Here is a 115058-nt window from a genome sequence, read left to right as displayed (position 1 = left end):
GCGGCCGCGTGCACGGAACTGTTGCGGTCCTTGTTCAAGGCCAGTTTTTCCGCCACGGCGGCAGCGTATTCGGCCGGCGTGATGTAACCGAGTTCGCGCATGCGCTGCAGGATGTAGTGCTGGCGCACGGTGGCGCGCTGCGGATTGGCGACGGGGTTATAGGCCGACGGCGCTTTCGGCAAGCCGGCCAGCATGGCCGCTTCGGCGATGCTCACGTCCGCCAGCGGCTTGTCAAAATAAATGTTCGAGGCGGCGGAAAAACCGTAGGAGCGCTCGCCCAGGTAAATCTGGTTCATGTACAGCTCCAGCAGCTTGTCCTTGCCGTAGTGCTGTTCCAGCTTGTAGGCGAGCAGCATCTCCGTCAGCTTGCGCTGCACGGTCTTTTCGCGCGACAGGAAGAAATCGCGCGCCACCTGCATGGTGATGGTGCTGGCGCCCTGCGCGTGGTGGCCCGTGACGACGTTGGCCAGGGTGGCGCGCGTGAGGCCATAGAAGTCCACGGCGCCGTGCTCGTAGAAACGCGCATCCTCGATGGCCAGCAAGGCCTGGCGCATGCGCAGCGGGATATCCTTCAAGGGCAGGAATTCGCGGCGCTCTTCGCCGTATTCGGCCAGCAGCTCGCCTTCGCTGGAGAGTATCCGCAGCGGCAGCGCGGGCTTGTACTGGGCCAGGTGCTCGACGGCGGGCAGGTCCTGCCACGCCTGGCGCAGCCAGTAGCCGCCCGCCAGCGCGGCGGACAAGCCCAGGCCCAGCGTCAGTCCCAGGCCGAATTTCAGCTTGCGCGCCAGCGCCGATGGCCGCTTGCGCGCGCTGGTCGTGGCGCTGTCTTTTACGCCGTCTTTTTCACCGTCTTGCGCCGTATCGTGCGTTTCCATATTGCTTATTCCTTTGCTACCAGGAGGCGGCGCGCGGGCGCGCGGCACTCCATCAAAGAAGCATTGTGCACTGCAACACACCTATCCTTATCAAAAGTAAGTATTATTTAGTATTGATAAATTTTTCTTATGTTAGGCGCGCACCATGAACCTGAATCCCAAGCACACGGAAGCGTTCCGCGCCGTCGTCGAAACGGGCAGTTTCGAGCAGGCGGCGCTGCAGCTGCACCTGACGTCGCCCGCCATTTCCCAGCGCGTGCGGGCGCTGGAAAGCCAGCTGGGCAACGCCTTGATCGTGCGCAGCCGTCCCGCGCGCGCCACGCGCATGGGCCAGCGCCTGATGCAGTACCTGAAACGGGCCAAACTGCTGGAAGCGGATCTGGAAGCGGAACTGGCGGTGCAGCAGGATGCCCCGCTGACCCTGGTGCTGGCGCTGAACGCCGATTCCATGGGCACGTGGTTCTTTCCCGCCCTGTCCGAGGTGCTGATCCGCGAGCGCGTGCTGCTGGACTTGACCGTGGAAGACCAGAACCACACCTATACTTTGCTGGAGACGGGCATGGCCATCGGCTGCATCAGCACGGAAGCGAAACCCATGCGCGGCTGCACGGCCGAGCCGCTGGGCGTGATGCGCTACTGGCTGGTGGCCACGCCCGCGTTCCGCCAGCAGTGGTTCGCGCATGGCCTGACGCGCAAGGCGGCGCGCACGGCGCCTGTCGTCGCCTACACGCGCAAGGACACCTTGCAGTCGTCGTTCCTGCAAGAGGCGCTGGGCTTGCCCGAAGGCGCCTACCCCTGCCATTACGTGCCCGGCGCCACCTCGCACTTCAACGCCATCCGCTATGGACTCGGCTACGGCATGGTGCCCGAACTGTTGTTGAAGGCAAACGCGGATGGCGAGCTGGTGGAAATGCTCACGCCGAAGACGCCGGCCGACGTGGCCCTGTACTGGCACACGTGGAAGGTGCAGTCGCCGCGACTGGAGCAGCTGTCGCGGCAGATCATCGCGGCGGCGCGCACGATGCTGAAATAACGATCAAGCCACTATCGCTGCATGCCCCAGCGTTTCAGGGTGACGCGCTCCAGGCTGCGAAAGCCGATGTTTTCCACCAGCAAACCGATGACGATCACGGCTGCCAGCCCGGCGAAGACCTTGTCCGTGTACAGCTCGTTGCGGTTCTGGAAGATGTACCAGCCCAGGCCGCCCTGGCCCGAGGTGGTGCCGAACACCAGCTCGGCGGCGATCAGCGTGCGCCAGGCAAAGGCCCAGCCGATCTTGAGGCCCGAGACGATGGACGGCAAGGCGCCCGGCACGAGGATGTGCAGCACCAGGCGCAAGCCGTTCAAGCCATAGTTGCGCCCCGCCATGCGCAGGGTGTCGGGCACGCCCTGGAAGCCCGCGTAGGTATTCAGGGCCAGCGGCCACATTACGGAGTGCACGATGACGAAGATCAGGCTGGCGCGCCCCAGGCCGAACCACAGCAAGGCCAGCGGCAGCAGGGCAATGGCCGGCAAGGGATTGAGCATGGCCGTCAAGGTTTCCAATAAATCGCGCCCCAGGCGGCTGGACACGGCCAGCAAGGTCAGCACGAAGGCGGCCAGCACGCCCACCGCATAGCCTTGCAGCAAGACGACGAGGGAAGCGGCCGTGCGCGTGAGCAACTCACCGCTGGCGATGCCGTCGATAAACGCCTGCGCCGTCTGCAGTAAACCGGGCAGCAATAAATCGTTGTGCGTCCAGCGGGCCGCCCCTTCCCACAGCAGGGCCAGTCCCAGCAAAATGCCGACCTTGCGCCACAACGCGTGCTGGCGCAAACGCTGCCAGCGCGACAGCGGCCGCTCGACGGCCACGCCGGACGGCGGCGGCGCCGCATACACGCACTCCTGGCGGATCGGCGGTTCCAGCAGCACGTTCATACGGCCTCCCGCTGCGCCGTCTGTGCCGGCGGGACGGCAACGGCCTCCTCGTCGAACAGCAAGCCATGGATGCGGCTGCTGGCAGCCTGGAATTCCGCGCTGCCCGCGCTGTGCAAGCCGAACTGATGGCTGTTCAACTCGGCGCGCACCCGGCCCGGATGGGGCGACAGCAGCAGGATGCGGTTGCCCACCACCAGCGCTTCCTCGATCGAATGCGTGACGAACACGAGGGTAAAACGCAGCTCTTCCCACAAGCGGCTCAGCTCTTCCTGCATCTTGCGCCGCGTCAGGGCGTCGAGGGCGGCAAACGGCTCGTCCATCAGCAGCACTTCCGGCTGCATGGCCAGGGCGCGGGCGATGGCCACGCGCTGCTTCATGCCGCCCGACAAGGTATGCGGATGCGCATCCTCGAAACCGGCCAGGCCCACCTTGGCGATCCAGTGCTGGGCGCGCTCGCGGGCCGCCATCTTGTCGAGCCGCTTGCTGGCCAATAAAGGAAACATGACATTTTCCAGCACGGTTTTCCAGGGCGGCAACTGATCGAATTCCTGGAACACGACGACCCTGTCCGGCCCCGGCTTGCTGATGGGAACGCCCTGCATGGCGATGCTGCCCGCGCGCGGCGCGATGAAGCCGGCCACGGCTTTCAGCAGGGACGACTTGCCGCAGCCGGATGGTCCCAGCAAGACGAAACGGTCGCCACGGAAGACGTCGAAACTGACATCATGCGTGGCGCGCACTGTGCGCTGTTCCGTCTGGTATTCCAGGCTGACATTCTTTACGCTGAGCAAGGGCGCCACCGCGGCGGGCGGGCGCACCAGGTGAAAAGCGGGTGCGTGCATTTCAGCCTCCTTGCGTGATGGCCGGGTCGTCAAAGAAATAATCGCGCCAGCTGTCGGGCAGGTTGCGGATGGCATTTACGCGGTGTAAAAATTGCGCCAGGCCATACGTATTTTGCGGGGCGATCTTGAATTGCACTTGCGGATTGGCAAAGATTTTCAACAGCAGATGGCGGTCTACCTTGCTCTTGTTCACCTTGATATAGATGTCGGCCGCGCCTTGCGGATGGCTGCTCGCATACTGCGCCGCTTCCGCCAGGGCGGCGATGAAGGCGCGGTAGGTTTTCGGATTGTCCTTGCGGTATTTCTCCGTCGCATACAGCAGGGTCGACGAGCTGGGTCCGCCCTGCACCGTGTAGGAATCGAGCACGATGTGCGCATTCGGGTTTTGCGCCAGCTCCTGCTCCTGGAACGGTGAATTGCCGAAGTGGCCACTCAACTCCGTGCCGCCCGCGATGATGGCGGCCGCCGCATCCGGGTGCGGCAAGGTTTGCGTGATCTTATCGAGGCGCGCGTATTCCTTGTCACCCCACTGTTTCGCCACGGCCATTTGCAGGATGCGCGCCTGCACGGACACGGAGACGGCGGGCAAGGCGATGCGGTCCTTGTCCGTGAAGTCGGCCAGGGTTTTCACCTTGGGATTGTTGCTGATCAAATAGTAGGGAAAATTGCCCAGCGAAGCCACGCCGCGCACATTCTGCCGGCCTTTCGTGCGGTCCCAGATGGTCAGGAGCGGCCCCAGGCCGGCTCCCGCAATATCGATATTGCCCGACAACAGCGCATCGTTGATGGCGGGCCCGCCCGACAGGGTGATCCACTCGACTTTCACGTCCACGCCCTGCTGCTTGCCATGCTTTTCAATCAGCTTCTGTTCCTGTGCAATATTAAGCAAAAGAAAAGTGATGCCATGCTGGCCGGCGATGCGGATCTGTCCTTCGGCCCGGGCCATGCTGGCCGCCATGCCTGCGGCGCACAGCATGGCGAGAGTGGCGAGAAAACGGCGCGGGCGGGCACAGGCAAAGATCGGCAACATGGACACTCCTTGGGGTCAAACTGCGGGAAAAAAAATCAGTACGGCGCATCGCCTTCGATGGTGGTGCGGTAGAGTTTTCGGCGCTGGTCCGGCGGACAACCCGTGGCCAGGTGCATCAGCGAGCGGTTATCCCAGAACACCAGGTCATGCGGCTGCCAGCGGTGCACATACAGGTGCTCCGGGCGCACGCTGTGGGCGAACAGTTCGTCGAGCACGGCGCGGCTTTCATCGTCGGGCAAGCCGACGATGCGCGTGGTGAAGTGTTCGCTGACGAACAGGGCGCGGCGTCCCGTTTCCGGATGCACGCGCACGACGGGATGGGTGACGGGCGTGACTTCCTCGATCTGCGCCTGCGTCAGCGCGGGCCGCCATGGATTGCGGCGGCGCAATTCCTCATACTGGCTCAGGTAACTGTGCTCGGCACGCGCGCCGCGCACGACATGGCGCAGCGCGGCCGGCAAGCTTTCCCACGCCAGGTGCATGTTGGCAAACACGGTATCGCCGCCCTCGTCCGGCAACTCTTGCGCGTGCAGCATGGAGCCAAGGCTGGGCACTTCCTTGTACGACAGGTCGGAATGCCAGAAGTGGCCCGCGTCGCCCAGGCCGATGGGCTGGCCATCCTCGACGATATTCGAAATGATCAGCACTTCCGGCTGCGACGGCAGCTGGAACTGGCGCAGCACGTGGATCTGCAGGGGGCCGAAGCGGCGGCTGAAATCGACCTGCTGCCGCGGCGTGATGTGCTGGTCGCGGAACACCAGCACGTGATGGTCGAGATGAGCATGGTGCAGGCGCTGGAAGTCGCCCAGCGACAAGGGCTGCGCCAGGTCCAGTCCCAGCACTTGCGCACCGAGGGGCGCATCGAACGTGTCGATCTGGAACGAACTGGCGGTGAGCGGGATTTTGAGGACGGCCGACATGGTGGCTTCATCAGTGAACGAGGGAAGTTCACTGTATGCCGGCTTGCCGCCGTTGCAAACGAAGCATTTACTATATGGATATGCGGCCGATGCAGGGCACTGCAATCCGTGCACGGCCCGGACGACCGGTGCAGCCGGCCGCCCCGTTCTGCGACGTGGCCGCTTACGCCGCGTCGTAGCGGGCCAGGCAGGCCGCCATGCGCGGCGCCAGCTCGTCGCGCCGGGTGATGGTCACGCCCAGATCGTTCAGCACGCCATCCTTCAAGCCATACACCCAGCCATGCACGCTGACGTCCTGGCCCCGTTCCCAGGCATCCTGCACGATGGTGGTCTGGCAGACGTTGACGACCTGTTCGGCGACGTTCAGCTCGCACAGACGGTCGCTGCGCTCGCGGCTGCTCAGCACATCGCCCAGGTAACGCTCGTGTTTCTGGCCCACGTCCTGCACGTGGCGCAGCCAGTTGTCGACCAGGCCGATGCGCGTGCCCGTCAAGGCCGCATGCACGCCCTTGCAGCCATAATGGCCGACGATGATGACATGTTTGACTTTCAGTACGTCGACGGCAAATTGCAGCACGGACAGGCAGTTCAAGTCGGAGTGGACCACCACGTTGGCGACGTTACGGTGCACGAAGACATCGCCCGGCGGCATGCCCAGCAATTCGTTGGCGGGCACGCGGCTGTCGGAACAGCCGATCCACAGGTATTCCGGCGAGGTCTGGGCTTCCAGGTTCTTGAAGTAGTCCGGGTTCTTTTCCACCATCGAACTGGCCCAGCGCTGGTTGCGCTCCAGTAACTCCGACAGGGCTGCGCCGCTTTTCACTTCGCTCATGATTTATTTCCTTAAAAAAAACGCCGGGATGTGTGAGCATCCCGGCGCATGGTATTACGTGTGCTTACTCGAAGAAATCCTTGACCTTGTCTTTCCAGGTCTTGCTCTGCGGGCTGTGCTTGGCACCGCCTTCGGTCGTCGATTTCTCGAACTCGCGCAGCAGGTCTTTCTGTTTCTCCGTCAGCTTGACGGGGGTTTCGATCGCCACGTGGCAGAACAGGTCGCCAGCGTAGCCGGAGCGCACGCCCTTGATGCCCTTGCCTTTCAGGCGGAAGGTTTTGCCCGACTGGGTGCCTTCCGGGATCGTGAACGACACTTTGCCGTTCAGGGTCGGCACTTCGATTTCACCGCCCAATGCTGCCTTGGTAAACGAAATCGGCATTTCGCAATGCAGGTCATCGCCTTCGCGCTGGAACACGGCGTGCGGCTTGATGTGGATTTCCACATACAGGTCGCCCGACGGACCGCCATTCGTGCCCGGTTCGCCGTTGCCGGACGAACGGATACGCATGCCGTTGTCGATACCGACTGGTATCTTCACCTCCAGCGTCTTGTTGCGCTTGATGCGCCCCGCGCCGCCGCATGGCGTGCAGGGGTCGGTGATGACCTTGCCGCTGCCATGGCATTTCGGGCAGGTTTGCTGGATGCTGAAGAAACCTTGCTGCATGCGCACCTGGCCGTGGCCCCCGCAGGTACCGCAGGTGGTCGGCGACGTGCCTGGCTTGGCGCCGCTGCCGTGGCAGGTATCGCACTTGTCCCAGCTCGGCACGCGGATAGTCGTGTCGAAGCCGTGCGCAGCTTGCTCCAGTGTAATTTCCAGGTTGTAACGCAAATCGGCGCCACGGTACACCTGCGGACCGGCATTGCGGCTACGTCCACCGCCACCGCCAAAGATGTCGCCGAAGATATCGCCGAAGCTGTCGGCAAAGCCGCCAGCACCGCCGCCGAAGCCGCCACCGCCGCCCATGTTCGGGTCCACGCCGGCGTGACCATAGCGGTCATACGCCTCGCGCTTCTCCGGATTGGTCAGCATCTCGTACGCTTCTTTGACTTCCTTAAACTTTTCTTCCGATTCCTTGCTATCCGGATTGCGGTCCGGATGGTATTTCATCGCCAGTTTACGGTAAGACTTTTTGATCTCTTCTTCCGAAGCATTTTTTGCGACACCGAGTGTCTCGTAAAAATCACGCTTTGCCATGTTGTCGGCACCTTGCAGTCTATCTACTGATGTAAAAATTACACGAAAAAGCCGAGTCGAGTGCTGCACTGGGCAACGACTCGGCTCGGCCGGTCTTCGCGGCTAATCCCGCGATGTAGCGTTCAGCCCGGCTGCCCCCGGTGACGGGAGCGCAAGACAATTACTTGCTGTCTTTGACTTCTTTGAAGTCAGCGTCGACAACGTCGTCTTGCTTGGCGCCTGCATCGGATGCGCCAGCAGCTTGCTGTGCACCTTCCGCGCCGCCGGCAGCTTGCTGCGCTTGCATGTCGGCGTACATTTTTTCGCCCAGTTTCTGCGATGCGGTCGACAGTGCTTCCACCTTGGCGTCGATCTCAGCCTTGTCGCCGGCCTTGATGCTTGCTTCCAGGTCGGTGATTGCCGCTTCGATCTTCTCTTTCTCGCCCGCTTCCAGCTTGTCGCCGTATTCGGTCAAGGATTTCCGGGTCGAGTGTACCAGAGCATCGGCCTGGTTGCGCGACTCGGCCAATTCTTTGACCTTCTTGTCTTCTTCCGCGTTCAACTCGGCGTCTTTCACCATCTTCTGGATTTCCGCCTCGGTCAAGCCGGAATTGGCCTTGATCGTGATCTTGTTTTCCTTGCCGGTGGCCTTGTCTTTCGCGCCGACATGCAAGATGCCGTTGGCGTCGATGTCGAAGGTCACTTCGATCTGTGGCGTACCGCGTGCTGCTGGCGGGATGCCTTCCAGATTGAATTCGCCCAGACCCTTGTTGCCGGCGGCGATTTCGCGCTCACCCTGGAAGACCTTGATGGTCACCGCAGGCTGATTGTCGTCGGCCGTCGAGAAGACCTGGCTGAACTTGGTCGGAATCGTCGTGTTCTTGTGGATCATCTTGGTCATCACGCCGCCCAGGGTTTCAATACCCAGGGACAGAGGAGTAACGTCCAACAACAGCAAGTCCTTGCGTTCGCCCGACAGGACCGAACCCTGGATCGCTGCGCCCACGGCGACGGCTTCATCCGGATTCACGTCCTTGCGTGGATCCTTGCCGAAGAATTCCTTCACTTTTTCCTGCACCTTCGGCATACGGGTCATACCGCCGACCAGGATGATGTCATCGATGTCCGACACTTTCACGCCAGCGTCTTTGATGGCGGTGCGGCATGGCTCCATCGTGGCCGTGATCAGCTCTTCCACCAGCGACTCCAGCTTGGCGCGGGTCATCTTCAGGTTCAAGTGGACCGGTGCGCCATTCGCCATGGCGATGTACGGCTCGTTGATCTCGGTCTGTTGCGACGACGACAGCTCGATCTTCGCGCGCTCGGCCGAAGCCTTGATGCGCTGCAGAGCGATCGGATCTTTTTTCAGATCGATGCCGTTGATCTTCTTGAACTCGTCGATGATGTAATCGATGACGCGTTGGTCGAAGTCTTCGCCGCCCAGGAAGGTATCGCCGTTGGTCGACAGCACTTCAAATTGTTTTTCGCCATCTACATCGGCGATTTCGATGATCGACACGTCGAACGTACCACCACCCAAGTCATACACGGCGATTTTACGGTCGCCTTTTTCAGCCTTGTCCAGGCCGAAGGCCAGCGCTGCCGCGGTTGGCTCGTTAATGATGCGCTTGACGTCCAGGCCAGCGATACGGCCGGCATCCTTGGTTGCCTGGCGCTGCGAGTCGTTGAAGTACGCAGGCACGGTAATGACGGCTTCGGTGACTTCTTCACCGAGGTAGTCTTCTGCCGTTTTCTTCATCTTGCGCAGCACTTCCGCCGAAATTTGTGGCGGTGCCAGTTTCTTGTCGCGTACGCCGATCCATGCATCGCCGTTGTCGGCTTTCATGATTTGGTACGGCATCAGCGCGATGTCTTTTTGCACTTCTTTTTCGTCGAACTTGCGACCGATCAAACGCTTCACTGCGTACAGCGTGTTTTTCGGATTGGTCACCGCCTGGCGTTTCGCCGGTGCGCCGACGAGAATTTCGCCATCTTCTTGATAAGCAATAATCGATGGCGTCGTGCGTGCGCCTTCAGCGTTTTCGATTACCTTTGGTTGACCGTTTTCCATGATGGAAACGCAGGAATTCGTGGTTCCCAGATCGATACCGATAATTCTACCCATGATTTTTTTCCTTTTATTTGCTAGATTTCAGATGGTTCTTATATGTGGCAAAGCGGCATGGTTTCAAGGCTTGCTTGATGCCGCCCTCTGATTATTTTGCTTGCGCGGTAGTCACAATGGCTGGACGCAACAGGCGGTCCGCAATCATATAGCCCTTTTGCAAGACTGATACGATGGTATTGGCTTCCTGTTCCGCCGGCACCACGGCAACGGCCTGGTGTTTCATCGGATCGAGCTTCTCGCCCTGCACTGGCAGTACTTCCACCAGGCGGTTGCGCTCAAATGCGGCGTTCAGCTGTTTCAGGGTCATTTCGACGCCTTCCTTCAGCGACTCGATCGTCGGTGCTTCCACCGTCAGCGCCGTTTCCAGGCTGTCCTTGACGGGCACCATGGCTTCGGCGAAGCTTTCCACTGCGAATTTATGCGCTTTAGCAACATCTTCCTGCGCGCGGCGGCGGATATTTTCTCCATCGGCCTTGGCGCGCATGAAGGCATCGTGCATTTCTGCCAGACGCGCTTCGGTACTCGCCAGCTGCTCTTCCAAAGTTGGCTCTGCGGGAGTCGATGGGGCAGTCGCCGCGGCGTCCGCTTGCGGATTAGGTACAGCTTGGTTTTCCTGATCTTGCATCTAGAAAGCTCCTACAATCAATGGCTTAAATAAGTTAGTCTATACATCTTTACAACACTAACCGGCAGATGGGGCTATATCCTACTGTTTCAAGGGGTATCGGCGCGGGCGCCAAGGTTTACGTCAGCCAATGTTACAGCTTATTACAAATCACTTCCCATTTCGGGCAGCGAGCCGTGCGCGCCCTATGGCCTGTGCCCCGTTGATGCAGCGGGCATCCCCAGCGAAGCCGGCATTCTACCAGCCCCGCTCCAGCCATTGCCACTGAAGATGTTGCTATTTGGCAAACCACTTGCCCGCGCCCGAAATGACAAAGCCGCGCAAGCGCGGCTTAACATGACAAAACAATACGAATCCTACTGCGCCGCGCCCAAGGCCAGGGCCGCCGCGCGGGCTTGCTCGCCATCGTGCTGGTCGGCCGCGCGCTGCGCCGCCGTCTTCATCGTCGGCCAGCCGATCATGTGCTGCTCGGCAATTTCCGCCAGGCCCGCGATCCACTTTGGCGTTTCGTTCAGGCACGCGATGTAATGGAAGTGCTGGCCGCCGGCCGCCTCGAAATCGTGCTTCGCTTCCATGGCGATCTCTTCCAGCGTTTCCAGGCAGTCGCTGGTAAAGCCCGGACACAGCAGGTCGACGCGCTTGACGCCCTGCTGGGCCAGCGCCACCAGGGTGGGCGCCGTGTACGGCTGCAGCCACTCGGCCTTGCCAAAGCGCGACTGAAAGGTCACCACGTATTGATCCTTATTCAGTTTCAACTTTTCCGCCAGCAGGCGCGCCGTTTTCAGGCATTGGCAGTGATATGGGTCGCCCAGCAGCAAAGTGCGCTTGGGCACGCCGTGAAAACTCATCACCAGTTTTTCCGGCCGGCCATGCGCTTCCCAGTGGTTCAGCACGGAATCGCGCAAGGCATCGATATATGTGTCGTGCTCGTGATACTGCTTGATGAAACGCAGCTCCGGCACGTTGCGCACGGTGGCGTAATGGCCAAATACGGCGTCGTAGATGGACGCCGTCGTCGTGCCCGAGTATTGCGGATAGGCAGGCAGGATGACGATGCGCTCGCAACCCTCGTTTTTCAGCCGGGCCAGCACCTCGGGCAAGGAAGGCGAACCGTAGCGCATGGCCATGGCCACCGTCACGCCATCGTGGCCCCGCTCGGCCAGCGCCCCTGCCAGCAGTTTCGCCTGCTGTTGCGTGTGCACTTTCAGGGGCGAACCGTCACGCGTCCAGATGGACGCGTATTTCTTGGCCGACTGGCTTGACCTGAACGGCAGAATGATCAGGTGCAGGATGCACCACCAGATGGCGCGGGGAATTTCCACCACGCGCGGGTCCGACAGGAATTGTTTCAGGTAACGCCGCACGGCCGACGTGGTGGGTGCATCGGGCGTGCCCAGGTTGACCAGCACCACGGCGCTGCGGTCGATGCTGCCATGCGTGTACGGAGGTTCTGTTTGAAAGGACATGAAGGCTCTTAGAAAACGGTGGACAGATAGCCAGCCATTATAGTTTCATTACGTCAACGCCGGTACAGGGCCGGACCCTCGATGCCGCTGACGTCAAGCTTATCGCGGACATATTCGGAGCACGATGGCTGTTGACACGATTACCCCGCCAGCAAAGGCTGGGGGCAGACCCGCCATGCCGCCGACATCAAGCTCAGCGCCAACACATCCGGGGGTCTGACCCCGGGGGTGCGACGGTGCTTAGATCGCCAACAGTTCGCGCGCATGCTTGCGCGTGGTGGCCGTGATTTCCAGACCGCCCAGCATGCGCGCCACTTCTTCCACTCTAGCCTTGGCATCGAGCATGTCGATGCGCGAGGCCGTCTTGCCGTTGTCCAGGGTGCTTTTTGCCACCTGAAAATGTTGATTCGCCTGGCTGGCCACTTGTGGCAAATGGGTCACGCACAGCACCTGGCGCCCTTGTCCCAGGCGTTTCAGCAGGCGTCCCACCACTTCGGCCACGGCGCCGCCGATGCCGCTGTCGACTTCGTCGAAGATCAGGGTCGGCGTGGTGGTGGCATGCGAGGTGATGACGGAGATGGCCAGTGCAATGCGCGCCAGTTCGCCGCCGGACGCGACTTTCGCCAGGGAGCGCGGCGCCGTGCCCGCATGGCCGGCGACGAGGAACTCCACTTGCTCCAGGCCATGCGCGGCCGGTTCGCAAGGGTTCAGGGCAATTTCGAAACTGCCGCCCGTCATGCTCAGTTCCTGCATGGCGCGCGTGACGGCCTGGCCCAATTCCAGCGCGGCGGCGCGCCGCGTGGCGGACAGGCGTTCGGCCACGGCGCGGTATTCCGCCTCGATCTTCGCTTCCTGGCGCAGCAAGCCTTCGATATCGGAAGCGTCGGCCAGGTGCTGCAGCTTCTCCGACAGCTTGGCGTGTTCCTCAGGCAACTCTTCCGGCGTGACGCGGAACTTGCGGGCCGTGCTGTGCATGGCTTCCATGCGCGCGTCGAGCTGGTGCAAACGTTCCGGGTCCAGCTCGACCCGGTCCAGGTAATTGTTCAGCGCATACACGGCTTCCTGCAGCTGGATGCGCGACGATTCGATCAGGTCGACGATCGGCTGCAATTCCGCATCCACGGAAACCAGCTTGCCCAGCTTCTGGTTCAGGCCCGACAGCTGCGAGACGATGGGATGGTCTTCCGACTCGGAAATGAGGGACAAGGCTTCCTGCGCCCCTTCCAGCAGGCTGGCCGCGTGCGACAGGCGGCTGTGCTCGTTCGTGATGTCCGTCCACTCGCCGGGCTTGGCGGCCAGTTTTTCCAGCTCGCCCACCTGCCATTCCAGGCGCTCGCGCTCGTACAGCACGTTGGCGGCATTCGTTTCAAATTCTTCCCGTTGGCGCACGAGGGCGCGCCAGCGCTTGTGCAGCGCCGCCACCTGCCGCGCATCCTGTTCCGCGCCCGCTTCGCGCGCCGTTGCCTGGCCATCGAGCAGGGCCCGCTGCGCTTCGCTTTTCAGCAGCGACTGGTGCGCATGCTGGCCGTGGATGTCGACCAGCATGTCGCCCAGTTCGCGCAGCTGCGCTGCCGTGGCGGGGATGCCGTTGATATACGCTTTTGAACGGCCCGCATTGTCGATCACGCGGCGCAGCAGGGCGCCGCCATCGTCGTTGGCGAATTCATTGGCCACCAGCCATGCCTGCGCCACCTCGCTGACGGAAAAGTCGGCCGTGATGTCGGCCTTGGCCGCGCCTTCGCGCACCACGCTGGCGTCGCCGCGCCCGCCCAGCGCCAGGGTCAGCGCATCGATGAGGATGGACTTGCCGGCGCCCGTCTCGCCCGTCAGCACGCTGAAGCCAGCGGAAAATTCCAGTTCAATGGTATCGACAATGACAAAATCGCGGATGGACAGTGTATGGAGCATGGCTTCTGTGGTTAGGCGGCGCACCGCGGGTTAGCATGGAGAAACGGATTAACTGAGCTTGCCCTCGCCCGACGGATACTCGTTCCAGTGCAGTTTTTCACGCAGGGTGTTGTAGTAACTCCACCCTTCCGGATGCAGGAAGGTAATCGTGTGCGGCGAACGGCGAATGAGGATGCGGTCTTGCTGGATCAGGCTGGCAAACGTCTGCATGTCGAAATTGACGCTGATATCGCGTCCGCGCACGATTTCCACCACGATCTGGCTGGAGTCGGGCAGGACGATGGGACGGTTCGACAGCGCGTGCGGGGCGATCGGCACGAGCACGATGCCGCCCAGGGTCGGGTGCAGCAGCGGGCCGCCGGCCGACAGCGAGTATGCGGTCGAGCCCGTGGGCGTGGAAATGATCAGGCCATCCGACCGCTGGTTGTACATGAAATGCCCATCGACTTCGACGCGCAATTCCGCCATGCCGGCGCCGCCGCCGCGCGAGACGACGACATCGTTGACGGCCAGTCCCACGTGGATCGACTCGCCGTCACGCAGCACGCTGCCTTCAAGCAAGGTGCGGCGCTCGGCCTTGAAGCGCCCGCCGAGAATTTGCGCCAGCACGGGCAGCATACGCTCCAGCGGAATGTCCGTCATGAAGCCCAGTCGCCCTTGATTGATACCGATCAAAGGCACGTCGAATGGCGCCAGCTGGCGGGCGATGCCCAGCATGGTGCCATCGCCGCCCATGACGATGGCGCAATCGGCCGCGGCGCCGATCTCGGCGGGCGACATGGCGCGCACGCCGGGGAAATCCAGATGCGCGGCCGTCTCCGCCTCGAACACGACGGTGTGACCGAGCACCTGCAGGAAATCAACGATGCTTTTGACGGGTTCGGCAATGCCGTCCGTATTCTGGCGCACGACCAGGGCGATGGTCTTGGCACCCAGGTTGAACGGCTGTCCCGGGGCTGGCGAACTGGCTGCTGGCGTTTCGGCGTGTTTTTCGACGGGCATAAAAATCTCGGCAAATAAATTCGGTGGCAAGTCGCCCCAGGCTGTCGCGTCGCACGCCGGCATCGCATGATACTGTATATATGCACAGTATAGTGCGGCTGCCGTGCGCCTGCAAGGGGCGTTTATCAGTGTTGCCGCAGTGTAGCGCAGAAAAAGAATCGTCCATGCGTGCGCCAGCGCTCCGTGCGCCGACAAATCCACTTGCCTGCGTGTCCTGGCGACGGGACACTGGCAGCACGTCATTCTTTCCCCTCAGGAGGCCATATGGTTACCCAGCACAGCGAGCGCAAGATCAATACCGATGCAAAGGTCAAAAATGACGGCGTCGACCGCCTGCCGCACGAGCGCGACGAGTCGCCCGACGCGCAAAATGTGCGCCCGCGCAAGGTGATGCAGCAGGCCGCCAGCGACCTGGAGCAAGGCCTGGTCGACACGGACAGCCGCGCCCAGCCGGGAGTGGAAAAGGTCAAGCCCGCCGCGCCGCAACAAGCCCGTCCCGGCGCGCAGCTGGAACCAAAGAAAGCGCGCTGAGTCCAACTGTCACGCAACGCTACTGTCCTGGAGTACGCCATGCACCGTTACGTCTGTTTGTTCCTGCTGGCCGCTGCCTGCAGCGTCCCCATCGCCCACGCCCAGGCGCCCGCCATGCCCGTCGGCTTCGGCCCGCAACCCATGCTGCCGGCGCCCGAGAAGCAGTTGCTGCCGACTGTGAACGTTGCCCCCGTGCAGCGCTGGACGGCCGCCCAGCGCCCGTTCGTCGCCGCCGGCCTGGCCATTCAGGCTTATGCGCGCGACCTCGACCATCCGCGCTGGTTGTACGTCTTGCCGAATGGCGACGTGCTCGTGACGGAAACGAATGCCCCGCCGAAACCGGAAGACAGCAAGGGCATCAAGGGCGCCATCATGCAGATGCAGATGAAAAAAGCGGGTGCCGCCACGCCCAGCGCCAACCGCATCACCCTGCTGCGCGGCATCGATGCGAACGGCGTGGCGCAGACGCGCAGTGTCTTCCTGCAAGGCTTGAATTCGCCGTTCGGCATGGCCCTGGTGGGCAAGGACCTGTACATCGCCAATGCCGATGCGCTGCTGCGCTTCCCGTATGAGGAAGGGCAGACGGCCATCACGGCGCAGGGCGCCAAGGTCATGGATTTGCCCGGCGGACCCATCAACCACCACTGGACCAAGAACGTCATCGCCAGTCCCGATGGCAAATTTTTATATGTCTCCGTCGGTTCGAACAGCAACGTGGGCGAGAACGGCATGTCGGCCGAAGATGGCCGCGCCGCCATCTGGCGCTTCGAACGCGCGACGGGCAAGGCGCGCGTGTACGCGACGGGATTGCGCAACCCGAATGGCATGGGCTGGGAACCCAGGACAAACACCCTGTGGACGGCCGTCAATGAACGCGACGAACTGGGGAACGACCTGGTGCCGGACTACATGACCTCGGTCAAGGATGGAGCCTTCTATGGCTGGCCCTACAGCTATTTCGGCCAGCACGTCGATGCGCGCGTCAAGCCGCCGCAACCCGACCTGGTGGCCAAGGCCATCGCGCCCGACTATGCGCTGGGCGCCCACACAGCATCGCTGGGCCTGGCATTTAATACGGGCAGCTTGCTGCCGGAGCGGTATCGGGATGGCGTCTTCATCGGCCAGCATGGCTCGTGGAACCGCAAGCCTTTCAGCGGCTATAAAGTCATTTTCGTGCCGTTCGCCAATGGCGTCCCCAGCGGCCCGCCTCAGGATATCGTCAGCGGTTTCCTGGACAAGAGCGGCAAGGCGCAGGGACGGCCCGTGGGCGTAGCCATCGACAAGGCAGGCGCCCTGCTGGTGGCGGACGACGTGGGCAACATCATCTGGCGCGTGGCGCCGGCCCGCTGAACACCCATCGCCCACAGTGTGGCGCAACGAACGGAAGCGCGAAGGTGGGACGTGCATGATGGACTCTCGAACCACGCAAGGAGTACATCATGAAAAAAACAGCATCGGCCGTCTGGAGTGGCGGCCTGAAAGACGGCAAAGGTTTCATTTCGACCCAAAGCGGCGCGCTCGACAATGTGGCGTATGGCTTCAACACGCGCTTCGAAGACGGCCCCGGCAGCAATCCGGAAGAGCTGATCGGCGCGGCCCACGCGGCCTGTTTTACGATGGCCTTGTCCGGCCAGCTGGGCGAGGCGGGCATGCGCGCCACGGCCTTGAAGACCACGGCGGAAGTCACGCTGGAAAAAATCGATGACAGCTATGCCATCACGGCCGTGCACCTGACCCTGGTGGCGACCATTCCAGGCGCCACCAACGAAGCATTCCAGGATGCGGCCCTGCGCGCCAAGCTCGGCTGCCCCGTGTCCAAATTGCTGGCCACGGAAATCACCCTGGACGCCCATCTGGAGTAATTGCCGCATGCCGTCCGCTGCCGCCTGATTGCCGGGCGGCAGGGGCGGTCTCGGCAAGAAAGCCGTAAAACGCATAAAATCCTGCCATTCCCCTATCATCATCAAGGATTTACGATGCGTATTTTGCACACCATGTTACGGGTCGGCGACCTGCAGCGCTCCATCGATTTTTACACGAACGTCCTGGGCATGAAGCTGCTGCGCACCAGCGACAATCCGGAATACCAGTACACGCTGGCCTTCGTCGGCTACGGATCGAATCCCGACCACGCGGAACTGGAACTGACGTATAACTACGGCACCACCAGCTACGAGCTGGGCACGGCCTATGGCCACATCGCCATCTCGGCCGACGATATCGTCGCCGCATGCGACGCGGCACGGGCCAACGGCGGCAACGTGACGCGCGAACCAGGCCCCGTCAAAGGCGGCAACACGGTCATCGCCTTCATCACCGATCCGGACGGCTACAAGATCGAATTGATCGAACGCAAGTTCGACGGCCAGGGCGGCGGCTTGTAATACCTCAGCAGTAATACCTCAACCGTAGTACGTCAGCCTGGCGCGACGGCCTGTGCAATGGCCGCCCGCAGCCAGGCGATCCCCGCATCGCCATCCGTGCGCCGGTGGCGTATCGTTTCAAACCGGAATGGTGCGATGGCAAACGGCGCAGCATGCAGCGCCAGCCCTTGCGCCGCGCTGCCTTGCAAGGCGCGCCGCGCCACCGTCAGGATCAGATCCGTCCCCATCAGGATCGCCGGCGCCACCGTCCAGTGCGGCAAGCGCACGGCGACGCGCCGCGCCTGGCCCAGCTGCGCCAGGGCCGCATCGACTTCCGCCGCCATGCCGCTTTCGCTCGATGCCACCAGCACATGCGGGCGCGCCAGATACGTTTCCATGCGCAAGGTCTTGCCGGGCGCCAGGCTGGCCGGGTCCAGCGCGCACATGAACGTTTCCTGGAATAAGGTTTCCCTGTGCAACTGCTCGGGCAGCTGCGGGAAGACGCCCAGCGCCAGGTCAATCTCGCCATCCTGCACGCCGGCGATCATGGCTGGCCGGCTGGCATAGCGGATCGCCAGGTCGATGCCTGGGGCTTCCACGCGCAAGCGACGCAGCAAGGCCGGCAACAGCAGCGCGGCGCCGTAGTCGGACATGGCCAGGCGAAACACGCGCTGCGCCGTGGCCGCCTCGAAGGCGGCGCCGCCCAGCACGGAGCGCACGCTTTGCAGGGCGTCGGCGAGCGGCCGCGCCAGTTCCAGCGCGCGCGCCGTCGGCTGGAAACCGCCCTTGCCGCGTATCAGCAGCGGATCGCCGAGCAGATGGCGCAAGCGCGCCAGCGCATGGCTGACGGCGGGCTGGCTCATGTGCAAGCGCCCGGCCGCGCGGGACAAGTGGCGCTCGCTGAGCAGCGCCTCCAGGATCACCAGCAAGTTCAGGTCAACAGCCCGCAGACTATTCATTTCGCGCATGGTTGACTGACAAATTACGAATTGGATTTAATCATGACAGCATAATACGATGGATCCATCAACTCAACCGTAATGGAGCCGACATGCATGGATGGATCACTTTATTTGCCCCGCTGGCCATGCTGGCCGGCGCCGTCGTCCCCTTCCAGGCGGGCGCGAATGCGGCACTGGGCCGCAACCTGGGCCACCCGCTGTGGGCCACGCTCGCTTCGCTGGCCGTCAGCGCCGTGCTCGCTTCACTGCTGATGCTCGTATGGCGGGTGCCGGCGCCCGATATCGGCGTCGCCATGCGTGGACCAGGCTGGTCCTGGCTGGGTGGCGCGGCAGGCGTGTTTTATATTACGGCCGCGCTGATGCTGGCGCCGCGCATGGGTTCCGGCCCCTTCATGGCAGCCGTCATCGGTGGACAAATGCTGGCCGCGCTGGCCATCGACCGCCATGGCTTGCTGGGCTTTGCCGTAAAACACATCAGTGCGCTGCACTGGGCCGGCGCGGGGCTGGTGGTGGCGGGCGTGATTCTGACGCAAGTGGCCAACAGCCGCGCTGCCTGAGCACGCCGGAGACGAAAAAAAACCAGCGCCGCTGCCGGTGCTGGTTTTCATGCAAATCTGAGGCAAGAACGTTTACTTGTCCAGCAAGGCGTTGACGGGCAACAGGTCCGTTTCCTTCAGGGTGCCAGCCGCCGACTTCAGGCGCAAGCCGTTCATGATGGTGTCGTAGCGGGCTTTCGACAGGTCTTTTTGCGTGGTGAACAATTGCTTCTGCGCATTCAAGACGTCGATATTGATGCGCACGCCCACTTGATAGCCAAGCTGGTTCGATTCCAGCGCCGATTTGCTCGACACTTCCGCCGCTTCCAGCGCCTTCACCTGGGCCAGCCCGCTATTGACGCCAAGGAAAGCCTGGCGCGCGCCTTGCGCTGCCGTGCGGCGCGCCGTTTCCAGGTCGTTGCGGGCCTTGTTTTCCAGCGCGATCGATTCGCGCACCTTGCTGGTGACGGCGAAGCCGCTGAAAATCGGGATGCTCCACTGCACGCCGATGGCATTGTTGTTCGTGCCGTTGCCATTGCCGCCGCCGGAAGAATAGGTATGGCCAGTGTTGGCGATCAGGTCCAGGGTCGGATAATGGCCGGCACGGTTGCGGCCAATGTCGCGCTTGGCCGATTCCACGTTGAACTGCGACGTGACGACGCCATAATTCTGCTCTTCGGCGGACGCCACCCACGGCTCGACGGCCGCCGGTTCCGGCGCGCTGAGGACCACGCCCGTGCGCATCGGCGCCAGCGAGGCCGGCGCTTCGCCGATGATGGTTTGCAGCGCGCTGCGTTTGTTGGCCAGGTCGTTGATGGCGGCAAATTCCTGCGCCACCACCAGGTCATACGCCGCCTGCGCTTCATGCGTGTCGGTGATCGTTTGCGTGCCCACTTCAAAGTTGCGCTTGGCCGATGCCAGCTGTTCCGTCGTGGCCACTTTCTGCGCCTGCGTCGCGCCCAGGTTGTCCTGCGCGCTCAGCACGTCGAAATACGCCTGCGCCACGCGCGTGATCAGATCTTGCTGCACCTGTGCAAATTGCGCTTCGGCAATTGCCTGCGCCAGCTTGCTTTGCTGATAGGTCTCCCAGCGATCCCAGCGGAACAGCGGCTGCGCCAGGGTCAAATTGTAGGCATTCGTGCGCACATTCACGGATGGCGAAGTGATCTTGTTGCCGCCATTGTTCTGGATGATCTGTTCCTGATCGCCACGCGTATTGCTGCCCGATGCGGAGATTTGCGGCAGCAAGCCTGCCAAGCCTTGCGGCACCCGCTCCATCCCGGCCGACAGGGCCGCGCGCGCGCTGGCATACTGCGCGTCATTGGCCAGCGCCTGCTGGTACACCTGGATGAGATCGGCCGCCTGCGTATTGAGCGAGAAAAAAGCGCTGGTCATCAGCACGGCGATAAGGGGTTTCCGCATTGCATTTCTCCGTTGGAGTCGTCAAAAGTTGATGGAATCAAAAATCGGTTACAGCCTGCCCGCCAGCCATTCCGGTAAGAACGGGGTACAGGCCTCCGCAGGCATGCTCGATGGCATGCCTGGGAGTGCATCTACTGCAAAATAATTTAGTATTTGGGCATCGAGCTGTCGACTTGCACAGCCCAGGCATGAACGCCGCCCGTCAAATTACTGATCTTGCCAAAACCATTGCGCTCCAGGAAGGCAGCCACTTGCATGCTGCGCGCGCCGTGATGGCAGATGCAGACGATCTGCGCATCTTCATCGAGGTCGTCGATCCGCGCCGGAATCGAGTTCATCTGCATCAGGGTCGCGCCCTCGAGGTGGCACAGGTCAAACTCCCACTGCTCGCGCACGTCCAGCAGGAACGGAGGTGGGCGGGATGGGTCAGCCAGCCAGGCGGCCAGCTGGGGGGCGCTCAAATGCTCCATCGAATCTCCGCCGCCTCAGAACTGGAAGTGCGACGGCGCCACGGCTTGCAACGGCGTGACATTGGTTTCAAACAGCTTGCGCGTGTCATAGGCCTTGTCCGAGCTGCGCGTGATCAGGTGCGCCGACATGATCGGCGCTTCGCCGATGATGGCCAGGATGCGGCCGCCTACTTTCACTTGCTGCAACAGCGCTTCCGGCAATACGGACAGGGCGCCGGAGACGACGATCACGTCATACGGCGCGCCCTTGCTCCAGCCTTGCGCGCCATCGCCCAGTTCCACGGTGACATTCGTCACGCCATTGGCGGCCAGGTTCTGTTCCGCCAGGGTTTTCAATTGCGGCACGATTTCCACGCTCGTCACATGACGCGCCTTGTGTGCCAGCAAGGCCGCCATGTAGCCGCTGCCGGTGCCGATTTCCAGCACATTTTCATGCTTTTTGACGGCAACGTCTTGCAAGATGCGCGCTTCCAGCTTCGGCGTGAACATGCATTCGCCGCCACCCAGTGGAATTTCAGTATCGACGAAGGCCAGGTTTTTATAGGCGGCCGGCACGAAATTTTCACGCTTGACCACGTTCAACAGCTCCAGCACGTCGAGATCCAGTACGTCCCATGGACGGATTTGCTGTTCGATCATATTGAAGCGGGCTTGTTCGATATTCATCTTTGGACTCGGTAAGTGAAGTAATAATCCGCCATTTTATCGTTGAACTGGCTGAAAGCACATGTTAACCATAAAGACGGGGGAAGGAGGAAATTTGCGACGATCTGCAGATTTGAGGGGGTGAACCTTGGAAAAGGGGCAACTGAACGGTAGCAGCCGGCACGGCACATCAGCTTTTATCGGGCGTCTCCAGCAGCAGGGCGCGCACGCTCATGTCGATAAACGCTTCCATATACGCCACCGGGTCCACATTCTTGACCTCGCAGGGCAGGAAGGAATGCGTCCACATCATGAGCATGGTGACGGGCGCGCTGAGGATGGCCGTGACCAGCACGGCATCGACGGGGCGAAATTCGCCGCGCTGCATGCCCCGCTCGATCAGGCTGGTAATGAGCGCATTGCCGCGTGTCACCACCTCATCGTTGTAAAACTGCGCCAGTTCCGGGAAATTGTTGGCTTCTGCCAACATCAACTTGGTCAGGCCTGCCAATTTGGTGGCGCCAAATTCATGCCACCATTGCATCATCACGCTGCGCAGCAGTTCGGCACTGCTGTCGTCGGAGGCGGCCATGGTGTTTTCCGCCTCGCCGATGGAATGCACGATATTGTCGCGCACCACGGCCTTGAACAGCTCTTGCTTATTTTCAAAGTACAGGTACAGGGTTCCCTTCGACACGCCGGCGCGCTTGGCCACATCCTCCAGGCGCGTCGACGCGAAACCCCGTTCGACGAACAGGTCGAGGGCGGCGGCGAGCAATTCCTGCGGGCGGGCATCCTTGCGCCGCTCCCAGCGGGGCTTGGTATCAATCGGGGCGTGCATGTGTCAATCCGGGTAACTTACTTTTGAGTCATTAATAGTAGACTTGTCTACAGGTCAGGTCAAGCGCCGGGCACCTGGCCCGGCGCATCATTGTAGCGCGCCGCTGCGGCAAGAAGTACCCCGGCAGTCCATGTTCGACGGCCAGGCGGGGCTGCTTGCCGGCACGGCCGCGGTCGACAAGATGGCTGGCGTGCAGTTCACGCCGCGTTTTACGCAGTTCATCGCATTTCTGCTGTAGCGGCTTGTCAGCTTTGCTATCTTGCCTCTCGACAGCACGGCAGCCGCGGCGCGGCAGCCGGCTCTTTTTCTTCTCCTGCGCTAAAACAATCATAAAGGAAACACCATGCGTACTTTGCTGGCCCTGTGCTGTGCCGTTGCCCTTGGCGGCTGCGCCATCGTGATCAACCCCAATGACGGCGATGTGCGCTATGTGGAATCGGGTGGCTCGTCCATCCAGGGCAACCAGCAAGTGAGCCGCGATGTGCGCCAGGTCAGCAGCCTCACCGCGCTCGACATCGACAACATGAAACGCATCGATATCAAGATCGACGTGCGCGTCGGCCCGGCGCCCTCACTGGTGATCGAAGCGGACGGCAATTTGCAGCCGCTGATCCATAGCGAAGTGAGCGGCAATACCCTGCGCATCTGGAGCGATAGCAACATTCGCAGCAGCAATGGCATCCACGTCATCTATACGACGCCGCAATTGAACAAGATCACGATTTCCGGCGCCGGCCGCCTGGTGGTGAGCGGCTTGAATGGCGACGACTTCAGCCTGGAACAGCGCGGCTCGATGAAAAGCGAACTGTCGGGCAAGGTGGCGCGCTTCGACGTGGCCAACAACGGCTCGGGCAGGATCAATGCGGCAGCCCTGACCAGCGGCAACACGGACGCCGTGCAGAACGGTTCGGGCAGCATCCAGCTGGGCAGCGTGCGCGGCGAGCGCATCAACGTCGCCGTGAATGGCTCCGGCAATATCAGTGCCAGCGGCGCCGTGCAGCGCCTCGATGCCAACGTGAATGGCTCGGGCGATATCAACCTGGCCGCCTTGAGCAGCGACGTCGCCTACCTGGCGGGCAACGGCTCGGGCGACATCGACGTCAGCGTCCTGAGCGAAGTCAATGCCCGTGCCAGCGGTTCAGGCCGCATCACCGTGCATGGCGACCCGGCGCGCCGCACCTTGTCTGGCAAGCGCGTCAGCATCGTGCGCTGAACAATCCCTGGCAGGACAGGGGAGCTGGCTTGCTATACTGTCGGCTCCTCACCCGTTCGTCTGAAATCCCATGTCACCATCTGCCACCCTGGCATGCCGCCCATCGTGCGGTGCCTGCTGCACCGCCCCTTCCATCACCAGCCCGATTCCCGGCATGCCAGATGGAAAACCCGCGGGCGTGCGCTGCATCCAGCTGGCCGACGACAACCGCTGCAAGATTTTCGGCCGCCCGGAGCGACCCGCCTTTTGCGGCAGCTTGCAGCCGTCGGCGGAAATGTGCGGCAGCAGCCGCGAGCATGCCGTGCGCTGGCTGGCTGAACTTGAACAGGCAACCGCGCCGCACAATTGATGCACGCGCAGGCCACCCTCCCCTATGCTCTTCCGTCACGCTGACCTGCATACGCGGCAACGATGAATGGCTTTGCCGCATCAAGTTCCGCGAGCGTGCTGATGCTCACCTGCAGGTTACCCGTGCCCCAATGCCCGATGGCGCTCACGTCGCGCGCGTTGGGCAAGATGTGCGCTACGGGTGCCGGATCGACATGCAAGTACAGCACGAGGCAATTTTTCTTATGTATTACTACCGTTGCAAAGTTCTTTAACCGTTTGAATGCCAGGTACAAGCGCAGCTCTTTACGTTCAACATCATCCCCCAGAGACATCGTGTAATCCTCTAGCGAGGCCAGCAACTGACGCATGGGTTCCGACAGTCCGGCCAGCACTTCCGTGAATGTCTTGTCCGGTCCCGTCAACTTGTTCGTTCCCATGCCTGCGACTCCGGCAGCCACTGTATCGAGCTCGACTGATATCGCTACCTGCCGTTTGGCGGAACCTTTCCTGATTGCCGGCCCCATGCCCGAACTTGCGGACTCAAGGAGCAGCAGGTCCTCGGCAAATCGGCGGTACCGGATAAGTTCGATCGTCCGGCCTATCTGCTGGACGGCATGGCTATCGAACTTGGTGAAGTCAGCCGCGATGCAAATCACCCGTGGCGCGCTCCAATCAATGGCCTCCGACGCCAGCTTGCCTAGCTGATCGAGGACCAGAAGTTGAAAGTCCGCCTGATGGTCCATCAACCAATCCAGATAGTACAGGCCTTGATTGATGACATTTTCACCAACCGACCGCTTGTACTCAAGAATAACCGGGCAATTGTTCTCATCCAATCCAAGTGAATCAATGCGGCCCGCATGCGTCTTGCCAGTTGAATACTCGCTCGCCAAGAAACGGATGTTCAGCAATGTGTCGAGATTTGCCTCGATCAAGGTCTGCAGGGGCTTTTCCAGGTCCGATACGCTCCCTTGCAGCTCCCGGGCCTGCCCATTGGCCAACTTGAAAAGTTTGATGTCACTCATGCGTCTGTTTCCTTTATTCCTCTGCAAGCACACACCGAGGGGTGCCAAGATATCGGCGATGAGCATAAACGTAAATTTATCTTTTTTGCAAATTCATTTGAAATCGGGCTGCGCGCACACGGTCATGCCGGTCACGCCCGTTCAATTGCCCGCCACAGCGCTGGCGCCTGTCCGCATGCGGAAAACATTGACGAATTTTGCACGTTTGCGTATATTCATGCGCATTCATGCACGTTTCAACCAAAAAATAACCATGTCCGCTACCCTGCTCCTCAAACAACGCCACGCGCTGATCCAGCAGCAATTGCAAGCCGATGGCAGAGTGCTGGCGCTGGATCTGGCGCGCCAGCTCGAAGTCTCCGAAGATACGATACGGCGCGACCTGCGCGAGATGGCGGCAGCCGGCCTGTGCCAGCGCGTATATGGCGGCGCCCTGCCGCTGGCGCCCGACGCCGGCTCCAGCTTGAGCCAGCGCAAGCAGGAGGCGCCGGAACGCAAGGCGCGCCTGGCACAGGCCGCCGTTTCCCTCGTGCGCGCGGGCCAGGTGCTGTTTCTCGATGCAGGCTCGACCAATTTGGCCATCGCCAGCGCGCTGCCAGAGTTAGCGCTCACTGTCATCACCAACGCCCCATCGATCGCCATGCTGCTGATGGAACGGCCGGAAATCGAACTGATCATGGCTGGCGGCAGGGTCGACCGGCGCGCCGGCGCCAGCCTGGGTCCCCAGGCCTTGCGCACGGTCGAGCGCATGCATCCCGACCTGTGTTTTCTGGGCGCTTGCGGCGCCGATGCGGAAGCAGGCGTGACGGCGTTCAACTACGACGAAGCCGAATTCAAGCGCAGCATCGCCGGCGCCAGCAAGGCCGTGGCGGTGGCCGTCACCAGCGACAAGCTGGGCACGGCCGCCCCCTTCGGCGTGCTGGCCACGGGCTTGCTGCAGCACCTGGTACTCGAGGCGCACGCCGATGCGGCGCACGCGGCCGCCTTTGAGCGGCTGGGCGTGCACGTATTGCGCGCGCATGCCTGACTTTATCCATCTCCGACTCCTGGAAAGCTCCCCCATGCACCTTACCGGCACCCTGCAACAACGCGCCACGCGCCTGGTCTTCTTCGCCGCCGGCCTCGGCATGGCCGCCTGGGCCCCGCTGGTGCCCTACGCCAAGTCGCGCCTGGGCCTTGACGAAGCCACCCTGGGCATTTTGCTGCTGTGCCTGGGCGCCGGTTCGCTGTGCGCCATGCCATTTACGGGCATGCTGTCGGCGCGTTTCGGCTGCCGCAAGGTCATCATCAGCGCCGGCCTGCTGCTGATCGCCATCCTGCCCGGCCTGGCGCTGGCGGCCACGCCCGTGCAACTGGGACTGGTGCTGCTGCTCTTCGGCGCGGCCATGGGCACATTTGACGTGGCCATCAATATCCAGGCCGTGATCATCGAAAAAGCCAATGGCGGCGCCATGATGTCGGGCTTTCATGCGCTGTTCAGCGTGGGCGGCTTCGCCGGCGCGGCCTGCATGGCCCTGCTGCTCTGGCTGGGCCTGTCGCCCGCGCTCTCCTGCGTGGTGGTGATGCTGCTGCTGTGCGGCGTATTGGGCGCGGCGCAAGGCCATCTGCTGCCGACGGCATCCGCCTCGGGCGAAAAGACGCCGCTGTTCGTCATGCCGCATGGCGCCGTGATCCTCATCGGCCTGCTGTGCTTCATCGTCTTCCTGGCCGAAGGCGCCATTCTCGACTGGAGCGCCCTGTTCCTCACCACCACGCGCGGCGTCGATGAAACCAAGGGCGGCCTCGGCTACGCCGCCTTCGCCATCGCCATGACCCTGGGCCGTTTCACGGGCGACAAGGTGGTCAGCCGCTTTGGCGGCAAGCGCGTGCTCACTTTTGGCGGCCTGTGCGCAGCCAGCGGCTTCTTCCTGGCCGTGCTGGCGCCGCAGGCGGGCCTGGCCATGCTTGGCTTCGTGCTGATCGGCCTCGGCGCCGCGAATATCGTGCCCATCCTGTTTACGGCGGCCGGCAACCAGAACGCCATGCCGGCCAGCCTGGCCGTGGCAGCCATCACCACCATCGGCTACGCGGGCATCCTGGCCGGTCCGGCCGTCATCGGCTTCGTGGCGCACGCCACCAGCCTGAACATCGCCTTCGCCATGCTCGGTTGCGCCCTGCTGCTGGTGGCGGCCAGCGCGCGCCTGGCCACGCCGGCGAAACAAGCTTCCTGACCCATCCCCTGCCTGGCGGGCGGCGCTAAAAAAGCGCCACCCGCCAGCGTCCAAATGCCTGCCGCGGGCCTCTCTCGTGGTAAGCTTCGACCCCGCGCACATTGCTGGCGCCGCGCGCTCACCCCATCCTGTCACTTACACCCTTTTATACATCTATGGATCTCATTCTTGCGTTAAAAGCCATCATCATGGGGCTGGTCGAAGGTTTCACCGAATTTTTGCCCATTTCTTCCACGGGACACCTGATCCTGGCCGGCAGCCTGCTCGACTTCACGCAGGATGTGTCGAAAGACGTGATGGATGTGTTCGAGATCGCCATCCAGGCGGGCGCCATCCTGGCCGTGTGCTGGGAATACCGCCAGCGCATAGGCAGCGTGCTGTCCACCTTTGGCAGCGAAGTCAAGTCGCGCAAGTTCGTGCTGAACGTGGCCATCGCCTTCATTCCGCTGGCCGTCATCGGTCTGGCCATCGGCAAGATGATCAAGCACGCGCTGTTCAAGCCCGTGCCCGTCGCCATGGCCTTCATCATCGGCGGCATCGTGATTTTGCTGGTGGAGCGCCGCGCGCGCATCAACCCGGTCACCGTGCGCGTCAACTCGGTCGATGAAATGACGCCGTTCGATGCCCTGAAAGTGGGCTGCGCGCAGGCATTCGCGCTGATCCCCGGCACCAGCCGTTCCGGCTCGACCATCATCGGCGGCATGCTGCTGGGCCTGTCGCGCAAGACGGCCACGGAATTCTCGTTCTTCCTGGCCATCCCGACCCTGCTGGCCGCCACCTTCTACTCGCTGTACAAAGCGCGCGACATTCTGTCGGCCACCGACGTGCCCCTGTTTGGTCTGGGCACCGTGGCCGCCTTCATCTCCGCCTTCCTGTGCGTGCGCTGGCTGCTGCGTTACATCAGCTCGCACGACTTCACGTTTTTTGCCTGGTACCGCATCGTGTTTGGCTTGCTGGTCCTGGCCAGCGCCCACTTCGGCTGGGTTGTTTGGGCAGAATAAGGCACTATGAATCAAGATCTTAACCAGCGCGCGCTGCACCTGCTGCAGACCGTTTTCGGCTACCCGGCCTTCCGCGGCCAGCAAGCCGACATCGTCGACCACGTCAGCCACGGCGGCGACGCGCTGGTGCTGATGCCCACCGGCGGCGGCAAGTCGCTGTGCTACCAGATTCCCGCGCTGCTGCGCGACGGCGTCGGCGTCGTCATCTCGCCGCTGATCGCGCTGATGCAGGACCAGGTCGACGCGCTGGAAGAAGTGGGCGTGCGCGCCGCCTTCCTCAATTCCACGCAGACCTACGAAGAAGCGAGCCGCATCGAGCGCCTGGTGCGCACGGGTGGCATCGACGTCGTCTACGTGGCGCCCGAGCGCCTGATGACGCAGCGTTGCCTGGACCTGTTCCAGTCCTCGAAAATCGCCCTGTTCGCCATCGACGAGGCGCATTGCGTGGCCCAGTGGGGCCACGACTTCCGTCCCGAATACATCAAGCTGTCGGTGCTGCACGAGCAGTTCCCTGACGTGCCGCGCATTGCGCTCACGGCCACCGCCGACCCGCAGACGCGCGCCGAAATCGCCCTGCGTTTGCAGCTCGACGACGCGCGCCAGTTCGTCTCCTCCTTCGACCGGCCGAACATCCGCTACCAGATCGTGGAAAAGGCGAATGGCCGCAAGCAGCTGCTCGACTTCATCAACACGGAGCACGCGGGCGACTGCGGCATCGTGTACTGCCTGTCGCGCAAGAAAGTCGAGGAGACGGCGGAATTCCTGAACCAGAGCGGCATCCGCGCCCTGCCCTATCACGCCGGCATGGAGTACGCCAAGCGCAGCGCCAACCAGGCGCGATTCCTGCGCGAGGAAAATATCGTCATGGTCGCCACCATCGCCTTCGGCATGGGCATCGACAAGCCCGACGTGCGCTTCGTCGCGCATCTGGATCTGCCGAAAAGCATCGAGGGCTATTACCAGGAAACGGGGCGCGCGGGCCGCGATGGCATGGCCGCCAACGCCTGGATGGCGTACGGCTTGCAGGACGTGGTGCTGCAGCGGCGCATGATCGACGAATCGGAAGCGGACGACACCTTCAAGCGCGTGCTGGGCGTCAAGCTAGACGCCATGCTGGGCCTGTGCGAAACGCTCAGCTGCCGCCGCATGCGCCTGCTCGAATATTTCGGCGAACCGGCTTCGCCGTGCGGCAATTGCGACACCTGCCTGGTGCCGCCCGTGTCGTTCGACGGCACCGTGCCCGTGCAAAAACTGCTGTCGGCCATCTACCGCGTCGACCAGCGCTTCGCCGGCGGCCACGTGATCGACGTGCTGCGCGGCGTGGAGTCCGAGCGCATCAAGACCTGGCACCACGATTCCCTGTCCGTCTTCGGCATCGGCTCGGACCTGGGCGAAGCGGAATGGAAAGCCATCCTGCGCCAGGCCATCGCCCTGGGCCTCGTCTCGGTCGACCATGAACAATACAGCTCGCTGAAACTGACGGACGCCTCGCGCCCCGTGCTCAAGGGCGGCCAGAAGGTGCAGCTGCGCCAGTACCAGAAACCGGTGAAAACCAGCAAGCGCAGCACCAGCGTGGCGAAGGGCTATGTCGAGACGGATCTGTCGACCAGCGAGCAGGCCATCTTCGACAAGCTGCGCTGGTGGCGCGTGGAGACGGCGCGCACGCACAACGTGCCGGCGTACGTGATTTTCGTCGATGCCACCCTGCGCGAAATCGCCAAGGCCAAGCCCACCTCGCTGGAACAGATGCGCGGCGTGAGCGGCGTGGGCGAGAAAAAACTGGCCTCCTACGGCGACGAAATCGTCGCCATGATCCTGGAGATGATTTAATGGAAGATTTGATGGAAACACTCTCGTCCGACCTGATCTATCAGGCCGTGAAAATTCTCGGCGCCCAGCCCGACGCCGAAGACGCGGTGGAAGCCCAAGTACGGTTACTGGTGCAGGACGATCTCACCGTGCGCCGCCTGGCCGACGTGGTGCCGGAAGCCTTCGGCCTGGTGCTGGCGTCGCACCTGCCCGGCGCCGAAAACATGTCCCTGCCCGATACCTTCCGCGCGCAGGACGAGGACGGCGAGTGGGTGGAGTTCCCCATGCGCCGCGAGCCGATCTTTGTTGTCGCCGTGGACATCGCCCAGCATACCTTCCACAACGGTCCGCGCGCGCTGATACAAAACCTGGCCGACCGCAGTTCGCTGCTGTCGGCCATCAGCAAGGCCTTGAACGCGGGCGGCTCGCTCGAGGGCACGACCCTGGGCCCGCCCTCCTTCTTCGGCCTGCCGGCATCGCTGTACCAGTCGGCGGCATCGACCGGCACGGCCTGACCATCTACTTTGCCTTTGCCCTTGATAACGGAACGCTGCCGCGATGGAAACCAAATGGCTGGAAGACTTCATTTCGCTCGCTGAAACGCATAACTTCAGCCGTTCCGCGGCCCTGCGCCACGTCACCCAGCCGGCCTTTTCGCGGCGCATCCAGTCGCTGGAAAACTGGCTCGGCATCGACCTGGTCGACCGCACCTCGTATCCCACGCGGCTGACGCCGGCCGGCGCCGTGTTCTACGAGCAGGCGCTGGAAATGCTGGGGCAAATCAACGGCGTGCGCGCCCTCTTGCGCGGCAAGCGGGCGGCCACGCAGACCAGCGTCGACTTCGCCGTGCCGCACACCCTCTCGCTGACCTTCATGCCGAAATGGCTGACGGCGCTGGAAGAAGGCTTTGCGCCGATCAACAGCCGCCTGATGGCGCTGAACGTGCACGACGCCGTGCTGCAGCTGGTCGACGGCGGCTGCGACCTGCTGCTGTGCTACCACCATCCGCGCCAGCCGGTGCAGCTGGACCCGGGCCGCTACGACATGCTGGTGATGGGCCGCGAAACCCTGCGCGCGTATGCGCGCTGCGGCCAGGACAAGGTGCCCGATTTCGTCCTGCCGGGCAGCGCCAAGAATCCGCTGCCCTTCCTCTCCTACACCAGCAACGCCTATCTGGGACGCATGGTGGAGCTGCTGGTGGCGGACGCCAAGGCGCCCCTGTTCCTCGACACCTGCTACGAGACGGACATGGCCGAAGGCCTCAAGATGATGGCACTGGAGGGACGCGGCATCGCCTTCCTGCCCGAATCGGCCGTCATGCGCGACGTCAAGTACAAGCACCTGGCGCGCGCCGACGGCGGCGCGCCAGGCTGGGAAATCGAACTGGAAATCCGTTTGTACCGCGAACGCCCGTCCAGCCTGCGTCCCGGCAAGCAGATCGTCGAAAGCCTGTGGCAATACCTGGTGCAGTCGCAGGGCGGCAAGGCGCGCGCCGGCAAGCGCCGCAAGCGCGCCATCGAGACAGCGCCATCCTGACTGGCAATCCTGGCAATACAACTATGCAATAAATGCATAACCGGATGCGCACAAAGCATTGGCCGGGGCATGAGGCTATCGCCTACGATGCGGTTCCGCTGCGCGCAGCCGCATCTCGGCTGCGCCTCTAACGTATTCGTATTGTCCAGGAGCTTATCAAGCATGACCAGCAAGCACGCACTTCCTTCTTACCTCAATTCCGAAGATCTGGGCCCATGGGGCGTCTACCTCGAGCAGATCGACCGCGTTACGCCGTACCTGGGCAACCTGTCGCGCTGGGTGGAAACGCTGAAGCGTCCAAAGCGCATCCTGACGGTCGACGTGCCCATCGAGCGCGATGACGGCACCATTGCCCACTACGAAGGCTACCGCGTGCAGCACAACCTGTCGCGCGGCCCGGGCAAGGGCGGCGTGCGCTTCCACCAGGACGTGACCCTGTCGGAAGTGATGGCCCTGTCGGCCTGGATGACGGTCAAGAATGCAGCGGTCAACGTGCCATACGGCGGCGCCAAGGGCGGTATCCGTGTCGATCCGAAGACTCTGTCGCGCAACGAACTGCAACGCCTGACCCGCCGCTACACGAGCGAGATCAGCATGATCATCGGACCAAACAAGGATATCCCGGCGCCGGACGTCAACACGAATGAACAAGTCATGGCGTGGATGATGGACAGCTACGCCATGATCGGCGGCAATATGTCGACCGGCGTGGTCACGGGTAAACCAATCTCGCTGGGCGGCAGCCTGGGTCGCCGCGATGCGACGGGCCGCGGCGTGTTCGTCGTCGGTTGCGATGCGGCCGCCAAGGTCGGCATGTCGCTTGAAGGCGCGAAAGTCATCGTGCAAGGTTTCGGCAACGTGGGCGGCGTCGCTGCACGCATGTTCGCTGAAGCCGGCTCGAAAGTGGTGGCGGTACAGGATCACAAGACCACCGTCGTGCATTCCGGCGGCCTGAACATCCCGCAACTGCTGGCACACGTGGCCGAAGTAGGCAGCGTCGAAGGCTTCCCGGGCGCCGAGGCATTCGTGCCACGCGAAGATTTCTGGGGCATCGATTGCGACATCCTGATCCCGGCCGCGCTGGAACAGCAGATCACGGCCGAGCGCGCACAAGTCATCCGCGCCAAGATCATCCTGGAAGGCGCCAACGGCCCGACCCTGCCGGCAGCGGACGACATCCTGACCGACCGCGGCGTCTTGATCGTGCCGGACGTGCTGGCCAACGCCGGCGGCGTGACCGTCAGCTACTTCGAGTGGGCACAGAACTTCTCGAGCTTCTTCTGGACGGAAGAAGAGATCAACAGCCGCCTGACCCGCATCATGCGCGAAGCGTTCGACGCCGTATGGCAAGTGTCGCAAGAGAAGAAGGTATCGATGCGTACCGCGACCTTCATCCTGGCGTGCACGCGCGTGCTGCAGGCTCGCGAAGTACGCGGCCTCTACCCTTAATGGCTGCCTGAGAAAATGCCTGGGGCGTTGTTGCTTCGCCTCGCCGTACTAGCGTACTGTCTTCGGCTTTGCGCCTAGCCCCAGACATTTTTCAGGTGCCATTGGGTTGCTGGCACCGCATTAAAAAATCCCGCCACACTGTTGTGTGAGCGGGATTTTTTGATATGTAACTTATCGCTACCTGAAAAATGACCCAAGGCGTTGTTGCCTGCCCCTCGCCGTACCAGCGTACTGCCTTCGGGGTAGCGCCTCGCCCTGGACATTTTTCAGGTGCCATTGGGTTGCTGGCACCGCATTAAAAAATCCCGCCACGCTGTTGTGTGAGCGGGATTTTTTGATATGTAACTTATCGCTACCTGAAAAATTACCCAAGGCGTTGTTGCCTGCCCCTCGCCGTACCTGCGTACTGCCTTCGGGGTAGCGCCTCGCCCTGGACATTTTTCAGGTGCCATTGGGTTGCTGGCACCGCATTAAAAAATCCCGCCACGCTGTTGTGTGAGCGGGATCTTTTGATATGTAACTTATCGCTACCTGAAAAACTACCCAAGGCGTTGTTGCCTGCCCCTCGCCGTACCAGCGTACTGTCTTCGGCTTTGCGCCTAGCCCCAGACATTTTTCAGGTGCCATTGGGTTGCTGGCACCGCATTAAAAAATCCCGCCACACTGTTGTGTGAGCGGGATTTTTTAATGAACGATTTTTCGCTGCCGGAGGAATAAGGCCAGGCGGCGTTGCCTGCCCCTCGCCGTACCTGCGTACTGCCTTCGGGGTAGCGCCTAGCCCCAGACATTTTTCAGGTGCCATTGGTTTGTTGGCACTTCATAAAAAATCCCGCCACACTGTTGTGTGAGCGGGATTTTTTATGCGTGCCGGCCTTGCCTCAAGCGCAATAGCCTTGCGGGTTCTGGTGCTGCCAGCGCCAGTGGTCGGTACACATGTCGTCGATGTTTTTCTGTGCTTGCCAGCCCAGCAGTTCCTTGGCCTTGTCGGCCGAGGCATAGCAGCTGGCGATGTCACCGGGGCGGCGCGGCACGATGTCGTAGGGGACCTTGCGGCCGCTGGCGGCCTCGAAGGCGCGCACGGTATCGAGCACGCTGTAGCCATGGCCCGTGCCCAGGTTGACGGTAAAGCCCCCCTCGGTGGAAAACAGGCGATTCAGCGCAGCCACATGGCCTAGCGCCAGGTCGACCACGTGGATGTAGTCGCGCACGCCCGTGCCGTCCGGCGTGGTGTAGTCATTGCCGAATACGGCCAGGCGCTCGCGGCGGCCCACGGCTACCTGGGCGATGAATGGCATCAGGTTGTTCGGGATGCCGGCAGGGTCTTCGCCGATCAAGCCGCTGGCATGCGCGCCGACGGGGTTGAAGTAGCGCAGCACGCCTACCTGCCACTGGGCATCGGCATGCACGAGATCGGCCAGGATCTGTTCGACCATCAGCTTCGAGCGGCCATACGGATTGGTCACGGACAGGCGCGATGTTTCCAGGATAGGCAAGGCTTCCGGGTCGCCATATACGGTGGCCGACGAGCTGAACACGAAACGCTTCACATTCGCCGCCGCCAGCACTTCCAGCAAGGCCACGGTGCCCGTGACGTTGTTATCCATGTACATCAGCGGCTGCGCCACGGACTCGCCCACCGCTTTCAGGCCCGCGAAATGGATTACCGCATCGATGGCGTGCTCGCGCAAGATGGCGGCCATGGCCGCGCGGTCGCGCACGTCGGCTTCATAGAACGGCACGCTCTTGCCGGAAATGCGCTCCACCCGCGCCACCGCTTCGCGCGCGCTGTTACACAGATTATCCACCGCGACCACATCGAAGCCGGCGGCCAGCAATTCGACGCAGGTGTGCGAGCCGATGAAACCGGATGCGCCGGTAACGAGTATTTTCTTGGTCATAATGTCAATCAATGCAAAAAAGATAAGACTAACGGAATTTTCCCGCCTTGCCTAGCCCGCACAAGGTAGCGCGAATGATAAAAAAGCCTGCGGCGTCGCCGCGGCAGGCTTGTTTTCATGCATAGAGGCACGGCCAGGCGTGCCGTCAACACATGTTTATTTCTTGATGAACACCAGATCCCACACACCATGACCCAGCTTCAAGCCACGGTTTTCAAACTTGGTCAGCGGGCGATAGGCGGGCTGCGGCGCATAGCCTTCCGCGCTATTGCGCAATTGCGGCTCGGCGCCCAGCACTTCCAGCATTTGCACCGCGTAATCTTCCCAGTCGGTGGCGCAATGCAGATAGCCACCTGGCGCCAGGCGATCGGTCAGCTGCTTGACGAATGGCGACTGGATCAAACGGCGTTTATTGTGGCGCGCCTTGTGCCAGGGATCGGGGAAAAACACGTGGATGCCGGCCAGCGAATTGGCTGGAATCATGTGCGTCAGCACTTCCACGGCATCGTGCTGCAGCAGGTGCAGATTCGTCAGCGATTCCTCGCCAATCAGTTTCAGCAAGCTGCCGACGCCGGGCGTATGCACCTCGACGCCGATGAAATCCTTCTCCGGCATGGCCTTGGCGATATGCGCCGTGGTCGCGCCCATGCCAAAGCCGATTTCCAGGATGACGGGCGCCTTGCGGGCGAACACCTGCTCGAAATCCATTGGTTCTTTAGCGAACGGCAACAGGAACTGCGGCCCCAGCGTCTCGAGCGCACGCGCCTGCGCCACGGAAAGCCGTCCCGCACGGGTCACGAAACTGCGGATGCGGTGTTCGGTGGGGTCGTACATCATTGGCCGCGCGGGGCCGTTTGCTGGGGTATCAGAGGACATGAAATGAAGAAATAAGTAGCCGCGCCAAATAAAACCAGGCGCCAGCGGAAAATGGAGCGGGTGAAGGGAATCGAACCCTCGTCGTAAGCTTGGGAAGCTTCTGCTCTACCATTGAGCTACACCCGCGAAGCCTGCATTTTACGCGGGATGGCAAGGACTTGGCAAACGTGTCAACTCGCTTGTACTCGTCAGGAGTTTGCACCAGGCTTGTCTAAAAACCAAACTACGCTGGATGCCGGCAAGGGTATTTTTGTTGATGTACAACAACGTCACAAGGCATCAAACGAGGGGAATGGTTTAATATGAGGCTGAAATCCAATAAATTATCGGGCTCATGCAGTGTGCAGCACAGACTAGCACAAGAAATGTTGCTACAATCGTGTGACAGTTTAGCATTTCCCCTGTTCAACCTTAAAGGATATCCCATGAAGAAAATTCTGATCGCTTCGGCAATCCTGTGCTTCGCGTCGGCGCAAGCAATGGCTCAATCGACCCCAGCTCCTGCGCCAGCAGCCGCTGCACCAGCAGCTGGTGCAGCCGCCGGTACCACCGTTGCCGGTCTGAGTGTCAGCACCATGATCGCAATCGGCGCAGCAGTTGCCGTTGTGGCCGGTGCAGCAAGCTCGGATTCGACCACCGCGCACACGACCCCAACCCACCATTAATACCTGGGCTGCCTAGGCAGCATCAGGTTGGTCAAGCCTCAACTTGCTAGCAAGTCCGGAGGTCTGGCACTACCGCCAAAAGCCCTTTTCATGTCATTTGAAACGGGCTTTTTACTTTTTAGCCAGTAGCAAGAGGCGGCGGCCAGCTTTTCTATCTTGGCGGATGAGGCAATGCCGTACTGCAAGCCAACCGATTCATGTTTTATCTATTTAGAAGTCCTGTTGCCATGTTCGTGACACATCCCGCACCGCCGCCTGGCACTCCATGAAAAACCAGCCATTTTTCAAGCGCATGGGATTTGCCCTGGCGGGCATTACCGCTGCCTTCCGCGTGGAATCGAGCTTTCGCCTGCAGTGCCTCGCGGCCCTCGCTGTGCTCGTCGTGCTCGCCTGGAACCGGCCAGCCATGGTCTGGTGGGCCTTGTTATTGCTCAACTGCGGCATGGTCCTCGCGGCAGAGCTTTTTAACACTGCCCTCGAACACTTCATCGACCATCTGCATCCCTCCCTTCATCCCAGCATCAAGATCGCCAAGGATTGCGCCGCAGGAGCTGTGCTTGTCCTCAGTCTCAGCGCCGTGTGCGTATTTGTTGCTTTTTTGGTGGAAACGATTGCCAACTAAGCGAAATTCCAGTTTGGCAAATTACAATAGGCCAAGCCAGCACCCAGTTTTCACCACCTCGCCCGAAACGCCAGCAAAAGAAATACAAGGATTGCTATAAATCATTAAAATATTGGCCTTTCGTAATATTCATTCTCTAGCAAGAATGCGACTTTTTCGCTCAGACTGGCGCGCCGCAATACATCAAACACCTTGTAAACGGTAGGAGATAGAACGCTCATCCAATGAGGTTGTTTTAAATTTTAAAATGATACATACATGACTACACCCATCGTACCCGTGATTCTTTGCGGCGGTTCCGGCACACGCTTGTGGCCATTGTCGCGTGAAGCATTCCCCAAACAATTTCTGCGCCTGTCCGGCAAGGAAAGCATGTTGCAGCAAACACTGCAGCGTCTGGGGGGGCTGCCGGGTCTGGCCAATCCTTTGCTGGTCTGCAACGAGTCGGCACGCTTCATCGTTGCGGAGCAACTTCGTGAAATTGGCATGGAGCAATCGCGTTTACTGCTCGAGCCGATGCGCCGCAATACGGCGCCAGCCATTGCCAGCGCGGCGTTGCAGGCAATGGCAGATGGCGATGATCCAGTCCTGCTGGTCCTGCCTTCCGATCATGTCATCCTTGACACACAAGCGTTCCACCATGCCATCGCGCTGGCACGCCATGCCGCCGAAGAAGGAAGTCTGCTTACGTTCGGCATCACCCCGACAGGACCGGAGACGGGCTATGGCTACATCCGCGCGGAAGCCACCGCCAGCGGCTCGGTCCAGCGCATTCTTGAATTCGTCGAAAAACCCGCATTGCCGCAAGCGGAAAAATATGTTGCCAGTGGTGACTATTTTTGGAACAGCGGCATGTTTTTGTTCCGCGCCAGCCGCTATCTTGAAGAACTCGACCGCTTCCAACCCGCCGTCCTGGCTGCATGCCGTGCCGCCATTGCCGCAGCGAAGAGCGACCTCGACTTTATCCGCCTGGACAAGGACGCCTACGCCGCCAGCCCAGATATCGCAGTCGACTACGCCGTCATGGAACGCACCAGCCATGCTGCCACCATCGCCCTCAATGCAGGCTGGAATGATATTGGCTCCTGGGCGGCCGTCTTCGACGTGGCGACAAAAGACGCCAATAACAATAGCGCCCAAGGCGACGTGCTGATGCAGGATTGCAGCGATTGCCTGGTGCATGGCAACAGCCGCCTGGTCACCGCCATCGGCATGCGCAATACGGTCATCGTGGAAACGGCCGATGCCGTGCTGGTCATGGATGCGGCCCAGGCACAGCATACCAAGACCATGGTGGCACAGTTGACGGCCCAAAAGCGTCCTGAGGCCACCATGCACCGCGAAGTCTTCCGTCCGTGGGGTTCGTACGATTCCATCGGCAACGGCGAACGCTTCCAGGTCAAGCGCATCACCGTCAAGCCTGGCGCCAAATTATCTCTGCAGATGCACCACCATCGCGCCGAACATTGGATCGTGGTGTCAGGCACGGCCCAGATCACCAATGGCGACAAGACATATCTGCTGACGGAAAACCAGTCCACCTATATCCCACTCGGCGTCGTGCATTCCCTGGCCAACCCGGGCAAAGTGCCACTCGAACTGATTGAGATTCAGTCAGGCAGCTATTTGGGAGAAGACGATATCGTCCGCTTCGAAGACCTTTACGGCCGCGTCTAAACAACCCGTTTTTCGAGGGATACGTAAAGTGTCTCCAGCATTTTTTACTGAAGTTCATAAGGTCTAGCAGTCAACATGAAACCAATCGAAGGTATCTTTCTACAAGAAGTGAAATGGTATTGCAGCAGCCGGGCGGAAAAATATTTTGTCACTTTTGCAGATGCGCTTGCCATGTTTGCCGCATTCTGGCTCGCTGGAAAATGGACGCTCAGTGCCGGCGAACTGAATGGCTGGGGCATCGACAGTTCACGCGTGCTCAGCTACAGCCTGCTCTCGCTCGTCACCCTGGCAATCTTCAAGCTGAAAGGACACCACGCCAAGCGCCGCCCGTACTCCAATGAAATCAAGGAAGTGCTAAAAGTTGTCATGGTCATGGGCCTGATCGATGCGGCCCTGGTCTTCCTCGACCGGCGTGATTCCTCGCGTGCCGCACTGCTGGTCACCTGGCTGCTCGTGCCGTGCTGTGTCTTGCTGCTGCGTGGTGTCGTCAAATATCTGCTGATGAAGGCGGGTGGCTGGATACGCCCCATGGTCATCATCGGCTGGGGCGACAATGCCCTGCAAACAGCGCGCGCCTTCGATGAAGAGGCTTTGATGGGTTATCGCCTGATTGCCTTCCTGATTCCCGAAGGCCAGGAGCGCTTTGAACATCACTATATCAACCGTAGCAAACAAAGCGTGCCATGTATTCCGCTCGGCACCGATCCAGAGCAGACGCTCAAACTGCTTGGTGCCCCGCACGCTGTCGTCGCCCTGGAACAAGGTGGCATTGACGCCTATCAAGGCATGATCCAGCAAGTCAGCCGACGCGTTGCCAACATGCAAGTGGTACCTGCCGTACGCGGCCTGCCCCTGTATGGCATGGAAGTCAACCATTTCTTTTCTCATGAAGTCCTGTTGCTGACCATGCGCAACAACCTGGCGCGGCCAGGTTTACAACTGATCAAGCGCTGCTTCGACCTGACGGCCTCGATCGGCGTGTTGATCGTTGGTGCTCCCATCCTGTTGTGGATCGCTGCCAAGGTCATGGCCTCCGGCCGTCCCATCTTTTACGGCCACAAGCGTGTCGGCCAGAATGGCAAGCATTTTCTCTGCTATAAGTTTCGTACCATGGCCGTCAATGCCGATGTGTTACTGAAAGAATTGCTGGAGCGCGATCCAGTCGCGCGCGCCGAATGGGACCGTGATTTTAAACTGAAAAACGATCCCCGCATCACCTCGATCGGCCACTTCCTGCGCCGGACCAGCCTCGATGAATTGCCACAATTATGGAATGTGCTAAAAGGCGAAATGAGCCTGGTCGGCCCGCGTCCCGTGGTCGATGCCGAACTGGAACGCTATGGCAACCAGGTTGATTATTACCTAGAAGCAAAACCAGGCGTGACTGGCTTATGGCAAGTCAGCGGTCGCAACGACGTGAGCTACGACACGCGCGTCTACCTGGATGCCTGGTACGTCAAGAATTGGTCTTTATTTACCGACATTGTCATCCTGCTGAAAACGGTTAAAGTCATTTTCAAGAAAGATGGCGCGTATTAGCCACAGGTCAGAGTGTTACAATATAGATATTAAATACGCAACATTGGATTGCAGGTGCACGTTCTTGTCAAGTCATCCATGATGAAGTCACACCCGAGAGCACCTGTAAACTCGTACAAGTAAGCAAAGGAAAGCAATATGATTTTAGTGACTGGCGGCGCCGGCTTCATCGGTTCCAACTTTGTAAGAGACTGGCTGGCGCTCAATGATGAACCTGTAGTCAATTTCGACAAACTGACCTACGCTGGCAACCTCAGCAATCTGGCTAGCCTGGAGCACGATCCCCGGCATATCTTTGTACGCGGCGATATTTGCGATACCGCCCTCATCGCTCGCCTGCTGGCAGAGCACCAGCCGCGCGCGATCGTGCATTTTGCGGCCGAGAGCCATGTCGACCGCTCGATCCACAGCCCCGGTGAATTTATTTCGACCAACGTCAATGGCACCTTCAGCCTGCTGGAAGCCGCGCGCGCCTATTGGAGCGGCCTGACGGGCGACGCCAAGGCGGGATTCCGCTTCCTGCACGTTTCAACCGACGAGGTGTATGGCACCCTGGGGCCGAATGATCCGCCATTCACGGAAACGACGCCGTATGCCCCGAACAGCCCGTACTCGGCATCGAAAGCAGCATCCGACCACTTGGTGCGCGCGTACTTCCATACGTACGGCATGCCGGTACTGACGACGAACTGCTCGAACAATTACGGCTCCTTCCATTTCCCGGAAAAACTGATTCCGCTCATCATCAGCAATGCCCGCGCCGGCAAGGCCTTGCCCATCTATGGCGATGGCATGCAAGTGCGCGACTGGCTGTACGTGGGGGACCACTGCTCGGCGATTCGCCGCGTCCTGGAAGCGGGACGCTTGGGCGAGGTCTACAACGTCGGGGGCTGGAATGAAATGGCCAACCTGGAAGTCGTGCACACCCTGTGCGATATCCTCGATACGCTGGACCCGAAAGCGGCCGGCAGCTACCGCGAACAAATCACCTATGTACAGGATCGTCCTGGCCACGACCGCCGCTATGCCATCGATGCGCGCAAGATCGAACGCGAACTGGGCTGGAAACCGGCTGAAACCTTCGCCACCGGCATCCGCAAGACGGTCCAGTGGTATCTGGATAACCAGGCCTGGGTACGCGACGTCCAGTCGGGCGACTACCTGAAATGGGTAGAGAAAAACTATGCGGCGCGCGATGCAGCCCAGGAGCAGAAATAATGGGCGCCACCATCGAACGCAAGGGCATCATCCTGGCCGGCGGTTCCGGCACGCGCCTGTATCCCGTTACCATGGCCGTATCGAAGCAGCTGCTGCCCGTGTATGACAAGCCGATGATCTACTATCCGCTGACCACCCTGATGCTGGCCGGCATACGCGACATCCTGATCATTTCCACGCCACAAGATACGCCGCGCTTCCAGGAATTGCTGGGTGACGGCAGCCAGTGGGGCATCATGCTCAGCTACGCAGTGCAGCCGACACCGGATGGCCTGGCACAGGCGTTCATCATTGGCAAAGAGTTTGTCGGTGATGCGCCCTCGGCTTTGATTCTGGGCGACAATATCTACTACGGCCACGACTTTGAAACACAGCTGCGTGAAGCATCCGCACGCACCAGTGGCTCCACCGTGTTTGCCTATCACGTGCACGACCCGGAACGTTATGGCGTCGTCGATTTCGATGAGCAACGACGCGCCATCAGCATCGAGGAAAAACCGCTCAAACCGAAATCGAACTATGCCGTCACCGGCCTGTATTTCTACGATAGCCAGGTGTGTGAGATCGCCGCCGGCATCGCTCCGTCACCACGGGGCGAACTGGAAATTACGGACGTCAACCGTACTTATCTGGAGCGCGGCCAATTGAACGTCGAACTGATGGGCCGCGGCATGGCCTGGCTCGATACCGGAACGCACGAGTCCCTGCTCGAGGCCGGTCAATTCATCGCCACCATTGAAAATCGCCAAGGCTTGAAAGTTGCCTGCCCAGAGGAAATCGCCTATCGTCGCGGCTACATCGACGCCACCAAGCTCGAGGCATTGGCACAACCCTTGAAAAAGAACGCCTACGGTCAATACCTGCTGCGCCTGCTCGAAGAAAAAATATACTAAAGCCTGACTGACTTATTTCATACCATGCAAATTCAAACCACCGCCATACCTGACGTCCTGATCATCGAACCCACCGTGTTCGGCGATGACCGGGGCTTTTTTTACGAAAGTTTCAACCAGAAGCGTTTTGCCGAACTGGCTGGCGTCACGCGCGACTTCGTGCAGGACAACCACTCCAAGTCGGCGAAGGGCGTGCTACGCGGCCTGCACTACCAGATCCAGCAGGCGCAAGGCAAACTGGTGCGCGTCACCGCCGGTGAAGTGTTCGACGTCGCCGTCGACTTGCGCAAAAGTTCGCCTACCTTCGGCCACTGGGTCGGTGTGACCTTGTCGGCCGCCAATAAGCGCCAACTGTGGGTTCCCGAAGGGTTTGCGCATGGCTTCGTCGTGACCAGCGACCATGCCGAGTTTCTCTACAAGACAACCGACTACTGGGCACCGGAGTTCGAGCGCAGCATCCTGTGGAATGATCCTGCGATCGGCATCGAGTGGCCGTTGGATGGCGAACCGCTACTGTCTGGCAAAGATAAAGCGGGTACCCTGCTGGCGAACGCCGACGTCTTCGCCTGATCGACACCGACCAACGGACCCCACTTGAACAACACTGCTTCATGAGTCGTATTTTAATCACAGGAAAAACTGGTCAGGTCGGCTACGAACTTGAACGCAGCCTGCAGGGCTTGGGCGAGATCATAGCCGTTGACCGCAGCCAGATGGACTTGGGCGATCTGGACCAGGTGCGCGAAGTCATCCATCGCGTCAAACCTACCCTGATCGTCAATCCGGCTGCCTACACGGCGGTCGACAAGGCCGAGAGCGAGCCGGAACTGGCCATGCGCATCAACGGCGATGCACCAGGCATCATGGCTGAAGAAGCGAAAAAACTGGGCGCTGCGATGATCCATTACAGCACCGACTACGTTTTTGACGGTAGCAAGGATGGCGCGTATGTCGAAACCGATCCGACCTGCCCGGTGAATGTGTATGGCAGCAGCAAGCTAGCCGGTGAACAGGCGATCGCCGCCGCCGGCATCCCGCACCTGATCCTGCGCACCAGCTGGGTCTACAGCACGCATGGCAAGAATTTCTTGCTGACCATGCGCCGCCTGGCGCAGGAGCGCGAAGAGCTGGGCATCGTGTCCGATCAGTTCGGGGCACCAACCTGGAGTCGCACCATTGCCGATACGACCGCCCACATCGTGGCCCAAGCCATTGCTGCGGCGGATCCGCAGCAATGGTGGCAAGAGCGTTCGGGGCAGTACCATCTGACGGCGCAGGGCCGAACCAGCTGGTTCGGCTTCACGGAAGAAATCATGGCACACCCTTCGATCCAGAAAAAGCCTCGGCTGAAGGCCATTCTGGCACAGGATTATCCGGTGCCAGCAAAGCGTCCTGTCAATTCGGTACTGTCTTCACAACGGTTGATCGACACTTTTTGTGGCCTGCCACATTGGAAAGATGCGCTGGCGCTGTGCCAGGATTGAGTAACTGATCAGTATCTGAACTATTCGGGCAGCCCCTCCGGCACTCGATGGCAGCAGTTACCTAGCATAACAACAGCTGATGGGTTCTTGAACTGCGGCGGAAAATCCGTCGCCGCTTTCGTCTGAGCGACGGTACTATGCTTGACATGAGGCAAGGCCGCCAATCAATGACCATCCACAATAGCTCGCCAAACGCAGCGAGCCTGACCCGCCCGCGCCCTGTGCGCTCAACAGCATGATGGTCGACCCGATCGGTACCGTACGCTCGCGAGATACCTTGACGATAATTTAAAAAATCAATTACCTCATGGTGAGCTTACGCCTCAACCATCACTTGCCCCGGAACATACAGTCATACCATGGCCTGCACGAGCACACGCATAAATCAAGCTGTAGCAGCAACCGGGGCGCTCGATGGCAATGTGGCCGTCAGCCTGGATTACTGGAGCATTGTTTTTGAAAATACAATGTTGAAAAGACTTTACAAAAAAAATCTGGTCTGGAAAATTTCATATATCAGCATATTCAAAAAAACCTTACCCGCAGTGCCCTCAAAAGTCGATACCTTTTCAGCCCTAACCAAAATACACATTTTTAATAATGCTAAAAATATTACAGGCAGGCCGAGCCTTTGCCGCAATTGGAGTAGCCGCATTCCATCTTTCAAGCCTGATGGCTTTGCCACAATATGGCAATAATATAATATTTCACGACTATACAAAACATGGAGATCTGGGCGTCAATTTCTTTTTTGTTCTTTCAGGCTTTATCATCTTGTTCGCATATGAAAAAGATATCGGCCAGCCCGGGCGCTGGAAAGAATACATATATCGAATATTTATCCGTGTGTTTCCCATTTATTGGATATATAGCGCGGTGTTTGTCACGCTTCTTTTCCTCGGATTTGGGAATGGTGCTTCCTACCCGCATAGCCTGTCAGATTGGACATCGTCCATCCTGTTGATCAGGTTCTCAAACATCGAGCCGCCACTGACACCTGCATGGACGCTGTTCCATGAAATTGGATTTTATCTGATTTTTTCATCACTATTATTAAATAGAAAATTAGGAATTTTTCTACTTGCACTCTTTGCAATTTTTCCCTCAGTCCGCTTCCAGTTTCCCACTCCCGTGGAACGCACACCGTGAAATGTATATACCGCAGCACATAACCTGGACTTCTTTTTCGGAATGCTGGCTTTCTGGTTATATAAAAATTCTAACAAATGGCTCACCTTCAGCGCCGGCATGGCCATGTTTTTATTTTCATGCATTACTCTGCCATTACCTGATCACACAAGTGCAATTTTTTTTGGAATGGCATTTTTTCTCATTTTATCTGGCCTGACAAAAATAGAAGCCGATGGCGGACTGAATGTTTCAAAATGGTTATGCATTACTGGCGATGCATCATATCCCTTCTATCTGACACATATTCCTTTTCAGATCGTCCTTCTCAAAATCGCCACAAAAATGAATATTCTTCAAATTATGGGGCCGCAAATAACATATGTTTCCATTCTGGCTCTTTCGATTCTTTTTGGTATTGCCGCATATATGCTGATCGAACGTCCATTATTGTCGGCAATTAAAAAAAGTCCGAATAAAAAGACTGTTGCTTTGGCAGCATAGCCTGCGTTCCGAGTCTCAAACACTGTGCCGGCTTTGCGTATGTGGCAACGGCACAGTACTACACTGCGGTAATGCAAGAACGCGGGTGCGGCTAACTTAACCTGCGAAGGCAGGCAGATCTATCGGACCAGATGGCGCGATTCAGACCCATACACGCAGGGAGCAACCAGATAGACAACTTCCTGCGCCGCGGCGAGCAGAGAAATATCTGTCTGGAATGATAAAAGACGCGCGATGCCTGAGCTGTCCGTCACGGTGGCGTCGCGGACAGCCCAGCAAACGTGGTGTTTGCGGTAACAGGCCTGCATGCTCGCTGCGGCCCAGTTGTTGTCATCACGGTACCGCAGCTTACGGCGCTGGCTGAGTGCCTTTCGCGCAGCCTACCTAACGCTCCTGCTCGGTGAAGGGGATACCGGACGTACAAGCCATGCCGTCGGCGAGCACCCTGCATGCTGTGCCGGCCGGCGGCATCCTCATCAGATAAACTGCGCGCGGGGAGGATAACTACGCCTTGATCAAAATTATAGATGCAGCAGCATCTACTCGTTTGAGTGGAATATTTTTTTATCTTCTTGGCCTTATCGTCTCAATGCTACGCCACCAAAGCGATATTCGATGTAACGATAAGTCAGGCTGGACATGGTAACCGTGGCAAATCCGCATAAAGACAATATCAACCAGAAATGCAGCGACGTCATCTCTTTCATGAAATGAAAATATAACGAGAAAAAAGCCGTCAAAAGCAATCCATGCAGCAAATAAATACTATAACTGATAGTACCCAGATATTGAGCTCCGCGAGTATTTAAAAGCCCAAACAGACTTCCGCCATAAATGACAGCCACAAAAAAAACAAATGTAAATATTAATGAGACAAATTGAAGGTGGTACACTGCGGAATAGTACAATCCAAAGAGACTTCCAATTGAAACGATAGATGGATTGACCTTTTTGAATAACCGGATCAAGTATTCATTCCCCACCAGGTATGAACACAACATTCCAACCAAGAAGTTCATGATATTGTAAGCGTCGAAGAAAAAATATAATGCCAATACAATAAAAAATAAAAAAGCAAATTTTTTCTTTTCCGAGAAAATTGCGATAAATGGCAAAACCAGTGTAAAAGCCCATTCATATTTCAAGGTCCAGATGACACCTGATATCAAAACAAACGTCTGCTTGAGACCGTTAATATCTGGTTGTCCGAGGAAATTGAATCCAAACCATCGCCCTACAGATAAAATCAAATTTGGCCATGGAACGCTTAAAGACCAATCCGTCTTGATTCCTGCGAGAACAAAAAGGAAAAGAATCGAAAAAAAATACATAGGCGCAAGACGATCGAAACGTGAACGATATAAATCGCGCCAATTTAATTTGCCATCGTTCTTTATAGCTTTGGACCAAAATAAAAAACCGGTGATCATGAAAAATAGCGTAACAGGCGCTGTCGCGCAAAGCGCATAAAATGTCGAAGAAGGTATGCTCCATACCTGATCAGCATTGAAATGAAAATTGGCTATTCCATGTGCAAACATGACTCCAAGCGCAAGAAACCCCCTCAGTCCATCTACGGCCATATAGCGCGAGGTTTTCTTTTCGATATATTGCTTTTTGTAAAAAGGAATAGTGTTGGAATAAACAAGTCCCAGCAATAAAAAAGCGGCCATCAATATGAAGTATGGTGGAATGCTATCTATCTCAATACCCACAAAAAACCTTGTCAATTATATTACTCATTAAAAATAAAATCACCATTCACCTTGACTGGCAAAATCGGCTACTTCATGCTTTATTTATTTGTCAACCAATAAACTTTATACATGCTCAGCATTTTTTTAAGACGAGTTGGCAGATATGTCTCATAACGACCAATTTTGTACCCTGCGTATTTACACACAGTGCGTATCAGTGCAGATGGCATCAAATACCAGGCTGAATTCATCAGAAATTTCATTTCGGAAGATAAGTAACGCATTCCTTCACCACCAACTTTTCCGAATTTCTGAAGTAACCATGGCTCTCGCCCATGCAGCACTCCGATATCGAAATATCGCTTGAATTCCTGCGAGTAACTATAATGATGAGAATGATAGGCACATGCCTCCGCCTGATACGCCACACTCTTCCCCGCCAGCAGTAAATGGCCAGCTACCATCGTATCCTCGCCCAAGATTACATTGGATGGAAACCCGCCAATCGCCAGTAAATCCTTGACACGATACGCCGAGAAGGAATTGGAAATAAATATGGTTTTTATACCCAGTGTCTCTTTTGATTCGAGCGTCTTGATCAAGTTTTTTTGTGAATAATTGAATATCCTGGCATGTGCTTCACTTGGACGACTCCCAATATGCGGCAACTGACGACCATAGGCGGCAGCCACATCCGCATTCTTCGAAAATATTTCCACCAAGTTTTTCAACGAGTTTTTATCAAATAATAAAGCATCTTGTGTCATGAATATCACAATATCTACTTCATTCTTGATCATTTCCAAGGCACGTTGTCGGGTCCCGCCATGGTTAAATTCACCCTTTGGAATAGTATGCACGTTGAAAATATCTTTTGTCGCCTCATTCAACATGCCATCGGATGAACTGGAATCTATTATCAACCTTATATCTGGCAACAAACTCTGAACCTTGAACTTCTCAATCCATTCCGCCCACATAGTTCCCGGATTGTACGTAGGAACAATTAGTCCAATTCTATTCATTTATTTTCGTCCGCTTCGCGGATAATATTCCAAAACCTGTCCGAAGATTGATCCCAACTGAAATCTTTTGCGCGCACCAATCCAGCCTCAATTAATTTCGCACGAAGTTCACTATCCAATATAATTTTATTCATCGCATCAGAAATATGACCAATATCCAGCGGATCAACCAGCAGCGCCGCATTGCCTGCAATCTCGGGCATACAACTGATATCAGACGTTATTACCGGAACCCCGGTGGCCATGCCCTCCAATATTGGCAAACCAAAGCCCTCGTATAAAGAGATATAGACCACAGCCATTGCGCTTTTATAATAACGCGGCAAATCATCTTCTGGAATAAAGCCAGCAAATTCAACCATGCCATCTACAGAAAATTTTGAAATCTGCCCTTTAATATCAACGTCAGGCTTGCCCGATAATAATAATTTTATGCCCGCAGCCGGCAACTTCGATATTGAATAAGCTTCAATCAGCCGATTGACATTTTTATATCCTCGTCGATTTCCTGCATATAAAACATAAGGATAGCCGAGATCAACCGGGGCCACATTCACATTAAAGCTCGGCTCCACACTGTTGTAGATAACCTCGATCATGTCAGCATCAAAACCTCCCCAGCTAATCAGCTCATCCTTTGTATATTGAGATACTGCAATTATTTTATAACATTTCTTGTAGAGGTTTTTTAATATCCAGTCATAATATAACTTATGAAAACGGCTGTAATAATGAAGATGCGTAAGATCATGCACCGTCACCACATCAGGCATTTTTGAATAAAACGGAGCAATAAAACCAGGAGACCAGAAAACATCCGTCTTCATTGCCCGCAACTCATTACCAAGCAGCAATGGGGACAGAGGGGCAGAAATTTTCCCATCATACACCATGGGATTCAAAGCAATATCATCTGGTTTTCTTTCGATTAGCGCCGCTGCAACTGCCCCAATCCCCGTGGGGCCAAGCCAGCGCTGGTCGTAAGCAACGTTAATCATTTTTTTGATCCATTAATTTAGGGTGATCTGTAATTTTTGATGATCTGACGCGTCTGGTTGTTGCAGCCGCCAGCAGCAAGAAGAGAATGAAATGTTCAACAATCGTATAACCGGCGCCAACTGGCATCAGATCAATTCCTATCAAGAAAAGCAACATGGCAAAAACGCCCATGTTTTTTGATTCTTTCAAATTATAGGCAAATGTCTTTGTCATCCCCCCTAGAAATACTGCCCAGAGAATGATGTATAAAAGCGAAAAAACCCCAAAATCGGCCCATATCGCCCCTACGCCGAAAGCGGCAGCTCCGGTATCGTTCTCGAACTGCTCTGGATAAAACCGTTTTGCCAGTGCAAAAACCCCATAATCTTTAGGCTTATCCGGATACAGAAACCTCGGCAATCTTGAATACACGGCCTGATCTAGCGTCATCTTGCCAAACTCCAGAGGAATATCGGAATCGATTACCATGATCCCATTCCGTGAATAATCCGAATACTCAGATATACCCACAGCCATTTCCACCAATTCACTTCTCTGAGGGGCAAAAACTGTGAATAGAGATATCAGAAGGAGGGCCATGCCGCCAAAACTCAGGATGAATTTTCGGCCGCTCATCTTCTTGCCAACAACATAACAATTATAGGCAAAGTAAATCATCAGTATATAGATGAATTGCCCTTTGGCGCCATGCAAATATACATTCACAAGCAAAAGAAATATAAATATAACCGAGCCAAAAAAAGATTTTCTTTTCAAAAATAAAAATGCAATAAATGCCAAATTATTCAACATTGCTGATGAAAAGAAAAATATGCCGTAACCTGTTCTGGTCGCTTCATAAATTTTTCGCGGTGTTGCTAGCAGGTCTCTATATTCATAAAGAACCGGAAACATTGCTCCCCATGATATGATTAAAAGAACGACATGAAGGTTTTTTGATTCCTTGTTTTCCCTGTACTTTACGATCGTCTGTAATATTCGCCAGTTGGAAGGCGCGAGAAAACGATATCCTAAAGCAAAAAAAACAAACCCAGCGGTATAACAAGCATAGACAAAAATGTAGCCAAATAAACTACCCCTGGGTCCATTCAAGTACAAATTCAATGGCTCCAACACAAAATAAATTGGAGCTTGCACAAACAAAGCAGGGACTAAAATATTGAAATATGATTTCTCATATGATGAAATCATCGCATATGAAAATACATAAAGAAGCGCAGCCAGGATAATTACCGCGCAAATAATATAGGTGTCGAAATCGTTCAATTTATTACTTCTTATAATTTCACTTCAATTCCAACTGGAAATTCCTACTTTACCATTTTTCAAAAATCAGGAAATTTACCATGCATATTACATTTTCAATCCATCACTGATCGCAGAAAAGAAAGATTTTCTAAATTTCTTTGTGAATAATACCCATTTTGCAGGCCGCGTCAAAAAATAATATGCCAGCGAAATTACCTTTACCATCGGCGTATAGTTTTTCCGAATGAAGTAAATTCTGTTCCGATGAGCATAGTATACGGTAAAGTTCGAGGTCGATCCGCCAGTACTGCTGCTCACTTTATGGCTGACGACACCTTGCCACCAATAATAGATATTAAATTTCGCCACTTTCGCACGCCAGACGAAATCAGTATCATCATAATAAACGAAATATTTTTCGTCCATTTGGCCAATAGCATCAAATACGCGGCGATGTATTAACATGAAACATGTTGGAGCATAGCCGACATATTCACTATGATTATATTGACCATTATCTACATCGCCTTCGCCCCGATGTGTGGTCACAGCGGTCCAATTGCTTAGCTCGCCTCCCGCACACCATATTTTTCCCGAATCATGAAAATATATCTTTGGTACGATCAGGCTTTCCTGCCGCTCATCAGCCAGTGCCACCATGTTTCCAAGCAGGTTTTCGTCCTTGAACTCAATATCATTGTTCAGTAACAAAACGTACTCGCAGCCAAGTTCCAGAGAAAGCTGAATACCTTGATTGTTACCTTTTGCCACTCCAACGTTCTCAGAATTCCGTATCAACGTGACATTTTTCATTCCATATTGGGCTATTAATTCCTCGGACTTCAAGAACGATAGCTCATCGATACTATTATCGACGATGTACAGCCAATAATCGTTGAACTGCTGGCGAGCCAAGCTCTCAAAAAAGCCAGGTAATACAGGCACGCTGTTAAATAAAACAGTGACCAAACCTACCTTATTGGTCATTTGTACAATCCCCGCTTTTTCATTTCTTCAATGCTTGCTTCATAAGTATCTGCCTGAACAGCTTGTTCATTCACCCAAGCAGTGAAGTGCTCGATACCTTTCTCAAAACTCACCTCGGGTTGGAACCCAAGTACGCGGTTAACCTTGCTCAGGTCGGCGTAATTGTGGCGAATGTCACCCAATCGGTACGCTCCTGTCACCTTGATGGCCACATCCACGCCGTAATTTCGCACCAATGTTTGTGCGACAGTCAGCACATCGGTTGCCACGCCTGAGCCAATGCCAAATACCTCGCCATTTGCTTCGTCCTTGCACAGCGCCAGCGTTGTCGCTTCTACCACATCGTCGATGTACACGAAATCACGGCTTTCCTTGCCATCTTCAAAAATGCTCAAGCCGTTGCCATTCTTGATCCTGGTCGAGAAAATAGACAAAATTCCGGTATACGGATTGCTCAATGACTGGCCAGGGCCATACACATTTTGATAACGCAATGCACTGGCACCTATTCCCAGAGAAGCACATACCGTCATGACCATTTGCTCCTGATTTTGCTTGGTTATGCCATACACGGAAGAAGGATGAATTTTCGATTCTTCGTCTGTTGCCAACAGTTTCAATTCCTGTCCCGTAGCGGGACACAGTGGCTCGAAACGACCGGCCTGCATGTCCAGATCCTTGCGCGCCCCCGGATAAATGACACCCAGTGCGTCCGAATGGTATTTGCCTTCACCATAGATCGAACGCGACGAGGCAACTATCACCTTCTTAACATCATATTTCCCATTCGCAAGCAGATCCAGCATCAACCCGGTACCGCCAATGTTCACATCGACATAGCGCCTGATTTCATACATCGACTGCCCGGTCCCCGTTTCCGCCGCCAAATGAACGATAGCATCCTGGCCTGGCAATGCTTCTTTCCACGCATTTTTATCGCACACGGAGCCGATGATCAAGCGCACCTCATTCTTGATGCTCTGATAAAGAGGTGATGTTTTATCAGGATTATCGCCGTGAATTTGGGGCGACAAATTATCAAGTACAGTAACGGCATGACCTTTGGAAATCAGATTTTTAGCCAGATTTGAGCCGATGAAGCCCGCACCACCAGTAATAAGAATATTCATTATATTTTTTTCCACTTGCTATTTTCAAAACAATATTTTTTAATGACTTTTGCCGGGTTACCCGCCACCACGCTGAATTCAGGCACATCCCTGCTCACCACCGAGTATGCTCCAATAACTGCGCGCCTGCCGATCTTTACATTCGGAAGAATAATTGCGCCATAGCCTATGAAAACTCCTTCGCCTATTTCAACGTAGTTATTTTCAGCCTGTATTCTATTGCCAATTTTCTTGTCATTATCAACATCTTCGTATGGGTGATTAACATCTACAATTGCTGCGCCACCGGTAATTGATACGTTATCGCCGATAATCACACGTGACCCACAGATGATATGTACATTTTGTTCAATGTTGACGTTATTTCCGATCGTCAATATTGGCTTTTTTTCCATATCAGTCAAGACAACTTCCAGCCTGACGCCAGACCTGATAATGACGGAATTTCCAATAAATATCCGATGTGGATGTGCAATCAATAAAGGCTTGTAAATGGAAACCGAGCGCCCCATGCCGCCAAAAAAGAATCTATAAAAAAACAATGTTCTCATCTTTGCACAAAGCGAGAAAAAATAATTTATCAACTCAAAAAATTTTACGTTTTTTAATTTTTTTAATTTTTCCATATAAATCTATTCACCCTCAATAAAATGATTTTTATTGATTATTTCTATTTATTCTGGCTTTTCAAAATTTCCTCGCGCTCGACATTGTTTATTTTTTCAATATTCTCGACATCCAGATGAAATTGTCTCTCATATGTTTTCATCGACAAAATGCATTGATAATACATCATCTGCAAAACAAAAAATAATCCAGGCCTGCCCGCCTTATATCCACCGCCTAACAGATAATTTTTCAGAAATGCTTTGCCCAAACGGGCAAAAAGCTTGAGGCTTCCACTGAATGCACTACGCTGTGATTCGATGTCGGTATACCTGTCAATTGTAGCAATGTAGATTTTTGCCGTATTTGAAATAAAATGCCGAACAAAATATTTATTTGCCGGGACATAATAAATTTCGGCCTCCGGCACCGTTGGTTTTCCAAAGGAATGGATTTTATTCCCAGTAAAATCAAGCGCTTCTTTCATGAACACACGATTTAATCTGTCCGCGTAGGCATCGTGACAAAATTTTCCATAATAAAAATTTTTTCTGGCCAGATTAATGATCTTGTATTTATCTGAACCAATTCCATCGACTATCTTCATCAATGTTTCGCTATCGAGCATTTCATCAGCAAATCCCCAGTATATCCATGGCGTCTTGACTGTTTGCTTGATCAGCGCGACCGTATCTTCGTCTTCAACCCATCCTATATTTTTGTTCGGAAATACCTTTGCACCATACTTTTCAGCGATCTCACTGGTGGCATCGGTACTGTGGTTGTCAACAATCAGAACATGTCCCCACCCCGTCAAGTTGCGCAACACTCGTTCAATTCTTTTTTCTTCATTGAAGGTAAAAATAACAAAAGTTAACTTATTACAAAATTTCATTTCGTTCCTTGTTTTTTTTCTCTTTGTAAACCGACAATATGCAAAATAAGAAAAACAGCTATGAATATTTGCGACAACGCAATAGGTATACCGATCGCAAACGAATTTTGCGGCCAATAATGCATCGCCAGGTATCCACCGATCATGGACGACGCCGATGCGAAAACATTGCAAAATATCATTACCTTGGCTGCGTTATTCAACATTAGATGCACCGTTGCAGCACCTATCACCAGATTTCCGGCCTCAACCAGCACACCAAAACCGATGGCCTGAGCATATTCCACATAATCGTTTTTAGTCAAAAACAGTAATAAATATTTCCCGGTCAGCGCAGCACCCAGCATGGCAATCAATGCAAGAATCAAGGCATTTCTAATATACCTCAGCGTGAACTGCCCCTTGCTGGCATAAATTTTCGGCAAGAATATCTGAGAATAGACGGATGAAATCGCCTGCATGCCCGCACTGCCAAGGTTGGTCACAACCACATAAATTGCGGCCGTCGCCGGAACACCAGCCCATACATACATCAATCGGTATGATTGCAATTGCGCAAGATTACAAATAGCACCAACCGACAGAGCATATGATTTCCGAAAAACCGTTTTGTAGTTCTCGATCCCTTCGTCAAGCCAGCTGTAAGCAATTTTTCTGGAGCTATAAAGCACGATGATGCATACTTCCAGAAACAATGCCATCACTGATGAATACAGTAATACGCCGGCAGTTGCCACAACAAGACTGTGGACCAGAATGAACAGCCCGACTTTTGCTACCCCTTCGAAAACCAGCATACACACGACAAATATCTTGTGACCACGGTTATTGAGCAATCCTCTGGAAAAATTACATAAATAAACCAATAGTGCAGTTACATAAATGCCGAATATATCGGATAGATGAATTTTTCCAAGATACAGCAGCGGCATGCAAAACATTACGCATAACCCCAATGCCATCAGACAGACGATTTTATTGATCTTGTAGAGCGCCGTCACAGGAATTTCTTTCCCGTGCAACGCCAGTCTGGCTTGCAAATAGTAATCAACTGGAACAAAAATGAGCGCATTCATGACATATGAAAGCGTCATCAGATAAAAATATTTCCCGATCTGTTCAGTAGAAAGATTATTCGTATAAATTTTTATAAAAACGAAACCGACGCCGATTGAAAAAAACCTTAATCCAATCACAGCGCCGGTTTCTAAAAAATTCCGCCTGTTTAATGCAGAAATTACTTTTTTTAACATGACTTTGAAACTGTTAATTACTTTTCTTTTTCACAAACTCATGTGCTTTTGCGCGCATACCAGTGATATGTCTTTCCTACAGCCTGCTCCAGCGAGCATGTCTGCTCGACATGCAGGCTCTTGTTGCTCTTGACCAGATCCGGGTACAGATCGTCCTGGGTTTTACGTTCCGTCGCAACATTGCCAAACACACATTTGGCAGTCTTGTTGGCAGCACGTTCAATCAGTTTGATCAATTCCAGATGCGACACAGGCTCGGCGCTACCCAGGTTATAGGTCTGGCCATCGACACCGTGCACCAGGGCGGACAAGGTCCACCAGGCCGCATCGCTGCCGTACAGGTAGCTGCGCCGCGCTGAACCATCGCTATGCATGCGAATCTCGCTGCCCAACAACATGTCACGCATGAAGTTATTGATCGCCCAAGGACGATCGAGCTCCTGATACGGCCCCAGGAAGGTAAATGGGCGCAGGGTGCTGACAGGCAGGCGGAACTGGCTCCGATAGGTCGCGCACAGGCTTTCTGCAGCGTGTTTGGCATCGCGGTAGACGTTGTGCAACTGCCCTGCAGGTACCGGGAAATTATCCGTCTCGGCGATCGCGCCGGTCCGGTACGGGGTGCCGTTGACCAGGCTAGAGCTGAGATTGACCAACCGTTTCAAACCGGACAACTGCGTCGCCGCATCCAGCGCGTGGGCGGTGCCCTGTACCGTGGTCTGGAACACCCGCAATGGGTCGGAGGCGTGCACGCGGTTGTCAGGGATGCCGGCAGCATGCACTACATACGTGGTATCCGGATGGAAGGCGAATGGCGAGCGCACGTCTTGCACGACGGTATGAATATCGCCGCGCGTCGACAAGCGCGTATTGGCCTTGGCCCAGTCGGCCGCGCTACGTGAATACAGGTCGAGCGTCATGCCAAGCCGGTATTCGTCATTGAGCGCGGCGACCATTTCAGCCAGCCAGCTGCCCAGGAAGCCACTGCCACCAGTGACGGCGATGCGTTGACCGCGCAAGGCTGCCCGTACGTCGGCATTGGTCGACGCGGCCAGACAGTCCTTCGAGAAACTCGAGGAAAGGTCGCTCATCATGCGGCCGCCTTTTGCGCGGCCAGTTCCTGCGCCACTTCAAAAATCAGGCTTTCCTGTCCCGCCACGGCATTGCGCTTGCCGAGCGCAAAGAAAATATCGCGTGGATCGACACCGTATTCCTTGGCGGCACGGTCTACCGGCTTGGCGAAGCCGGAGAACACGCCGGCCAGACCGCTGACGATACTCAGCGACGAAATCGTCGGAATTGTCGTCACAAATTCCTTGGCAGCCAGTCCGGCAGCGTCGAGTATCTTGTACAAGTCGATGCCGGTCTCGATGCCGAGGCGCTGGAATACGGCGATCAGCACTTCCAGTTGCGCATTGCCGGCACCGGCGCCAAAACCGTAGATGCTGGCATCGATCATCGATGCACCGGCATTGACTGCCGTCACTGAATTGATCACGCCCATGCCCAGATTGTTATGGGCATGGAAGCCGACCGGAATCGACAGTGCATCGACCAGGCGCGAGATGCGCTCGGTGACGTCGGAAGGGAAATAGGCACCGGCCGAATCCATGATGATCAGGCCTTCGGCGCCATACGACTCCATCTTCTTGGCTTCTTCGACCAGTACTTCAGGCGTTGCCATATGGCTCATCATCAGCACGCCGAACACCTGCTTGCCGGCCTGGCGGATATAACCAATATGACGGTCGGTGGTATCGGCTTCGGTACAATGCGAAGCGATGCGAAACACGTCCACGCCAGCGTCGATGGCCTTGACCAGGTCTTTCTTGATGGTGCAAAAACCCGGGATCGAATGGATGCCCAACTTCGAATTTTTCAGATTTTCACGTGCCACCGCCAGGATGTCGCTATCGCTCAACGCAGCTTCGCCGATCAGCATCGACGACGCACCGAGGCCATTGCCATGGCCGACTTCCACGATCGGCACGCCAGCGGCTTCGGCGGCACGGCAGTAATTCGCAACATTCTCGGCGGTCAACTGATGGCGTACTGCATGATTACCGTCACGCAGGGTAGGATCGGTGATCAGTACTTTTTTAGTCATTATTTTGCTCCTTACGCAATTTGATTTCAGCTACCTGTTCCGCTATGGCGATGGCAGCGCAATTGATGATATCGAGGTTACCGGCGTACGGCGGCAAATAGTCGCCGGCACCCACCACTTTAATAGTCACGATCACGCGGTTGCCGTCAATCGTAGGATTAACGATCATTCTATAACCAGGAACATAAGCATTGATTTTCTTTACCATTGCTTCGACCGAAAGGCGTATCTTGTCGATGTCCGGATTTTCGATTTGCGCATAAATAGTAGTCTGCATGTCGATCGGCGGACGTGCCGGATTCAGGATCAGGATGGCCTTGCAGCGCGCCGCGCCGGAAAACTTTTGCAGCGCCTGCTCGGTCGCATCAATGTACTCATCAAGGTTATGGCGCGTGGCCGGACCCGCACTGCGCGACGAAATGCTCGATGCCACTTCAATGTAGCCGATGTCCGGATGAACCTGGGCAATCGCATTGGCAATCGGAATCGATGCCTGGCCGCCACACGTGATCATGTTGATATTGCGCGCGCCACTGTCCAAGGCTTCCTTGGCATTGATGGCAGGGATGCACAAGGCGCCCAACTTGGCCGGGGTCATGTCGATGACAGTCTTGCCCAGTTTGTCGAGAATAGCCCAGTGTTCATGGTGCGCGTGTGCCGAGGTGGCGTCGAACACGATGTCGCAAATATCCGGGTTTTGCACGATGGCGTCGATGCCGCGGTCGGAAATATGCACGCCCAGTTCGTTGGCCTTTTGCATGCCTGCCGAACTGAAGTTACGACCGGCGAACAAGGTACATTCGAGCCATTCGGAACGCATGATCTTGACCATCAGGTCGGTGCCGATATTGCCGGTACCAATAATACCGACCTTTACTTTGCTTTTCTGTGTCATTTCATTCCGTTCAATTTTGATCTTTATTGCTTACATTAAATAGCTAGCCCGGCATGGCGGGCTGCTCGTCTCTATTGTGGATCTCGGCAGAGAATGCTGGCAGTTTCCTTCGCGATACACTCGAGGGAGGAATACGCAGGCAGGTAGCCCAATTCCGCCGCCTGCCGGTTCAGCGAATAGTAATGTGGCTTGGCGCCAGTGGCGTTCACCACATTGGAGGCGGTGCCGACAAATTCATATTGCAGGCCAAATTGCTGTTTCATCGCTTCGAGCAAGGCTGGCTTGTCGACCGGAGCGCGAGTATAGCAATCGATTGGACCGTTGTGCGGCGGCCCATTCAGGATACAGTTGACGAGTTGGTGAAAATCTTCCGGATGCATGAAGTCGCGCACCATGTAGTCCGGTGACGTCTGCAGCACCGTATTGTCGCGGATGGCGCGCACGATATCGGTAATAAAAAAACGCGCAGCCATGTTCTGCGTACGGCTGAAACAATTAAATACACGAATATCGGTGATAGCCAATTCAGGCTGGGCCCGGTGGCGGCATTCAGCATAAAGTTTGGCAACCGAATAATACTCTTGCGGAGTTAGTGCATTGATGGAAATAGCGGCCTGGGTCGATGGACCGGCCGGCTCCAGGAAGGTGCTGCCGTAGGCTGCGCCACTCGACAGGAAAATGTAGCGTCGCTGCGGATGCTGCGCCAGCCCGGCCATCACCATGTCATCGTACTGCTGGGTAATGCCGAAGATCGATGCGCCCATCTTGGCTGCGCGTTGCGGATCACCGACACCGACGAAATTGATCACGGCGTCGTGCGCATGCTGGCCGTACTCTTCATACAGATACAGCGGGCAGCGCGCGGCCAAGCCGAGCTGCTCCAGCCACTGCTGCGCCGGCGCCAGGTCACGCACGTACAATTGCAAGCGGGTATCTTCCTGCAGAGCCATCAAGCGTATCAGGTCCTTGGCGATCTGGCTGCTGGCGCCAAGAATGGCTACGTGTTTCATAACGCCGCCGCCTGTTCCATTTCGCGCGCCTGGACCTCGGGCGGCAGGTGCGGGAACATGCTGTCGATGCTGCTCGAACGCATGCGTCCGTCCGGCAGCCTGACCGATACCACGGCCGGGATGATCTTCTGGTCGCGCGGTGCGACGATCTCGCACAGCACCGGACCGTCCATCGCCATCACCTGTGCCAGCGTGGCCGCCAAGTCTTCCTCGCGCTCGCAGCGCACGAACGGCAGCGCATAGCTGGCCGCCATCGACTCCATGCTCGGGATAAATACGCCGCTGCGGCTGTCAGCGCCGACATAGTGGGCGCCGAGGAAGTCGCGCTGGGTATTGCGCATCGATACATAGCCGTCGTTATTGATGACGAACAACTTCACGTTCAGCCCGAAATGGCTCATCGTCGACAGTTCGTGTACGTTGGTCATCAAGGAACCATCGCCGGTGACACAAACGGTCGGACCGGCGGCGCCCGTGGTGGCGGCGCCATTAGCTACCGGCAAGGCAAAGCCCATCGCGCCCATGGAGCCTGAGGAAATGAAGCGTTGGCCTTTTTTTACGCGCAGCGCCTGGCCCATCACATAGAAAGCCGAACCCGCGTCGGCAACCACGCAGGCATCGTCGGCCAGCATGCGGCTCAGTTCTTCGGCGAAATGGTAGAAATTGACAGCGCCATTGTGTTCATGCGCCTCGCAGCTGACCGGGTAGCGCTCCTTCCACGACAGGGTACAAGCACGCCACGCACTCCAATCGGGCGCAGTCGTGTTGGCCGAAACGGCCAGCAACGCCTCGATGAATTCCAGGCTGCCGGCCTGGATCGCATGGCTGACGCCGACCTGGCCGCGGGCGATCACGGCCGCATCGAGCTCGACCTGGATCTTGACGGCGGATGGCGCGAAAAGCTCACTTTCCCAGCCGGTCGTCTGGCCATGCAGGCTGCAGCCGATGCTGAGAATGACGTCGGCGCTCTGCACGGAAAAATTGCCGGCACGGTCGCCTTTCGGCCCCGGATGGCCGACGAACAGGGGATGATCGAAATACATGACATCCTTGCCCAGTTGGCTGGTCGCAACGGGAATACCAAGCTGCTCGGCCAATTGTTGCAGTTGCGATACGGCATTCGCACAGCGCACGCCATAGCCGGCGAGGATCAGCGGCCGACGCGCGCCTTGCAGCAAGGCCAGGACTTCGGCCACGCTGTCCGCGGCAGGCGCCAGGGCCAGCGGCTCGGGAACATAGCCGGCCAGTTCTTCAGGATCGATCAGCGCGCCCTGCACATCAAGCGGCAGGTCCAGCAATACCGGGCCAGGCCGGCCGGTTTGCGCCAAGTACAGCGCTTTTTCCAGGTGATAGCGGATCGTCTTTGGATCCATGACAAGCTGCGCATACTTCGTAACGGATGCCACGATCGGGACGATATCGACTTCGAAGGTGCCGAACTGGCGCAGGCCGGAGATGCCGGAACCATGGATGGTCTGCGTACTCTTGCTCTGGCCGGTCAGAAACAGCAGCGGCGTGCTGTCTTGCCAGGCGCCAGCCAGGCCGGTCAGGATATTGGTCGCGCCCGGACCACTGGTGGCATAGCAGACGCCCAGTTCTCCACTGCGGCGCGCGTAACCGTCGGCGGCCATCGCGCTGGCCTGTTCGTGATGGTGGTGGATATAACCGAGGCCACCTTCGCGGCCCAGGGTATCGACCAGGTGCATCATCATCCCGCCGTTGAGCAGGAAAATGTGTTTGACGCCTTGTTCCAGCAGGCGCGAGGCAATGTAGTCGGCTACGCGGATTGTCATGTCGGTTCCATATGATCTGTTGCACTGTCGAGTGCTAAAAATGTGCGCTGTTCCTGGTCGAACGAGGTGACCGCACGCACGACGGCATCGCGGATAATCGAGGTATCGACGGCGTAGACCAGGAAGTTGGCGCCCAGCGCCAGGGCGGCGGCGATGTCTTGCTGGCTGCGCACCATCATGCCGGCGGCTTTGCCGGCGGCACGGATGCGCTTGATCGAGCTGTCGACGATGGCGGTTACACGCGGATGGCGGGTATCACCATCACAACCGAGCGCCACCGCCAGGTCATAAATGCCCATGTAGACCACGTCGAGTCCGGGCGTGGCGCAGATGGAATCGATATCGGCCAGCGCGCTTTCGCTTTCGATGATGACGCAGGTCAGAGAAAAGTCGTTGCTGAGTTTTCCTGAGCGGTTGTCCGGCGGATTCGCATACTGCGCCGCGCGGGTAAACGGGTTATAGCCGCGCGTGCCGCGCGGCGCATACTTGGCCATCTTGACGACGGTATCGGCTTCGGCGGCGTTGTTGACTTGCGGCGCGATGATGCCATGCGCGCCCAGATCCAGCGCCCATTGCGCGGCCGACGGGTTGACCCCCGGCACGCGCACCAGAGGCACGCCGCCGGCCGCCTCGACGGCGCGGATGCAGCCATCTAGGCCGCTGACATCGAAAATGCCATGTTCCATGTCGAGAATGGCAAAATCCATGCCACCGAGGGCAAAGATTTCCACCACCACCGGTGAAGGAATGATGGACCACACGCCCAGCACCGCCTGGCCGGCGGCCAGTTTGGCTTTGAGCGCATTGACGGCGGCAGCGGGCTTGGCGGGTGTAGACATGCTGGTACTTTCTTAGAAGTTAACGCCAAAAAATTCTTCAATCTTGCTGATCGAGAAGTCCATCATTTCCTTGGTCAAGCCCGGGAAGACGCCGATCCACAAGGTATCGTGCATGATACGGTCCGTATTCGTCAGTTCGCCCGACACGCGATAGTTACGGCCGATCATATATGGCTGGCGCGTCAGGTTACCGGCGAACAGCAGGCGCGTACCGATCTTATGCTGATCCAGGAACGTCAGCAGGCTGACGCGGTCCACATTCGCTTCCGGACGGATGGTGATCGGGAAACCGAACCACGATGGGTCCGAATTCGGCGTCGCTTCCGGCAGGATCAGGAACTCCTCACAGTTTTTCAGGCCATCTTTCATGTAGGCGAAGTTGTCCTTGCGCGCCTGCACGAAGCCGGCCGCGCGGTCCATCTGCGCCAGGCCGCATGCCGCCTGCATGTCGGTGATCTTCAGGTTGTAACCCAGGTGGCTGTAGGTGTACTTGTGATCGTAGCCTTCCGGCAGCGTGCCCAGCTTGCAGCAGAAACGCTGGCCACAGGTGTTATCCTTGCCCGGCGCGCAATAGCAGTCGCGGCCCCAGTCGCGGAACGATTCGGCGATGGCTTTCAGCTCCGGATTGTTGGTAAAGACCGCGCCGCCCTCGCCCATCGTGATGTGATGCGCAGGATAGAAACTCATGGTGCCGATGTCACCAAAGGTGCCGCACATCTGGCCGTTGTACGTGGCGCCCAGGGCATCGCAGCAATCTTCCACCAGCCACAGATTGTATTTCTTGCACAGCGCGACGATGACTTCCAGGTTGAATGGATTACCCAGGGTATGGGCCAGCATGATGGCCTTGGTCTTGTCCGTGATGGCCGCTTCGATTTTCGAGGCATCGATGTTATAGGTGCCCAGCTCGACGTCGACAAAGACGGGCACGGCGCCAAACTGCAGGATCGGGTTGACGGTGGTCGGGAAACCCGCTGCCACGCCGATGACTTCGTCACCTGGCTGGATGGCGCGCGCGCCCAGTTTTGGCGAGGTCAACGCCGAGAAGGCCACCAGATTGGCCGACGAACCGGAGTTGACCGTGATCAGGAACTCGACACCGATGAACTTGGCCAGGCGTTTTTCAAATTCGTCGTTGAAGCGACCGGTAGTCAGCCAGGCGTCCAGCGAGGCTTCGACCATCAGGCCCATCTCAGGCGCGCCAACGACTTTGCCGGCCGGTGGAATCACCGTCACGCCCGGTTCGAATGGCTTTGGCACGCTGGCCAGTGCACCATATTGCGCAACCAGGGCAGCGATTTGTTCGCGGATTTGTTGTTGGGTCAGTTGTTCGCTCATGATACAGCCTTCAATTTGTTAAGTATTTTGATAAATAGTGATTTGCGCCAGCGTCATTGCACGCATGTCGGCGCCTTGGTCGCAGGCTTTATGCCATTCGACGATTTTGGCGATGGTCTGGCCAATGTCCCAGCGCGGATGCCAGCCCAGCTGGCCGCGTGCCTTGGAACAATCGAGTTTCAGATAGGTCGCCTCATGCGGATGGTCCTTGCCATCGAGCGACCAGGAGGCGCCGGCGCCCCACTCTTGCGTCATGCGCTCGATGATCCATTCGACGGGCTTGGCGTCAGTATCGTGCGGGCCGAAGTTCCAGCCCTCGGCATGCACGGGGCCTTCCGTGTACAGTTTCTCCGCCAGCGTCAGATAACCGCTCAGCGGCTCAAGCACGTGTTGCCACGGGCGAATGGCGTGGGGATTGCGGATCATGACCGGCTCGCCGGCGCCAATGGCGCGCAACATATCCGGGATCAGCCGATCCAGCGCCCAGTCGCCACCGCCGATGACGTTGCCAGCGCGGCCGCTGCCCAGGGCAATACCATGCTCAGCATATTTGTCCGCATTAAAAAAAGAACTGCGGTAGCCTGCCGTTACCAGTTCGGCGCAACCCTTGCTATTGCTGTACGGGTCATAGCCACCCATGGCCTCATTTTCGCGGTAACCCCAGGGCCATTCGCGGTTTTCGTAGCACTTGTCGCTGGTAACATTCACAACCGAGCGCACGCCTGGCGTGGCGCGTACGGCTTCCAGCAGGTTTACCACGCCCATGACATTGGTAGCGTAGGTTTCCACCGGATTTACATAGGAATAACGCACCAGCGGTTGGGCCGCCATATGGATGACGATTTCCGGGCGGGCGGCCTCCATCGCGCGTTTGAGCGCTACGCCATCGCGCACGTCACCGATGATCGACTGCATGCCTTGCGCTACATTGGCTACTTCAAACAGGCTGGGCGTGGTGGGCGCTTCCAGCGCGTAACCGGTCACATCTGCACCAAGCTGCTGCAGCCACAGGCTCAGCCAGCCACCCTTGAAGCCGGTATGCCCGGTGAGGAAGACGCGCTTCCCTTGCCAGAATGCGGGATTCATCAAGCCGCCTTCCAGGGCGCCTTGCCCGATTGCCACAACTCTTCCAGGTGTACCTTGTCGCGCAGGGTGTCCATCGGTTGCCAGAAGCCGCGGTGGAAAAAGGCGTCGAGTTGCCCCTCTTCAGCCAGGCGTTCCAATGGCTGTTTTTCCCACGTGGTGCTGTCTTCGGCGATGTAGTCGATGACTTTGGGCGACAGCACGAAATAACCGCCATTGATCCAGGCGCCATCGCCCTGTGGTTTTTCCTGGAAACTGTTAATTTTCTGACCATCCAAAATCAATGCACCAAAACGACCAGGCGGCTGGGTCGCCGTCAAGGTCGCGAGCTTGCCATGCGCTTTGTGGAAAGCGATCGATTCCGTAATGTTGACATCGCTGACACCATCGCCATACGTGAAACAGAATGCCTCTTCACCTTCCAGATACTGCTTGACGCGCTTCAGGCGGCCGCCCGTCATGGTTTCATCACCGGTATCGACCAACGTGACTTTCCACGGCTCGGCATTGCGAGCATGTACTTCCATCTGATTATTCTGCATATCGAACGTCACATCCGATGTATGCAAGAAATAATTGGCGAAATACTCCTTGATGACATAGCCTTTATAACCGCAGCAAATGATAAATTCATTGACGCCATGAGCGGAATAACTTTTCATGATATGCCAAAGAATGGGTTTTCCACCTATCTCAACCATCGGTTTTGGTTTGGTGGAAGTTTCTTCGCTAATACGGGTACCCAAACCACCCGCCAAGATGACTGCCTTCATTTCATGAAACCCTATAATTTAATTAATCTCAAAATGAAAATCAATAAATAAAAATCTAAATTTATTTTACTTTTTTCCATTTGCAAAACATTTTAAATTGCTCAAATTTTTCCAAGTTCCTTGGATTGCTTTTTGAACTCCTGAAAGCTTCCGACAAAAAAGCCCAGAATATGGCAAAAATCGCGGCTAAAAACCCTGTAAAAATGACTATCACGCCGCGTGCCGGTTTTGATTTTTTATCAGGCACAACCGCACTATCCAGCACTTGCAATATTGAACCTTCTTTAGCCTCATCAACCTTAGAAATCTCCAGCTGCTTAGCCAACATTTCAAAAATTGTTTCTTGATACTTCACATCACGCACCCGACGGGTATATTCCAGCGCCAATTCAGGAACTGCACTGGTGGCAACCGAAATATCGCCTTTACCCGTATTCATCCCTGTTTCCAGCTTGCTCAATTGAGCTCGCAATCCGATCAATTCCTGTTGTATCTTTATATACTCTGGATTATTACTTGTAGAAAAGACTCGCATGGCCCCAAGCGCAACTTCCTTCGCTGCGATTTGCGCCTTAAGAGCAGCGGCAGCCTGAATAATCGCCTCGGCCTGTTCGTTCAGTTTGATTAAGCCCGTTTTTTCCTGTACCTGTTTCAACGCGACTTCTGCATCGGCCAATTCCAGTTTAGACTGCTTCAACTGCCGCTCAAAAAACAATCTACGTTGCGATGCTTCAGTCACTGCCAGCAATTTTGTCAGTTTTTGAAGTTCTTCTACATAAGCATTCGCCAAGCTGGCCGCAAGTTTTGGATCTTCATCGGTGACTTCAATAAAAATCAATCCGTCTTTTCCATTTACCATACTACTGGCTCTTTGAAGAGTGTTACGTGCTTCGGTTGCAAATTTCACGTCATACACGGACATCAAATTGAAACGTTTAATCAGATTGTCTGCAACAGTCCGACTGTTTAACATGCCTATATAAATATCATTTGGATTTTTCAGAGCCGATGCACCACCAGCCAATCCGCTCAACGCGCCCAGTTGCCCAAGCAAAGCACTTGATCCGGAATTCGACTGTGGCGGCAATACCTGAGTCTTTGCAGTATATTTATTGGAAACAGAAAGCGAAACTCCCACCGCAACCAGCATTGCAAAAAATGTCACCAGCAATATATTTCTTTTGTTTTTTGCCAAAATAATCGCTATATCAAGCAAACCAATTTCGTCGCTTTGCGCCTCAGCCTGCGCTTGATTATTCGGAAAATCATTCTTATCAGTCATCATTATTTTTATCCATATTTTCAATTTCCATCTTGCGATTTCATTTTAAATAATATTCAACCAGAATATTTTTCAGCAAAAATTCGACATGATTGGAAATTTTTTCAACAAATATAATCAAAGAAAATATTTGTACGTTCACCAGATAAATTCTGTCTAGTCTTTCAGCACTTTCAAGCCAGCGGCTCCCAAGCCAAACTGATAGAAAATAGCCGTCCAATCCTTCAGACTCTGCATGAACGTGCTGCGCTCGATCTTCTCCGGCACGACGACCGTATCACCAGGATTCAACGCCGTGCCGCCAATTCCGCTGAACCAGCCCGTTCCCTGGCCACTCTGCGCCGTGCCATCCGCACGGATCACGTACATCTCCGACTTATCCGCCGTGGAGGTCATGCCGCCGGCTTGCTGCACATAGTCGTTGACCGTGCGCTGTGGACGATACACAAAGGCGTTTTGCTGGAATACCGAGCCCAGCACATCCACCGTGCCGGGGCGGCGTGGGATCAGGATGGAGTCGCCGTCCTGCAGCGGCAGGTCGGGAAGATTCTTGACCTGCGTGTCGACGCCTGGCAAATCGAGAACGATGCGGCCTTCCGCCTTGACGGTGCGCAGTTTTTGCACGATACGGCGTTGTTGCTCCGCTTCTGCCGCAGTTTTTGCCGCGCTTTCCTTGTCGCCGGTTGCGGCCATGCGCTGGGTGGCGTTCGATTCCAGATCGCGCTCGAAACGGTCCGCCACCTGGTTCAATTTGATTTGCTGGGCGCGGCGCACGGATTCGCGGTTCAGCTGTGTCGCGTACAGGTAGCCGTTTTCATTGGCGCCGCCGACACGGGCGATCAGCTCGCGCAGGGTTTCGCCTTTCTTCAACAAGAAAATGCCGCTCTGCTTGGCTTCGCCGGCGACGCGCACGTATTCATTCTGGATCTGTGCCTGGACCGGTACGGCGCCGGGTGCAAACACGCGCAGAATATCGGCCGGCTTGACGGCAATGCCGGCCAGCTGATTGCTGGAGATGCCCTTGTCGGCCACCAGTTCCAGCACGGTTTTGTATTGATTCTCGATGTTCTTTTCAACTACCACCTGCTTGGTTTCAGCCGCCGAATCGAAGCCGCCGGCCCAGCTCATCACATCAGCCAACGTCGCGTTGCCTTTCAACTCGAAAATGGCTGGCTGTTTTACGCTGCCCGTCAGGGCCACCAGCGGGCCCACTTCAGGAATATAGATCACGTCGCCGTCACGCAAGGTGACATCGCGGCTCTTGTCGCCCTTGACCAGCATGTCATACAGGTCGAAGGTGCTGACGGTATCCTTGCCGCGCTTGAGTTGGATATTGCGCATGCTGCCGGTGGCGTCCGGTCCGCCCGAGGTAAACAGGGCGTTGAGCAGGGTGCTCATGGAATTGAGGGTATACGTGCCTGGACGCACGGCATGGCCGACCACGTACACTTGCACAGCACGCGTTTGCGCAATGCTGGCGGTCAGGTCGAAGTTGGTGTAGATCTTGCTGATCGCCTTCTTCAAGTACCCCTGCAAGTCCTTGTATTGCACACCGCTGACCTTGATGGAACCGACGCGTGGAATGAAAATCGCACCGCTGCGATCGACCGTGGCGCTGACATCGATATCGACCATGCCCCAGCCGCGTACCTGCAACTCGTCGCCCGTGCCGATCACGTATTCCTGGTTCACCTGGACGCCATCGAGCGGTGCAAAGGTGGATGGCACGTCGCTGAACAGTTCCTTGCCGAAGATACCCAATTTTTTGCCTGTCACGCCATCGACATACTCTTCGAAAGCGCCGACCTTGGCATCCGCCGCGGCCTGCTTGCTCAGATTATTCGCAGCCAGGCTTTTTGCCTGGCGTGCATCGCTGCGGCCACTACGAATGCTGGGCAAGCTGCTACCACCCAAGTCGTTCGATTGCGCACGGGACAAATCTGCGCGCGACGCGTCGCCGGCGCCAAAGTCCTGCCCGACGGCATAGGCAGAACTTGCGGCCAGCAGGCAAGCCGAGAAAATCACATGTTTCACGAAAGGCGGGGAAGTACGAAGTTGCTTTTTCATGCTGGTCTTTGTCTGGATGAGTGTTATATGAGTAAAGGGAGCGCCATGCGCGCTTAATACTTGCCCTGCCAGGTCACGCTGATTTCCTTCGGTCCGGGAGTGATCGACAGGCCCGATTTGCTCTGGTCGCGCTGCGCGTGCCACAACCAGCTGCCCATGGCATAGCCGATAATGCCGCCGGCCACCGTGTCCGAGACCCAGTGCTTGCGGCCAAAGACGCGGCCGGCGGAACCCACGGCCGCCACGCTGTACAGCCATGGCGCATCGTATTCCTTGGCAAATGGCGTCACGGCGGCAAAGCCGATGGCCGCATGCGCGGAAGGAAATGAGGAATTCGAGCGGGAACTGCCGCTGCCGACACGGCTCCACGCCCCGAGGTCTTCCTCTGGGCGGGCGCGGCCAAATGCATATTTGCCGGCCACCGCCACGCCCGTTGCCGCGGCAACGGATTGCAGCGAAATCAAGCCCGTATTTTGCATGCGGTCATCGCCCAGGGCGAAGGCAGCCGCGGCCGCACCCACTGCCGCGTAGGGCATGGCCTTGCCCAGCTTGTCCCAGTTGCGGTAGACCTTGGAATCTTCATGTTTCTTGACGAAACGGTCGACCGGTTTGTCGGCCAGCGCGGAAGCGACCACCACGCCGCCGACCACCGCCGTCGCCTTAAGCCATTCAGGGACGCTAGGCGTAGCGGAGGCAGATTGTTCCAGGCGCGCGCGCATGGCTGGCCATGGGCTGACGAATGGCCGGTCCGGTGGATTGACGGCAGGCAGGTGCTGTTCGTCTGGACGCTCGGCAAAGTTGCCCAGGCCATCGTAGCTATGCATGTCGGCGCGCGGGCGCTCGAACATGTCGTACAGGTCGCCAGGCGAGGCCACCATCTGGCCCACGTCGCGCGTCCATGGTGCGATGGCGAAGCCGGCGGTCGATTGCGTATCCATAGGCAACATGCTGTTCAGCGGCACGGACAGGAAAATGCCCCGGTCCTGGTAGGGCTTCGATGGCGTGCCCGGGCTGGTAATGTCGTTGCCGTTGGTATGCGTGTACCAGGCGCCCACTTCGATGCCGGACTGGAAGCGGCGCTTGAACTCCACGCGCACGCCCGTGTCTTTAGCCAGGAAGCGGCCGGCCCGGGCCGTCACGGTAATGTCGTGCGGCAAGCGGTAATGCAGGGAACCGATCGCCGTCACCGTCTTGTAGTCACGCGAATCGAGCAAGCCCTTGTAGCCACGTTGCTGCAAGGCGTCGACGGCCAGGTCGGCTGCCCAGCGGCTGTCCTTCGGCAGGTACAGTACCTGGCCGCCCGCGCCGCGGAACATGTCCTCATACAAGCCGGCCGACAGACGCGTATAGACGCGTTCGGCGGGATTGTCGTATTTGTTCAGCAAGACGCGGCTCAAGGAGAAGCGCCCGCCACGCAGGTATTCCGCCACATCCGTGCGCACGTGCGGCAAGTTACTGTTCGATGGCTGCTTGACGCCCGACACCGTTTCCAGCAATTGCAGGCTGGCGGCGCTGTTCAGGTACAGGCCATCGCCCAGGCGGCGGTCATAGTTGGCGACTGCCGAAATCGAATAGCGGAAGGCGCCACTCGGATCATTGAAGAAGAAGCCGACCTTGGGAGCGATCTTGAAACGGTTCGCTTCACGGTCCAGCGACTTGATTTGCACCACGTCGCCATCCACGCCGACGCCGACGGCCAGCTTGCCGTCATCCTTGAGGACGTCGGCGGCCTTGGCAGGCGGTGGAGCGGAAGCGGCTGGCGCACTGGTGGCCGCCGCCAGGTCGGGCGCGGCAGTGGCAGCAGTGACGGCAGGCACTGGCGCCGGTACGGCAACAGGTGCGGCGGCCACGACGGGTGCCGGCTTGTCGAGGAATTCCTGCAGCCAGCCTTGCTGCTCGTCGCGGATGACATCGCTCTTTTCCGGATAGCGCAGCAGCACGACATCGAGGAACGCCTTGCGGTCGATCCTGCCTGCCAGGTAATCGTTCAGCTTGGGCAGGTCGAAGAATTCGTAGGTGGCAATCGGCTGGTCCAGCTTGGTATACGTGATGCGCAGGGTGGTCACGCCCTGCGGCGTGAAGGCGACGGCCGTGCGCGCGGCACGGCCAACGGCGCGGCCCATGTTCGAGATGCGGCTGTTGGTCAGGCTCAGGCTGAGGACATTGCCTTCCTGCTCGACGCGGATATTCTTGTAATCCTGCTTCACGAGGGCATTCACCAAGTCGGCGCCGTAAACAGGGTCGCGGTGCCACTCTGCCTTGCTGGGCAGCGGCGGTGGATTCTTGTCGTCGACGAAATACGGCGGCTCATACACCTTGGGAATGAACTCGCGCTCGCCAAACGGAATGCTGATGAACGCGTTCACGCTGAACTGGTCGCGGTTGCGTGCCGCTTGCAAGGCAAGCCAGCCCCAGCGGTATTCCAGGCCGACAGAAGCGCCTTTGCGGCGCTTGCCCGCATTCGTTTCGCTGGCGCGGAAGTCGCGCAAGTAATTGGTTGTATCGTACTCGGCCACCACCGACCAGCGCGGCAATGCCGTCGGGGTCCAGCGTGCGCCGGCAAATACGCCATCGGGACGCTTGTGGGCATAGCCCAGGCTCGCTTCAATATTCTTGCTGGCACCAAAGGTCTTGGTGGCAACAACATATTGCCCCTTGAACAACTCGGTGCCGAACAGGTCCGTCATGCCGACAGCGACGGACGGCATCCATTCCGTTTCCGTCCACAGGCGCAATTTGCCGTCGACGACTTTATCCTTGTAGCGGCCATAGCCGCTGCCATATTCACCCGGCACATTGGTAAAGCCGGGAATGCCCGTGATCGACACATAGCGCCCCGTCATCTGCAGGAAAGGCAGGATATTTGCCGTCGCCCACAACTGGCCATACGGGCTATCGTAGCTATAGCCCACGCTGAAGGTACCGTCCGTTTCCACCACGGCGCTGGGCATGTTGATATAGCCCGACTGGCCGCCATGATTCGGCGTCGCCGCCATCGCCGCGGGCGCGCCAAGCACCAGACAGCCACACCAGGTATATTTGATTGATTTTCTGAGTACGCTTAACAAATCCGGCTACCTAAAATTTCCTGCACCTGGAATTCCTGACAATGTATTCAGAAAGTCAACGAGCCTGATGGAACGTGAATAAAACGAAAAAAGGCCAACCGACGGGCATTGCTTCATGCCACGCATCGGTTCGCCGCTAAAAACTGGGCATTCCCAAGCGGCCACTAATGTATTCACTAGTGTATTCACCATGGCCTCAGGAATTTATGTCGCAGAATTCTAACATTGTTTTCTTGTAGCAAATGCTTAACTTGTTTCCCTTGCGCCACACCTTTCCACACTGCGCCCACGCTGCCTGCAGGACTGCAAGACGCTAAAACAGTCACTTCAAGCTACCGAAGACTTTGCCGATAATCTTGCTGCCATAGCCTAACGGATTGCTGCGGATGGCTTTTTCTTCCTCGCCGATCATCAGGTACAGGCCATCGAGCGCGCGGTCGGTCACATAGCCTTCCACTGTCGACTGCTGCTGCGGCACCAGTCCCGTCTTGCCGATCTGGCTCATGGTGCTGTTGTATTTGCTGGCCAGGCCGGAGCGGTCCGTGACGGATTTTACGATCGGCAGGAATTTGACGGCCAATGGCGCCGACGTCTTCTGGCGGAAAAAGTCCGTCACCGAGGTATCGCCGCCGGACAGGATATTCTTGGCATCCGTCACGCTCATCGATTTCACCGCATCGAGCAGCAAGGGCTTGGCCATGGGCACGGCCGATTCGGCGGCGCGGTTCATCGACACCACCAGGTCGTCCAGCTGCTGGCCGCGCCCCGTCATCTTCAGCAGAGGCTTGGCCTGCTCCAGGATGCCCGGCAGCTTGATCTTGACCTTGTCATTGTTCAGGAAGCCGTTTTCGACACCCAGCTTGGCCACGGCGGCGGCGGACCCCGCATCGAGCGCCGCCTTGAGGCCACTGCTGGCTTCCTGATTGCTGAGGGCCGCGAGCGGGTTGGCAGCGCCAGCCATGGACGAGCACAGCGCCACGGCGCACGCGATGGCGGCACGGCGGCCGGGAAGAGAGTTCAGGCGCATATTCATCCTTTGTTTAAAAGCCAGCGGCGCATCGGGCGATTCTTGTCCCTCAGCATATCAAACCGCAGCCGCATCCACGCTTTTTGTCGCGCAAGAAATTCACCTGCGCACTGGCGCGGGAGCGCACGATACAACACATTCTGTTGTATTCGCGCACGTTTGAACGGTCGTGGACGGGATGCGGTCAGTGGCCTGCGTCTTGCTGGCCTCTGAAGGAGGCGTGGAGGTGGAGGAAACGCATATCCATATCCACTTATATTCGTTCGTCAAAGTTAACACTCTAGCTACGCTCTGGGCCTGTATTCATTTCTTTCAAGGAACGGCTCATGAGCAGTAGCAAGCGACAAATGCGGTTGGGGGCATTTTTGCAGGGTGTCGGGCATCACATTGCCGCCTGGCGTCATCCCGATGTCGACCCGGCAGAAGCAACGCGGCTGGAGCCGTTGAAGCACCTGGCGCGCGTGGCGGAGCGGGGCAAGTTCGACGCCATCTTCTTTGCCGACACGGTAGGCTTTCCCGAAGGCCCGCCCGCGCTGCTGGCGCGCGCCGCCCTGCCCTATTATTTTGAGCCGCTGACCCTGCTGGCTGCCTTGTCCGGCGCCACCGAGCATATCGGCCTGGTCGCCACCACCTCCGTCACCTATCTGCACCCGTTCCACCTGGCGCGCAAGTTCGCCTCGCTCGACCATATCAGCGGCGGGCGCGCCGGCTGGAACCTCGTCACCTCGGGCACCGACTGGGAGGCGAAGAGCTTCGGCCTGTCCGCGCAAGTGCCGCACACGGAGCGCTACCAGCGCGCGCGCGAATATGTCGATGTCGTCAAGGGCCTGTGGGACAGCCTGGGCGATGACCCCTACCTGTTCGACCAGGCCAGCGGCAATTTCTTCGACCCGGCCAAGCTGAAAGTCCTCGAGCACGAAGGCAAATACTTCAAGCTGCGCGGCGCCCTGCAATCGCAGCGTCCCGTGCAGGGCTATCCCGTGCTGATACAGGCCGGCTCCAGCGAGGATGGCCAGGAACTGGCGGCCGCCACGGCCGAACTGGTGTTTACGGCGCAGCAGACCCTGGCCGGCGCGCAAGCCTTCTACAGCGGTCTGAAGGCCCGCCTGGCCCAGCACGGCCGCGGCAACGACGAATTGCTGATCCTGCCGGGCGTGATGCCCATCATCGGCGCCACCGAGGAGGAGGCCAAGGCCCGCTATGACCAGCTGCAAGAGTTGATCGACCCTGTCATCGGCCTGGGCCTGCTGTCGGGACTGACGGGCGTCGACCTGAGCAAATATCCGCTCGACGAACCGTTCCCCGAGCTGCCCCTGGGCGAAGGCTGGCAAAGCCGCGTGCAGCTGTTCATCGACATGGCAAAAAAGGACAAGCTGACCTTGCGCCAGGTCTACCAGCGCGCCGCCGGGGCACGCGGCCACCGCGTCATCTGGGGCACGCCGTCCTCCATCGCCGACCAGCTGCAGGAATGGTTCGAGAACGGCGCCGCCGACGGCTTCAACATCCTCGCGCCCACTTTCCCGCATGGCCTGGAAGCCTTCGTCGACCTGGTGATCCCGGAACTGCAAAGGCGCGGCCTGTTCCGCACCGAATACAGCGGCCATACCCTGCGCGAACACCTGGGCCTGGCCCGGCCACTGGGACTGGCAGCATGAGCGCCGCCGTCCTGCCCGCGACGCCGCCAGCGCCAGCATCGCCCCCTGCCGCCACGCCAGCGAACGACTACCTGTTCGGCCGGCGCCGCACGGCGCAGACTTTCAGCCTGCTCTGCCTGCTGATGGTGTTCGACTTCGCCGACCGCATGATCCTCGCCGCGCTGATCCCCGCCATCAAGGCCGAGTGGCACATCACGGACGCCACTGCCGGCATGCTCAGTTCCATCCTGACCCTGGGCATGGTGCTGTGCGCGTTTCCCGCCTCGATCGCCATCGAGCGCTGGAGCCGCGTCAAGACGGCCAGCATCATGGGCGTCGTCTGGAGCCTGGCGTCGGCCGCCGGCGGCCTGGCGGGCAGCGTCACGCAGCTGGCCGCCAGCCGCGCCCTGGTGGGGGCCGGCGAGGCGGGCTACGCGCCAGTTGCCTACACCTGGATCAGCGCCGCCTTCCCCAAGCGCCGGCGCCAGCTGGCCCTGGGCCTGTTCTCCTCCGCGCAGCCGATCGGCATGGCGCTGGGCGTGGCACTGGGCGGCTATGTCGCCACGCACTACGGCTGGCGCCACGCGCTGGGCATCATGGCCCTGCCCGGCCTGCTGATCGCCGTGTGGCTGTACCGCGGCCAGGATTACCAGACCGTCAGCGTGCGCCAGATTGCCGCCAAATCCCCCGCCGAACCGGCGCTGCGCGGCCGCCTGGCCGTCATCGCCGGCACGCCGTCCTTGGTGTTCGCCTACCTGAGCGCGGCCATGGGCACCCTGCAATGGGTGCCGGCCGTATTCTTCCTGCCCACCTACCTGAACCGCTTCCACGATATCCCGGTGCAGCAGGCATCCTTCATGACCAGCGGCGTGATGCTGCTGTCGATCGTCGGCGTGCCGCTCGGTGGCTGGGTCATGGACCATTACAACCGCCGCAACGAACTGGCCAAGCTGCTGTTCCCCATCGCCGCCTCGCTGGCCGCCACCGCCATGCTGGGCAGCGCCTTCGGCATCGTGCAGGGCCTGGCATGGCAGTACGGCCTGGTGATCGCGGGCGCCTTTGTCGTCTCGGCCGCCGGTACGGGACCGCTGGCGATGACGCAGGAACTCGTGCACCCGGCCTTCCGCCCCTTCTCCGCCACCTGCGCCGTCGTCACCCTGCATTTGCTCGGCTCCGTGCCCGGCCCCGTGCTGGCGGGCCTGCTGTCGAACCGCTTCGGCCTCAATGACGCCCTGCTGGTCCTGGCGCTGGCCGGCGGCGCGCTGCAGCTGGGCACCTTGCTGCTGGCGCTGCGCTACTACCGGCGCGACCTGGGCAAAGTGGCACAACACCAGTTGCAGCCCTTGTAAAAAACACCGATCATCACGCTAAAAACAGGCTTAACGATGTCCAAGAAAAACCATCCCCTCGCACTGACTTCCGGCGCACTGCTGATCGCCGCCGTCTTCGGCCCCCTCGGCGCTGCGCGTGCCGATGATCTGCCAGCCGCCGGCGAACCCGCCGTGCACGATGGCGGCGAAGTGCAAAGCATCACCGTCACGGCACGCCGGCGCCAGGAAAAGGCGCAGGACGTGCCGGCGCCGATTACCGTCGTCAGCGGCGCCCAGCTCGAAGCCCAAGGCTTGTATCAGGTACAGGACTTGCAGCAGGCGCTGCCCAACGTCACCTCGCAATTTCTGCATGCGCGCCAGTCCAGCGTGGCCGTGCGCGGCATCGGCAACAACACGGCCAATGAAGGCCTGGAAGGCAGTGTCGGCATTTACCTGGACAACGTCTTCCTGGGCCGTCCCGGCCAGGCCGTGTTCGACCTGCTGGACCTGGAGCAGGTCGACCTGCTGCGCGGCCCGCAAGGCACGCTGTTCGGCAAGAACACCACGGCCGGCGTGCTCAATATCAGCACGCGCCTGCCCGCCTTCGAGCGCGAAGGCCACCTGGAAGTGTCGCTGGGCCAGCGCGGCTACCGCCAGTTCAAGGGAGGATATTCGGGTCCCGTCAGCGACACGGTAGCCGTGCGCATCGCCGCCTACGACACGCACGACGATGGCTGGCTGAAAAATCTGCAGGACAATCGCCGCTTCAATGAAATCAACCGCAAGGGCGTGCGCGCGCAGGCGCTGATCAGGCCGAGCCAAAATTTCAGCCTGCGCCTGATCGCCGAACACAATGAAGAGAATTCCAGCACCGGCACCCTGGTGCCGTACGCCTACGGCCCCCTGAACCGGGGCGCGGCCGGCGGCAGCCTGCCCACCAACGCCACCAGCTACGGCCTGTGGCTGCAAGCCAAGGGGGCGAGCAAGGTCATCTTCAATCCCTACGACTACAACGTCAGCATCGACGAGGAGCAGCAAGCCAAGGTACGGCAAAACGCCGTCTCGGCAGAGGCGAACTGGAAGATCGGCAGCGGTGCCGATGCCTATGCGCTGACGTCGATCACGGCCTGGCGCGACTGGCGTTTCGAACCGAAGAACGACCTCGATTCCAGCGATTTGAAAGCATTGACCGGCGGCTTCAGCACCAGCGAGCACCAGTTCTCGCAAGAGCTGCGCCTGGCGTCGCCGACGGGCAAATCCTACGACTATGTGCTGGGCGCCTACTTCTATCACCAGAAGACGGCCAGCTACAACCACTACGACACGGGGCCACTGGCGTCCGCCGTCTCGGGCGGCGGCTACCCGAACAACAATCTGATGTCGGGCAATGGCGAAGCGCAGACGGACAGCTACGCCGTATTCGGACAGGAAACCTGGCATCTCGCGCCCAGGCTGGACTTGAGCGCGGGCCTGCGCCTGAACTCCGAACGCAAGCAGGGGCGCGTGGTGCAAAACGCGCTGGGCAATCCTTCCCCGTACACGGCTTATCCGATCTTCGCTTTCTGGGACTCCGGCAAATTGAGCCGCACCGACAAGAACGTGGCCAGCCTGCTCAACGCCAGCTACCGGCTTGAGCGCGATGTGCTGACCTATGCCACCCTGTCGCAGGGCGAAAAATCGGGCGGCTACAACGTCAACGGCGTCGCCTCCGTCGGCTCGGCCTTTGGCGTGCAATCCATCATCATCGAGCCGGAAAAGGCGCGCAACCTGGACCTGGGCATCAAGACGGCCTGGCTGGACAGCCGACTCACCGTCAACGCGAATGTCTTCATCACCAAGGTCAAGGACTACCAGGGCGTCACGAACGTGCCGTATGCGCCGCTGGCCAGCTATATCGGCGTGCTGACGAACATCGGCGACCTGACCAGCAAGGGCTTCGAATTCGATGCGCGCGCCCGTTTGTCGCGCCAGCTGGAACTGGCCGTCAACGGCGCCTACACCAGCGCCACCTTCGACAACGGCACGGGACCGACGCCGTTCGAAACCTTCAATGACCTGGGCAATCCGCTCAATCCCCTGCAAGGCTACGGCAAGGGCAGCCGCAGCATCGCCGGCAACCGCGTCAATGGCGCGCCAAAATGGATCTTGAATACCAGCGTGCAGTGGCGCCAGAAACTCGGCGCGCAGGTGGAGCAGTACGCCAATGCCAACCTGGCGCTGCGTTCGGACAGCTTCGGCGACATCAACAACTCGCGCTATTCGCGCCTGCCCGGCTATGGCCTGGCCAACGCCAGCGTGGGCTGGCGCGTGGGCCAGGGCGACGCGCGCTGGGATTTCTCGCTGTGGGCGCGCAACCTGTTCGACAAGCGCTACTTCCTCGGTCTGACGGGCGTGGGGACGAATGCCTATGCGGCGTCGGCAGGCCAGCCGCGCACGGTGGGCGCCAGCGCGCGCTACGACTTTTAACGGGCGCTAATCGGCCAGCGCTTCCAGGCGCTGGCGCACCTGGATCAAATCGGTTTCACGCATGCGCGCCGCCGTCTGGCGCAGGGATTTTTCCGCGCCAGCCACGCCGGCCGCCACTGCCATCGACAGCCAGATATACGCCTGCTGCAAGTCGAGCGGGCCGCCCTGGCCGCTGGCGGCCATCAGGCCCAGGTTGAACTGGGCCCGCGCGTGGCCCTGGCGCGCGGCCAGCGCATACCAGTCCCAGGCGGCGGCATAGTCCTGCGGCACATCCTGGCCATTGTCATGCCGCAGGCCCAGCGCGAACTGCGCCAGGCTGTGGCCTTGCGCGGCGGCGCGGCAGTAGCAGGCGCAGGCCAGCTGGCTGTCCGGCGCCGGGCCATCGTCGCGGTCGTGCAGGGTGCCCTGCATGTACTGCGCCGGCGCGTAATCCTGCTCCGCCGCGCGGCGGTACCACTCCAGCGCCAGCGCCAGATCCTGCGGCACGCCCTGGCCATTCTCATGGCGCAGGCCCAGGTCGAACTGCGCCCGCACGTGGCCCTGTTCGGCCGCCTTGCGGTACCAGTACGCGGCTTGCTGCGCATCCTCCGGCATGCCCTGGCCATGTTCGTACAGGAGGCCCAACTGGTACTGGGCGGCGGGGAATCCCTGTTCCGCAGCCTGGCGGTAAAACGCCTGCGCCTGCGTGTAATCGTGCGCGCCATGCTCGTGGTGCAGGCCCAGGTTGTGCTGGGCCGCCGCATGGCCAAGTCCCGCCGCCTTCTCGTACCACTCCAGCGCCGCCTGTTTATCGCACGGCACGCCCAGGCCATTGTCATAGATCAGGCCCAGGTTGAATTGCGAGCTGGCGTGGCCCTGCTCGGCCGCGCGCCGGTACCAGGCAATCGCCTGCTGGCTATCCTGCGGCAGCACGTCGCCATTTTCATAGCGCAGCGCCAGGTTGAACTGGGCCGGCGCATATCCCTGCTCGGCCGCCTTGCGCAGCCAGGCCGTCGCCTGCTGGCGGTCCTGGCGCACGCCCTGGCCATTGTCATAGCGCAGGCCCAGGTTGAACTGCGCGCGCGCATAGCCTTGCACGGCCGCCTTGCGGTACCAGGAGACGGCTTGCACGAAATCCTGCGGCACGCCCTTGCCGTTGTCATACATCATGCCCAGGTTATTCTGCGCGCCCGCGTCGCCCTGCTCCGCCGCGCGGCTGAACCACAGCATGGCCTGGCCGCTATCCTGCGCAATGCCCTGGCCCTTGGCATACAGCCAGCCCAGGTTGTACTGCGCCGCCGCGTAGCCCTGTTCGGCCGCCTGCTGGTACCAGTGCGCGGCCTGGCCAAAATCCTGCGCCACGCCCTGCCCCTTCTGGCACATCACGCCCAGGTTGTATTGCGCATGTTCGAGCCCTTGCGCCGCAGCCAGGCCATACCAGTGCAGGGCCAGCGCATAGCTTTGCTCGGCGCCCTGGCCATTGAAATGCATGAAGCCCAGGCTGTGCTGGGCATTCGCATTGCCCTTCTCGGCCAGGCCTTTCAGGCGCAGATAGTCGGCCGTGTAATGCGCGGCCGTGTAGCGGGGAGCGGCAACAGGCATGGATCAGGCCTCGATGGCCAGCGCCTGCGGCGTGCCGGATGCGCTGCCGGCGATCAGGCGGTTCTGCTCCTGCAGCACGGCGATGAAGCTGCCCAGCGAGATGGGCCGGTGGTACAGATACCCCTGCATCGTGGTGCAGCCCTTGTCCTGCAGGTAGCGCGCCTGGCCTTCCGTTTCCACGCCCTCGGCGATCAGGTGCAAGCCCAGCCCGCGCGCGATCGAGATGATGGCCAGGATCACGGGATAGTGTCCGTGCTCGTCGTGGATTTCCTTCACAAACGACTGGTCGATCTTGATGGTGTGGATGGGGAAACGGTGCAAATACGACAGCGAGGAATAGCCGGTGCCGAAATCGTCGATGGCCACCGAGACGCCCAGCTGGCACAGCTTGTTCAACTGCTCGATGGCATATTGCGGATTGCGGATGCAGATGTTTTCCGTGATCTCCACTTCGATCTTTTCCGGTGCAATGCCATAGCGCGTCAGGGCGCCGCGCATCTTCTCGAAAAAGTCGCCGCGGTCCAGGTATTGCGGCGACAGATTCAGCGACAGGCGCACGGCCTCGCCGCCTGCCGCATTCCACTGCAGCAGGTCGCGGCACAGGGCGCCCAGCATCCAGTCCGAGATCGGCAGCATCAAGCCGTTTTCCTCGGCGAAGGGCAGGAATTCACCGGCCGTCAGCAAGCCGCGCTGCGGATGATTCCAGCGCATCAGGCCTTCGGCGCCGACGATACGGCCCGTCGTCACGTCCACCTGCGGCTGGTAATACATCTCCAGCTGGTTCAGTTCCAGCGCCTTGCGCAGGCTCTGTTCGAGCGCGATCTTCTGGTGCGACACGTCGAGCATGGACTCGTGATAAAAACTGTGGCCGTTCTTGCCCAGCGCCTTGACCTGGTACATGGCGATGTCGGCATGGCGCAACAGCTCATCGATGGTCTCGCCGTCGCCCGGATAGATGGCGATGCCGATGGACGCGGAAATGTGCACCTGGTTGCCATCGAGGTCGAAGGGCTGGTGCAGGCATTCGAGGAACTTGTCGGCGATCAGGCGCGCATCCTGGCGGTCGCGCAGCTCGGGCAGCACGATGGTGAATTCATCGCCGCCCTGGCGCGCCAGGGTATCGCCGCGGCGCAGGCAATCCTTCAGGCGCAGGGCCACCTGCTGCAGCAGTTCGTCGCCCTTCACGTGGCCAAGCGTATCGTTGACCAGCTTGAAGCGGTCCAGGTCGATGAACATCACGGCCAGTTCCGTCAGCTTGCGGCGCGCCTGGATCACGGCCAGGCCCAGGCGATCCTTGAACAGCATGCGGTTCGGCAGGTCCGTCAGAATGTCATGGTAGGCCTGGTAAGAGATCACCTCTTCGGCGCGCTTGCGGTCGGTAATGTCGCGCGCCACGCCATAGGTGCCGAAATATTCCTGCTTCCTCGCTTCGTGATCGAGGCTGTGCATGCCGATCGAATTGAGGGGGATCGTCATCAGGGTATTGCTGAAAGTCCGGTCGCTGCCGCTGCCGCTATGGCACTTCAGGCGCAGTTCCACATTGCGCGAGGAGCGCTCGTCGATGCGGCGCTCGCTGAAGGCATAGCGCGCGCGCTCCTGGTCTTCGTCGTGCACGAGGATCGAGTAATGGCTGCCGATCAGCTCTTCGCGGCTAAAGCCCAGCAGCTGGTGCACGCGGTCGTTGATGAAGGTGATGCGGCCCTCGTGGTTCAGGGTGTAGATGATGTCGGGCGAGCTGTCGACCAGGTAGCGGTACATCTTTTCCGAATTTTCCAGCTGCAGCGCGATGCGCTCGTTCTCCAGCGCCAGCTTGCGCTTCTGCAGCGCGTTTTCCACCGTCTTGAGCAGCTCCTCGCGGCTGTACGGCTTGCGCAGGTAGTCGTAGGCGCCGCGTTTCAGGGCGCCGATGGCCGCCTCGATGCCGACATCGCCGCTCATGACGATCACGTCGCCCTCGATGCCGCGCCGGTTGATATGGTCCATGATTTCATGGCCGCTCATGTCGGGCAGGCGCAGGTCCAGCAGGATCAGGTCGAAGCGCAGTTTCGACAGCTGCGCCAGCGCCTCGCTGCCGCAGGTGGCCGTATACAGCTGGTAGCCGAGGCCCTTCAGCAGTTCGTGCAGGGAGGCGAGCAGGCGCGGTTCATCATCGACCAGCAGGATGCGCGGACTGTTTTCCAGGTCAAACGGAGTAGCGGAGGAGTTCATGGACGTTACGAAGATAAGGCGGTCTTGCCGGGCGCGGGCAGCGCGCTGGATGCGGCGGCGCTCTGCGGCTGGGGAATGGGCAGCAGGATTTCAAACGAGGTACCGGACTTGCTGCTGCGGCAGCCGATCACGCCATGCAGGCGCGTGACCAGGTCATGCACGATGGACAGGCCCAGGCCATGATGCGCGCCTTCCTTGCTGCTGCGTACTGGCGAGAACAGATTGGCCAGTACCTCGGGCGACAAGCCGGCGCCATTGTCGCTGACGCACAGTTCCAGGTACAGGCGCCGGTCGCGGTTAACGTGGCCACGGTTCGTCACCTCGATGCGCCCGCCGTCGGGCAAGGCTTCGACGGCATTTTTCAGCAGGTTGAGCAGGATCTGCTTGAGCGTGTCGGCGTCGGCTTCCACCTCGCTGGGCGCATCGTGCATGCGCGTGACCACTTCGACCTTCGCCGGCAGGAACTGCGTGGCGCGGAACAGCCGCAGCACGTCGTCGACCACGCGCGCGCTGTCGGTGACGCCGCCCGCCGCCACCGGCTGCAGATCGGCCAGGCCGTTGATCAACTGGCCGACCCGGTCGATCTCCTCGTTCAGGATCGACATTTCGCCCGCCACCGGTTCCTGTTTCTCCAGCTTGTGATCGAGCACGCTCAGGTAGTTCTTGATGATGGACAGCGGATTGTTCACTTCATGCACCACGCGGCGCGACGCTTCGCGGTATTCCTCGGCCACGTGATCGAGCTGGCGCCGCGCCATGCCACGCGCGCTGATCGCCGTTTCCAGCGCGCTGGCGGCCTGGTTGCCGAAGGCGCGCAGGAAGCCTTCGCGCTTCTGGCAGGCGGGAATCTGCCACGCCGCCACGCCGCCTATCAGCACGCCCAGGCTGCGCTGGCCCGCCACCAGCGGCAGGCACACCAGACTGTCCGTGCCGAGGATGCGGAACAGCTGCTCCTCGACGATGCCCAGCGCGGGCATGTCGCGCTTCAAAAAGGCCGGCTGGCATTCCAGCGACGACGCGGCCAGCGGCCCGCCCCGGGCCAGCGGAATGGAAAAGCCGGCCAGGCGCTGCTGCTGTTCGCCCGCCGCCACGCCGACGAGCGCGTGGCCGGTGGGGTTTTGCAGCAGGATGACGGTGGTTTCGAAATCGAACAGGATGCGCGCCGAGCGCGTGATGGCTTCCAGCAGCTGCGTCTCGCCCTGCTGGCGGGCGAAGGTCTGCCCCATTTCCGATACCAGCACCATGTTGCGCACTTCGTCGGACAGGCGCTGCTGAACCGGATCGACGGGCGGCGGCGCAAACGCGGGCGGCACGACGATATCGTCGGCGCCGGCCAGGTCGATGCCCAGGTGCTGCGCGGCCTGCTCCACCTGGCGCGCGACGCTGCCGATCAGGCTTTCCAGCACTTCCTCGTCCAGCGCGCACAGGCGTGCCGCCTGCGTGATGGACTCGACATCGTCGGCATGGCAGCACAGCAGATGCGCCAGGCGCACGATGCGGATCAGGGGATGGCTCGCTTCCAGGCGCGCCAGCGGTTCATGGTGATACAGCACGCTGTCGGCCAAGAAGGAATCGAGGTGCCAGCGTTCGATCAGCCAGGCGCCCGCTTCGGCATGCGTGATCTGCAAGGTGCGCTGCTCCACCGCGCACAGGGCCGCATCGTCGCGCGCCGTGAAGTTGAAGGCATATTCCTTCGGCGCCGTGGCCAGCAAGGCCAGGCGGCCCACGTTGTGCAGCAAGCCGGCCAGGTAGGCTTCTTCCGCGTGCGGATACGCCATGGCCTTGGCCAGCGCGCGTGCCATGACGGCGGCCGACAGCGAATGCTTCCAGAAGGCGCGCAAGTCGGTGCTGCCGGAATGCGGAAAGCTGTTAAAGGTCTGGAACACGGATTCGCTGATGACGAGGGTCTTGATCATGTCCGTGCCCAGCGACACGAGCGACTGTTCCAGGCTGACGACCTTGCCCTGGCGGTGGTAGGCGGAGCTGTTGGCCACGCCGAGGATCTTGCTGGTCATGCCCGCATCCTTGGCGATCAGGGCAGCCAGTTCCGGCATGCCGGCATCGTCGGCCTGCAGGTGGGCGATCAGCTTGAGGAGAATCTGCGGCATGGCCGGCAGGCGGGCAATCAGCAGGCGATTGCGAATATCTTGATCGGATTGATGCATCGTATCAGGCATTGCCGGTTCGATAAGGAAGAGCGCTCAGCAGCGAAGCGCGGCCACGTTCAGAGGAATCCTCCACTCCTGTAACCAAAAAATAGACTGCCTGAGAGGATGCCGGGAAAAAAGTCATCTTATCATAAGCGCCGGATATTACTTGCAATATAGAAAATTAAGTTGAAATAAATCCAGCGTTCTGCAGTGGAAACTTATCGCTTCAAGGGGCCCAGCAAGCGGTGGCGGAAGCGGCGCGAAATCAGCCACAGCGCCAGCGCCAGGCCGGTAAATGCCAGCTGGCCCGACGCCAGCCACAGCACGGAACCGGACAGCAGCGGCGAAATCACGCCCGCGACCACCGCGCCCAGCAGGGTGCTGGCAAACGACTGGCACGAGGCCACCGTGCCGCGGATATGCGGGAACAGGTCCAGCGCCAGCAAGGTTGCGCCCGGCCCCACCAGCGACATGCCGAAGGTGTAGAAGAACAGGGGCAGCACCGACCATGGCAGCGACGGCGGCAGGAACAGGTGGAACACCACATTGACGCTGGCGGCGCACAGCAGGAAAGTAAAACCGATGCCGATCTGGCGCGCGAACGTGACCTTGCCGGCGATGCGGTTGGCCGCCGCGGCGCCGAGGAAGATGCCGCTCACGCAGGGGATGAACAGCCAGCCGAACTGCGACGGCCCCAGGCCCAGCTGCTTGGGCAGCATTTCCGGCGCGGCCGTGATGAACAGGAACAGGCCCGCGAAGTTGAGAGCGACGATGCCGGCCTTGATGTGGAACAGGGGCGAGCGCAGGATCTGGCCATAGCTCGATGCCAGGAAGCGGGGATTGAAGGGCTGGCGCTTTTCCAACGGCAGGGTTTCCGGCAGGCGCCAGTAGCAGAACGCCAGCAGCACCACCGTGTAAAAGGCGAGGAACAGGAAGATCGAGCGCCAGTCGAACCAGATGACGATCCAGCCGCCCAGGATGGGCGCCACGGCGGGGGCGATGGAAAAGATCATCGTCACCAGCGACAGCAGGCGCGCCGCCGCCGCATCCGAGTACAGGTCGCGGATGATGGCGCGGCTGATTACCACGCCCGCACCGGCCGAAACGCCTTGCATGATGCGGAAGAACCACAGGTAATGCACCGTGTGCGCCGAGGCGCAGCCCAGCGAGCCGATGGAAAACATCAGCAGGGACACGAGAATGACATTGCGCCGGCCGAAGGTATCCGAGATCGCGCCATGCCATAGCACCATGCCGGCAAAGGCCAGCATGTAGAACGTCAGCGACTGCTGCACTTCCAGCGGCGAGGCCTGCAGCGAACCCTGGATCGCGCCGAACGCGGGCAGATAGGTGTCGATCGACAAAGGCCCCAGCATCGACAGGCCGGCCAGCATCATCGCCAGCGCACCGCGGCTCAGGGGCGCCATGTGGCTGGGAGTGGGCGGCGGAACGGGCGTAACCGGGTCTGGCGGCACATCGGCCGGTGGGGTGGGAAACATGGCGGGTCCAAGTGGCGCGCGGACCGGCATGAGTCCGCACGCGTGATACAGCATTTTTTAGCGCGTAAAACATCTGAGAAAACCGTAGCGAGCGGTCGCCGGTGTGGCCGAGAAGCGCAACCGTACGAAAGTACGGTGAGCATCGCAAGCCGCAAGTGGCAACGCGCAGCAGGTTTAATCAGATGTTTTTTGGTTTGGCTTCTTCTCTACGGTTGTAGCCGGCGACCATATCGAAGCGGAACAGACGGCATTCCAGCGCACCGTTGAAGAATGGCGTCTTGCGCGCTTCCTTCAGACGCAGCAGCTTGGGCAGGCCCAGGTCGGCCGTGAAGAGGAACACGGTCCAGCCGGCGAAGCGCTGCTTCAGGGTGGTGCCCATGGCCGAATAGAAGGAGGTCGACAATTCATCTTCCGGGATGGTGCTGTCGCCGCGCACGCCGATACGCTCGCCGTACGGCGGGTTGGTCAGCATGATGCCTGGCACCTCGCTTGGCGGCTTGACTTCCTGCGCCTCGATCTGTTTCAGCGGCACCTCGAAGCGCACGCCGGCGCAACGCAGGTTGTGGCGCGTCATGGCCACCATGTCGCCCGAAATATCGCTGCCGAAGATGGTCGGCTCGGCCGGCAGCGGATTGGCCTTGATGGCGTTTTTCATGGCATTCCACGGCGCCGGATCGAAGTCGTGGAAGTTTTCAAACGCGAACTGGCGCGCAGCGCCTGGTGGTATGCCCTGCAGCATCTGCGCCGCTTCTGCCAGGATGGTGCCGGAACCGCACATCGGGTCGAACAGCACCATGCCCGGCTTCCAGCCGGACACGCGCAGCAGGCCGGCGGCCAGGTTTTCGCGCAGCGGCGCGTCGCCCGTCTCTTCGCGCCAGCCGCGCTTGAACAGGGCTTCGCCCGAGGTATCGAGGTAAACTGTGAACGTGTGCGCGTCGAGGAAACCGACGATGCGCATGTCCGGCGTCTTGGTGTTGACCGACGGGCGCTCGTTGAACTGGTCGCGGAAGCGGTCGCAGATCGCATCCTTGATCTTCAAGGTGGTGAATTCCAGGCTGCGCAGCGGCGACTTGACGGCCGTGACGTCGACGCGGATCGTGTGATGCACGCCGAACCAGTCTTCCCAAGGCTGCGCCAGGGTCAGGTCATAGATATCATTTTCCGTCTTGTAGCCGGAATGGGCCATGCGCATCAGCACGCGCGAGGCGATGCGCGAATGCAGGTTGATGCGGTAGGCATCGAGCAGGTCGCCCGAGCAGTGGACGCCGCCCGGCACCTGGTTGTGGACCTTCATGGTCGAACTATCCTGGGCGATCTCGCCCAGTTCCTCGGCCAGCGCCGCTTCCATGCCGCGCGGGCATGGGCAAAAATATGAAGCCATGGTGTACCTTTTATCCGTTGTAGTGAACACCCGCAGGCACCTGCTGCGCGGCACGACGCTCGCCCGGCGATGCTCGCCGTACCTTCGTACGGCTGCGCTTCTCGGACAAGCGGCGATCCGCTCGCGACGGTGCCTGCGGGTGTCGTTACTTTTTACTGCATTAAAAAACTACTCTGCTAAAACTACTGCTGACTTACTTCACTGCCAGCCGACATGCGCCGCTGACTGAGCTGGTCGGATGACGCGCGCGGCGCCAATCCGACCTACATCCTGCTTTTTTGTTTACGATTTCTCCAGCGCGCGCTCGACAAAGTCGAGCCTGTCCTGGCCCCAAAAGCCTTCGCCATCGACGATGTACCACGGCGAGCCGAAGACGGAAGCGGCGGTGGCCGCTTCGGTGTTGGCGTCGTATTCCGCCTGCACGCTGGCCGTCTCCGACGTTTTCAGCAACTGGCGGCCTTCGAAACCCGCGTCAAGCGCGATCTGCACCAGCGTTTCTTCGTCGCCGATATTGCGCTCTTCCGCCCACAGTCCGCGCATGATGGCGTGCGCCAGGTTCAGCGATGCTTCCACGCCATGCGCCAGGCGCGTGGCGATGATCAACTTGGCCGCCGCTTCCGGCGAGACGGGGAAAAATTTCGGCTGCAGATTCAAAGGCACTTGCAGGAAGGCCGACCAGCGCGCCAGTTCGGCCAGGCGGTAGGCCTGGCGCTGCGGCGCGCGCTTGGCCAGCGGCAGGCCGCCCGAGACGCTGAAGACCTTGCCCAGGTCGAAGGGCCGCACGTCGATCTGCGCGCCCGTCTTGGCCGCGATGGCCATCAGGCGGGCGTGACCCAGGTAGGTCCATGGCGAATGGGGCGCAAAAAAATACTGGACCACCTTGTTCTGGCTTGCACTCATCTCGTCTCCTTAGAACGGCTTGACCACGACCAGCACGACGACGGCCAGCAGCATCAGCGCTGGCACTTCGTTGAAATAGCGGAACCAGGTGTGGCTGCGTTTATTCAGGCCTTTTTCAAACTTGCGCAGGATGGCGCCGCAGGCGTGGTGGTAGCCGAGCAGCAGCACCACGAAGGTCAGCTTGGCGTGCATCCAGCCCGGCATCTTCATGCGGCCTTCGCCACCGCCATACAGCATCCACATCAGCGCCAGTCCCAGCACCATCGCCGGCAGCGCCAGCAGGGACATGAATCGGTACAGCTTGCGCGCCATCAGCAGCAGGCGCTCCGTGGCCACCGTTTCCGTCTCCGTCGCCAGGTTCACGAAGATGCGCGGCAGGTAAAACAGTCCGGCGAACCAGGAAATGACGAAGAAGATGTGGAAGGCTTTAATCCAGAGAAAGAGCATGGGGTTCCCAGTGTCAGAGATAGCGTGGAAGGAGAGCGCGGGCTGCCTCGCGGGCCGCCCGCGAAAGAGTTACTTGCGCACTTCACCGTGGCCAAAGACCACGTATTTGAGCGAGGTCAGGCCTTCCAGCCCCACGGGACCGCGCGCATGCAGCTTGTCGTTCGAGATGCCGATTTCGGCGCCCAGGCCATACTCGAAACCGTCGGCGAAGCGCGTCGAGGCGTTCACCATGACGGAGGCCGAATCGACTTCGCGCAGGAAGCGCAGCGCATCGCTGTAGTCTTCCGTGATGATGGACTCCGTGTGCTTGGACGAATACCGGTTGATATGGTCCATCGCCTCGTCGATGCCATCGACGACCTTCACCGACAAAATCGCCGCCAGGTACTCGGTGGACCAGTCTTCCTCGGTGGCGGGCACCAGGTGCGGGTAGGCAGCGGCGGCCAGGATCGCGTGGCTTTCCGCATCGGCGCGCAACTCCACCTGCTTGGTCAGGTACAGCTCGGCCAGCTGCGGCAGCACGACAGGCGCGATGGCGCGCGACACCAGCAGGGTTTCCATGGTGTTGCAGGTGCCGTAGCGGTGGCACTTGGCGTTGAAGCCGATGTCCAGCGCCTTCTTGATGTCGGCCTTGGCGTCGATGTACACGTGGCAGATGCCGTCGAGGTGCTTGATCATCGGCACGGTGGCCTCGTTCATCAGGCGCGCGATCAGCCCCTTGCCGCCGCGCGGCACGATGACATCGACGAATTGCGGCATGGTGATGAGGGCGCCGACGGCGGCGCGGTCGGTGGTGTCGATCACTTGCACGGCATCGGCAGGCAGGCCGGCGCCAGCCAGGCCTTCCTGCACCAGCCTGGCCAGCGCGCGGTTGCAATGGATGGCTTCCGAGCCGCCGCGCAGAATCGTCGCGTTGCCGCTCTTGATGCACAGGCCGGCCGCGTCCACCGTCACGTTCGGACGCGCTTCATAGATGATGCCGATGACGCCCAGCGGCACGCGCATCTGCCCGACCTGGATGCCCGTCGGGCGGAATTTCATGTTCGAGATCTCGCCGATCGGGTCGGCCAACGAGACGATCTGCGTCAGGCCTTCGACCATCGTGGCGATGGCCGCATCGGACAGGGTCAGGCGGTCGAGCATGGCCGGCGCCAGGCCGGCGGCGGCAGCCGCGTCCAGGTCGCGCTGGTTGGCCGCGCGCAGCAGGTCGGCATCGCGCACGATGGCTGCGGCGATCAGGGTCAGGGCGCGGTTGCGCGTGGCGCTGTCGGCACGCGCCATGGCGCGCGACGCGGCGCGTGCGCGCGTGCCCACGTCCTGCATGTATTCGGTGATATCCATCATCTTGTCCATATGTCGGTGTATTAACCTCTGGCGATTTTCAGGCCCAGCTGCAGCATGGCGTCCCAGGCATCGCCCGCGTAGCCCTTGGCGCGCAAGCCCTTGATCATTTTGTCCACTTGCGCCGCCTGCTGCAGCGCCGCTTCCAGCACGGGCAGCGACATGCGCCGCAGCGCCGGCTCCATCATGCGCTCGCGCGGCCCCCAGATGCGGTACTCCTTCAGCAGCGCGCCCAAGGGACGTCCTTGCGCCATGCCGGCCTTTAATTTTAACAGTGTGCGGATTTCCTCGGAGACGGCCCACAGCACCAGCGGCAGCGCCTCGCCCTCGCCTTTCAAGCCTTCGAGCATGCGCACCAGGCGCGCCGGATCGCCGGCCAGCATGGCTTCGGACAATTTGAAGACATCGTAGCGGGCCACGTTCAGCACCGCATCCTGCACTTGCTCGTATGTCAGCTTGCCCGCTTCATGCAGCAAGCCGAGTTTCTGGATTTCCTGGTGCGCCGCCAGCAAATTGCCTTCCACCCGCTCGGCGATGAAATCGATGCTGGCGCGCTCGGCGCTCTGTCCCTGCGCCGACAGGCGCTGGGCTATCCAGGCGGGCAACTGCGCCCGCTCCACGTTCGGAATCTCGATATACACGGCCGCCTGCTGCAGGCTGGCGACCCAGGCCGCCTTCTGCGTGGCCCAGTCCAGCTTGGGCAGGGTGATCAGCGTCAGGTTGTCGGGACTGAGGTTTTTCGCATAGCTTTGCAGCGCCGCGCCGCCATCCTTGCCCGGCTTGCCGGTGGGGATGCGCAGCTCAATCAGCTTTTTATCGCCGAACAGCGACAGTTCCTGGTTCGCCGCCAGCAGTTCGCCCCACTTGAAGCTGCGCTCCACCGTCAGCACGTCGCGCTCGGAATAGCCTTGCGCGCGCGCCGCGCGGCGGATCTTGTCGGCCGCTTCCAGCGCCAGCAGGTGCTCGTCGCTGGTAATCACATACAGCTGCGCCAGCGGCTTGGCCACATGCCCGTCGAGCGCGTCTATCCGCAATTGCATGGCGTCCCCGTTACTGCTGCGGGGCCGGAACGGCCGGCGTCACGGGCGTCACCGGCGCCACCGACATGGCCGGCAACACCGGCTTGATGGCCGCCAGGCGGCGCGTAATCTGCTGCACCATGTCGTTGCGCATGTCGCGGTACAGCGCCGCTTCCTCGGTTTCCTTGGCCAGCACCTGCGAATCGTCGAAGGTAATCGGGCGCACCAGGCTGATGGTCGTCGGCGCCAGCAACTGGTTGCCAGCCTTGTCCAGCACGCGGAAATTGATCGAATAGCCGAGTTGGTACTCTTGCACGCGGCCATTTTTGTTCAGGGACAAAATGGTCTTGGTACGATTCATCTCCGGATCGCTGAGAACCTCAAGCACGGCGTCGGCGCCATCCTTGGTGTTAACCACCTCCGTACTGCCGATGGCGCGGATATAGCGCTTCAAGCCGATCGCCAGCGGCGACGTCTCAGACAGGCCAATGTATATCGTCGCAAACGGCAGCATGAAACTGCCGTTCGAGCCGCGCAAGTGAAAGCCGCAGGCCGACAGCAGGACGGTCAGGCCCAAGGCCAGCACGGCTCGGCGGCCCAACAGCGATACGGGAGAGGAAGTCGTCATGTTTACACCACGATGCTGATTAACTTGCCTGGCACGACGATGATCTTCTTCGGCGTGGTCTCGACATACTTCTGCACACTCTCACACGCCAGCGCGGCCGCTTCGATGCTGGCCTTGTCCGCATCCTTGGCCACCGTGATCGAGCCGCGCAGCTTGCCGTTTACCTGGATCATCATCTCGATCTCGGACTGTTCCAGCGCGGCTGGATCGACCTGCGGCCATGCGGCGTTCAGCAGGTCGCCGTGCACGCCCGCGTAGCTCAGCTCTTGCCACAAGACGTGGGTGATGTGCGGGGCGACGGGATTGAGCAGGCGCAGGAAGATGGAGAAGCCTTCGGCGATCAGCGCCTTCGACTGCGCGCTGTCATCCAGCTTGGCCGATTCCAGCGTATTGAGCATCTTCATGCAAGCCGACACCACGGTGTTGTACTGGATGCGCTTCAAGTCGTAATCGGCTTGCTGCAGCAGCTTGTGCAATTCGCGGCGCAGGTTTTTCTGCGCGTCGCCGGTGGCTGGCGCAGGCGACGCGGCCAGTGCGGCTTGAATGGTGGCCGACTGGGCGTAGCCGAAGTTCCATACGCGGCGCAGGAAGCGGTTCGCGCCTTCGACGCCGCTGCCCGACCATTCCAGCGTCTGCTCCGGCGGCGAAGCGAACATGGTGAACAGGCGTGCCGTATCGGCGCCATACTGCTCGATCTGCGCCTGCGGGTCGATGCCGTTGTTCTTCGACTTCGACATTTTTTCCGTGCCGCCGATTTCCACCGGCTGGCCATCGGCCACCAGGATGGCGGACTGCGGACGGCCCTTGTCGTCGAGCGACAGGCGCACGTCGTCCGGGTTGAACCAGGTGGTCTTGCCCGCCGCATCCTTGCGGAAGTAGGTTTCGTTGAGCACCATGCCCTGCGTCAGCAGGTTCACAAAAGGCTCGTCGAACTTGACCAGGCCGAAATCGCGCATGATCTTGGTCCAGAAGCGCGCGTACAGCAAATGCATGACGGCGTGTTCGATGCCGCCGATGTACTGGTCCATCGGCATCCAGTAATCGTTGCGCGCGTCGACCATGGCGTCGTTCGAGCCTGGCGAGGTATAGCGCATGTAATACCACGACGAATCCACAAAAGTATCCATGGTGTCCGTCTCGCGGCGCGCCGGCTTGCCGCACTGCGGGCAGTCGCACTTGAGGAAGGCTTCGTATTTGTTCAGCGGGTTGCCCGTGCCATCCGGCACGCAGTCTTCCGGCAGCACCACCGGCAGATCTTTTTCCGGCACCGGCACCACGCCGCAGTCGGCGCAATGGATCATCGGGATCGGCGTGCCCCAGTAGCGCTGGCGCGAAATGCCCCAGTCGCGCAGGCGGAACGTGGTTTTCTTTTCGCCCAGGCCCAGCTCTGCCAGGTCGGCGGCCACCGCATCGACGGCGGAAGCGAAATGCAGGCCATCGTATTTGCCGGAGGCGATGCAGACGCCGTCCTTGCTGCCGTACGATTCCTGCCAGGCGTCCGTCGAAAATTCCTGGCCCTTGACTTCGATCACTTGCTTGATCGGCAGATCGTACTTCTTGGCGAAGCCGAAATCGCGCTCGTCGTGCGCCGGCACGCCCATCACGGCGCCGTCGCCGTAGGTGATCAGGACGTAGTTGCCGACCCATACTTCCACTTGCGCGCCCGTCAGCGGATGGGTGACGAACAGGCCGGTCGGCATGCCCTTCTTCTCCATCGTTGCCATGTCCGCTTCGATCACGGAACCGAGCTTGCATTCGGCGTTGAAGGCCGCCAGCGCAGGATTCGTCTGCGCGGCGTGGATGGCCAGCGGATGCTCGGCGGCCACGGCGCAGAAGGTCACGCCCATGACGGTGTCAGGACGGGTGGTAAACACATACAGCTTGCCGTCGCCGATCAGGGCGCCGCTGGCGTCTGCGATCGTGTGCGGGAAGGCGAAGCGCACGCCCGTCGACTTGCCGATCCAGTTGGTCTGCATGGTGCGCACGCGCTCGGGCCAGCCCGGCAGCTTGTCGTCCACATAGGCCAGCAGCTCTTCCGCGTAATCGGTGATGCGCGCGTAGTACATGGGGATTTCGCGCTTTTCGATCAGCGCGCCGGAACGCCAGCCCTTGCCATCGACCACTTGTTCGTTGGCCAGCACGGTCTGGTCGATCGGGTCCCAGTTCACGGTACCGGTCTTCTTGTAGATGATGCCTTTTTCCAGCATCTTCAGGAACATCCACTGGTTCCACTTGTAGTATTCAGGCTTGCAGGCGGTCATTTCGCGCGACCAGTCGATGGCCAGGCCCATCGATTCCATCTGCTGCTTCATGTGGGCGATGTTCGAATACGTCCATTGCGCGGGCGGCACGTTGTTGGCCATGGCCGCGTTTTCCGCCGGCATGCCGAACGCATCCCAGCCCATCGGCATGAGCACGTTGTAGCCATTCATGCGCAGGTAGCGGTACATCACATCATTGATCGTATAGTTGCGTACGTGACCCATGTGCAGCTTGCCCGAAGGGTAAGGTAGCATCGAGCAAGCGAAATACTTGCCTTTAGGGAAACGTGGGTCGTGTTCGACGGCTTTATAGGCGTCGATCGCCTTCCAATGGGATTGGGCGGATTGTTCGACGTCGGCGGGACTATATTTATCTTGCATGATTGGATGTGCGACCAGCGTGGCCCGGCCAAAAGTGAATATGAACCGAGCATTATACTGGTTGTCGCCGCCCGATAGCGCGGCGCGCTGGCGGCCCGGGCAGGCATATTTTTGCCGGCCTGAAAATCTCCGCTGGAATGCTGTGTAACATATGCCGCAATCTTATTCGCTACCTCGAGTCCGGCCATGATCTTGTACCAGGAAAGCACGCCCATCCCCGCCCTGCGCCCCTGGCTGGACTGCGTCTGGACGTGCCGCGTGCAGACGGGCGCCACGCCCCTGACGCACCAGGTCTTGCCCGACAATTGCATCGACATCCTGTGCCAGGACCGGCAGGACGCCAGCTTTGCCGTCGGCATGATGACGGCGCCGATCGCCGTCGTCAGCCACGGCCTGGTGCAGACGGTGGCAGCCCGCTTCAAGCCCGGCGCGGCGGCGCGTTTCTTCCAGCTGCCGCTGTGCGAACTCAACGATGGCCGCACGGGATTGCAGCAGCTGTGGGGCCGCGACCTGGCGGCGCGCCTGGCCGACGCGCTATGGAGCGCGCCCTTGCCCGATGCGCAGCGCCTTGCCATTTTGCAAGATTTTCTGTTGCTGCGCCTGCGCACGGGGCCGCCCCTGCGCGCACCCGGCGTGGCCCAGCATGCCATCGCGGCCATCGAAGGCGCGCATGGCCTGTTGCGCGTGGAAAGCTTGGCGCGGCAATTGGGCGTGTCGCGCCAGCATCTGGCGCTGCAATTTCGCCAGCAGGTCGGCATCAGTCCCAAGCTGTTCGCGCGCATCTGCCGCTTTCGCGCGGCCAGCCATGGCTTGCAACACCTGGCGGGACAGCCGGACTGGGCGCAGGTCGCCTTGCAATACGGCTATTTCGACCAGTCGCACCTGATCCACGACTTCCAGGATTTTGCCCACAGCTCGCCCGACGCCTGGCTGGCGCGGCGGCGTCATTAAGGCGAATTGAGGCGACCTTCCATTTTTACAATCCAGCGGCGCACGGTGGTGGCATGATGGCGCCAGGCAGTTCGCCGACTATTTCAATCCACAGGAGCACGACATGATCAAAGGCTTGCGTACCGTCACTTATCCCGTCCCCGACCTGGACCAGGCCAAGGCCTGGTACAGCCAGGTTTTCGGCACGGCACCGTATTTCGACCAGCCGTTTTATGTCGGTTTTGCCATCGGCGGCTTTGAACTGGGTCTGCTGCCGGGCGGCCAGCCTGGCCCCCAGGGCAGCGTGACATACTGGGGCGTGGAAGGCATCGAGCAGGAAGTCGAGCGTATCGTCGCGCTGGGCGCCACCCTGCACCACCCGATCACGGACGTGGGCGATGGCATCCGCACCGTGGAATTGCTCGACCCGTTCGGCAACCAGCTCGGTTTCATCGACAATCCCCACTTCGACACGGCCAAGGTCGTTTAAGCGGCTTCGCCTTGCAGCCACAGCCGGAATTGCTGCAGGGCCGTCTTTTCATGCGCGGCTTCGGGCGTGATCAGGTAATACGCCCGCTGACCGCGCAGTGGGCGCTCGCACACAATACGCAATTCCCCGCGCGCCAGTTCCGCTTCCACCAGCATGCGGGGCAGCAAGACCACGCCCTGCCCCTGCACGGCCGCCATGGCCAGCATGGAAAACAGTTCATAGCGGGCGCCGTAGCGCGCTGACTCACCATCGACCTGCATGGCGTCAAACCACTGGCGCCAGGCGCCGGGGCGCGTACTTTGCTGCAATAGCGTCAGCGCCAGCAAGTCCTGCGGCTGCCAGTCGCCGCGCGCCGCCAGCACGCGGGGGCTGGCGACGGGCACGATCTCTTCATGCATGAGCAAGGTGGCGCGCGTGCCGGGCCAGCGCGCCAGCTGCTCGGGCGTGCCCGCATACAGGGCGCCGTCATATTCCGTATCGGCAAACATGAACGGTTTCGTGTAGGCATCGATATGCACGACGACATCCGGCTGCTCGCTGGCAAAGCTGGCCAGGCGCGGCATCAGCCAGCGCGTGGCAAAGGTGGGCACGGAAGCGAGCTGCAAGGCGCCGCCGCCGCCCTGGCGCGCCATGGTGTCGAGGGTGTCGCGCTCGAGGCCGTCGAGGCGGGCGGCGATCTGCCGCGCATACGCGGCACCGGCCGATGTCAGCAGCACGCCGTGGCGCGTGCGCTGGAACAGTTGCACGCCAAGAAAGCCTTCCAATGATGAAATTTGCCGCGAGACGGCGCTCTGCGTCAGCGCCAGTTCGCGCGCCGCATGCGTGTAGCTCTGGTGGCGGGCGGCGGCCTCGAAGCAATTCAAGGCTTGCAGCATGGGAATTTTACGGGACATCGGTGGGCCTGCGCATCGAAAAGCCCCCAGTATGCCGCAAGATATGCGCAGCGCGCATGTCTGGGTGCGAATAAATCGTTTGCGCAAGGCTAGGCAAAAACCTACCATGAGCCATATTCAATCTTGCGCCGATCACCGGCGCTCACCTGCGAGGCCTGTGATGAGCAAAACTGCATTCGACTGGAATTCCCCCCTGCTGCTGGACGAACAACTGACGGGCGATGAGCGCGCCGTGCTGGAAGCGGCCCGCGACTATTGCCAGGGCAGCCTGGTGCCGCGCGTGCTCGAATCGTTCCGCCATGGCCGCACGGACGCCGCCATCTTCCGCGAAATGGGCGCACTGGGATTGCTGGGCACGACCATTCCGGAACAGTACGGCGGCGCCGGCCTGAACTACGTCTGCTACGGCCTGGCCGCGCGCGAAGTCGAGCGCGTTGACTCGGGCTACCGCTCGATGATGAGCGTGCAATCGTCGCTGGTCATGGTGCCGATCAATGCCTTCGGCAACGAGGAAACCAAGCAGAAATACCTGCCGAAACTGGCGACGGGCGAATACATCGGCTGCTTCGGCCTGACGGAACCCAACCACGGCTCCGATCCCGGCAGCATGGTCACGCGCGCGCGCAAGGTGCCGGGCGGCTACAGTCTCTCCGGCGCCAAGATGTGGATCACCAACAGCCCCATCGCCGACGTGTTCGTCGTCTGGGCCAAGGACGATGAAGGCGCGATCCGCGGCTTCGTGCTGGAAAAAGGCTGGAAAGGCCTGTCGGCGCCCGAGATCCACGGCAAGGTAGGCTTGCGCACCAGCATCACGGGCGAAATCGTCATGGATGAAGTGTTTTGCCCGGAAGAAAATGCCTTCCCTGACGTGCGCGGCCTGAAAGGCCCGTTCACTTGCCTCAACAGCGCCCGCTACGGCATCGCCTGGGGCGCGCTGGGCGCGGCGGAAGACTGCTACCTGAAGGCACGCCAGTACACGATGGATCGCCAGCAATTCGGCCGCCCATTGGCCGCCAACCAGCTGGTGCAGAAGAAATTGGCCGACATGCTGACGGAAATCACCATGGGCCTGCAAGGCTGTTTGCGCCTGGGCCGCATGAAGGATGAGGGCTCGCCCGCCGTGGAAATCACGTCTATCATGAAACGCAACAGCTGCGGCAAGGCGCTCGACATCGCCCGCATGGCACGCGACATGATGGGTGGCAACGGCATTTCCGACGAGTTCGGCGTCATCCGCCACCTGGTCAACCTGGAAGTGGTGAACACCTATGAAGGCACGCATGACGTGCACGCGCTGATCATCGGCCGCGCCATCACCGGCATCGCCGCCTTCAACTGATGGACGCCTTGGCTTCCGCCTTGCGGCCCGCGCCGCTGGAAGGCTTGCGCGTGCTCGACCTGTCGCGCGTGCTGGCCGGCCCGTGGGCCGGGCAAATGCTGGCCGACCTGGGCGCCGACGTGGTCAAGGTTGAACAACCGGGCCGCGGCGACGACACGCGCTCGTGGGGCCCGCCCTACCTGAAGGACGAAGACGGCCGCGATACGGCCGAGGCCGCCTATTTCCAGTGCGCCAACCGCAACAAGCGCTCGCTGTGCATCGACCTGGCCGCCCCCGAGGGCCAGGCGCTGGTGCGCCGGTTGGCGCAAGAGGCGGACGTGCTGCTGGAAAATTTCAAGCTGGACGGCTTGAAGCAGTACGGCCTCGATGCCGCCAGTTTGCTGGAACTCAACCCGCGCCTCGTGTACTGCTCCATCACGGGCTTCGGTCAGGATGGGCCGTACGCGGCGCGCGCCGGCTATGACTTTTTGATCCAGGGCATGGGCGGCTTGATGAGCATCACGGGCGTGCCCGATGGCCAGCCTGGCGCCGGACCGCAAAAAGTGGGCGTGGCGCAGACGGACATCCTGACGGGTTTGTACGCCACCATCGCCGTGCAGGCGGCGCTGGCCGAACGCGCGCGCTCGGGCCTGGGCCAGCATATCGACCTGGCCCTGCTCGACGTGCAGGTGGCGGCGCTGGGCAACCAGGCGGCCAATTACCTGTGCGGCGGAAAAGTACCCCAACGCATGGGCAATGCGCATCCGAACATCGTGCCCTACCAGGACTTTCCCACGGCCGATGGCGACATGATCCTGGCGATCGGCAATGACGGGCAATTCTCGCGCTTCTGCGCCGTCGCCGGCCACCCGGAATGGGCGCAGGATGAACGTTTCGCCACCAATCCGCAGCGCGTGGCGCACCGGGCGATCCTGATCCCCCTCATGCGCCAGACCACGGTCATGCGCACCACGGCCGAGTGGATCAGCGCCTTCGAGGCGCAAGCCGTGCCGTGCGGCCCCGTCAACCGCATCGACCAGGTCTTTGCCGACCCGCAAGTGGTGGCGCGCGGCCTGAAAGTGGAGATGCCGCATCCGACGGCGGGCACGGTGGCGCTGGTGGCCAATCCCGTGCGCCTGTCGGCCTCGCCGGTGCAATACCGCTTGCCGCCGCCGCTGCTGGGGCAGCATACGGACGAGGTGCTGCAGCAGTGGCTGGGCTTCGATGGCGGCCAGATCGATGGTTTGCGCGAACGCAAGGTCGTCTAAAGAAAAACGCCGGGCAGTGGCAACACTGTCCGGCGTTTTTTTATGTTTTCAACGTTACTTCAGCGTCAATTTCAACGCCGGCTTTTCGCCATAATCCTCATAGCGCTCATTGATGCCGGCGATGCAGAAGGTCATTTCTTCCAGCACATCCGGCGCCTGCGCCTTCAAGCTCTCCGCATCCTGCACGACAATTTCCAGCACTTCGTTCGGCTTCAAGTGGAAGCGCGTCATGTTTTCATCGTCGCGCAGGTAGCTGAGGCAATCGACCCAGGCATCCATGCTGTTGCCATAGAATTCGGGGAAACCGAAGGCCTGCACGCATTGCGCGTGGAAGCTGGCGTCGTCGCTGATGTCTTTTCCATTCAGGATGGCAGTGGCCATATCGTTCCTCAGTTCTTCAGCGACAGCACGTCCTGCATGTCGAACAGGCCCGTCGGCTTGTCGGCCAGGAAGCGCGCGGCGCGCAGGGCGCCGTGGGCGTAGGTGACGCGGCTGCTCGATTTATGGCTGATTTCGATGCGCTCGCCGATGCCGGCAAACAGCACCGTATGGTCGCCGACGATATCGCCGCCACGGATGGTGGCAAAGCCGATGGTCGACGGGTCGCGTTCGCCCGTCACGCCTTCGCGGCCGTACACAGCGCATTCCTTCAGGTCGCGGCCCAGCGCGCCGGCCACCACTTCGCCCATTTGCAGGGCCGTGCCCGATGGCGCATCGACCTTGAAGCGGTGGTGCGCTTCGATGATTTCGATGTCGTAGCCTTCGGACAAGCTTTTTGCGGCCAGTTCCAGCAGTTTCATGGTGACATTCACGCCCACGCTCATGTTTGGCGCGAACATGATGGCCGTCTTCTCGGCGGCGGCGGCAATGGCCGCCTTGCCCGCGTCATCGAAACCGGTGGTGCCGATGATCATCTTGATGCCGTGTTCGGCGCAATACGCCAGGTGCTCCAAGGTGCCTTCGGGGCGCGTGAAATCGATCAGGAAGTCGGCATTCGCCAGGCCCTTGGCCAGGTCGGACTGCGTCAGCACGCCGGCCGGCTTGCCCAGGAAGGCAGCCGCATCCTGCCCGATCGTCGGCGAACCGGCGCGGTCGAGGGCGCCGGCCAGGATGGCGTCCGGCGCATTGCCGACGGCTTCGATCAGGATATGGCCCATGCGGCCGCTGGCGCCAGCGATGGCAATTTTCAGTTCAGTCATTGTATTCTCTTGCAGCTACTTATTTGGTGGGTTCGACAGCGGGCGCCGGTGCAGGCTCGGCGGCAGGCGCAGGGGCAAGCTCGGGCTTGCTGACAGGAATGGCGGGGGCGGCATCGGCAGGGACCGGCACGGCGCTGGGCGCCACGGGCGACGGCACGGCAGCGGCCGGCACTTCGGCCTTGGCCACCTTGGCGAACGGCGACGGACCGGCGATGCGGTCGATGTATTCTTTCTCGGTCGGCAAGTTGCCACCTTCAAAGCGCGCCACTTTGCCTTCCTTGTCAAAGAACACGATCACGCGGCTGGTGGTGGTTTCGCCATTGCCCCGTGCCAGGCGGAAAGGATAGTCCCAGCGGTCGGCATGGAAGATATCGGTCAGCAGGGACGTGCCGAGGATGAAGCGGACCTGGTCGCGCGTCATGCCGACTTTCAGCTGGGCCAGCATCTCTTCGGAGATGAAGTTGCCTTGCTGAATGTCAGGACGATACGGCGAGAAAAACCACATGAATTTCTGCAGTGGCGTGACGGTGGTCGTTTGCGCGCCCTGTTCCGGGACGACTTCCTTGCCTTCTTTCAGCGTCACCGCCGGCTTTTCGCCAAGGATGCCGCGATTGGCACAGCCAGAGGCTGCCAGCGCGATACAGACCATGCCTGCCACGACTGGGGCTCGAAAGGAAAGACGGTGCCAGAGAGATGGCAATACAGCCGGTGTTACGCGCATAAATGACCTCAATTGGATAAACAAAACGCCTGGAGTGACCGGCCAGCCAAAAAATGCATATTTTGGCACTCCCCGACAAAACGCTATATGATAAAGCACCTGACCCACATACGAGCAACAAACATGAGTAACAATCCTAGTGATCTCAAGGCAAGCGGCCTGAAAGCGACCCTGCCACGGCTGAAGATACTCGATATCTTCCAGAGTAGCCCGGTACGCCACCTGACAGCAGAAGACGTCTACAAAATTCTGCTGGCCGACAATATGGATGTCGGATTGGCAACTGTCTACCGTGTCCTGACGCAATTCGAACAAGCCGGCTTGCTTAACCGCAACCATTTTGAAACCGGCAAGGCGATTTTCGAGCTCAACGAAGGTTCGCACCACGACCATCTGGTGTGCCTCGATTGTGGCCGGGTCGAAGAATTCTTCGACGAAGACATCGAAATCCGCCAGCAAAAAGTGGCCGAAGAACGTGGCTTCAAGATTGCCGAACACGCACTGGCCATCTACGGCAACTGCGTCAAGGTAGCCTGCCCGCACAAAACAGCCTGACGCTTGCCGGCCCTTCCCGCAAGGGGATGGCCGGCCCGGCATGCAGGACGATCAATGATGGCTGAGCGCGTTGGACAGCAGCTTGGCCGTGATATCGACAATCGGAATGACCCGCTCGTACGCCATGCGGGTCGGCCCGATCACTCCCAACGTTCCCACGATCTTGCCGTTGACTTCATACGGCGCCGTCACCACGCTCATTTCATCCATCGGCACCAGGTTCGATTCGCCGCCGATGAAAATCTGCACCCCCGTCGCCTTGCTCGACACGTCGAGCAGCTGCATCAGCCCCGTCTTTTGCTCGAACATGTCGAACATCTGGCGCAGCGAGCTCATGTTCGATGACAGATCGCTCACGCTGAGCAAATTGCGTTCGCCCGAGATCACCATGTCGTCGCTGTGGTCGGCCATCGCTTCGCTGCCCGCTTCCACGGCCGCCTGCATCAGGCTCCCCATGTCGTCGCGCAGCTGGCGCAGTTCACCCTGCAGGCGCACGCGCACGGCGTCGAACGACAGTCCGCCGTAATTCTGGTTGATGTAATTGGCCGACTGCACCAGTTGCGCCGGCGTATAGTCCGCCTCCGTCAACAATAAGCGGTTCTGCACGTCGCCGCCCGGGGCGACGATGACGAGCAGGATGCGCTTTTCCGACAGGCGCAGGAATTCAATTTGCTGAAACACGGACTCGCGGCGCGGACTGAGCACGACGCCGGCAAATTGCGACAGCGACGACAGCATCTGCGCCGCATTGGCGATGGTGCGCTGCGGCTGCGGCGTCTGCAGGCGCATGCGCGACTCCACCATGTGCTCGTCCAGATGCTTGACGGTCAACAAGGTGTCGACAAAGATGCGGTAGCCGCGCGGCGTGGGGATGCGTCCGGCCGAGGTATGCGGGCTGGCCACATAGCCAAGTTCTTCCAGGTCGGCCATGATGTTGCGGATGGTGGCCGGCGACAGGTCGAGGCCGGAAATCTTCGACAAGGCGCGCGAACCGACCGGCAGGCCGTCGGCGATATAGCGCTCGACCAGGGCTTTCAGCAGTGTTTGGGCACGTGTATCGAGTTGCATGATGTTTTAGTTAAGCAAGTATTCTTTAAGCAAGTGTTCTTTTGGGCAAGTGGCGACGAAAGCGGCCGAACGTGCCGTAACAGCGCCTATTATGCACGTTCGTCCGTCCGGCGGCGATCAATCTTCCAGTTGCCGGCGTAGCCATAGCAGCAATTCATCAAAGTTGGCACAGATGGCGTCGGGTTGCACGCCGGCGGCCAGATGCGCGTCGCTGCCCTTGCGGTTCATCCAGACGGCACGCATGCCCGCCCCTTGCGCCCCCGTCACGTCAAAATACAAGTCGTCGCCCACATACACGGCCTCGTGGGGCGCCACGCCCAGCGCGGCGCAACCGGCCAGGAAGATGCTGGCATCGGGCTTGGCGACGCCGAAATCGCTGGCCGCGATCGATACCTTGAAATGCTGCGCCAGGCCGATAATGTCAAGGTCCGCGTTGCCATTCGAAATGGAGCCGACCAGCATGCGCTGCTGCATCCATGCCAGACCGGGCAAGACGTCGTCAAACGGCTGGACGCGGTTGCGCGCGGCCATGAATTGCAGGATGGCGCCATCGACCAGAGCGGGGTCTTCGCCAGCCGCTTCAAAGGCCGACACCAGGCCTGCGCGGCGCAACTCGATCAGGTTGCCATGAAAATGCGGTTGCGCATTGAGCATGGCCAAGCGGTGCTGGCGCAGCAGCTCGATGGAAAACTGCTGCGCCACTTTCGGCGCATGCGTGGCCAGCCAGTCGTGCAGCAGGGTTTCGGCGGCGGCGATGACGGGCGCGATGGGCCACAGGGTATCGTCGAGGTCGAACAGGATGGCCTTTGGCGGCACGGCAGTGTTAACAGGGGCAAGAGACATGGCAAGTTCACAAATGGTGCCGCGGCACGGCGCGCGGCGGAAGTCTATTGTCGCACCGATCGTCGCCAGCGGCATGGCTGCGCCCCGGGGAAATGGGGCCAGGCCGGCGCTTCTGGGCGAAAAATTGTTACAGGGTGATACAAGGCAAGATCAATCCGCTTGCCAGATAGACTAAAATAGGCGCCATTCCAATGCGGCGCCAGCGTCCGTGTTGCGCTACCCTACCTAATTCGTTTTGGAGAATGTATGAAAAATTTGTACCTGCGCTCGATGCTGGCGGCGGCTTGCGCCGTCACACTGGCAGCTTGCGGCGGCAGTGGCGGCAATCTGTATCTGGGCGGCCAAGTGTACGGCCTGGCAAAGGATGGCCTGATTCTCAGAAACGGTTCCGAGGATTTGCCGGTCGCCGCAGGCTCGTCGAGTTTTTACTTCACCAATCTGATCAAAACCGATGACCGCTATACCATCACCATCGCCCAGCAGCCGAAGGGCGCGGCATGCACCATTGAAAATGGCACCGGCAAGGCATCGAGCTACTCCGTGACCACGGCGATCGTCAGCTGCGTGACCAACACGTATCCACTGACGGGCACGATCACCGGCCTGACGGCGAACAAATTGACTCTCGTCATTGGCAACAACGGCACCAGCCCACTGGCCGGCGCCACCAGCTACACCTTCCCGGCGGTGGCCGACGGTGCCGCCTACAATATTTCCATCTTGACCAATCCCACGGGCCAGGTTTGCCGCTTCCAGGGCTCGGCAAGCGCCGATGGCCACGATGTCGTCGGCACGATGGGCTCGGCCCCCACGACCGCCGCCACGCTGGACTGCGTCCCGCAGTAAGCCACGCGATTCGCCACCACTATTTTGGAGAAATACATGAAGTTATCCTGCCTGCGCCCACTCGCCGCGCTGCTGCTGACCCTGGGACTGGCTGCTTGCGGCGGCAAGGCCTCGTATGACGTCAGTGGCACCATCACTGGCTTGAGCAATGAAGGACTGGTCCTGGCCAACGCCGGCGAGCCCCTTCCGCTCCCGGCCGGCTCCACCACGTTTACGTTCAAGAAGCGCATCGATTACGGCACCGACTACAACATCACCGTCCAGACACAGCCTGCCCACATGACTTGCGGCGTCAGCGGCGGCTCCGGCTCGGCTGGCCATTACCTGAGCATCGATGCACTGGTGACCTGCAACCAGAACGCCTACAAGGTGGGCGGCACGATCAGCGGCCTGACCGTCGATGGCCTGGTGCTGATCAACGGCACGACGACGACGACGGTCGGCAAGGACAGCACGGCCTTTACCATGAACGGCTCCGTGGCCTATGGCGCCAGCTATGGCGTGAGCGTGAACACCCAGCCAACCGGCCTGGTCTGCACGGTCGCGCCAGGCACCGGCACCGGCACCATGGGCGAAGCGGATGTGACCACGGTCCAGATCACTTGCGGCCCGGCCTAAGGCGTGCCAACGGCAGCCGCATGGCGGCTGCCGCGAAGAGATATCATGGAAATCTATAATTGATATTCCAAAGATAAATTGGAGTTATATGTGGCGATGCAGCATAATGCATCTGTCTCCTCCAACTCTTCCAAGAATTGGATTTAGCCCGCTTTTACCAGCGGGCTTTTTTTTGCCCGGAATTTCCTAAGCGGCAGGTTTCTGCAATGCCGGCTGCAGCAGCTGCACGATGCTGGAGAAATCCTGCTGCGCATAACCGGCTTGCGCATGCATCTGGTACAGCTGGCGCACCAGGCCGCCCAATGGCGTGGGGGCATTCGCCGACAGGGCCGACTGCTGCGCCAGGCCCAGGTCTTTCAGCATCAGGGCCGTGCCGAAGCCGCCGCTGTAGTTGCGCGAGGCGGGCGTGCCGTCCATGACGCCGGGCCACGGGTTATACACTTCCAGGGTCCAGTTGCGGCCCGAGCTCTTGGCCATGATGTCGGACAGGACTTTCGGATCGAGGCCATGCGCCACGCCCAGGTTCAGCGCCTCGGCCGTCCCTGCCATCAAGATCCCCAGCAGCATGTTGTTGCAAATCTTCGCCACCTGGCCCGCCCCCGCCTCGCCCGCATGGAAGATGTTCTTGCCCATCTTTTCCAGCAACGGCCGCGCCTGCTGCAAGGCCGCTTCGCTGCCGCCGACGATGAAGGTCAGGGTGCCGGCCGCCGCGCCCGCCGTGCCGCCCGAGACGGGCGCGTCGATCATGGCAAAGCCCCGCTCGCTCGCCGCCTGCGCCACTTGCCGCGCCACGTCCGCGGCGATGGTGCTGCAATCGATGAACAGGGCGCCGGGCTTGGCCGAGTCGAGCACGCCGCCCGCCGCCAGATACAGTTCCTGCACGTGCTTGTTGGCCGGCAACATGGTGATGACGGCGTCGGCCGTCTGCACGGCGGCGCTGGCGGACGCGGCCGCCGTAGCGCCCGCCTCGACCAGCGAGGCCACGGCGGCCGGCGCCAGGTCGAACACGGAGACGTGGAAGCCGGCGGCCACCAGGTTGCGGGCCATCGGCGCGCCCATGTTGCCCAGGCCGATAAAAGCGATATGTTGCATGCTAAAAATCTCCAGTTATTCTTTTATTGAATGTAGGTCCGCCAGGGGATGCTGTGTCCATGGCGCCGTGAAATAGCCTTCCAGATACGCCTCGCTGAGCTCGGCCAGGCTGGCAGGCTGCCAGCGCGGCGCGTTGTCCTTGTCGATCAACAAGGCGCGCACGCCTTCGCTGAAGTCCGCGTGCGCACAGCACTGCACGGCAACGATGAGTTCCAGCTGGAACACTTGCCCCAGGCTCATATGCCGCGTGCGCTCGCGCATGGCCCACACCAGGGCGGCCGAGCCGGGCGCGCCCTTGGCCAGCGAATGGGCCGCCTTTTGCAGCCAGGCCACCTCGCCGTCATAGGCGGCAATGGCGGCCACCACTTCGGGCAAGGCGGGCGCTTGCGTCAAGACGGCGATGGCGTCAAAGTTGGCGCGCACTTCGGATTCCGGCAGGGAACTGGCCGGCGCCGAAAAGCCGCGCAGCAAACGGCTCAGCTGCTGGTGATTTGCCTGGGCGCCAGCTTGCCATTGCGCCAGCGCCAGCGCGTCGAGCACCATGACGCGCTCTTCCTGGCGCAGGAAATAGTCGCCCAGGCCCGTAAACAGGGCGTCGGCCGCGTTCAGCGGCGCGCCCGTCAGACCCAGGAACAGGCCAGTGCGGCCCGGCATGCGCCCCAGGAACCAGCTGCCGCCCACGTCGGGGAACAGGCCGATGGTGATTTCCGGCATGGCGATGCGCGTGCTTTCCGTCACCACGCGGTGGCTGGCGCCCGCCATCAGGCCCAGGCCGCCGCCCATGACAATGCCGCCGCCCCATACCAGCAGCGGTTTCGCATACGTATGGATGCGGTGGTCGAGCCGGTACTCCTCGGCAAAGAAGGCCAGTGCCTGCGGATTCGGCACCACGCCGGGCTGCTCCACGACGGCCGTGCGCAGGCTACGCACGTCGCCCCCGGCGCAGAAGGCCTTGTCCGTCGACGATTGCAGCACCACGCAGGCGACGGCGTCATCGCCGGCCCAGCGCACGAGGGCGCCATCGATGGCGCGGATCATCTCCAGGGTCAGCGCGTGCAGGGATTTCGGCGCGTCGAGCGTGATGATGCCCAGCTTCATGCCGCCGGGACAATCGCGTTCCTCGATTCTGACGGTGTCTATATTCACGGACTCAACCATTCTTCCACTCCGCCGGGCGTTTTTCCAGGAAGGCTAGCACGCCCTCTTTCTGGTCCTGCGTCTCGAACAGGCCCAGGAACAGGGTGCGTTCGTCCGGCAGGGATTCGGCCAGGGGACGGCTGCGCGCGCCCTGGATCAGGGTCTTGCACGCCGTCACGCTGCTGGGGCTCTGGCGCGCCACCTTGGCGGCCAGGGCCAGCGCAGTCGCGGCGGCCTTGCCGGTCGGCACGACTTCCTCGACGAGGCCAATGGCCAGTGCCTTGGCCGCATCGACGCGTTCGCCGCACAGTATCATGCGCTTGGCCCAGCCCTCGCCCACCAGCCACGGCAGATGCTGCGTGCCGCCGGCGCACGGCAGCAAGCCGACGGACGCCTCCGGCAAGGCCATCTGCGCATGTTCCTCCGCGATGCGGATATCGCAGGCCAGCGCGCACTCCAGGCCGCCGCCCATGGCATAGCCATTGATGGCGGCGATGCTGACGCCGCGAAACGCGGACAGGGCCTCGAACGCCTCGCCAAAGGCGGCCGCCATGTTGAAGGCCATGTCCTTGTCGCCGTCGGCAAATACTTTTAAATCGGCGCCGGCCGAGAAGAACTTGGCACCGCCGCCCGTGATCACCAGCGCGTACACGTCGGCGTCCGCATTCAGGTCGGCCACCAGCTCTTTCAGCGCGCGCAGGCTGGCCAGGGTCCACGTGTGGGCGGGCGGGTTGTCGAGGGTCACCAGGGCCGTGTGGCCACGGCGTTCCAGCAGCAGATTGGTATACACTTTGCTCATCGTAAGGTCTCCGTGGCGCCGTCTTTCAGAATCGCTCGCGCGACGATCAGGCGCATGATTTCATTCGTCCCTTCCAGGATCTGGTGCACCCGCGTGTCGCGCACGTGGCGCTCGAGCGGATACTCGCGGATGTAGCCGTAGCCACCGTGCAATTGCAGCGCATCGTTGGCCACATTAAAACCCACATCCGTGGCAAAACGCTTGGCCATGGCGCAATATGCCGTGGCATCCGGGCTTTCCTGGTCCAGTTTCCAGGCCGCCAGGCGCACCATCTGGCGCGCCGCCACCAGCTCCGTCAGCATGTCGGCCAGCTTGAATTGCAAGGCCTGGAACTGCGCCAGCTCGCGGCCAAACTGCGTGCGCTCCTTCATGTACGCTTGCGCCCGCGTGAGGGCCGCCTGCGCCGTGCCCACCGAGCACACGGCAATATTGATGCGCCCGCCATCGATGCCCTTCATGGCGATGGCAAAGCCTTCGCCTTCCGCGCCCAGCAAGTTACCAACAGGCACTTTCACCTGGTCGAAGCTGATGATGCGCGTGGGCTGGCTGTTCCAGCCCATCTTCTCTTCCTTCTTGCCATACGCGATGCCGGGCAGATTCGCCGGCACGGCAAACGCGGAAATGCCCGCCGCGCCGTCGCCGCCCGTGCGCGCCATGACGATCAGCATGTCCGTCTGGCCAGCGCCGGAAATGAAGGCTTTCGTACCGTCGAGCACATAAAAATCGCCCTCCTTCACGGCCCTGGTGCGCAGGGAGGCCGCGTCGGAACCGGAGTGCGGCTCCGTCAGGCAGTAGCTGGCCAGCTTCCGGCCCGCGGCCAGGGCCGGCACCCACTCGTCGCACAGGGCTTCCTGCCCCCAGCGCGACAGCATCCAGGTGGCCATGTTGTGGATGGTGATGTAGGCCGTGGTCGAGGTGCAGCCGCCGGCCAGCTCTTCGAAGACGATGGCCGCATCCTGGCGGGAGAGGCCCAGGCCGCCCCAGCGCTGCGGCGTGTACAGGCCGCAAAAGCCCATCTCGCCCGCCTTGGCGATGGTTTCCACCGGGAAGATCGATTCCGCATCCCAGTGCGCCGCGTGCGGCGCCAGCTCGCCGTCGGCAAACGCGCGCGCCGCCTGCTGGAACTCGCGCTGCTCGTCGCTCAGTTCAAAGTCCATGCCGGCTCCTTATTTGAGGCTGATGGTGGTGTTGACCTTGCCCACCGAGGCCGCGTCCGTGAACCAGCGCTGGGTGATCGTCTGCGTCTGCGTGTAGAACAGCACCACCTGCTTGCCGAACGGGCCCAGGTCGCCCAGCTTGGAGCCGCGCGACCCCGTAAAGCTGAACAGGGGCACGGGCACGGGAATGGGCACGTTGATGCCGACTTGCCCCACATCGATTTCTTCCTGGAAGTAACGGGCGGCCGCGCCGCTTTGCGTGAACAGCGCCGTGCCGTTGCCGTTCGGATTGGCGTTGACGAGGGCTATCGCTTCGTCCAGCGTGTCGACTTCGACGACGATCAAGACGGGGCCAAAGATTTCCTGGTCATACACGACCATGCCGGGTTTGACGCCGGAGAGAATCGTCGGTCCCACGAAGTTGCCGTTCGGATAGCCATCCACCTTCACGTCGCGGCCGTCCAGGGTCAGCACGGCGCCCTGCTCGATGCCCCTGGCGACGAGGCTGTGCACGCGTTCCTTGGCCGCGCAGGAAATCACGGGACCCAGGTCAGGATTGTCCTTGCCCGCGCCCACCGTCAGGGTTTGCGCCTTGGTCGCCAGCTCCGGCAGCCACTCGCGCGCTGCGCCCACCAGCACGGCGACCGAGGCCGCCATGCAGCGCTGGCCGGCCGCGCCGAAGCCCGCGCCCAGCAGCTGGTTCAAGGTCTGTTCCTTATTGGCGTCCGGCAAGACGACGGCATGGTTCTTGGCGCCCATCATGCATTGCGCGCGCTTGCCGTTCAGGCTGGCGCGCTGGTACACATGCGTGCCCACCTTGCTGGAGCCGACGAACGAAATGGCCTTGATGTCCGGGTGGTCGCACAGGGCGTTAACCACGTCCTCGCCGCCGTGGATGACGTTCAGCACGCCAGCCGGGATGCCCGCCTGCAAGGCCAGGCGCACGAGCTTTTCCGTCACCAGCGGGTCTTGCTCCGACGGTTTCAGCACGAAGGTATTGCCACAGGCAATCGCCATCGGGAACATCCACAGGGGAATCATGGCGGGGAAATTGAACGGCGTGATGCCGGCGCACACGCCCAGCGGCTGCAGCACGCTGTAGGTGTCGACGCCGCCGGCCACGTTTTGTGCGAATTCGCCCATTTGCAGGGTGCCGATATTGGCGGCGTGCTCCACCACTTCCAGGCCACGGAAGACATCGCCTTCCGCGTCGAGCAGGGTCTTGCCCTGTTCCATCGTCAAGGTGGCAGCCAGGTCGGCCATGTTTTCGCGGATCAGCTGCTGCAATTTCAGGAAGATGCGGGCGCGGGCGCCGATCGGCGTCTTGCGCCAGGTTTTGAAGGCGCGCTGGGCCGAGCCGATGGCCGCGTTCACTTCCTCCGGCGTGGCAAACGGTACACGGGCCAATACTTCCTGCGTGGCGGGGTTGACGACATCGCGCCAGACGGTGGTCTGGGATTCAACCCATTCACCGTTGATTAATAAAGGAACGGTAGGGATGGCAGTTTGCGTGGTCACTCGGTGTCTCCTCGTTGGGGTATGGGTCTGTTTGCATTATTCGCACAATCGCCGCCACGAACAAGGCGTGAAAATGCGAGATAATGCAAACATGAATCTGTTAATCTGCAAAGATTGTAAATTTGCAGATTCCACAAACCGGGGAAGGGGAGCCGCGATGGCGAAGGTTTTCATGGGCGTGCGCCTGCAGCGCCTGCGCGAGGAACGGCGCATGACGCAGGTGGCGCTGGCCAAGTCCCTGGGCATTTCGCCCAGCTATCTGAACCAGATGGAACGCAACCAGCGCCCGCTGACGGTGCCGATCCTGCTGCGCATCGGCACGGTACTGGGCGTCGATCCGCAAATCTTTTCCGAACACGACAGCGCCAGCCTGGTGGCCGACGTGCGCGATGTGTTCGGCGAATTGCCCGACGCGCCGCCCACCTCGATGGCGGAATTGAAGATGCTGGTGGAAAACATGCCGGAACTGGCGCGCTCGATCTTGCTCTTGCAGCGGCGCTACCGCGTGATGGCGGAACGGGCCGACACCCTGGCCGCGCGCCTCGACGATGGCAGCCGCGGCGCCAGCTCGGCGGCGCCGTCCACGGACGAGGAAGTGCGCGAATACCTGAACCGGCGGCAAAATTACATCGATGAGCTGGATCGGGCCGCGGAAAGCGTGGCGGGTGAACTCGATCCGTCCCTGCGCACGCTCGACGCGCTGCAAGGCCGCCTGCTGGCGCGCCACGGCATCGAGGTGCGCTTGTCCGATGGCGATGCGGGCATGGTGCGCAAGCACCGCTACGATGCGCAACAGCACATATTGTGGCTGCCCGACACGCTGACGGGCGGCCAGCGCGCCTTCCAGATGGCGGCGCAAATCAGCCTGCTGGAACACAGCGAGCTGATCGACGCTTTGGTGCTGGCGGCGGGCTTCTCGGGCGCCGCCGCGCAAACCAGCGCGCGCCTGGCCTTTTCCAATTATTTCGCCGGCGCCCTGCTGATGCCGTATCAGCGCTTTTTGCAGGCGGCGGAAAGCCGCGCCTACGACATCGAGCGCCTGGCGCACCAGTTCGGCGTGGGCTTCGAAGCCGTATGCCACCGCCTGAGCACCATGCAGCGTCCCGATGCGGCGGGCTTGCCCTTCTTCTTCGTGCGCGTCGACCGCGCGGGCAATGTCTCGAAGCGCCAGTCGGCCACGGACTTCCATTTTTCAAGGGTGGGCGGCACGTGCCCGCTGTGGATCGTCTACGACGCCTTCAGCCATCCGGGGCAAGTGCTGACGCAAGTGGCCAGCATGCCGGACGGCTGCACGTATCTGTGGATCGCGCGCCAGGTCAGCACGGCGTCGCCCGGTTTCAGGGCGCCCGGCAAGACCTTTGCCGTGGCGCTGGGCTGCGACATCTCGCAGGCGCACCGGCTGATCTATTCGAAGGGACTCGATCTGCACGATCCGTCCAGCGCCACGCCGATCGGCACGGGCTGCAAGGTGTGCGAGCGGCAAAGCTGTCCGCAGCGGGCCTTTCCGTCGCTGTTGCTGCCGCCCCCCGTGTCGGCTTAGGAAGCGTCGACGACCCTTGCGCGCAGCGCGTCGAATTCGCGCGTAAATTCCGCGCGCCAGTCGCGCCGCGTGGACTCGTCGATCCAGGCCGCGTCCAGGCCATTCAACATGAAGCCGCGCATGTCGTCCAGGCCGAAGCCGAACTCGCGCATCATCATCCAGGCGCCGGTGGGCGTGACATGGTGCAGGGTCGGATCGTCCGTGTTCGGATGCAGTTTCAGGCCCAGCTTGGCCATGGCGCGGATCGGGTGATCGAGGGCCCAGCGCTCGGGCGCCAGGGTGCGCAGGTAATACGAATTGGTCGGCACCACGGTAAATACCAGGCCCCGCTCCACGCAGCGCTGCGCCAGCGCGGGATTGTCGACGATGGTGTAGCCGTGGTCCACGCGGTCCACCTGCAATTGCTCGATGGCCGTCTCCACGTTCATCCACGGCATGCCGAATTCACCCGCATGCGCCGTGCACTTGAAGCCGGCGGCGCGGGCGGCGCGGTAGGCCTCGATGAACAGCTCGGGAGGACGGTCGTTTTCGCGGTAATCGATGCCGATACCGATGACTTCGGGCGCGCGGTGCGCCTTCATCCACTCCACCATCTGCACGGCTTCGGCGGGACTCGCTTCGCGGTCGATGCTGGGAATCAAACGGCCGATCACGCCAAAATCGCGCTGCGCGTCGCGGATGGCCGCGACGATGGCGTCTTGCGCCGAGTCATAGCGGATGCCCGACACGCGCACCGTGCCGGTGGGGTTCCAGAAGAACTCCGCATAGCGCACGCCGTGGCCATGCGCGTCTTCCAGGTACTCATACGCCAGGCAATACAGGTCCGTGGGCGAGACGATCAGCTGCGCGTCGAGCGCGCGCAGCACGCGCAGCACGCCGACGGGCTTGTCGCCGCGCGTGTAGAACGCATCGATTTCCTCGGGGGTGACGACATTGCCCGTCTTCGCGGCCAGTGCACGGAAAGTGGCCTGTCGCACCGTGCCGAACAGGTGGCAATGCAGCTCCACCTTGGGCATGGCGCGTAAAAACTGTTCAATCGTCAGGGCAGGCACGGTGTCGGCAGGGTTACTCATGAAGCTCGCTTCGCTAGTGGATAAAGACTACAAAATCACGTCAGGACGGCCGTCAGGCGGCGCATCAGCAACTCAATGGCGGCAGGGCCATCGGCCAGCATCGCCACCTGCGTGTTGATGGGGGCGCGACGCGGCACGCGGAACTCGCACACCGTCATGCCGCGCGTCAGTTCGCCCGTCAGTTCGATGGCCACGTGGGCGCTCTGGAACTGGAACAGCTGCGGCGCTTCCAGGTACAGGGCCACCACCGGGTCGTACATGGGCATGGGCACGGAGCCGTCGGCACTGCGGATGCGCACGTAGGCTTCCAGGTAGCCGGCCAGGCGCTGCGCGCGCGGCGTGCCGATGGCGCGCAGCTGCTGCACTTCCGCATTCGTCACCAGCAGCTGGCGGCACAGGTTCAGGCCGAACATGCGCAGCGGGATGCCGGCCTGGAAAACTTGGGCGGCCGCTTCCGGGTCGGCATAGATATTGAATTCCGCCGCCGCCGTGTGGTTGCCCTGGTCGGTGGAGCCGCCCATCAGGATGATCTCGACGATTTTTTCCGCGATGTCCGGCGCGCGGGCCAGCGCCGTCGCCAGGTTCGTCATCGGTGCGATCGCCATGATGGTGATCTGGCCAGGATGGGCGCGCACGGCGGCGATCAGCGCGTCGACGGCGTGGCCGGCGGCATCCGTGGCGGCGCCGGGGGGCAAAATTTCTCCCGTCGTCGGCATGCCGCTGTCGCCGAGGATGCGCTGCGCCGTCTCGATGACGCCGGCCAGCGGCTCCTCGCAGCCGCGGTAGATCGGCACCGACAAGCCATCATGGGCCTTGATGCGCAAGGCATTGTCGTAGGTGATGTCGACGGGCGCATTGCCCGCCACCACGCTCACGCCCAGCCACTCGATATCGGGATTGCTGCCCAACAGCAGCATCGTCAGCCAGTCGTCGAAACCGGGGTCGGTATCGAGCCAGATCTTTTGCAAGGGTTTTTCCATGATGGTTTCCAGTCCAGGTCAGGCAGCCATTAAGCGGTCAAACACAGGGCGCTGTCGGCCGGCAGCACGAACGAGACGGCCGTGCCTTCGCGCCAGGTGGCGCCGCCCGCCGCGCAGATGCCCTTGACCTGGCCCAGCGGCGTTTGCAGCAGGTATTCGACGGTGTCGCCCAGGAAGCCCCGCGCCAGCACGGTGCCCGGATACTGGGCGGCCGCATCGTCGGCGGCGCAGACGCGCACCTTGTCCGGACGCCAGCCCAGCACCGTCGTGCCGGCGCTGACCGGCGCCGTGTACGGCAGGCTGGCGCCCGCGTGATGCAAGGCGCCGTCGCGGTAGTCGAACAGGTTTTCAAAGCCCATGAAGTTGGCGACGAAGCGCGTCGACGGCGTGTTGAAGACGGCTTCCGGCGCCGCCAGTTGCTCGATGCGCCCGCCGTTCATGACGACGATGCGGTCGGACAGGGCCAGCGCCTCTTCCTGGTCGTGCGTCACGTACAGCATGGTGATGCCCAGCTCGCGCTGGATGCGGCGCAGTTCGGCGCGCATCTGCACGCGCAGCTTGGCGTCCAGGTTCGACAGCGGCTCATCTAACAGCAGCAGGGCCGGTTCGACGACGATGGCGCGCGCCAGCGCCACGCGCTGCTGCTGGCCGCCGGACATCTGCGCCGGCAGGCGGGTCTCGAAGCCCGTCAGGCCGACGGCGGCGATCACGGCTTCCACTTTCGTTTTCAGCAGGGCCGGCGCGACCTTGCGCAGGCGCAGGCCAAAGGCGATGTTGTCGTACACGTTCAGGTGCGGGAACAGCGCGTACGACTGGAAGACCATGCCGATATTGCGTTTATTTGGCGCCAGCTTGCCGATTTCGCGGCCATCGAGCACGATGCGGCCCGACTGCAGCGGCATCAGGCCGGCGATGGCGCGCATGGTGGTGGTCTTGCCGCAGCCGCTGGGGCCCAGCAGCGAGATCAGTTCGCCCTGCTCGACGTGCAGGTCCAGGTCCTTCACGGACGTCGTGTTCTTGGCGTAGCCGAGGTTCAGCTTGTGCAGTTCCAGATAACTCATGGTGTGTTGCCTCTTACATGTATTTAGAAATGCCCAGCACCTTCTCGGTCACCATCAC

General features: G+C 59.9%; 105 protein-coding genes and 1 tRNA gene (2 of these 106 running past the window's edge). 37 read left to right on the top strand and 69 right to left on the bottom strand.

All coding sequences use genetic code 11. The features are described from left to right. Positions 1 to 875 carry the start of a penicillin-binding protein 1A gene (locus ACZ92H_RS08500; protein ID WP_465048990.1) on the bottom strand. 1591 nt of this gene lie to the left of the window's left edge, so the window shows 875 of its 2466 coding nt (coding positions 1–875); it begins with the start codon at positions 873 to 875; its stop codon lies beyond the left edge, outside the window. 145 nt (positions 876 to 1020) lie between these two features. Here ACZ92H_RS08500 and ACZ92H_RS08495 point away from each other — a divergent pair, with 145 nt between their 5' ends. Continuing rightward, complete coding sequence (locus ACZ92H_RS08495; RefSeq protein WP_465048989.1) at positions 1021 to 1908, top strand: HTH-type transcriptional regulator ArgP; 888 nt, start codon at positions 1021 to 1023, stop codon at positions 1906 to 1908. An 11-nt stretch (positions 1909 to 1919) separates the two neighbouring features. On the opposite strand, the gene ACZ92H_RS08490 is transcribed toward ACZ92H_RS08495, so the two are convergent. The 11 genes from ACZ92H_RS08490 to ACZ92H_RS08440 form a co-directional block, all read right to left on the bottom strand. Beyond that, on the bottom strand, positions 1920 to 2792 hold the full coding sequence (locus ACZ92H_RS08490) for an ABC transporter permease (protein WP_465048988.1): 873 nt from the start codon (positions 2790 to 2792) through the stop codon (positions 1920 to 1922). Then, positions 2789 to 3634: an ABC transporter ATP-binding protein gene (locus tag ACZ92H_RS08485; RefSeq protein WP_465048987.1), complete on the bottom strand. Its 846-nt coding sequence runs from the start codon at positions 3632 to 3634 to the stop codon at positions 2789 to 2791. Before ACZ92H_RS08485 ends, ACZ92H_RS08490 begins: the two co-directional genes overlap by 4 nt. Before the next feature lies 1 nt (position 3635). Continuing rightward, positions 3636 to 4664, bottom strand: coding sequence for an ABC transporter substrate-binding protein (locus ACZ92H_RS08480; protein WP_465048986.1), 1029 nt, complete (start codon positions 4662 to 4664; stop codon positions 3636 to 3638). A 35-nt stretch (positions 4665 to 4699) separates the two neighbouring features. Continuing rightward, positions 4700 to 5584: a TauD/TfdA dioxygenase family protein gene (locus ACZ92H_RS08475; RefSeq protein ID WP_465048985.1), complete on the bottom strand. Its 885-nt coding sequence runs from the start codon at positions 5582 to 5584 to the stop codon at positions 4700 to 4702. Positions 5585 to 5747: 163 nt separating this feature from the next. Then, positions 5748 to 6416: a carbonate dehydratase gene (can, locus tag ACZ92H_RS08470; RefSeq protein ID WP_131373402.1), complete on the bottom strand. Its 669-nt coding sequence runs from the start codon at positions 6414 to 6416 to the stop codon at positions 5748 to 5750. A 64-nt stretch (positions 6417 to 6480) separates the two neighbouring features. Then, positions 6481 to 7614 carry a molecular chaperone DnaJ gene (gene dnaJ, locus ACZ92H_RS08465; RefSeq protein ID WP_102292386.1) on the bottom strand — a complete coding sequence of 378 codons (1134 nt, stop codon included), beginning with the start codon at positions 7612 to 7614 and terminating at the stop codon, positions 6481 to 6483. A 160-nt stretch (positions 7615 to 7774) separates the two neighbouring features. Then, on the bottom strand, positions 7775 to 9718 hold the full coding sequence (dnaK, locus tag ACZ92H_RS08460) for a molecular chaperone DnaK (protein WP_102292387.1): 1944 nt from the start codon (positions 9716 to 9718) through the stop codon (positions 7775 to 7777). A gap of 91 nt (positions 9719 to 9809) precedes the next feature. Next, complete coding sequence (gene grpE / locus ACZ92H_RS08455; protein ID WP_034788734.1) at positions 9810 to 10346, bottom strand: nucleotide exchange factor GrpE; 537 nt, start codon at positions 10344 to 10346, stop codon at positions 9810 to 9812. Between the two features lie 356 nt (positions 10347 to 10702). Further along, positions 10703 to 11812 carry a ferrochelatase gene (gene hemH / locus ACZ92H_RS08450; protein WP_465048984.1) on the bottom strand — a complete coding sequence of 370 codons (1110 nt, stop codon included), beginning with the start codon at positions 11810 to 11812 and terminating at the stop codon, positions 10703 to 10705. Positions 11813 to 12052: 240 nt separating this feature from the next. Next, complete coding sequence (gene recN, locus ACZ92H_RS08445; RefSeq protein ID WP_465048983.1) at positions 12053 to 13720, bottom strand: DNA repair protein RecN; 1668 nt, start codon at positions 13718 to 13720, stop codon at positions 12053 to 12055. Positions 13721 to 13768: 48 nt separating this feature from the next. Beyond that, positions 13769 to 14722: an NAD kinase gene (locus ACZ92H_RS08440; RefSeq protein ID WP_465048982.1), complete on the bottom strand. Its 954-nt coding sequence runs from the start codon at positions 14720 to 14722 to the stop codon at positions 13769 to 13771. 264 nt (positions 14723 to 14986) lie between these two features. Here ACZ92H_RS08440 and ACZ92H_RS08435 point away from each other — a divergent pair, with 264 nt between their 5' ends. From ACZ92H_RS08435 to gloA, 4 genes are all read left to right on the top strand, one after another. Next, on the top strand, positions 14987 to 15253 hold the full coding sequence (locus tag ACZ92H_RS08435) for a hypothetical protein (RefSeq protein WP_465048981.1): 267 nt from the start codon (positions 14987 to 14989) through the stop codon (positions 15251 to 15253). Between the two features lie 39 nt (positions 15254 to 15292). After that, positions 15293 to 16603 carry a PQQ-dependent sugar dehydrogenase gene (locus ACZ92H_RS08430; RefSeq protein ID WP_465048980.1) on the top strand — a complete coding sequence of 437 codons (1311 nt, stop codon included), beginning with the start codon at positions 15293 to 15295 and terminating at the stop codon, positions 16601 to 16603. An 89-nt stretch (positions 16604 to 16692) separates the two neighbouring features. Then, the gene (locus tag ACZ92H_RS08425; RefSeq protein ID WP_131373397.1) at positions 16693 to 17115 is read left to right on the top strand and encodes an OsmC family protein; all 423 of its coding nucleotides are present in this window, start codon (positions 16693 to 16695) and stop codon (positions 17113 to 17115) included. Between the two features lie 114 nt (positions 17116 to 17229). Continuing rightward, on the top strand, positions 17230 to 17637 hold the full coding sequence (gene gloA, locus ACZ92H_RS08420; RefSeq protein WP_070311709.1) for a lactoylglutathione lyase: 408 nt from the start codon (positions 17230 to 17232) through the stop codon (positions 17635 to 17637). Between the two features lie 32 nt (positions 17638 to 17669). On the opposite strand, the gene ACZ92H_RS08415 is transcribed toward gloA, so the two are convergent. Then, the gene (locus ACZ92H_RS08415; protein ID WP_465048979.1) at positions 17670 to 18575 is read right to left on the bottom strand and encodes a LysR substrate-binding domain-containing protein; all 906 of its coding nucleotides are present in this window, start codon (positions 18573 to 18575) and stop codon (positions 17670 to 17672) included. Positions 18576 to 18667: 92 nt separating this feature from the next. Here ACZ92H_RS08415 and ACZ92H_RS08410 point away from each other — a divergent pair, with 92 nt between their 5' ends. Next, on the top strand, positions 18668 to 19135 hold the full coding sequence (locus tag ACZ92H_RS08410; RefSeq protein WP_131373395.1) for a DMT family transporter: 468 nt from the start codon (positions 18668 to 18670) through the stop codon (positions 19133 to 19135). Positions 19136 to 19207: 72 nt separating this feature from the next. Here the strand turns inward: ACZ92H_RS08410 and ACZ92H_RS08405 are convergent, their stop codons facing one another. The 4 genes from ACZ92H_RS08405 to ACZ92H_RS08390 all read right to left on the bottom strand — a co-directional run bounded on the left by ACZ92H_RS08405 (position 19208) and on the right by ACZ92H_RS08390 (position 22492). Next, positions 19208 to 20536: a TolC family outer membrane protein gene (locus ACZ92H_RS08405; RefSeq protein WP_131373394.1), complete on the bottom strand. Its 1329-nt coding sequence runs from the start codon at positions 20534 to 20536 to the stop codon at positions 19208 to 19210. Between the two features lie 146 nt (positions 20537 to 20682). Next, on the bottom strand, positions 20683 to 21006 hold the full coding sequence (locus ACZ92H_RS08400; protein ID WP_131373393.1) for a rhodanese-like domain-containing protein: 324 nt from the start codon (positions 21004 to 21006) through the stop codon (positions 20683 to 20685). 15 nt (positions 21007 to 21021) lie between these two features. Then, the gene (locus ACZ92H_RS08395; protein WP_131373392.1) at positions 21022 to 21672 is read right to left on the bottom strand and encodes a protein-L-isoaspartate O-methyltransferase family protein; all 651 of its coding nucleotides are present in this window, start codon (positions 21670 to 21672) and stop codon (positions 21022 to 21024) included. Between the two features lie 169 nt (positions 21673 to 21841). After that, the gene (locus ACZ92H_RS08390; protein WP_131373391.1) at positions 21842 to 22492 is read right to left on the bottom strand and encodes a TetR/AcrR family transcriptional regulator; all 651 of its coding nucleotides are present in this window, start codon (positions 22490 to 22492) and stop codon (positions 21842 to 21844) included. Between the two features lie 343 nt (positions 22493 to 22835). Between ACZ92H_RS08390 and ACZ92H_RS08385 the strand changes: the two genes are divergently transcribed. After that, complete coding sequence (locus tag ACZ92H_RS08385; protein ID WP_465048978.1) at positions 22836 to 23705, top strand: head GIN domain-containing protein; 870 nt, start codon at positions 22836 to 22838, stop codon at positions 23703 to 23705. A 70-nt stretch (positions 23706 to 23775) separates the two neighbouring features. Beyond that, the gene (locus tag ACZ92H_RS08380) at positions 23776 to 24054 is read left to right on the top strand and encodes a YkgJ family cysteine cluster protein (protein WP_465048977.1); all 279 of its coding nucleotides are present in this window, start codon (positions 23776 to 23778) and stop codon (positions 24052 to 24054) included. A 22-nt stretch (positions 24055 to 24076) separates the two neighbouring features. Here ACZ92H_RS08380 and ACZ92H_RS08375 read toward each other — a convergent pair whose 3' ends face one another. Then, entirely contained in the window at positions 24077 to 25060 is a 984-nt protein-coding gene (locus ACZ92H_RS08375) for a DUF5655 domain-containing protein (RefSeq protein ID WP_465048976.1), read from the bottom strand. 253 nt (positions 25061 to 25313) lie between these two features. On the opposite strand from ACZ92H_RS08375, the gene ACZ92H_RS08370 reads away from it, so the two are divergent. The 7 genes from ACZ92H_RS08370 to ACZ92H_RS08340 all read left to right on the top strand — a co-directional run bounded on the left by ACZ92H_RS08370 (position 25314) and on the right by ACZ92H_RS08340 (position 33065). Further along, a complete protein-coding gene (locus ACZ92H_RS08370; RefSeq protein ID WP_465048975.1) occupies positions 25314 to 26087 on the top strand; it encodes a DeoR/GlpR family DNA-binding transcription regulator in 774 nt (257 codons plus the stop codon). Between the two features lie 34 nt (positions 26088 to 26121). Beyond that, positions 26122 to 27270 (top strand): MFS transporter, encoded by a 1149-nt coding sequence (locus tag ACZ92H_RS08365; RefSeq protein WP_131373386.1) that lies wholly within the window; start codon positions 26122 to 26124, stop codon positions 27268 to 27270. Between the two features lie 155 nt (positions 27271 to 27425). Continuing rightward, positions 27426 to 28271: an undecaprenyl-diphosphate phosphatase gene (locus ACZ92H_RS08360; protein WP_131373385.1), complete on the top strand. Its 846-nt coding sequence runs from the start codon at positions 27426 to 27428 to the stop codon at positions 28269 to 28271. A gap of 6 nt (positions 28272 to 28277) precedes the next feature. Beyond that, entirely contained in the window at positions 28278 to 30101 is a 1824-nt protein-coding gene (gene recQ / locus ACZ92H_RS08355) for a DNA helicase RecQ (protein WP_131373384.1), read from the top strand. Between the two features lie 11 nt (positions 30102 to 30112). Next, positions 30113 to 30595, top strand: coding sequence for a hypothetical protein (locus ACZ92H_RS08350; protein WP_465048974.1), 483 nt, complete (start codon positions 30113 to 30115; stop codon positions 30593 to 30595). 43 nt (positions 30596 to 30638) lie between these two features. Next, positions 30639 to 31616: a LysR family transcriptional regulator gene (locus tag ACZ92H_RS08345; protein ID WP_465048973.1), complete on the top strand. Its 978-nt coding sequence runs from the start codon at positions 30639 to 30641 to the stop codon at positions 31614 to 31616. A 162-nt stretch (positions 31617 to 31778) separates the two neighbouring features. Continuing rightward, complete coding sequence (locus ACZ92H_RS08340) at positions 31779 to 33065, top strand: Glu/Leu/Phe/Val family dehydrogenase (RefSeq protein ID WP_131373381.1); 1287 nt, start codon at positions 31779 to 31781, stop codon at positions 33063 to 33065. An 878-nt stretch (positions 33066 to 33943) separates the two neighbouring features. On the opposite strand, the gene galE is transcribed toward ACZ92H_RS08340, so the two are convergent. The 3 genes from galE to ACZ92H_RS08325 form a co-directional block, all read right to left on the bottom strand. Further along, positions 33944 to 34963, bottom strand: a complete 1020-nt coding sequence (gene galE, locus ACZ92H_RS08335; protein ID WP_465048972.1) for a UDP-glucose 4-epimerase GalE — start codon at positions 34961 to 34963, stop codon at positions 33944 to 33946. 156 nt (positions 34964 to 35119) lie between these two features. After that, the gene (gene trmB, locus ACZ92H_RS08330; RefSeq protein ID WP_465048971.1) at positions 35120 to 35800 is read right to left on the bottom strand and encodes a tRNA (guanosine(46)-N7)-methyltransferase TrmB; all 681 of its coding nucleotides are present in this window, start codon (positions 35798 to 35800) and stop codon (positions 35120 to 35122) included. A gap of 91 nt (positions 35801 to 35891) precedes the next feature. Then, positions 35892 to 35965, bottom strand: a tRNA-Gly gene (locus ACZ92H_RS08325). A gap of 299 nt (positions 35966 to 36264) precedes the next feature. Here ACZ92H_RS08325 and ACZ92H_RS08320 point away from each other — a divergent pair. From ACZ92H_RS08320 to ACZ92H_RS08270, 11 genes are all read left to right on the top strand, one after another. Next, a complete protein-coding gene (locus tag ACZ92H_RS08320; protein ID WP_170846353.1) occupies positions 36265 to 36504 on the top strand; it encodes a hypothetical protein in 240 nt (79 codons plus the stop codon). Between the two features lie 265 nt (positions 36505 to 36769). Beyond that, entirely contained in the window at positions 36770 to 37126 is a 357-nt protein-coding gene (locus ACZ92H_RS08315) for a diacylglycerol kinase (RefSeq protein WP_465048970.1), read from the top strand. 258 nt (positions 37127 to 37384) lie between these two features. Beyond that, positions 37385 to 38803 carry a mannose-1-phosphate guanylyltransferase/mannose-6-phosphate isomerase gene (locus tag ACZ92H_RS08310; protein WP_465048969.1) on the top strand — a complete coding sequence of 473 codons (1419 nt, stop codon included), beginning with the start codon at positions 37385 to 37387 and terminating at the stop codon, positions 38801 to 38803. Between the two features lie 75 nt (positions 38804 to 38878). Then, positions 38879 to 40342, top strand: coding sequence for an undecaprenyl-phosphate galactose phosphotransferase WbaP (wbaP, locus tag ACZ92H_RS08305; RefSeq protein ID WP_465048968.1), 1464 nt, complete (start codon positions 38879 to 38881; stop codon positions 40340 to 40342). Positions 40343 to 40480: 138 nt separating this feature from the next. Further along, the gene (gene rfbB / locus ACZ92H_RS08300; RefSeq protein ID WP_465048967.1) at positions 40481 to 41560 is read left to right on the top strand and encodes a dTDP-glucose 4,6-dehydratase; all 1080 of its coding nucleotides are present in this window, start codon (positions 40481 to 40483) and stop codon (positions 41558 to 41560) included. Continuing rightward, positions 41560 to 42453, top strand: coding sequence for a glucose-1-phosphate thymidylyltransferase RfbA (gene rfbA, locus ACZ92H_RS08295; RefSeq protein ID WP_465048966.1), 894 nt, complete (start codon positions 41560 to 41562; stop codon positions 42451 to 42453). Before rfbB ends, rfbA begins: the two co-directional genes overlap by 1 nt. A gap of 24 nt (positions 42454 to 42477) precedes the next feature. Next, on the top strand, positions 42478 to 43023 hold the full coding sequence (rfbC, locus tag ACZ92H_RS08290; RefSeq protein ID WP_465048965.1) for a dTDP-4-dehydrorhamnose 3,5-epimerase: 546 nt from the start codon (positions 42478 to 42480) through the stop codon (positions 43021 to 43023). Positions 43024 to 43064: 41 nt separating this feature from the next. Continuing rightward, positions 43065 to 43937, top strand: coding sequence for a dTDP-4-dehydrorhamnose reductase (gene rfbD, locus ACZ92H_RS08285; RefSeq protein ID WP_465048964.1), 873 nt, complete (start codon positions 43065 to 43067; stop codon positions 43935 to 43937). A gap of 359 nt (positions 43938 to 44296) precedes the next feature. Beyond that, positions 44297 to 44635 (top strand): hypothetical protein, encoded by a 339-nt coding sequence (locus ACZ92H_RS08280; protein WP_465048963.1) that lies wholly within the window; start codon positions 44297 to 44299, stop codon positions 44633 to 44635. Continuing rightward, positions 44610 to 45086: an acyltransferase family protein gene (locus ACZ92H_RS08275; protein WP_465048962.1), complete on the top strand. Its 477-nt coding sequence runs from the start codon at positions 44610 to 44612 to the stop codon at positions 45084 to 45086. The genes ACZ92H_RS08280 and ACZ92H_RS08275 overlap by 26 nt, the downstream gene beginning before the upstream one ends. A gap of 42 nt (positions 45087 to 45128) precedes the next feature. Next, a complete protein-coding gene (locus ACZ92H_RS08270; protein ID WP_465048961.1) occupies positions 45129 to 45569 on the top strand; it encodes an acyltransferase family protein in 441 nt (146 codons plus the stop codon). A 578-nt stretch (positions 45570 to 46147) separates the two neighbouring features. On the opposite strand, the gene ACZ92H_RS08265 is transcribed toward ACZ92H_RS08270, so the two are convergent. The 22 genes from ACZ92H_RS08265 to ACZ92H_RS08160 all read right to left on the bottom strand — a co-directional run bounded on the left by ACZ92H_RS08265 (position 46148) and on the right by ACZ92H_RS08160 (position 72688). Further along, on the bottom strand, positions 46148 to 47284 hold the full coding sequence (locus ACZ92H_RS08265) for an acyltransferase family protein (RefSeq protein WP_465048960.1): 1137 nt from the start codon (positions 47282 to 47284) through the stop codon (positions 46148 to 46150). An 80-nt stretch (positions 47285 to 47364) separates the two neighbouring features. Continuing rightward, positions 47365 to 48291, bottom strand: coding sequence for a glycosyltransferase (locus tag ACZ92H_RS08260; RefSeq protein ID WP_465048959.1), 927 nt, complete (start codon positions 48289 to 48291; stop codon positions 47365 to 47367). After that, positions 48288 to 49289: a glycosyltransferase family 4 protein gene (locus ACZ92H_RS08255; protein ID WP_465048958.1), complete on the bottom strand. Its 1002-nt coding sequence runs from the start codon at positions 49287 to 49289 to the stop codon at positions 48288 to 48290. The genes ACZ92H_RS08260 and ACZ92H_RS08255 overlap by 4 nt, the downstream gene beginning before the upstream one ends. Then, entirely contained in the window at positions 49282 to 50556 is a 1275-nt protein-coding gene (locus tag ACZ92H_RS08250; protein WP_465048957.1) for a hypothetical protein, read from the bottom strand. Before ACZ92H_RS08250 ends, ACZ92H_RS08255 begins: the two co-directional genes overlap by 8 nt. Positions 50557 to 50643: 87 nt before the next feature. Next, positions 50644 to 51525, bottom strand: a complete 882-nt coding sequence (locus tag ACZ92H_RS08245) for a glycosyltransferase family 2 protein (protein ID WP_465048956.1) — start codon at positions 51523 to 51525, stop codon at positions 50644 to 50646. After that, entirely contained in the window at positions 51522 to 52655 is a 1134-nt protein-coding gene (locus ACZ92H_RS08240; RefSeq protein ID WP_465048955.1) for an NAD-dependent epimerase/dehydratase family protein, read from the bottom strand. Before ACZ92H_RS08240 ends, ACZ92H_RS08245 begins: the two co-directional genes overlap by 4 nt. Continuing rightward, entirely contained in the window at positions 52655 to 53281 is a 627-nt protein-coding gene (locus ACZ92H_RS08235; RefSeq protein ID WP_465048954.1) for an acyltransferase, read from the bottom strand. Before ACZ92H_RS08235 ends, ACZ92H_RS08240 begins: the two co-directional genes overlap by 1 nt. 44 nt (positions 53282 to 53325) lie before the next feature. Then, positions 53326 to 54156: a glycosyltransferase gene (locus ACZ92H_RS08230; protein WP_465048953.1), complete on the bottom strand. Its 831-nt coding sequence runs from the start codon at positions 54154 to 54156 to the stop codon at positions 53326 to 53328. Continuing rightward, positions 54153 to 55409, bottom strand: coding sequence for a lipopolysaccharide biosynthesis protein (locus ACZ92H_RS08225; RefSeq protein WP_465048952.1), 1257 nt, complete (start codon positions 55407 to 55409; stop codon positions 54153 to 54155). Before ACZ92H_RS08225 ends, ACZ92H_RS08230 begins: the two co-directional genes overlap by 4 nt. A 38-nt stretch (positions 55410 to 55447) precedes the next feature. Continuing rightward, positions 55448 to 56500 (bottom strand): NAD-dependent epimerase/dehydratase family protein, encoded by a 1053-nt coding sequence (locus tag ACZ92H_RS08220; protein WP_465048951.1) that lies wholly within the window; start codon positions 56498 to 56500, stop codon positions 55448 to 55450. Beyond that, positions 56497 to 57513 (bottom strand): 4-hydroxy-2-oxovalerate aldolase, encoded by a 1017-nt coding sequence (gene dmpG / locus ACZ92H_RS08215; RefSeq protein WP_465048950.1) that lies wholly within the window; start codon positions 57511 to 57513, stop codon positions 56497 to 56499. The genes ACZ92H_RS08220 and dmpG overlap by 4 nt, the downstream gene beginning before the upstream one ends. Beyond that, complete coding sequence (locus ACZ92H_RS08210; protein ID WP_465048949.1) at positions 57506 to 58408, bottom strand: acetaldehyde dehydrogenase (acetylating); 903 nt, start codon at positions 58406 to 58408, stop codon at positions 57506 to 57508. The genes dmpG and ACZ92H_RS08210 overlap by 8 nt, the downstream gene beginning before the upstream one ends. A 71-nt stretch (positions 58409 to 58479) precedes the next feature. Then, the gene (locus ACZ92H_RS08205; protein WP_465048948.1) at positions 58480 to 59418 is read right to left on the bottom strand and encodes an NAD-dependent epimerase/dehydratase family protein; all 939 of its coding nucleotides are present in this window, start codon (positions 59416 to 59418) and stop codon (positions 58480 to 58482) included. After that, complete coding sequence (locus ACZ92H_RS08200) at positions 59415 to 61211, bottom strand: thiamine pyrophosphate-binding protein (RefSeq protein WP_465048947.1); 1797 nt, start codon at positions 61209 to 61211, stop codon at positions 59415 to 59417. Before ACZ92H_RS08200 ends, ACZ92H_RS08205 begins: the two co-directional genes overlap by 4 nt. Next, the gene (locus tag ACZ92H_RS08195) at positions 61208 to 62050 is read right to left on the bottom strand and encodes an HpcH/HpaI aldolase family protein (protein ID WP_465048946.1); all 843 of its coding nucleotides are present in this window, start codon (positions 62048 to 62050) and stop codon (positions 61208 to 61210) included. The genes ACZ92H_RS08200 and ACZ92H_RS08195 overlap by 4 nt, the downstream gene beginning before the upstream one ends. A 12-nt stretch (positions 62051 to 62062) precedes the next feature. Beyond that, complete coding sequence (rfbH, locus tag ACZ92H_RS08190; RefSeq protein ID WP_465048945.1) at positions 62063 to 63388, bottom strand: lipopolysaccharide biosynthesis protein RfbH; 1326 nt, start codon at positions 63386 to 63388, stop codon at positions 62063 to 62065. Between the two features lie 18 nt (positions 63389 to 63406). Then, on the bottom strand, positions 63407 to 64474 hold the full coding sequence (gene rfbG, locus ACZ92H_RS08185) for a CDP-glucose 4,6-dehydratase (protein ID WP_465048944.1): 1068 nt from the start codon (positions 64472 to 64474) through the stop codon (positions 63407 to 63409). Next, positions 64474 to 65244: a glucose-1-phosphate cytidylyltransferase gene (gene rfbF / locus ACZ92H_RS08180; RefSeq protein WP_465048943.1), complete on the bottom strand. Its 771-nt coding sequence runs from the start codon at positions 65242 to 65244 to the stop codon at positions 64474 to 64476. The genes rfbG and rfbF overlap by 1 nt, the downstream gene beginning before the upstream one ends. Before the next feature lie 61 nt (positions 65245 to 65305). Continuing rightward, complete coding sequence (locus ACZ92H_RS08175; RefSeq protein ID WP_465048942.1) at positions 65306 to 66529, bottom strand: GumC family protein; 1224 nt, start codon at positions 66527 to 66529, stop codon at positions 65306 to 65308. Positions 66530 to 66682: 153 nt separating this feature from the next. Next, positions 66683 to 68737 (bottom strand): SLBB domain-containing protein, encoded by a 2055-nt coding sequence (locus tag ACZ92H_RS08170; protein ID WP_465052354.1) that lies wholly within the window; start codon positions 68735 to 68737, stop codon positions 66683 to 66685. Further along, positions 68647 to 71610 carry a YjbH domain-containing protein gene (locus ACZ92H_RS08165; protein ID WP_465048940.1) on the bottom strand — a complete coding sequence of 988 codons (2964 nt, stop codon included), beginning with the start codon at positions 71608 to 71610 and terminating at the stop codon, positions 68647 to 68649. The genes ACZ92H_RS08170 and ACZ92H_RS08165 overlap by 91 nt, the downstream gene beginning before the upstream one ends. A gap of 373 nt (positions 71611 to 71983) precedes the next feature. Further along, the gene (locus ACZ92H_RS08160) at positions 71984 to 72688 is read right to left on the bottom strand and encodes a DUF4197 domain-containing protein (protein ID WP_131373358.1); all 705 of its coding nucleotides are present in this window, start codon (positions 72686 to 72688) and stop codon (positions 71984 to 71986) included. Between the two features lie 326 nt (positions 72689 to 73014). Here ACZ92H_RS08160 and ACZ92H_RS08155 point away from each other — a divergent pair, with 326 nt between their 5' ends. From ACZ92H_RS08155 to ACZ92H_RS08145, 3 genes are read left to right on the top strand one after another with little or no spacing between them, the layout of a single operon-like run. Further along, entirely contained in the window at positions 73015 to 74343 is a 1329-nt protein-coding gene (locus ACZ92H_RS08155; RefSeq protein WP_131373357.1) for an LLM class flavin-dependent oxidoreductase, read from the top strand. After that, positions 74340 to 75671: an MFS transporter gene (locus ACZ92H_RS08150; RefSeq protein WP_465048939.1), complete on the top strand. Its 1332-nt coding sequence runs from the start codon at positions 74340 to 74342 to the stop codon at positions 75669 to 75671. Before ACZ92H_RS08155 ends, ACZ92H_RS08150 begins: the two co-directional genes overlap by 4 nt. Before the next feature lie 36 nt (positions 75672 to 75707). Further along, entirely contained in the window at positions 75708 to 78098 is a 2391-nt protein-coding gene (locus tag ACZ92H_RS08145) for a TonB-dependent receptor (RefSeq protein WP_465048938.1), read from the top strand. 6 nt (positions 78099 to 78104) lie between these two features. On the opposite strand, the gene ACZ92H_RS08140 is transcribed toward ACZ92H_RS08145, so the two are convergent. The 11 genes from ACZ92H_RS08140 to leuS form a co-directional block, all read right to left on the bottom strand. Further along, complete coding sequence (locus tag ACZ92H_RS08140) at positions 78105 to 79679, bottom strand: tetratricopeptide repeat protein (protein ID WP_465048937.1); 1575 nt, start codon at positions 79677 to 79679, stop codon at positions 78105 to 78107. Positions 79680 to 79682: 3 nt separating this feature from the next. After that, on the bottom strand, positions 79683 to 81887 hold the full coding sequence (locus ACZ92H_RS08135) for an EAL domain-containing response regulator (protein ID WP_465048936.1): 2205 nt from the start codon (positions 81885 to 81887) through the stop codon (positions 79683 to 79685). 5 nt (positions 81888 to 81892) lie between these two features. Then, the gene (locus ACZ92H_RS08130; RefSeq protein ID WP_465048935.1) at positions 81893 to 84052 is read right to left on the bottom strand and encodes an HDOD domain-containing protein; all 2160 of its coding nucleotides are present in this window, start codon (positions 84050 to 84052) and stop codon (positions 81893 to 81895) included. Positions 84053 to 84255: 203 nt separating this feature from the next. Continuing rightward, complete coding sequence (locus tag ACZ92H_RS08125) at positions 84256 to 85536, bottom strand: multidrug effflux MFS transporter (protein ID WP_465048934.1); 1281 nt, start codon at positions 85534 to 85536, stop codon at positions 84256 to 84258. Between the two features lie 178 nt (positions 85537 to 85714). Next, entirely contained in the window at positions 85715 to 86917 is a 1203-nt protein-coding gene (locus ACZ92H_RS08120) for a THUMP domain-containing class I SAM-dependent RNA methyltransferase (RefSeq protein ID WP_465048933.1), read from the bottom strand. A gap of 282 nt (positions 86918 to 87199) precedes the next feature. Further along, positions 87200 to 87817, bottom strand: a complete 618-nt coding sequence (locus ACZ92H_RS08115; RefSeq protein WP_131373351.1) for a 2-hydroxychromene-2-carboxylate isomerase — start codon at positions 87815 to 87817, stop codon at positions 87200 to 87202. Positions 87818 to 87826: 9 nt separating this feature from the next. Further along, positions 87827 to 88264, bottom strand: coding sequence for a CopD family protein (locus ACZ92H_RS08110; RefSeq protein ID WP_131373350.1), 438 nt, complete (start codon positions 88262 to 88264; stop codon positions 87827 to 87829). Between the two features lie 69 nt (positions 88265 to 88333). Next, positions 88334 to 89605 carry a glutamate-5-semialdehyde dehydrogenase gene (locus tag ACZ92H_RS08105; protein ID WP_131373349.1) on the bottom strand — a complete coding sequence of 424 codons (1272 nt, stop codon included), beginning with the start codon at positions 89603 to 89605 and terminating at the stop codon, positions 88334 to 88336. Between the two features lie 23 nt (positions 89606 to 89628). Then, positions 89629 to 90645 (bottom strand): DNA polymerase III subunit delta, encoded by a 1017-nt coding sequence (gene holA / locus ACZ92H_RS08100; RefSeq protein WP_131373348.1) that lies wholly within the window; start codon positions 90643 to 90645, stop codon positions 89629 to 89631. Positions 90646 to 90655: 10 nt separating this feature from the next. Continuing rightward, positions 90656 to 91252, bottom strand: a complete 597-nt coding sequence (locus ACZ92H_RS08095) for an LPS-assembly lipoprotein LptE (RefSeq protein WP_465048932.1) — start codon at positions 91250 to 91252, stop codon at positions 90656 to 90658. A gap of 2 nt (positions 91253 to 91254) precedes the next feature. Next, positions 91255 to 93894 carry a leucine--tRNA ligase gene (leuS, locus tag ACZ92H_RS08090; protein ID WP_465048931.1) on the bottom strand — a complete coding sequence of 880 codons (2640 nt, stop codon included), beginning with the start codon at positions 93892 to 93894 and terminating at the stop codon, positions 91255 to 91257. 186 nt (positions 93895 to 94080) lie between these two features. Here leuS and ACZ92H_RS08085 point away from each other — a divergent pair, with 186 nt between their 5' ends. Together ACZ92H_RS08085 and ACZ92H_RS08080 are read left to right on the top strand one after the other, a co-directional pair. Next, positions 94081 to 94845, top strand: coding sequence for a DUF6597 domain-containing transcriptional factor (locus ACZ92H_RS08085; RefSeq protein ID WP_465048930.1), 765 nt, complete (start codon positions 94081 to 94083; stop codon positions 94843 to 94845). Between the two features lie 103 nt (positions 94846 to 94948). Beyond that, positions 94949 to 95314, top strand: coding sequence for a VOC family protein (locus ACZ92H_RS08080; RefSeq protein WP_131373345.1), 366 nt, complete (start codon positions 94949 to 94951; stop codon positions 95312 to 95314). Here the strand turns inward: ACZ92H_RS08080 and ACZ92H_RS08075 are convergent. Then, on the bottom strand, positions 95311 to 96207 hold the full coding sequence (locus ACZ92H_RS08075) for a LysR substrate-binding domain-containing protein (RefSeq protein WP_465048929.1): 897 nt from the start codon (positions 96205 to 96207) through the stop codon (positions 95311 to 95313). The two genes, ACZ92H_RS08080 and ACZ92H_RS08075, sit on opposite strands and share 4 nt — an antisense overlap. A gap of 160 nt (positions 96208 to 96367) precedes the next feature. Between ACZ92H_RS08075 and ACZ92H_RS08070 the strand changes: the two genes are divergently transcribed. After that, positions 96368 to 97546 (top strand): acyl-CoA dehydrogenase, encoded by a 1179-nt coding sequence (locus ACZ92H_RS08070; RefSeq protein ID WP_465048928.1) that lies wholly within the window; start codon positions 96368 to 96370, stop codon positions 97544 to 97546. Next, the gene (locus ACZ92H_RS08065) at positions 97546 to 98793 is read left to right on the top strand and encodes a CaiB/BaiF CoA transferase family protein (protein ID WP_465048927.1); all 1248 of its coding nucleotides are present in this window, start codon (positions 97546 to 97548) and stop codon (positions 98791 to 98793) included. Before ACZ92H_RS08070 ends, ACZ92H_RS08065 begins: the two co-directional genes overlap by 1 nt. A 54-nt stretch (positions 98794 to 98847) precedes the next feature. Here ACZ92H_RS08065 and ACZ92H_RS08060 read toward each other — a convergent pair whose 3' ends face one another. Genes ACZ92H_RS08060 through ACZ92H_RS08050 form a run of 3 tightly spaced genes read right to left on the bottom strand, consistent with a single transcriptional unit; the run spans position 98848 to position 100713 of the window. Beyond that, positions 98848 to 99174 (bottom strand): barstar family protein, encoded by a 327-nt coding sequence (locus tag ACZ92H_RS08060; RefSeq protein WP_131373342.1) that lies wholly within the window; start codon positions 99172 to 99174, stop codon positions 98848 to 98850. Between the two features lie 8 nt (positions 99175 to 99182). Then, a complete protein-coding gene (dapB, locus tag ACZ92H_RS08055) occupies positions 99183 to 99992 on the bottom strand; it encodes a 4-hydroxy-tetrahydrodipicolinate reductase (protein ID WP_465048926.1) in 810 nt (269 codons plus the stop codon). Between the two features lie 19 nt (positions 99993 to 100011). Next, positions 100012 to 100713, bottom strand: a complete 702-nt coding sequence (locus tag ACZ92H_RS08050; RefSeq protein ID WP_465048925.1) for an outer membrane protein assembly factor BamE — start codon at positions 100711 to 100713, stop codon at positions 100012 to 100014. Between the two features lie 123 nt (positions 100714 to 100836). Here ACZ92H_RS08050 and fur point away from each other — a divergent pair, with 123 nt between their 5' ends. Continuing rightward, positions 100837 to 101268 carry a ferric iron uptake transcriptional regulator gene (gene fur, locus ACZ92H_RS08045; RefSeq protein WP_131373340.1) on the top strand — a complete coding sequence of 144 codons (432 nt, stop codon included), beginning with the start codon at positions 100837 to 100839 and terminating at the stop codon, positions 101266 to 101268. Between the two features lie 51 nt (positions 101269 to 101319). Here fur and hrcA read toward each other — a convergent pair whose 3' ends face one another. Both hrcA and ACZ92H_RS08035 read right to left on the bottom strand, forming a co-directional pair. After that, positions 101320 to 102336 (bottom strand): heat-inducible transcriptional repressor HrcA, encoded by a 1017-nt coding sequence (gene hrcA, locus ACZ92H_RS08040; RefSeq protein WP_092802808.1) that lies wholly within the window; start codon positions 102334 to 102336, stop codon positions 101320 to 101322. A gap of 117 nt (positions 102337 to 102453) precedes the next feature. Next, positions 102454 to 103179 (bottom strand): HAD family hydrolase, encoded by a 726-nt coding sequence (locus ACZ92H_RS08035; RefSeq protein WP_465048924.1) that lies wholly within the window; start codon positions 103177 to 103179, stop codon positions 102454 to 102456. A gap of 246 nt (positions 103180 to 103425) precedes the next feature. On the opposite strand from ACZ92H_RS08035, the gene ACZ92H_RS08030 reads away from it, so the two are divergent. Then, a complete protein-coding gene (locus tag ACZ92H_RS08030) occupies positions 103426 to 104025 on the top strand; it encodes a hypothetical protein (RefSeq protein ID WP_131373339.1) in 600 nt (199 codons plus the stop codon). Positions 104026 to 104061: 36 nt separating this feature from the next. Then, positions 104062 to 104643: a hypothetical protein gene (locus ACZ92H_RS08025; protein ID WP_465048923.1), complete on the top strand. Its 582-nt coding sequence runs from the start codon at positions 104062 to 104064 to the stop codon at positions 104641 to 104643. A gap of 186 nt (positions 104644 to 104829) precedes the next feature. Here the strand turns inward: ACZ92H_RS08025 and mmsB are convergent, their stop codons facing one another. Genes mmsB through ACZ92H_RS08000 form a run of 5 tightly spaced genes read right to left on the bottom strand, consistent with a single transcriptional unit; the run spans position 104830 to position 110346 of the window. Continuing rightward, positions 104830 to 105735 (bottom strand): 3-hydroxyisobutyrate dehydrogenase, encoded by a 906-nt coding sequence (gene mmsB / locus ACZ92H_RS08020; RefSeq protein WP_131373337.1) that lies wholly within the window; start codon positions 105733 to 105735, stop codon positions 104830 to 104832. 15 nt (positions 105736 to 105750) lie between these two features. Continuing rightward, entirely contained in the window at positions 105751 to 106893 is a 1143-nt protein-coding gene (locus ACZ92H_RS08015) for an enoyl-CoA hydratase/isomerase family protein (RefSeq protein ID WP_465048922.1), read from the bottom strand. Then, the gene (locus ACZ92H_RS08010; RefSeq protein WP_131373335.1) at positions 106886 to 107671 is read right to left on the bottom strand and encodes an enoyl-CoA hydratase; all 786 of its coding nucleotides are present in this window, start codon (positions 107669 to 107671) and stop codon (positions 106886 to 106888) included. Before ACZ92H_RS08010 ends, ACZ92H_RS08015 begins: the two co-directional genes overlap by 8 nt. Then, entirely contained in the window at positions 107668 to 108828 is a 1161-nt protein-coding gene (locus ACZ92H_RS08005; protein WP_465048921.1) for an acyl-CoA dehydrogenase family protein, read from the bottom strand. Before ACZ92H_RS08005 ends, ACZ92H_RS08010 begins: the two co-directional genes overlap by 4 nt. Positions 108829 to 108837: 9 nt before the next feature. Continuing rightward, positions 108838 to 110346, bottom strand: coding sequence for a CoA-acylating methylmalonate-semialdehyde dehydrogenase (locus ACZ92H_RS08000; protein WP_465048920.1), 1509 nt, complete (start codon positions 110344 to 110346; stop codon positions 108838 to 108840). Between the two features lie 157 nt (positions 110347 to 110503). Here ACZ92H_RS08000 and ACZ92H_RS07995 point away from each other — a divergent pair, with 157 nt between their 5' ends. Next, on the top strand, positions 110504 to 111886 hold the full coding sequence (locus ACZ92H_RS07995; RefSeq protein WP_131373332.1) for a short-chain fatty acyl-CoA regulator family protein: 1383 nt from the start codon (positions 110504 to 110506) through the stop codon (positions 111884 to 111886). Here the strand turns inward: ACZ92H_RS07995 and ACZ92H_RS07990 are convergent. The 4 genes in view from ACZ92H_RS07990 to ACZ92H_RS07975 are tightly spaced (at most 35 nt apart) and all read right to left on the bottom strand, a layout consistent with a single transcriptional unit that may run on beyond the window. Beyond that, the gene (locus tag ACZ92H_RS07990) at positions 111883 to 112959 is read right to left on the bottom strand and encodes an adenosine deaminase family protein (RefSeq protein WP_131373331.1); all 1077 of its coding nucleotides are present in this window, start codon (positions 112957 to 112959) and stop codon (positions 111883 to 111885) included. The two genes, ACZ92H_RS07995 and ACZ92H_RS07990, sit on opposite strands and share 4 nt — an antisense overlap. 35 nt (positions 112960 to 112994) lie before the next feature. Beyond that, positions 112995 to 113939, bottom strand: coding sequence for a nucleoside hydrolase (locus ACZ92H_RS07985; RefSeq protein WP_465048919.1), 945 nt, complete (start codon positions 113937 to 113939; stop codon positions 112995 to 112997). A 29-nt stretch (positions 113940 to 113968) separates the two neighbouring features. Next, the gene (locus tag ACZ92H_RS07980; protein WP_131373330.1) at positions 113969 to 115000 is read right to left on the bottom strand and encodes an ABC transporter ATP-binding protein; all 1032 of its coding nucleotides are present in this window, start codon (positions 114998 to 115000) and stop codon (positions 113969 to 113971) included. A gap of 13 nt (positions 115001 to 115013) precedes the next feature. Continuing rightward, positions 115014 to 115058: the final stretch of an ABC transporter permease gene (locus tag ACZ92H_RS07975; protein ID WP_131373329.1), read on the bottom strand. The gene runs 735 nt beyond the window's last position; the window shows 45 of its 780 coding nt (coding positions 736–780); its start codon lies off the right edge, out of view — the gene reads right to left on this strand; it ends in the stop codon at positions 115014 to 115016.

This window comes from Janthinobacterium foliorum (assembly GCF_978021625.1).
This window is presented reverse-complemented; position numbering and strand designations above follow the sequence as displayed.

Coding starts and splice junctions, on each gene's coding strand:
- ACZ92H_RS08225 (WP_465048952.1), bottom strand. CDS start 55,409: ATGTTAAAAAAAGTAATTTCTGCATTAAACAGGCGGAATTTTTTAGAA.
- ACZ92H_RS08430 (WP_465048980.1), top strand. CDS start 15,293: ATGCACCGTTACGTCTGTTTGTTCCTGCTGGCCGCTGCCTGCAGCGTC.
- ACZ92H_RS07995 (WP_131373332.1), top strand. CDS start 110,504: ATGGCGAAGGTTTTCATGGGCGTGCGCCTGCAGCGCCTGCGCGAGGAA.
- ACZ92H_RS08025 (WP_465048923.1), top strand. CDS start 104,062: ATGAAGTTATCCTGCCTGCGCCCACTCGCCGCGCTGCTGCTGACCCTG.
- ACZ92H_RS08110 (WP_131373350.1), bottom strand. CDS start 88,264: ATGCTCTTTCTCTGGATTAAAGCCTTCCACATCTTCTTCGTCATTTCC.
- ACZ92H_RS08035 (WP_465048924.1), bottom strand. CDS start 103,179: ATGTCTCTTGCCCCTGTTAACACTGCCGTGCCGCCAAAGGCCATCCTG.
- ACZ92H_RS08070 (WP_465048928.1), top strand. CDS start 96,368: ATGAGCAAAACTGCATTCGACTGGAATTCCCCCCTGCTGCTGGACGAA.
- grpE (WP_034788734.1), bottom strand. CDS start 10,346: ATGCAAGATCAGGAAAACCAAGCTGTACCTAATCCGCAAGCGGACGCC.
- ACZ92H_RS08125 (WP_465048934.1), bottom strand. CDS start 85,536: ATGTTTCCCACCCCACCGGCCGATGTGCCGCCAGACCCGGTTACGCCC.
- ACZ92H_RS08365 (WP_131373386.1), top strand. CDS start 26,122: ATGCACCTTACCGGCACCCTGCAACAACGCGCCACGCGCCTGGTCTTC.
- ACZ92H_RS08150 (WP_465048939.1), top strand. CDS start 74,340: ATGAGCGCCGCCGTCCTGCCCGCGACGCCGCCAGCGCCAGCATCGCCC.
- ACZ92H_RS08340 (WP_131373381.1), top strand. CDS start 31,779: ATGACCAGCAAGCACGCACTTCCTTCTTACCTCAATTCCGAAGATCTG.
- ACZ92H_RS08395 (WP_131373392.1), bottom strand. CDS start 21,672: ATGAATATCGAACAAGCCCGCTTCAATATGATCGAACAGCAAATCCGT.
- rfbC (WP_465048965.1), top strand. CDS start 42,478: ATGCAAATTCAAACCACCGCCATACCTGACGTCCTGATCATCGAACCC.
- ACZ92H_RS08490 (WP_465048988.1), bottom strand. CDS start 2,792: ATGAACGTGCTGCTGGAACCGCCGATCCGCCAGGAGTGCGTGTATGCG.
- ACZ92H_RS08230 (WP_465048953.1), bottom strand. CDS start 54,156: ATGAAATTTTGTAATAAGTTAACTTTTGTTATTTTTACCTTCAATGAA.
- gloA (WP_070311709.1), top strand. CDS start 17,230: ATGCGTATTTTGCACACCATGTTACGGGTCGGCGACCTGCAGCGCTCC.
- ACZ92H_RS08200 (WP_465048947.1), bottom strand. CDS start 61,211: ATGACAATCCGCGTAGCCGACTACATTGCCTCGCGCCTGCTGGAACAA.
- rfbG (WP_465048944.1), bottom strand. CDS start 64,474: ATGAATCCCGCATTCTGGCAAGGGAAGCGCGTCTTCCTCACCGGGCAT.
- ACZ92H_RS08010 (WP_131373335.1), bottom strand. CDS start 107,671: ATGAGCAAAGTGTATACCAATCTGCTGCTGGAACGCCGTGGCCACACG.
- ACZ92H_RS08050 (WP_465048925.1), bottom strand. CDS start 100,713: ATGCGCGTAACACCGGCTGTATTGCCATCTCTCTGGCACCGTCTTTCC.
- ACZ92H_RS08130 (WP_465048935.1), bottom strand. CDS start 84,052: ATGCATCAATCCGATCAAGATATTCGCAATCGCCTGCTGATTGCCCGC.
- ACZ92H_RS08140 (WP_465048937.1), bottom strand. CDS start 79,679: ATGCCTGTTGCCGCTCCCCGCTACACGGCCGCGCATTACACGGCCGAC.
- ACZ92H_RS08080 (WP_131373345.1), top strand. CDS start 94,949: ATGATCAAAGGCTTGCGTACCGTCACTTATCCCGTCCCCGACCTGGAC.
- ACZ92H_RS08480 (WP_465048986.1), bottom strand. CDS start 4,664: ATGTTGCCGATCTTTGCCTGTGCCCGCCCGCGCCGTTTTCTCGCCACT.
- ACZ92H_RS08495 (WP_465048989.1), top strand. CDS start 1,021: ATGAACCTGAATCCCAAGCACACGGAAGCGTTCCGCGCCGTCGTCGAA.
- dnaJ (WP_102292386.1), bottom strand. CDS start 7,614: ATGGCAAAGCGTGATTTTTACGAGACACTCGGTGTCGCAAAAAATGCT.
- ACZ92H_RS08210 (WP_465048949.1), bottom strand. CDS start 58,408: ATGACACAGAAAAGCAAAGTAAAGGTCGGTATTATTGGTACCGGCAAT.
- recN (WP_465048983.1), bottom strand. CDS start 13,720: ATGCTCCATACACTGTCCATCCGCGATTTTGTCATTGTCGATACCATT.
- trmB (WP_465048971.1), bottom strand. CDS start 35,800: ATGATGTACGACCCCACCGAACACCGCATCCGCAGTTTCGTGACCCGT.
- ACZ92H_RS08275 (WP_465048962.1), top strand. CDS start 44,610: ATGGCTTTGCCACAATATGGCAATAATATAATATTTCACGACTATACA.
- ACZ92H_RS08370 (WP_465048975.1), top strand. CDS start 25,314: ATGTCCGCTACCCTGCTCCTCAAACAACGCCACGCGCTGATCCAGCAG.
- ACZ92H_RS08415 (WP_465048979.1), bottom strand. CDS start 18,575: ATGAATAGTCTGCGGGCTGTTGACCTGAACTTGCTGGTGATCCTGGAG.
- leuS (WP_465048931.1), bottom strand. CDS start 93,894: ATGCAAGATAAATATAGTCCCGCCGACGTCGAACAATCCGCCCAATCC.
- ACZ92H_RS08240 (WP_465048955.1), bottom strand. CDS start 52,655: ATGAATATTCTTATTACTGGTGGTGCGGGCTTCATCGGCTCAAATCTG.
- hemH (WP_465048984.1), bottom strand. CDS start 11,812: ATGTCCTTTCAAACAGAACCTCCGTACACGCATGGCAGCATCGACCGC.
- ACZ92H_RS08255 (WP_465048958.1), bottom strand. CDS start 49,289: ATGATTAACGTTGCTTACGACCAGCGCTGGCTTGGCCCCACGGGGATT.
- ACZ92H_RS08195 (WP_465048946.1), bottom strand. CDS start 62,050: ATGTCTACACCCGCCAAGCCCGCTGCCGCCGTCAATGCGCTCAAAGCC.
- rfbH (WP_465048945.1), bottom strand. CDS start 63,388: ATGAGCGAACAACTGACCCAACAACAAATCCGCGAACAAATCGCTGCC.
- ACZ92H_RS08205 (WP_465048948.1), bottom strand. CDS start 59,418: ATGAAACACGTAGCCATTCTTGGCGCCAGCAGCCAGATCGCCAAGGAC.
- ACZ92H_RS08405 (WP_131373394.1), bottom strand. CDS start 20,536: ATGCGGAAACCCCTTATCGCCGTGCTGATGACCAGCGCTTTTTTCTCG.
- ACZ92H_RS08485 (WP_465048987.1), bottom strand. CDS start 3,634: ATGCACGCACCCGCTTTTCACCTGGTGCGCCCGCCCGCCGCGGTGGCG.
- ACZ92H_RS08310 (WP_465048969.1), top strand. CDS start 37,385: ATGACTACACCCATCGTACCCGTGATTCTTTGCGGCGGTTCCGGCACA.
- ACZ92H_RS08065 (WP_465048927.1), top strand. CDS start 97,546: ATGGACGCCTTGGCTTCCGCCTTGCGGCCCGCGCCGCTGGAAGGCTTG.
- ACZ92H_RS08375 (WP_465048976.1), bottom strand. CDS start 25,060: ATGAGTGACATCAAACTTTTCAAGTTGGCCAATGGGCAGGCCCGGGAG.
- ACZ92H_RS08400 (WP_131373393.1), bottom strand. CDS start 21,006: ATGGAGCATTTGAGCGCCCCCCAGCTGGCCGCCTGGCTGGCTGACCCA.
- ACZ92H_RS08410 (WP_131373395.1), top strand. CDS start 18,668: ATGCATGGATGGATCACTTTATTTGCCCCGCTGGCCATGCTGGCCGGC.
- ACZ92H_RS08475 (WP_465048985.1), bottom strand. CDS start 5,584: ATGTCGGCCGTCCTCAAAATCCCGCTCACCGCCAGTTCGTTCCAGATC.
- ACZ92H_RS08435 (WP_465048981.1), top strand. CDS start 14,987: ATGGTTACCCAGCACAGCGAGCGCAAGATCAATACCGATGCAAAGGTC.
- ACZ92H_RS08115 (WP_131373351.1), bottom strand. CDS start 87,817: ATGAGTGCAAGCCAGAACAAGGTGGTCCAGTATTTTTTTGCGCCCCAT.
- fur (WP_131373340.1), top strand. CDS start 100,837: ATGAGTAACAATCCTAGTGATCTCAAGGCAAGCGGCCTGAAAGCGACC.
- ACZ92H_RS08015 (WP_465048922.1), bottom strand. CDS start 106,893: ATGGTTGAGTCCGTGAATATAGACACCGTCAGAATCGAGGAACGCGAT.
- ACZ92H_RS08345 (WP_465048973.1), top strand. CDS start 30,639: ATGGAAACCAAATGGCTGGAAGACTTCATTTCGCTCGCTGAAACGCAT.
- ACZ92H_RS08380 (WP_465048977.1), top strand. CDS start 23,776: ATGTCACCATCTGCCACCCTGGCATGCCGCCCATCGTGCGGTGCCTGC.
- ACZ92H_RS08005 (WP_465048921.1), bottom strand. CDS start 108,828: ATGGACTTTGAACTGAGCGACGAGCAGCGCGAGTTCCAGCAGGCGGCG.
- ACZ92H_RS08145 (WP_465048938.1), top strand. CDS start 75,708: ATGTCCAAGAAAAACCATCCCCTCGCACTGACTTCCGGCGCACTGCTG.
- rfbA (WP_465048966.1), top strand. CDS start 41,560: ATGGGCGCCACCATCGAACGCAAGGGCATCATCCTGGCCGGCGGTTCC.
- hrcA (WP_092802808.1), bottom strand. CDS start 102,336: ATGCAACTCGATACACGTGCCCAAACACTGCTGAAAGCCCTGGTCGAG.
- ACZ92H_RS08120 (WP_465048933.1), bottom strand. CDS start 86,917: ATGGCTTCATATTTTTGCCCATGCCCGCGCGGCATGGAAGCGGCGCTG.
- ACZ92H_RS08220 (WP_465048951.1), bottom strand. CDS start 56,500: ATGATGAGCGACCTTTCCTCGAGTTTCTCGAAGGACTGTCTGGCCGCG.
- dmpG (WP_465048950.1), bottom strand. CDS start 57,513: ATGACTAAAAAAGTACTGATCACCGATCCTACCCTGCGTGACGGTAAT.
- ACZ92H_RS08360 (WP_131373385.1), top strand. CDS start 27,426: ATGGATCTCATTCTTGCGTTAAAAGCCATCATCATGGGGCTGGTCGAA.
- ACZ92H_RS07990 (WP_131373331.1), bottom strand. CDS start 112,959: ATGAGTAACCCTGCCGACACCGTGCCTGCCCTGACGATTGAACAGTTT.
- rfbD (WP_465048964.1), top strand. CDS start 43,065: ATGAGTCGTATTTTAATCACAGGAAAAACTGGTCAGGTCGGCTACGAA.
- ACZ92H_RS08095 (WP_465048932.1), bottom strand. CDS start 91,252: ATGACGACTTCCTCTCCCGTATCGCTGTTGGGCCGCCGAGCCGTGCTG.
- ACZ92H_RS08390 (WP_131373391.1), bottom strand. CDS start 22,492: ATGCACGCCCCGATTGATACCAAGCCCCGCTGGGAGCGGCGCAAGGAT.
- ACZ92H_RS08105 (WP_131373349.1), bottom strand. CDS start 89,605: ATGGATATCACCGAATACATGCAGGACGTGGGCACGCGCGCACGCGCC.
- ACZ92H_RS08425 (WP_131373397.1), top strand. CDS start 16,693: ATGAAAAAAACAGCATCGGCCGTCTGGAGTGGCGGCCTGAAAGACGGC.
- ACZ92H_RS08030 (WP_131373339.1), top strand. CDS start 103,426: ATGAAAAATTTGTACCTGCGCTCGATGCTGGCGGCGGCTTGCGCCGTC.
- ACZ92H_RS08235 (WP_465048954.1), bottom strand. CDS start 53,281: ATGGAAAAATTAAAAAAATTAAAAAACGTAAAATTTTTTGAGTTGATA.
- holA (WP_131373348.1), bottom strand. CDS start 90,645: ATGCAATTGCGGATAGACGCGCTCGACGGGCATGTGGCCAAGCCGCTG.
- ACZ92H_RS08075 (WP_465048929.1), bottom strand. CDS start 96,207: ATGTCCCGTAAAATTCCCATGCTGCAAGCCTTGAATTGCTTCGAGGCC.
- ACZ92H_RS08085 (WP_465048930.1), top strand. CDS start 94,081: ATGATCTTGTACCAGGAAAGCACGCCCATCCCCGCCCTGCGCCCCTGG.
- dapB (WP_465048926.1), bottom strand. CDS start 99,992: ATGACTGAACTGAAAATTGCCATCGCTGGCGCCAGCGGCCGCATGGGC.
- wbaP (WP_465048968.1), top strand. CDS start 38,879: ATGAAACCAATCGAAGGTATCTTTCTACAAGAAGTGAAATGGTATTGC.
- ACZ92H_RS08270 (WP_465048961.1), top strand. CDS start 45,129: ATGCTGGCTTTCTGGTTATATAAAAATTCTAACAAATGGCTCACCTTC.
- ACZ92H_RS08260 (WP_465048959.1), bottom strand. CDS start 48,291: ATGAATAGAATTGGACTAATTGTTCCTACGTACAATCCGGGAACTATG.
- ACZ92H_RS08280 (WP_465048963.1), top strand. CDS start 44,297: ATGGCCTGCACGAGCACACGCATAAATCAAGCTGTAGCAGCAACCGGG.
- ACZ92H_RS08135 (WP_465048936.1), bottom strand. CDS start 81,887: ATGAACTCCTCCGCTACTCCGTTTGACCTGGAAAACAGTCCGCGCATC.
- ACZ92H_RS07985 (WP_465048919.1), bottom strand. CDS start 113,939: ATGGAAAAACCCTTGCAAAAGATCTGGCTCGATACCGACCCCGGTTTC.
- can (WP_131373402.1), bottom strand. CDS start 6,416: ATGAGCGAAGTGAAAAGCGGCGCAGCCCTGTCGGAGTTACTGGAGCGC.
- galE (WP_465048972.1), bottom strand. CDS start 34,963: ATGACCAAGAAAATACTCGTTACCGGCGCATCCGGTTTCATCGGCTCG.
- mmsB (WP_131373337.1), bottom strand. CDS start 105,735: ATGCAACATATCGCTTTTATCGGCCTGGGCAACATGGGCGCGCCGATG.
- ACZ92H_RS08440 (WP_465048982.1), bottom strand. CDS start 14,722: ATGCCCGTCGAAAAACACGCCGAAACGCCAGCAGCCAGTTCGCCAGCC.
- ACZ92H_RS08160 (WP_131373358.1), bottom strand. CDS start 72,688: ATGCGCCTGAACTCTCTTCCCGGCCGCCGTGCCGCCATCGCGTGCGCC.
- ACZ92H_RS08060 (WP_131373342.1), bottom strand. CDS start 99,174: ATGGCCACTGCCATCCTGAATGGAAAAGACATCAGCGACGACGCCAGC.
- ACZ92H_RS08155 (WP_131373357.1), top strand. CDS start 73,015: ATGAGCAGTAGCAAGCGACAAATGCGGTTGGGGGCATTTTTGCAGGGT.
- ACZ92H_RS07980 (WP_131373330.1), bottom strand. CDS start 115,000: ATGAGTTATCTGGAACTGCACAAGCTGAACCTCGGCTACGCCAAGAAC.
- ACZ92H_RS08245 (WP_465048956.1), bottom strand. CDS start 51,525: ATGACCAATAAGGTAGGTTTGGTCACTGTTTTATTTAACAGCGTGCCT.
- dnaK (WP_102292387.1), bottom strand. CDS start 9,718: ATGGGTAGAATTATCGGTATCGATCTGGGAACCACGAATTCCTGCGTT.
- ACZ92H_RS08385 (WP_465048978.1), top strand. CDS start 22,836: ATGCGTACTTTGCTGGCCCTGTGCTGTGCCGTTGCCCTTGGCGGCTGC.
- rfbF (WP_465048943.1), bottom strand. CDS start 65,244: ATGAAGGCAGTCATCTTGGCGGGTGGTTTGGGTACCCGTATTAGCGAA.
- recQ (WP_131373384.1), top strand. CDS start 28,278: ATGAATCAAGATCTTAACCAGCGCGCGCTGCACCTGCTGCAGACCGTT.
- ACZ92H_RS08350 (WP_465048974.1), top strand. CDS start 30,113: ATGGAAACACTCTCGTCCGACCTGATCTATCAGGCCGTGAAAATTCTC.
- ACZ92H_RS08315 (WP_465048970.1), top strand. CDS start 36,770: ATGAAAAACCAGCCATTTTTCAAGCGCATGGGATTTGCCCTGGCGGGC.
- ACZ92H_RS08320 (WP_170846353.1), top strand. CDS start 36,265: ATGAAGAAAATTCTGATCGCTTCGGCAATCCTGTGCTTCGCGTCGGCG.
- rfbB (WP_465048967.1), top strand. CDS start 40,481: ATGATTTTAGTGACTGGCGGCGCCGGCTTCATCGGTTCCAACTTTGTA.
- ACZ92H_RS08175 (WP_465048942.1), bottom strand. CDS start 66,529: ATGATGACTGATAAGAATGATTTTCCGAATAATCAAGCGCAGGCTGAG.